The organism is Actinoplanes sp. NPDC051851 (assembly GCF_040681165.1).
Taxonomy (GTDB): Bacteria; Actinomycetota; Actinomycetes; order Mycobacteriales; family Micromonosporaceae; genus Actinoplanes.
Genome location: NZ_JBFAYF010000040.1, coordinates 1 through 93,941, shown reverse-complemented (window position 1 = coordinate 93,941; position 93,941 = coordinate 1). Strand labels below are relative to the sequence as shown.

Sequence of the window (93,941 nt, the reverse complement as noted above, 5' to 3'; positions counted from 1 at the left end):
CGCCGGCGACCAGGCCCGCGTCGACGTCGTAGGCGTGGCTGTTGCCGGAGACCATCAGGATGGCCATCCCCAACCTTGCATGGTTTCAAGCGGTGGCTCCGTGGTGGCCTGCCCGCCGCCGGGTACGGGGTCGGGCTCGTCGCTCACCTGTCGGTGCGCGGTCTGGCTGCCGCGCGGTGGTCGCCCCGGGCGGTTGCGTCAAGCCGGCCGGGCTTCGCGCCGGGGCAAGCGGACGAACCGCGCCGGTTGCGCGATACGGCCGCGCGGTCCGAGTCGGGGCCGACGGCCTGGTCCACGCCGTCGGCAAGGGGCGCCTCGCGGCGTTCCGCGACACGCACCGGGCTAACACGCGATCGCGCCCTCCGGCGGGTGCAGGTCCGGGTACCGGTCGAAGATCTCCCTGATCGCCCCGGCCGAGGTCGCCGTGGCCGCGAGACGGGCGAGGGTGTCGAGCGACCCGTCCAGTTCGTCGTGCGGCTGGTCGAGCGGCTCGACCCGCAGCCGCTCGCACCAGTACCAGCCGGACACCTCGACCTTCCCGAGAGCCGCGACGTCGTTGATCAGGGTCCCGCGCAGTTCATCCCAACCCCACAGATCACCGTTCCCGTACGACCGGGACTCCGCACCCCCGGCACGGCAGAGGCGCCACGCCGTCGGGCCGTCCTGGAAGTCGTCCACGGTCAGGTTGTGCCGACCGGTCTGCGGGTCGGTCAGCACCCAGCCGGAGTCGTCCCGGTACTCCACCACCCAGTGGTCGCTCCAGAGCCCCGCCGCGAAGTAGGAGGCGAACCCGCACCGGATCCGCGCCGGGACGCCCGCCGCCCGCAGAAGGGCGCAGTGCAGCAGCGCGAAGTGGTAGCAGAAGCCGACCATCCGGCGCTCGGCCGGGCGCGCCCGGATCAGCGGCGCCGGGTCGAGTCCGAGCACGTTGTCCAGGATCGGCTCCGCACCGACCGCCTCCCGGTGTGCCCTGCGGTCGGCCGGGAGCCCCGAGACCGCGGAGTCGTGCACGAGCAGTCCCCGGACGACGGCCCCGAGCGCCTCCGGGTCGTGGGGCAGACCGGGCACGAGATGGTCGTGGCGCCCGAGGCGGGAGGTCGGGCTCGTTTGCCGGTAGAAGCGGGTGATGTCGTCCACAAGCGACAGAGTAACCACTCTCCGTGGTCGACGGCGGCGGCGGGGCGACCGGGGGCATGCCGGCATCGCCGGAGACGGCGGCCGCGCCGCGAGCCTTGAGCGAGCGAGAGCCCGGTGCCACTGTGGACGGTGTGAGTGACGCGACGATCGATCAGCAGCGGCCCAGCAGCGCACGGGTCTGGAACTACATCCTCGGCGGAAAGGACAACTTCGAGGTCGACCGTACGCTGGCCGCCCAGATCCTCGACCGGTTCCCGGAGATCGCCGTGCTCGCCCGGGAGCAGCGCAGGTTCCTCGGCCGCGCGATCGGTCACCTGGTCCACGAGGCGGGCGTGCGCCAGTTCCTCGACATCGGCACCGGGCTGCCCACCGCCGACAACACCCACGAGATCGCCCAGCGCCTGGCACCGGAGTCGCGCATCGTCTACGTCGACAACGATCCGCTCGTCCTGGTCCACGCGCGGGCGCTGCTCACCAGCACGCCCGAGGGTGCGACCGACTACATCGACGCGAACGTCGAGGACCCCGGCCGGATCCTGGCCGAGGCCGCCCGCACGCTGGACTTCAGCAGGCCGATCGCCCTGACCATGCTCGGCATCCTGGGCAACGTCGCCGACTACGACCAGGCCCGGGAGATCCTCCGGCACCTGCTCGGCGCCCTGCCGTCCGGCAGCTACCTGGTCCTCTCCGACGGCACCGACACCAGCAGCAGCGCCCGTTCGGGCCACCAGGCCGCCAGGGACCGGGGTCACCCGTACAACGCCCGCAGCGTGGCCCAGGTCGAGGGCTACTTCGAGGGCCTCACCCTCCTCGCCCCGGGGGTGGTCCCGATCCCACAGTGGCGCCCCGGCACCGGCGAGGTCCCGCAGGCCATGGACGGCCGCTGCGGCGTCGCGCTCAAACCCTGACCGGCCGGTCCGCCGCCTGCCGCCGGGCGTGATCAGTTCCGGACAGGTGAGCGCGTACACCCGCCACGGTGCCCGCCGCCGTTCCTCAACAAGCCTATAAGATTGATATCCGTCAATCTAAAATCCCGGGAGCATCGCCGTCGGTAAATGCCGAACTACGGTTCCGCAGATGACGAACGAGACACTCGCCCAGGAATTGATCGCGATGACCGACCGGGATCGGGAACTCCAGCAGGGCGACGATCCCGCCGCACGGCTCGCCCATCGCCGCGTCACCGTGCGCAACGCGGAGCGCCTGGCGGAGATCCTGGCGGACCACGGCTGGCCGGCGATCACCGAGGTCGGCGCCGAGGCCGCGCGTCGGGCCTGGCTGATCGCCCAGCACGCCGACCGGCAGCTGGACCTGCAGCGGACCGCGCTGGAGCTGATGACCCGCGCCGCCGAGACGGGCGAGGCCGAGCCGCAGCACCTCGCGATGCTCCGCGACCGGGTGCTGGTCAACGAGGGGCGGCCACAGGTCTACGGCACGCAGATCGCCGGGGTGGTGGACGGCGCGCCGGTCTCGTGGCCGTGCGAGGACCCGGAGCGCATGGACGAGCGCCGCGCCGGGGTGGGGCTCGCGCCCTTCGCGGAGCACGTCGCGCGGCACGCCCCGCGTTAATCAATGTGTCGACAGTTTGGTCGACGGACATCGGCGTTCCGCGCCATCGAACTACTCCCAGAATCAACTATCTGAGCTGCTAGCAGCACCTTTGAGAAGCCTGTGAGGAGTGATTGCTGTGGATCAATAGGGATCCCTTGACCGAGGATACTGTCGACATTACTGTCGCCTGCCATACCCAACGGCAAATGCGACAAGGAGGTCGACGTGTCATCTGCAAGATCCAGACTCAGACGCCGGACGCTGCTGGCCGCGGCGGGTGGGATGGCGATCAGCGCAGCCGGGCTGTCGGTGAGCGGGCCCGCACGGGCCGCCGACGTCTTCGACCCCGACTGGCTGGTCGCCTTCGGCGCGGACAGCGCGTTCGCGTTCCAGCTGGACACCTCGAACGCCGGGTCCGGGGAATCCTCGCCGATCACCGCGGACTACCACCTCTCCAAGTACCAGGTCACCAACGCGCAGTACCAGGCCTTCCTGGACGACACCGGCGGGACGGCGCCCCGCGCCTGGCCCGACGGTGCCTACTGGGCGGGCAAGGACGATCACCCGGTGCTCTACGTCCCGTACACCTCGGCGGTCGCGTACGCCGACTGGCTCTCCGGGCAGTACACCGACTGGACGTTCCGGCTGCCCACCGAGGCGGAGTGGGAGAACGCGGCGCGCGGCACGGACACGTACGCCTACCCCTGGGGGAACTCGCTCGACACCGTCTACGCCGACGGCGTGCTGAGCAGCCACTGCAACTACAACACCGTCTGCGCGGCGTACGTCCTGGAGGCGTACGGCGACACCACCGTGACGTACGTCGGAGGCTCCTTGAACGGCCAGACCGCCATCCTCGCCGACATCCTGTCGATCTCCTCGACCGGGGCGCTGACCGGCTGGTACGACACCTCGGCCCGGACCGGTTTCGTCTACACCGACCTGTTCCAGGAGATCGAGGACGAGGGCGGCAACACCTCGGCGGTCGGCGCGTTCCCGGCCGGCGACACCGGCACCGGCCTCGCCGACATGGGCGGCAACTCGTGGGACTGGACGTCCAGCGAGATCGTCGCGACCAACGGCCAGGAGAAGGGTGACCTGGTCAACGCGATCCGGGGCGGTTCCTGGTATGCGAGCTCCCGCAGCTGCGCCACCTGGTACCGCGGCGAGGGCCGGGCCCCGGACGGCGGCGCGAACACGGTCGGCTTCCGGCTCGCGGCGGTGGCGGCATGAAGGCGGCCGTCGTCTCCCTGCTCGCCGCGTCGGTGATCCTGGTACCGCGGCCCGCGCTCGCCGCGGACTGCGCGCTCACCTTCGGGTCGACGGCCTCCTACGCCACCCAGGACAACCCACGCGACGTGACCAGCGCGGACCTGGACCTGGACGGCGATCTCGACCTGATCGCGGCCAACCTGGAGTCCGCATCGGTCAGCGTCGTCCTGGACGGCGGCACCGCGGTGAACTACGCCGTCGGTGCGAACCCCTACATGGTGGTGGCCGGCGACGTGAACGGCGACGCGGCACCCGACCTGGTCGTCGGGGACTTCGGCGGCGGCGCGATCAGCGTCCTGCTGAACGAGGGCGACGGCACGTTCGCCGATCAGGTCCAGTACGCGGTCGGCGACCGGCCGCGGGCGGTGGCGCTCGGCGACGTCGACGAGGACGGCACGGTCGACATCACCGGCATCGTCCAGGGGCTCAACGCGCTCGTGGTGTTGCCGGGCAACGGTGACGGAACGTTCGGCACGGGATCGTTCTTCACCACCGGAGCCAGCCCGCACGGCATCACGCTGGGTGACTTCAACAGCGACGGGCACCTGGACGCCGCCACCGCCAGTTCCAGCAGCGGCGGCATGGTCGTCCACCTGGGCGACGGCACCGGCGACTTCACGACCACCACCGCGTACGCCGGAGCCACCAAGCTCTACTCGATCACCAACGCCGACCTGAACGGCGACGGCGTCCTGGACGTGGCCGCGATCAGCCAGAGCGCCGGCGTCGTCGACCTCTACCTGGGGAACGCCGACGACAGCGGTGACGGCGACGGCACCTTCGCCGCCGCCCTGACCTCGCCGATCGCCACCGGCGCCGTCGCGGTCACCTCCGCCGACCTGTACGGCGACGGCACCGCCGACGTGCTGGTCTCGAACTTCACCGTCAACACCCTCACCTGGATCACCGTCGGTACCGACAACGCCGTCACCAGCACCGACATCACCACCGGCTCGTCGCCGTACGCCGTCACCGCGGGTGACCTCACCGGCGACGGCACGACCGACCTCGCGGTCGCCGACAGCGGCTCCGACACCGTCGAAGTCCTCACCGGCACCTGCGCCTGACGAAGACGGCGCCCACGAAAGCGCCCACCGAAGGCGCCCACGAAAGGCACCCACGAAAGGCACCCACGAAAGGCGCCCGCAGAAGGCGCCCGATGGACCGCGGTCAGCGCCGGACCCGAGAGCCCCGGCGCTGACCGCCCCCACCCACTCCCCCACCAGGAGTCCCCATGACGCACCTCAACCGCCGCTCCCTGCTCATCGCGGCCGCCGCCGCGACCGCCACCCCGATCCTGCTGAGCGGCGCGAAACCGGTACTGGCCGCCGCGAACACCCTCACCGTCGCCGACGGCGAGACCTACACCGTCACCGCGACCGCCACCTACGACCAGGTCGTCCTCGAGGAGGGCGGCGCGCTCACCGTCCCGGACGGCTACAGCCTCACGCTGACCGTGGACGGCGTCGAGGTCGGCTCGACCCTGGACAGCCTCTACGACGACGACGGCGTCGCCACCACGATCGCCGCCGGCACCTACAGCGGCACGGTGGTGCTCACCGTCGCCGAGCAGAACGTCATCTCCTACCAGGACAGGGACTGGCCGCTGCGGCAGGCGCTCTACGTCGGCGAGGACGGCATCGACTCCGGCAAGTCGGTGCTCGCCGCGATCTCCGGCACGCTCAGCGCGAGCGGCGCCACCGGCGCGACGGTCGTCTCGAACGGCGAGGCGTTCAACGGCATCTACGTGGCCGGCGGCGCGTACACGCTGACCGACCCGGAGATCACCTTCACCGGCAACGGGCGGACCGACTTCATCGGATACGGCACCGGCATCGTCGGCACCGGGTCGACCACGTCACTGGTGGTCGACGGCGCGACCATCACCAACGCGGGCGTGGTCCGGGACGGCATCGTGATCGACGACGGCGCGGTCGCGGTGATCAAGAACAGCACCATCACGGTCCAGGACGGCACCCCGTCCGACGAGTACGTGAACACCGGCGACCCCGCGTTCATGATGACCTGCCCGTGGCTGCTCGGCATGTACGGCACGGTCCGCGCCACCAACCTGCTCGGCGTCGACACCCGCGCCACCTACCTGAACACCACGATCACCAACGACCGGTGGGCGCTCTGGTCGGTGGACAGCGGCGCGTTCGGCGGGTCGGACGCCGCGCTGGTCGTCATCAACAGCACCGGGAGGCACCTCGGCGACGAGGGCTACGGCTCGTACGCGATCGGCAACCCCACCGAGTACTTCCTCGGCACCACCCTGGACGTCGGCACCTACCTGGCGATCATCTGGGGCGGCGAGAGCCTGCACTACGGCGACAGCGGCGCGTCGGTCGTCCGGGACCTGAACACCTCGCTCGGGCTGGGCCTGACCACGACGGACATCAGCTCGATCACCGCGCAGAGCTCGTCGCTGACCTCGCGCAAGTTCGGGTTCATGTGGCACTCGACCGGGCCCGTGTACATCGACGGCGGCACAACGGTGACCACGGCGCACACCACGTTCCTGTCCAAGGCGGTCGCCTCCTCGGTGATCGTCGACGGCTCGGACGGGGCGACCATCACCACCGGCAACGGCGTGATCTACCAGGTCATCGACAACGACAACCCGGGCAAGGTGACGGTCACCGGCAAGCCGTGGTCGGCGGAGTACACCAAGGCGTACACCCAGCCGACCGCCGCGGCGGTGAAGTCGTCGAGCTTCGACCCGACGGCGGCGCACACCGCGGACGCGACCGGCGCGTTCTCGCACATCAGCCTGGAGGGCGACTTCTACAACGGCGTCCTCGGCGGCGGGGTCGGCAGTCTGCAGGGCCAGAACCTGGTGCTGACCTTCACCGACGCGACGGTCACCGGGGTCATCTCGGCCAGCCTCGCCGTGCACGAGGAGAGCCCGATCGATTTCAACACCTACGGGAACTACCAGCAGCTCGGCGTCGTGACGAACACCCCGCAGGCGGTGGTCAACAACGGTGTCATCGTCACGCTGACCGCCGGCTCCACCTGGCTGGTGACCGGGACGTCGTACCTGAGCAGCCTGACCGTCAGCTCCGACTCCAGCGTCACCACCGCCGCCGGCACCACGCCGACCCTGACCGTCGACGGTGTCACCACGACGCTCCGGGCCGGCCGCAGCTACACCGGGGCCATCACGGTCACGGTGTGAGGGACTCCTGGGTCGTGGCGCCGCACGGTCATCGGCGCCACGACCCAGGGCCTCGGATCAAACCTCGGATCAGGGCCTCGGATCAGACCGTCTGGGCCAGCCGGTCGGCGAGGAGCTTCGCGAACCGCGCCGGGTCCTCCAGGTCCCCGCCCTCGGCCAGCAGCGCCGTCCCGTAGAGCAGCTCCGCCGTCTCCCCGAGCCCGGAGGCGTCCTTCTCGTGCGCCCCGCGCAGCCCCGCGACGAGCGGGTGGTTCGGGTTGAGCTCCAGGATCCGCTTGACCCGCGGCCCCTCCTGCCCCATCGCCCGGTACATCTTCTCCAGCGCCGGGGTGATGTCGTCCTGGTCACTGACCAGGCACGCGGCCGAGGTGGTCAGCCGGTGCGAGAGCCGGACCTCCTTGACCTGCTCGTCCAGCTTCTCCTTGAGGAACCCGAGCAGCGGCCCGAAGTCACCCTCGGGCTCCGGGGTCTGTTCGTCGTCCTTCTTCAGGTCGACCGAGCCGCGGGCGATCGAGCGCAGCTTCTTCCCGTCGAACTCCGGCACCGCGTCGACCCAGATCTCGTCGACCGGGTCGGTGAGGATCAGCACCTCGTAGCCCTGCGCGGCGAAGGCCTCCATGTGCGGCGAGTTCACCACCTGCGAACGCGACTCACCGGTCAGGAAGTAGATCTCCTCCTGCCCCTCCTTCATCCGCTCCACGTAGGCCGCGAGCGTGGTCGGCTCGTCCCCGGCGGTGGTCGCGAACGAGGCGATGTCGAGGATCTGCTTCTGGTTGTCCGGCTCGCCGAGCAGGCCCTCCTTGACCGCCCGGCCGAACTCCCGCCAGAAGGTGGCGTACTTCTCGGCGTCGTTGGTCATCAGGTCCTTGATGGTGGAGAGGACCTTCTTGACCAGCCGGCGCCGGATCATCTGGATGTGCCGGTCCTGCTGCAGGATCTCCCGGGAGATGTTCAGCGACAGGTCGGCCGCGTCCACCACGCCCTTGACGAAGCGCAGGTAGTCCGGGATCAGCTCCTTGCTGTCGTCCATGATGAAGACGCGCTTGACGTAGAGCTGCAGCCCCCGGCGCGCGTCCCGCTGGAACAGGTCGTGCGGCGCGCGGGACGGGATGAAGAGCAGCGCCTCGTACTCGAAGGTGCCCTCCGCCTTCATGTTGATGATCTCGAGCGGGTCCGACCAGTCGTGGCTGATGTGCCGGTAGAACTGGTGGTACTCCTCGTCGGTGACCTCGCTGCGCGGCCGCGCCCAGAGTGCCTTCTGCGAGTTGAGGACCTCGTCACCCTTGCGAATGGGGAACGAGATGAAGTCGGAGTACTTCTTGACGATCTCCTTGATCTTCCACTCTGCGGCGTAGTCGTAGAGGGCGTCGTCCTCGTCCTTCGGCCGCAGCTGCAGCGTCACCGTGGTCCCGACCGGCGCGTCCTCGGCGTCGTCGATGGTGAACGTGCCCTCGCCCGCCGACTCCCAGCGCGTGCCGTGCCCCTCGGTCCCCGCCTTCCGGGTCACCAGCGTCACCCTGTCGGCCACCATGAAGGTCGAGTAGAACCCCACGCCGAACTGCCCGATCAGCTCGGGGCTCTCCTTGGCCTCCTTCAGCTTCGCCAGCAGGTCGGCCGTCCCGGACTTGGCGATCGTGCCGATCAGCTCGACGACCTCCTCCCGGGTCATCCCGATGCCGTTGTCCCGCACGGTCAGCGTCCGCGCGTCCGCATCGGCCTCGATCTCGATGTGCAGATCGGAGGTGTCCGCCTCGAGCCCGTCCTGCAGCTTCGCCAGCCGCAGCTTGTCCAGCGCATCCGAAGCGTTCGAGATCAGCTCCCGCAGGAAGATGTCCTTGTTCGAATAGATCGAATGGACCATCAGCTGCAGCAGCTGCCGCGCCTCTGCCTGGAACTCCAACGTCTCCATCGTCACCCGTTTCCGTCATGTCCGCTGCTTCACACCGATCGTATGACGCCACGCTCGCACACGGTCACCACGCCCTCCCCCTCACCCCTCCCACCTCAAGATCAACTTCCCGGTCTCGCAGCGGGGTGACAGTCTGCAGTCCGCTTCAAGGGTGGTGGGCGGGGCGGTTGGATGGGGGTACAGACCGCCCCGCCCGGCACCGCCCCGCGCAACCACCCGCCCACGACACCGGACGCCCGGCTCAGCCCCGCTGTCCCGCGGCGGCCACGGCGAGCAGGCAGTAGTCCCGCCGCCCGGTCAGGCGCAGCAGCACGGCGACGACCACCCCGAACGCCGCCCGCCCGATCGCCGGTTCGAGCGGCTCGATCCGCCCGATCTCGTACTCGACCCCGCGGTGCAGGACCGAGCAGCGCCCGGCCGCCCGCACGTTCCGGTACCAGGCCGCACCCGTCCCGTAGGTCAGCTCCGCCACGAAGTCCCCACCGAGCCGCACCAGCAGCATCGGCGTCTCGTCGGCCCGCCCTGTCCGCCGCCCCACGTGCCTGACCAGCGACAGCGGCCCCCGCCCGCGGCGCACCGCCCACACCGCGACCCGGTTGACGGTCCGGTTCAGCACCCAGAACCACGCTCGCCCGACCCTCGCCACGCGCCCATCCCACCACCCCGGCCCGGCACGACCCCGCGCCGGGGCGACGACCCGACCGTCAGACCGGCTTCGCGGGCTCATCAGCCTCCCGGACACCGGCGCCCTCGGCGTCGGCCTCCCCACCAACGGCCTCCCCACCAACGGCGCCCTCAACACCGGCGCCCTCAACACCGCCCTTCTCGACACCGGTGCTCCCAGCGTCGGCCTCCTCAGTGCCGACCGGAGGCGCATCGTCCGCAGCCTCCGCGGCGGGCTCGGCGGCGTGCCCGCCCACGCCGTTGAAGAGCAGGTTCAACAGGAAGACGACGATCACCGTCGTGGTGATGGAGCTGCCGAAGATGATCTGGAGCTCGTCGGGCATCCTCGCGTAGAAGTTCGGCGCGACCACCGGGATCATGCCCAGGCCCAGCGAGACCGCCACGATCAGCAGGTTGTTCGTACCCTCGAACGCCACCTTGCGCAGGCTGCGGATGCCGACCGCCGTGACGGTGGCGAACATGACCAGGGCCGCCGCGCCGATCACCGGGCCCGGGATCGCCGCGATCACCGAGCCGAGCTTGGGGATCAGACCGAGCAGGATCAGGATCGCGCCCGCCGCCGTGACCACGAACCGGCTGCGCACCCGGGTCACCTGGACCAGCCCCACGTTCTGGGCGAAAGCCGTGTCCAGGAAGGAGTTGAAGGTGCCCGCCAGGATGCCGGAGAGCCCGTCGGCCGCGAGCCCCCGCGCGATGTCGTTCTCGCTGGGCCGCTTCCCGACCGCCTCGCCCACCGCGATCATGTCGGCCGTGGACTCGACGTAGATGACCAGCATGACGATGCACATCGAGACGATCGCCGCGGCCTGGAACTCGGGCGCCCCGAAGTAGAACGGCTTCGCCAGCCCGAACCAGGCGGCGTCGCCGACCCCGGCGAAGTCGACGAGCCCCATCAGCGCGGCCGCCGCGATGCCGGCGAGCAGCCCGATCAGCACCGACAGCGAGGCGAGGAACCCACCGGCGAAGCGGTTGATCAGCACGATCAGCAGGATGATCGCGCCGGCCAGCGCGAGGTGGCTGAGCTGCCCGTACCCGGGAGCGGTGTCGTCGTTGCCCGCGATCAGACCGGCTCCGGCGTCGATCAGCGAGAGCCCGATCACCGTGATCACCGTGCCGGTGACCAGCGGCGGAAAGAGGTGGATGATCTTCGCGAAGGGCTTGGCGATCAGCAGGCCGAAGACGCCGGAGGCGAGGATCGCGCCGTAGACGGCGGGCATCCCGTACGTCGCGCCGATCAGGATCATCGGGGTCAGCGCGGTGAAGGTGGCACCCGCGACGACCGGGAGCCGGACGCCGAGGATCCTCCCGATCCCCAGGCTCTGGATCACGGTGACGATGCCGGCCACGAAGAGGTCGGCGTTCACCAGGATCGCGATGGTGCCGCCGTCCAGCTTGAGCGCCCCGCCGACGATCAGCGGGACGGCGACGCAGCCGGCGTACATGACGAGGACGTGCTGCAGGCCCAGGACGGCGAGCCGGCCGGCCGGGAGCCGCTGATCGACGGGGTGTCTGGTCTCGACCGCTGTGGTCATGGCGAAACCCTTCCGGGTGGAAGTGAACGTTTCGCAGGATTCTGAGCAGGGTTTGTTGAGAACAGAGATCGGCGTGTTGCGATCCGATGAATTTGGTATACCAGTAAAGATCAGCAGCCGGGACCCGCTGCAACCCCGCCGATAACGCTATATCTGGAAATATCTCCCTTGACGTATGACGCAAGCTGCGCCACCGCCGTCGGCTCCACCCCGTTGACCCCCACGAACGCGACGATCGCCGAGTCCACGGTCCGGCAGGTCGCCCGGTCCGCCACGATCTCCGCCTCGCTGACAAGCGTGTCCGGCTTCAACGCAGCGTAAGAAAGGCCGGAGAGACTCACCGTAACCGCCGCCGCCATCGCCATCTCGATCATACGCACTCACGCAGGCTAGTGATCATTACCGAAAGTAGCCAGCTGGCCGTTCGGCCAAGATCTGCCGCCCGACACGTTACGCACCGTAGCGATGTGCCAGATCGGGAGAATGAATCCGCGTGAGGCTTTACCCGGCGCCTGCCGCTTTTATACCGTGGTTACTCGGAGCAACGGTCTGATAGCGCTGGAGGATCCCATGCGTCGTGCCGCTCTCGTCCTCGCCTTCGTCTTCGCCGGTCTCTGGATCGCGTCCCCCGCGCAGGCGTTCGCCCACAACAACGTCCACAACCCCTACTTCCACGCCGCCCTGGACGCCCTGACCCTGCTGGTCGTCTCGGCGCCGGTCTGGACGGCGATCATGTGGACCGGCGGCCGCCGCTGGCTGCTGGCCGCGCTGATCGCGGTGGTGCAGATCCCGGTCGCGGTGATCGGCTTCGTCCCGATCGTGAACCCGTACCTGCACCTCGCGCTCTTCCTCCTGGCGATCACGCTGACCGGCGTGTCGCTGCGGGTGGTCCGCCGGCAGCGCCGTGCGGCGTCCGCCGCAGTGCCCGCACCCACTCACCGGTAGGCGCCCGGACGGCCAGGCCCGTCACGGCCTGGCCGTCCCGGATCAGCTCGACCTCGGGACATCCGGCGGCGGCCGCGTGCCAGCCGCCGCTCTCCCTGCGCACGGCGTGGTACCGGCAGTGCTCCTCGTCGACGTAGCCCCAGGCCAGCAGGAGTTCCCGTCCCCCCAGGGAGTAGCGCCCTATGCTGGCGATCCGCTCCCCCTCCTGCCGGCGATAGAAGTCGGCGAGCAGTCCGGGCACCGCAGTCCCCTCGAAGGGCGCGTTCAATACAGTGCGATGAGGTCGAAAACCAGACATATCGGGTACGGGCACGGGTTGAGCTAACCACACTCCCCGCCCCTGGTCCGGGGCTTTGCCAAAGCCCGCCTCACATTGATCTCGTCATCCGTTGTGATCGGCTTTTAACCTGACTGTCGGTGAGCCCCGCCACAATGGCCTGGTGGTGACCGAGACGATGATGCCGGTCAACGGCATAGAGGTGTGCCTGGAAACCTTCGGAGAACGCACCGAGCCGCCCCTGCTGCTCCTGGCCGGGGACGCCGGCTCGATGGACTGGTGGGACGACGAGTTCTGCCGGCGCCTGGCCGCCGGCGGCCGCTTCGTGATCCGGTACGACCACCGGGACACCGGGCGCTCGACCGCCTTCCCTCCCGGCACCCCGTACTCCGGGGTGGACCTGATGAACGACGCGCTCGGCGTGCTCGACGCGCTCGGCGTGCCCGCCGCGCACCTGGTCGGCTTCGCCCTCGGCGGCGCCCTGGCCCAGCGCCTCGCCCTCGAGCATCCGCAGCGGGTCCTCTCCCTCACGCTGATCGCCACCACCGCGGGCGACGGTGACGGCACCCCGCCGATCCAGGCCACCGGCACCACCGCGGTCGCCGTCCGCACCGTGCCGGCCATCGCCGTCCCGGTCCGCACCGCGGCCGGCGAGATCGACTGGTCCGACCGGAAGTCCGCGGTGGCCGGCCTGGTCGCCGAGGCGCGGGCCCGCGGCGGCCCGTTCACCCCGGACGAGCACCAGCTGCGCCGCCTCGCCGAGCGCGTCTACGACCGCTCCGCCGACCTCGCCGCCGGCCGGATCAACCACCACAACGCCGGGTACGGTCCCCCGATCCGGCACCGCCTCGGCGAGATCACCGTGCCCACCCTGGTCCTGCACGGCACCCTGGACGAGCGGTTCCCGGCCGAGCACCCGGAGGAGCTGGCCGCCGCCATTCCCGAGGCCCGGCTGACCTGGCTGGACGGCGTCGGCCACGAATCCCCGCCGCCGGCCGTCTGGAACCTGGTCCTGGCCGCCATGTTCGCCTGAGAATGGGGGCATGCGCCTCGTCTCCCTGCTGCCCTCGGCGACCGAGATCGTGTACGCCCTCGGCCTCGGCGAGAACCTGGTCGGTGTCACCTTCGAGTGCGACGAGCCCGCCCACGCACGCTCGGAGAAGACCGTGGTGGTCGGCGGCCGCGACACAGGCGGCATGACCCCCGCCGAGATCGACGACTACGTGCGCACCCAGATGGCCGCCGGCCGGGACCTCTACACCCTGCACGCCGACGCGCTGGCCGGCCTGGCCCCGGACCTGATCCTCACCCAGGACCTGTGCCGGGTCTGCGCGCTGCCCTCCGGTCACGTGGACGACGCGCTGACCCACCTCGGCTGCCGGGCGCGGGTGCTGTCGCTGGACCCGTACACCCTCCGCGACGTGCTGGCGAGCTTCATCGAGGTCGGGCACGCGGTGGGCGTACCGGAGAAGGGTGTGAGGCTCGTCGAGGAGCTGGAGGCACGTCTCGCGACGGTGGCCGCCGCGGTGGCGGGCCGTGCGCGACGGAAGGTGGCCGTCGTCGAGTGGGTCGACCCGCCGTTCTGCGGTGGCCACTGGGTGCCGGACCTGATCACCGCGGCCGGCGGTGAACCGGTGGCCGGGCGGCCGGGTCGGCGATCCGTGCAGGTCACCTGGGGTGAGCTGGCGGCACCGGACCCGGAGGTGGTGCTGGTGACGCCGTGCGGCTACCACCTGGACGGCGCGATCCGGCAGGCCGAGTTGGTCGCCGGGCACTTCCCGGAGGCGGAGGTCTGGGCGGTCGACGGCGACGGCCTGATCGTCCGCCCGGGCCCGCGGCTCGTCGACGGCGTGGAGGCGATCGCGTCGATCCTGCATCCGGACGCGGTGCCGGCCGCGAGGGCCGGCAGCGTCGCCCGCGTCGGTTAGCGGTTAGCGGTTAGCGGACGGCGAGGACCGGCCGACACTCCGGGGCGGCGGACCAGCGCTCACGGGCGGAGACCCGGACCCGGGAGGCCCGGAAGAGCCACCGGATGTCCCGGCCGAACGACCAGGTGAGCGAGGCCAGCGCGATCGCCAGCGCGGCGACGGCGACCGGGACCGGGAGCAGGCCGCTGACCACGACGGCCAGCATCACGCCCTGCTGAGCGGCGACCACCTTGCGCCCGAACTTCGGCGGCAGCGCGGCGTTCAGCCAGGGGAGCCCCCAGGACGCGGCGACGAAGACGTACCGGAAGGCACCGATCGCCAGGGCCCACCAGCCGTACTCGGCGGACGCGAGCACGCTCAGCACCAGGATCAGGAACGCGTCGACCTCCATGTCGAACCGGGCGCCCAGCGACGTCGTGGTGCCGGTGCGCCGGGCGACCTGCCCGTCCACACCGTCCATGGCGAGCGCCACGGCCGCGATGCCGACCAGCAGCACGGTCGGCACGTCGTGGCCGGTCAGGTGGCTCGCGACCAGGGCGGTGACACCGCCGGTGAGGATCGCCCGCCCGAAGGTGACGAGGTTGGCCCAGCCGGCGAAGGTCAGCCCGGCGCGCAGCAGTGCGACGGCGAAGAGGCCGCAGAGGACGGCGGCGTAGGCGAGCCCGGTGAGCCAGCCCCACGGGGTGAGACCGACGGTGGCGGCCAACGCCGCCAGCAGGAGGAGATGTGCCGCGAACCCCACCAGGGGTGCTCGTGACGCGGTGGTGGTGGCGGTACTGATGGTCACCGTTCCTCCAGGACTTAGGGTTTTGGGAACCGCTGTCCCCCACACACACGCTCAGCGAGCGATTTCGGTTCACAGGGAGATCATTCGTGTCTGACGCCATGGCCTTCTGGCTGTCGTGCCCCGGATCGGGGGAGTTACGCCCCGAGGACGTGCCGGATCCCGGTCCGGGTGAGGTATTGGTCCGTACGCTGCATTCCGGGGTCAGCCGTGGCACGGAGACCCTGGTCTTCCAGGGCCGGGTGCCGGAGAACCAGTGGGCGAGCATGCGCGCCCCGTTCCAGTCCGGCGACTTCCCGGCCCCGGTCAAGTACGGCTACCTGAACGTCGGCGTGGTCGAGGCCGGCGACCCGGAGCTGGTGGGGCGGACCGTCTTCTGCCTCTACCCGCACCAGACCCGCTACGTCGTCCCGCGGGCGGCCGTCACGGTCGTCCCGGCGGACGTCCCCGCGCACCGGGCCGTGCTGACCGGCACCGTGGAGACCGCGGTCAACGCCGTCTGGGACGCGAACCCGCAGGTCGGCGACCGGATCACGGTGGTCGGCGCGGGCATGGTCGGCGCGTCGGTGGCGGCCATCCTCGCGGCGTTCCCGGCCGCCGACGTGGAGCTGGTCGACGTCGACCCGGCCCGCGCCGGGCTCGCCGCAGCCCTCGGCATCCGCTTCGCGACCGGCGAGGACGCCACCGGGGACCGGGACCTGGTGATCCACGCCAGCGCGAACCCGGCCGGTCTCGCCCGCTCGCTCGAACTGCTCCGGACCGAGGGCACCGTCGTCGAGCTCAGCTGGTACGGCGACCGCCCGGTCCCGCTGCTGCTCGGCGAGAACTTCCACTCCCGCCGGCTGACCATCCGCAGCAGCCAGGTCGGCGGCATCCTCCCGTCCCGCGGCCGCACCTACGCCGAACGCCTGCGCCTGGCCCTGGAGTTGTTGCGCGACGACCGCTTCGAGGCCCTGGTCACCGGCCGTTCCCCGTTCGCCGAGATGCCGGAGGTCCTCCCCCGGCTCGCCGACGGGTCCCTCACCGCGCTCTGTCATGTGATCGACTACCCGGGGAATTGATCTTCCCAGCCCCGGGTACCCGTAGTTCCCGTTCAGAGATCAGCACAACGAGGAGTAGCCCTTGTTCAGCGTCACCGTCCGCGACCACATCATGATCGCGCACAGCTTCACCGGAGCGGTCTTCGGACCCGCGCAGCGTCTGCACGGCGCGACCTTCGTGGTGGACGCCACCTTCCGCCGCCCGGAGCTGGACGATGACAACATCGTCGTCGACATCGGCCTCGCCTCCGAGCAGCTGAAGACCATCTGCTCCAGCCTCAGCTACCGCAACCTCGACGACGACCCGGAGTTCTCCGGCGTCAACACCTCCACCGAGTTCCTGGCCAAGCTGATCGCCGACCGCCTGGCCGTCCGCATCGCCGCCGGCGAGCTCGGCCCCGGCGCCGCCGGCCTGACCGGCGTCGAGGTCACCCTGCACGAGTCGCACATCGCCTGGGCGAGCTACGAGCGCACCCTGCGGTGACGACTCCGCTCTTCGTGGTGCTGCCGGGCGACATCGACGACCCGGCGGCACCCAGCGGCGGCAACCGCTACGACCGCGAGGTCCTGCGCCGCCTCCCGCCCCGTTTCCCGGCGGTCCGCGAGATCCCCGTCGCCGGTTCCTGGCCGCGCCCGGGCGCGGCCGCGTCGGCCCGGCTGGCCCGCGTCCTGGGCGACCTGCCCGACGGCGCGGTCGTCCTGCTCGACGGCCTGGTGGCCTGCGGCATCCCGGACGTCCTCGAGCCGCACGCCGGCCGCCTGCGCCTGGCGATCCTGGTCCACCTCCCGCTCAGCGACGAGACCGGCCTGACCGCCGGGGACGCCGCCGCCCTCCGTGCCCTGGAGCGCCGCGCCCTCCACCTGGCCTCGGCGGTGATCGCCACGAGCGCCCAGGCCGCCGCCCACGTCGAGCGGATGCACGACCTGTCCGGCGTCCACGTGGCCCCGCCCGGCGTCGACCCGGCCCCGGCCGCCGAGCCCTCCACCGCGGGCAACCGCCTGCTCTGCGTCGCCTCCCTGACCCACCGTAAGGGCCAGGACGTCCTGCTCCAGGCCCTCGCGCAGCTCCCGGACCTGCCCTGGACCTGCACCTTCGCCGGAGCCGGCGCCACACCTCCCCTCCCGCCCGCGCTGGACGCCGCCGTCACCGTGGCATCCAGCATGGCCCTTGCCCCTGGGTCAGAGTCCAGCCGGACCATCGTCTTCGCCGGGCCACTCGCCGGAGCCGCCCTCGACGCCGCCTACGCGAACGCGGACCTCTTCGTGCTCCCGTCCCGCGCCGAGACCTACGGCATGGTCATCACCGAGGCCCTGGCCCGCGCCCTCCCGGTCCTGGCCACCCGCGTCGGCGGCGTCCCCGAGGCAGTGGGCACGGCGACGGGCACGGCGACGGGCACGGCGACGGGCACGGCGACGGGCACGGCGACGGGCACGGCGAAGACCGAGATCCCCGGCCTGCTGATCCCCCCGGACGACCCGGCCGCCCTGACCACCGCCCTGCGCGACTGGCTCACCACCCCGGCACTCCGGCGACGATGGCGCGACGCCGCCCTGGCCCGCCGCACCACGCTGACCGGCTGGGACGACACTGCCACCCGGCTGGCCGCCGTCCTGGCCGGCCTGGTCCGAAACACCTGATCTGAAACCCTGAAATCTAGGAGACACGCCCCCATGACCGGAGAATTCAGCGCCGACTGGCTCGCCCTGCGCGAGCCCGCCGACGCCGCCGCCCGCGCCACCGACCTGATCGAACTGGTCCCCGGCCCGGTCCGGATGATCCGTGACCTCGGCTGCGGCACCGGTTCCCTGGCCCGCTGGCTGGCGCCGCGGATCCCGCTCCCCCAGTTCTGGATCCTCACCGACCGCGACCCGGCCCTGCTGGAGATCGCCGCCGACCGGATGCCCGACGGCGTCAACGTCGCCGTCGACGAGCGTGACGTCACCGCGCTGACCCCGGACGACCTGACCGGCGCCGACCTGGTCACCTGCTCCGCGCTGCTGGACCTGCTGACCGCGCCGGAGATCGACCGGCTCGCCGAGGTCTGCGCGCAGGCCCGGGTGACCGTCCTGTTCACTCTTTCGGTGACGGGTGAGGTGACGCTCACACCGGCCGATCCGCGCGACGCCGCGGTCGAGGCCGCCTTCAACGCTCACCAGCGCCGGGAAACCGCAGGCCGGACCCTGTTGGGGCCGGACGCCCCGGGGTACGCGGCGGCCGCTTTCGCGAAGGCCGGAGCGCGTGTGCACACCCGTCCCAGCCCGTGGCGGCTCGGCCCGGCGAGCGCGGAGCTCACCGCCGAGTGGTTGCGCGGCTGGGTCGGCGCCGCCGTCGAACAACGCCCTGACCAGGGCTTCGACGACTATCTGGCGGAGCGTCTGGGCGCGCTGCCGGAGGTGTCCGTCGGGCACGAGGATGTTTTAGCGATCTTCGGCTGAACCCTGGCGCGCGCATCGGGCGTACTAGTCCCCGAGGGACGCGCGACGAGGGGATCAGAAGTGAGCCGACAGATCTGGGCATGGCTACGGTTGCTGGGCGGTGCCGGCATCCTGGTGCTGGTGCTGTGGCGGCTGGGGACCGGCGCGTTCCTGGACGGGCTGCGGGTCCTCGACGCGGGCACCCTGTCGCTGGCGTTCGGTCTCGGCGTCGCGACCACGTTGCTCAGTGCCTGGCGCTGGTGCCTGGTGTCCCGCGGGATGGGCCTCACGCTCAGCATGCGGGCCGCGACCGCGGACTACTACCAGGCGCTCTTCCTGAACGCCGCGCTGCCGGGCGGGGTGCTCGGCGACGTCGGGCGCGCGGTCCGGCACGGCCGCGAGGAGGGCGACGTGGGCCGGGGTGTCCGGGCCGTCGTCCTGGAGCGCACCGCGGGACAGTTCGTGCTGCTGGGCGCGGGTGGTGTCGTGCTGCTGACGGTGCCCTCGCCGGTGCTGACCCTGATCCGGGAGCACGCCGCGGCCGTCGCGGTGACGGCCGCGGGTGCCGCCCTGGTCGCGGGGGCCGCCCTGCTGGTGGTGCGGCGGCTGCGGACCGGCGGTTCGCGTCTGGCCGGCGCCGCCCGCACCGGTACCGCGGAGATCCGTTCCGGTCTGATGACCCGCCGGACCGCTCCCGGCGTGCTGCTGGCCTCGGCCGGTGTGCTCGCCGGGCACCTGGCGACGTTCGTGGTGGCGGCCCGCGCGGCCGGTAACGGCGTCCCGGTCCTCGACCTGATGCCGCTGCTGCTGCTCGCGCTGCTGGCGATGGGCATCCCGCTCAACGTGGGCGGCTGGGGTCCCCGCGAGGGCGTGCTGGCCTGGGCGTTCGGTGCCGCGGGCCTGAGCGCCGGCCAGGGTGTCACGATCGCCGTCGCCTACGGCATCTGCGCCTTCGTGGCGGCGGTGCCGGGCGCGGTCGTCGTCGTGGCCCGCCTGCTGCCGCGCTTGCAGGCTCAGCCGTCGCACGACCGGACCACGTCTGCGGTACGGGCGGACGCCCCGGCCGCCGCCGCGGGGGACGCGCCCACTCCGGTGACCCCGCTGTCGCCCACCCCGGCCGTGCCGGTCTCGCCCGCCGTGGTGCTCTCCGCGCCCGACCCGGTACGGGTCCGCCGGGCGACGCTGCTGGCCGCGACCGCGCGGGCCGCCACCGGCCGGGCCACCCAGGCCCGCCGCCAGCCCGCCTACTCGGGCCGGGCCGCCGCTTGACGGCCGGCCTAGCTCGCCGTCGCCGTCCCGCCGCTCTCCCCGTATCGCGGGGAGAGCGCGTAGCGGAGCAGGACCACGTCACCGATCTGGCGGACCTCGGCGAGGACCGCGCGATTCTTCCGGTTCACCGGGAAGTCGCCGTCGTGGACGAACCGCGGCGCCGCCGGGTCGCCGACGAAGAGCGGGGCCACCACCAGCTGCAGTTCGTCGGCGAGGCCGGCGGTGAGGAACTGGGTGTGCATCGTCCCGCCGCCCTCGACCATCAGCCGGCGCACGCCCCGCTCGCCCAGGTCGGCACTGACCCGGCGGACGTCGACCGGGTCGCCGCCGTCCAGCACGGTCGCGGCGCCGCCGAGCACGTCCCGGGTCTCCCGCAGCGCGGGACCGGCACAGTAGACGAGTTTCTCCGACGCCCCGGTGGAGAAGAAGGCGGCCGCCGGGTCGAGTCCGCCCCGGCCGGTGATCGTCACCTTCACCGGGTCCGGCGCCTCGCCGCGGGCCACCCGGGCCGCCCGGCGTTCCGCGGAGCGCACCAGCAGGCGCGGGTTGTCCTGGCGGATCGTCGCCGCTCCGACCAGGATCGCGTCACACCCGGCGCGGACCTCGTCCACCCGGTCGAAGTCCGCGTCGTTCGAGAGGAGCAGCCGCTCCCCGGTCGTGTCGTCGAGGTAACCGTCGATCGACATGCCGCAACTCAACAAGATGTAAGGACGCTCAGACATCTCCGGCCCTGGTCGGTGGAATGCGTCCACGATAATCCGCGGTGTGCGGCGGCCGATCTTCGGGCACTGCTTCCGGCAGCGCGGTTAGGAAAATGAGGAGGACCGATGTTCGAGGCCCCGGCGACGACCAAGGCAACGATCCGGCGGCAGGTGACCGTCCCGCTGCGGTTCCCCGACGGCTACGCCACCAGCGCCCAGGTGATGACCTTCGACGGCCTGGCCGACGGGCGTGAGCACCTCGCCCTGGGCCTGGGCGACTGGCGGCGCGCGCTCACCAAGTCGGCGGCCGGCGGGCGGGCCCCGCTGGTCCGGCCGCACAGCGAGTGCCTGACCGGCGACGTCTTCGGCAGCCAGCGCTGCGACTGCGGCCCGCAGCTGCGCGAGGCCGCCGAACGGATCACCGAGGCCGGCGGCTTCCTGCTCTACCTGCGCCAGGAGGGCCGGGGGATCGGCCTCTACGCCAAGCTGGACGCGTACGCGCTGCAGGACGACGGCCTGGACACGTACGAGGCGAACCTGGCGCTCGGCCACGGCGAGGACGAGCGGGACTACACCGCGGCCGCGCAGATGCTGCTCGCGCTCGGCGCCGACCGGATCCGGCTGCTCAGCAACAACCCGGACAAGGCCCTGCAGCTGGACGCGTTCGGCGTCGAGGTGACCCAGCGGATCCCGACCGGTGTGCACATGTCCGCGGCTAATGTCCGCTATCTCCGGACGAAGGCCTCGCACACCTCGCACACCATCGAGCTGCCCCTGGCCGAGTGACGTTCGGCGCCGTTCGGGCGGTTCTCCGGCACGATGGGGTGGTGACGGGCGTGAACCTTCCCGAGGCGGGTGACCTGGAGGCGATGACGGCGGCAGTCGATCAGCTGCCGTTCATCGTCCTGGTCTGCGAAGGACCGGATCTGGTGATGACGGCGTGCAACGCGGCCACCCGCGCCACGCTCTCCGGCCGCGGGCTGCTCGGCAAGCCGATCCGCGAGGTCCTGGAGGATCTCAGCGGCCAGCAGTTCGTCGGCGCGTTCTACGAGGTCTACCGCACCGGCGAGCCGTTCACGGCGCGGAGCTGGCGGGCGCACATGGACCGCCCGGACGGCTCGCTCCACGAGATGTTCGCGACGTTCACGCTGGTGCCGTGGCGCGACGGCGACGGCGGGATCCGGGGCGTGATCGCCGGCGCGTTCGACGTCACCGAGCTGGCCCGGGACCGGCAGGCCGCCGAGGCCGAGGCCGCCCGGATGCGCCACCGGTACGAACAGAGCCGCGAGGTGATCACCGAACTGCAGCGCGAGCTGCTCCCGGCCGGGGTCCCGGTGCTGCCCGGCCTGCAGGTCGCGGCGAGCTACCTGCTCGCCGACGCGGACACCGCGGCCGGCGGCGACTGGTTCGACGCGATCGCCCGCCCGGACGGCACCGTCGCGCTGGTCGTCGGCGACGTGGTCGGCCACGGGATCACCGCGTCCGGGGTGATGGGCCAGCTCCGCGCGGTGCTGCACGAGCGCCTGGACGCGGGCGCCACCATCGGCGAGGCCCTCGCGGCCGCCGACCGGTTCGCCGCCCGGCGCGGCCCGGCGCACGCCACCACGGTCTGCGTGGCACTGCTCGGCCCGGCGACCGGCGAGATCGAGTACTGCACGGCCGGGCACCCGCCGCCGCTGCTGATCGGCGCGGGCACGCGGTATCTGCCGCCCACCGGTGCGGCGCCGCTCGGGACCGGGACCGCGTTCCCGGTGCGGCGCGAGCGGCTGGAGCACGGGGAACTGGTGCTGCTCTACAGCGACGGCATCCTGGAACGGCCCGGGGCGGAGCCGGACGCGGCCGCCGAACTGGCCGAGGTGGCGGCGGACGTGGCGGCCGGGCGCGCCTTCCGGGCCGGGCCGGCCGAGACGGTCACCGAGCGGCTCTGCGGGCAGACGATCGAGCTGCTGGTCCGCGCCGGCGGGCACGCCGACGACATCACGCTGCTCGCCGCTCAGCGCGTCCCGGTCGTACCGGAACTCGCTCTTGATCTTGATGCGGAGCCGGCGGCGCTGCGCGGGGCGCGGGTCGGGCTCGGCGACTGGCTGGCGGCGCTCGGTGCCGCGGAACACGACGTCTTCGTGCTGCAGCACGCGCTGGGTGAGCTGGCCACCAACGCCGTCGAGCACGCGTTCGGCGGCGTCTTCGGCAAGGACGTCATCGAGGTCCGCGCCGCGCTCACCCCGGACGGATGCGTCACGGCGTCCGTTAAAGATCATGGCGGTTGGCGTACGCCCGAACGGCAGACCGTACGCGGACGGGGCCTGGCCCTCACCGCTCAGCTGGTGCGGAACCTGCGGGTCGAACCCGGCGCGAACGGCACCCTGGCCACCGTCCGCCATCCGCTGACCCGGCCGGCCCGGCTGCTGACCAGCCTGGAGTCGGCGCCGGCGACCCTGCCCGCGCCCGGCGCGCTGACCATCACCGAGCTGCCCGGCGGCGACGAGACCCGGATCCGGCTGGACGGCCCGGTCGACGTCGCCTCGGCCGCCACCGTGCTGCAGGACCTGCTGCGCCGCAGCCGGGGCGGGACCGTGCCGATGACCGCCGACCTGACCGGGGTCACCCATCTGGCCAGTGCCGGCGTCTCCGCGCTCTTCCAGGCCGCCGGGCACCACCGGGACCCGCGGGCGCCGTTGACGCTGGTCGCGGCGCCGGGCAGCGCGGCCCGGGAGATCCTCGGGCTGGTCGGGCTGCCGGTCACCCCGTAGGGTTATCCACAGGCACGGGCCGATCACCGGTCCGGCTCACTACTATCGCGGGGTGACTTCCGCTCCCCCGATCCCTGTGTCCGGCGCCACCGACGCGCTCAACCGCGTCTTCGGCTACCCGGAGTTCCGCGGCCAGCAAGGTGAGATCGTCGAGCACGTGATCGGCGGTGGTGACGCGCTGGTGCTGATGCCGACCGGCGGCGGCAAGTCGCTCTGCTACCAGATCCCCGCGCTGGTCCGCCCCGGCACCGGCGTGGTGATCTCGCCGCTGATCGCGCTGATGCAGGACCAGGTCGACGCGCTGCGCACGCTCGGCGTCCGGGCGAACTTCCTGAACTCGTCGCAGGACCTCGACGAGCGCCGCCTGGTCGAGGCCGAGTTCGTCGCCGGCGAGCTCGACCTGCTCTACGTGGCGCCCGAGGGCCTCGGCACGGCCGGGGTGCAGCGGCTGCTGGACCGCGGAAGGATCTCGCTCTTCGCCATCGACGAGGCGCACTGCGTGTCGCAGTGGGGCCACGACTTCCGGCCCGACTACCTGGCCCTCTCCATGCTGCACGAACGCTGGCCGGACGTGCCGCGGATCGCGCTGACCGCCACCGCGACCACGGCCACCCGCGACGAGATCGCCCGGCGCCTCCAGCTGACCGGGGCGCGGCACTTCACCGCGAGCTTCGACCGCCCCAACATCCAGTACCGGATCGTCGGTAAGAACGAGCCGAAGCGGCAGCTCCTCGACCTGCTGCGCACCGAGCACCCGGGCGACGCCGGCATCGTCTACTGCCTGTCCCGCGCGTCGGTGGAGAAGCATGCCGAGTTCCTCACCCAGAACGGGGTGCCCGCGCTGCCGTACCACGCCGGCCTGGACCCCCGGACCCGCGCGCGCAACCAGTCCCGCTTCCTCCGCGAGGAGGGCCTGGTCATGGTCGCCACGATCGCGTTCGGGATGGGCATCGACAAACCCGACGTCCGGTTCGTCGCCCACCTCGACCTGCCCAAGTCGGTCGAGGGCTACTACCAGGAGACCGGGCGCGCCGGCCGCGACGGGCTGCCGTCCACCGCCTGGCTGGCGTACGGGCTGCAGGACGTGGTCCAGCAGCGCCGCATGATCGAGAGCTCCGAGGGCGACGTCGCGTTCCGCCGCAACGCCGCCGGTCACCTGGAGGCGATGCTGGCCCTCTGCGAAACGGTCTCCTGCCGCCGCGCCCGCCTGCTGGCGTATTTCGATCAGGAGGCCCCGTCCGAGTCCTGCGGCAACTGCGACACCTGCCTGACCCCGCCGGAGTCCTGGGACGGCACGGTCCCCGCGCAGAAGCTGCTCTCCACCGTCTTCCGCCTGCAGAAGGAGCGGAACCAGAAGTTCGGCGCCGGCCAGTCGATCGACATCCTGACCGGCAAGAAGACCGAGAAGGTCGAGCGGTTCCGCCACGACCAGCTCTCCGTCTTCGGCATCGGCGCCGACCTGCGCGAGTCCGAGTGGCGCGGCGTCGTCCGGCAGCTGCTGGCCGGCGGCTACCTGGCCGTCGAGGGCGAGTACAGCACGCTGGTCCTGACCGAGCGCAGCGACGACGTGCTCCGCGGCCGGACCACCCTGCGCCTGCGCCGCGAGGTCACGCCGCCCCGGCCGCGCTCCGGCTCCGGTTCGGGCTCCGGCTCGTCGTCCCGCACCGCCGCGGTCGCCCCCGCCGACTTCCCGGCCGAGGCCGAGCCGATGTTCGAGCGCCTGCGGGCCTGGCGCGGCGCGGTCGCCCGCGAACAGGGCATGCCCGCGTACGTCATCTTCCAGGACAAGACGCTGCGCGCCATCGCGGTGCTCTGCCCGTCGACGCTGGACCAGCTGGGCACGGTCAGCGGCGTGGGCCAGAGCAAGCTGACGAAGTTCGGCACCCAGGTCCTCGCCGTCATCCAGGGCGACGACCCCGCCACCGTCGCCGCCGGCGGTACGCCCACCGGTGATGCGCCCACCGGCGAACCCGGCACGCCCGGCGAGGCCGGCACGCCCGGCGAGGCCCTCCCCGGCCTGGAGCCGGGCGGTGCGCCCGCACCCGGGGGCGCACCGGGCGACACCGCGTCCACCCGCACCGCAGCCACCCGCACCGCAGCCACCCGCACCGCAGCCCGCGACACCGCGCCCGCCCGCGCTGCCACCGCCAAGCCTGCCGTCGCCGAGCCTGCCGCAGCCGGCGGGCGCTCCTCCCGGAGGGCTGCCGATCCCGCTCCCCCGAGTGCCGCGGAGGCCTACCCGTTCGACTTCAGCGAGGAGCCACCGCCCTACGACGAGGAGCCGCCCTACGACGGCTACTGACCGGTCGCCATCGGCCCCGTCCCCTCACCCGGCGGACGGGGCTGGCGGATGTTGACATACCACGCCACGCCGAACCGGTCGGTGAGCTGCCCGCACTCGTCGCCCCACATCTGCCTGCCCAGGGGCAGCCGGATGTCACCGCCGTCGGCGAGCCTCTTCCAGTACTCGTGCATGTCGTCCTCGGGCGCCCCGCTGAGACTGATCGTGATGGTGAAGCCCGGCGCGAACGGCACTCCCGGCGGACAGTCCGACCCCATCAGCGTGAACCCCTGCGGCGTGGTGAGCATCGCGTGCATCACCTTGTCCCGCACCGACGGCTCCGGCATCCCGAACGTCCCGAACGTCAGCACGGTCAACTCGCCCCCGAAGATCGACCGATAGTTCTCCATCGCCTCCCCGGCGTTCCCGTTGAACGTCAGGTACGGATTGAGTACGGCCGTCATCCCAGCTCCCTTACCGTCCGGCTTCTCCGGCACCGTCCACGTGCCCTACGCCACTATCGGCCCGTTCCCCTCAGCCCTTACCCCCACGCCCCACACCGGGCATCCACGCCGGCCACCCCATGGCGCAGCGCCTCCTCAAACCCGCAGCGCCCCCTCCAGCCCCGCAACGCCCCCTCAAGCCCGCAACGGACGCCACCCACCGCGGAGCCGCACTCACGCACTCGCCCGGACTCGTTCAGCACGTGGGCGCGCCCCCGCGGTGCGCCCCACGTGGAATCGTTCAGCACGTGGGGCACGACTCGGGTGCGCCCCACGTGGAATCGTTCAGCACGTGGGGCACGACCCACCGCGGCGTCCCGGTGGCCGCGCTGGGGCCCGGAGTGGGCAGTGGGTCGCGCGGACAGGCACCGAGCGGGCGGCGCTGCGGTTGTCCGGCCCGTGGCGCGTACCCGGGAGATGTCCTCATGCCGTGATGTTGACCATCCAGGGGACGCCGAAGCGATCGGTGAGCTGGCCGAACTCGTCGCCCCACATCTGCTTCTCGAGGGGGACCGCGATCGAGGCGCCGTCGGCGAGCTTCTCCCAGAAGGCGCGCAGGCCCTCCTCGTCGCCGCTGATGCTGACCGTGCTGGTGGTGCCCGGGGTGAACGGCATGCCGGGCGGGGTGTCTGAGGCCATCAGCGTGTAGCCCTGCGGCGTGGTGAGCATCGCGTGCATCACCTTGTCCTTGATCGCCGGGTCGGGGGCGCCGAACTCGCCGAACGTGCTGATCGTGAGGTCGCCGCCGAAGATCGCGCGGTACGCCTCCATGGCCTCGCGGGCGTTGCCGTCGAACGAGAGGTACGGGTTGAGTCGGGACGTCATCTCGGGGCTCCCTTGCCGTCGAACGCTTGTCCTTCGCAAGGTAGACCGGCCCTCCGACATTTTTCCGGCCGAGCGGCGGATCGGGCCGGGATCTCACACGCGTGGGTGCCCGAGGAGGGGTGCGCGCGAGGTCCCGGCCCGACGGGGTGCCGGGCGGCTCCGCTCTCCGCCGCGTAGTGGTCGCGGAGCCGCCCGGACGTCTTTCCGTGGAACAGAGCCAGAGAGAACCCGGGCCAGAGAGAACCCGGGCCAGAGAGAACCCGGTCAGCGGTGGTCGGAGCCCTCCGCGCTGACCGCCGCCCGGCCGGCCTCGAGGCGCGCGATCGGTACCCGGAAGGGCGAGCACGACACGTAGTCCAGCCCGACCTCGTGGAAGAAGTGCACCGAGTCCGGGTCGCCGCCGTGTTCGCCGCAGACGCCCAGCTTGAGGTCCGGGCGGGTGGCCCGGCCCTCCTCCGCCGCGATCCGGACGAGCCGGCCGACGCCCTCGACGTCGATCGACTCGAACGGCGAGATGCCGAAGATGCCCAGCTCCAGGTAGCGCCAGAAGAACGCGCCCTCGACGTCGTCGCGGGAGAAGCCCCAGCCCATCTGGGTCAGGTCGTTGGTCCCGAACGAGAAGAACTCGGCCGCCTCGGCGATCTGCCCGGCGGTGAGCGCGGCCCGCGGCACCTCGATCATCGTGCCGATCCTGATGTCCACGGCGTGCCCGGCGACCGTCGCCGCGATGATCTTCTCGGCCTCGGCGCGGACCGTCTCCAGCTCCTGGACCGCGCCGACCAGCGGGACCATGATCTCCGGGCGCGGGGTGCCGCCCTCGGCCGCGAGCGCGACGGCCGCCTCGGCGATGGCCCGTACCTGCATCGCGAAGAGACCGGGGATGACCAGACCGAGGCGGACGCCGCGCAGGCCCAGCATCGGGTTCTGCTCGTGCATCCGGCGGACGGCGGCGAGCATCTGCTCGTCGTGCTCGACGCGCTGCCCGTGCTCGTGGGCGACCGCGACCTTGACCGCGAGCTCCTCCAGCGAGGGCAGGAACTCGTGCAGCGGCGGGTCGATCAGCCGGACGGTGACCGGCAGCCCGTTCATCTCCCGGAAGATCGCCAGGAAGTCGGCCCGCTGCAGCGGCTGCAGCGCGGCGAGCGCGTCGTTGCGCTCGGCGTCGGTACGCGCCAGGATCAGGCGTTCGACGAGCTCCCGCCGATCACCGAGGAACATGTGCTCGGTACGGCACAGCCCGATCCCCTGCGCCCCGAAGCGCCGGGCCCGCGCCGCGTCCGCGCCGGTGTCCGCATTGGTGCGCACCGCGAGCCGCCGCTTCCCGTCGGCGTGCGTGAGGATCCGGTGCACCGCCGCGACCAGCGGATCGTTGGCCTGGGCCGGGTCGAGGTCGCCCTCGAAGTACTGCACCACCTCGCTGGGCCGTACCGGCACCTCGCCCAGGTAGACGCGGCCGGTGGTGCCGTCGATGGAGATGAGGTCGCCCTCGTTCACCTGGACCGAGCCGACGGTGAACGACGACGCCGAGACCTCGATGGTGTCCGCCCCGCAGACACAGGTCTTGCCCATGCCCCGGGCCACCACGGCGGCGTGCGAGGTCTTGCCGCCCCGGCTGGTCAGGATGCCCTGCGCGGCGATCATGCCGGGCAGATCGTCCGGATTGGTCTCCCGGCGCACCAGAACGACCGGCTTCCCGGACGCGGCGACCTCCACCGCCCGCCGCGACGTGAAGACCACCTCGCCGAAGGCGGCGCCCGGCGAGGCCCCGACGCCCTTCGTCAGGACCTCGGGTTCCGCGGAGAGGTCGAAGCGCGGGAACATCAGCTGGCCGAGCTGCGCCCCGCTCACCCGGGTCAGCGCCTCGTCGAGGTCGATCACGCCCTCGTCGACCAGCTGCGACGCGATGGTGAACGCCGCCGCCGCGGTCCGCTTGCCCACCCGGGTCTGCAGCATCCACAGCTTGCCGCGCTCGATGGTGAACTCGATGTCGCAGAGGTCCCGGTAGTGCCCCTCCAGCGTCGCCATGATCCGCATCAGCTCGTCGTACGACGGCCTGTCCAGCTTCGCGAGCTCCGCCAGGGCCAGGGTGTTCCGGATGCCGGCCACCACGTCCTCGCCCTGCGCGTTGGCCAGGTAGTCGCCGTAGACGCCCTGCTCGCCGCTGGCCGGGTCGCGGGTGAACGCCACGCCGGTGCCGGAGTCCGCGCCGAGGTTGCCGAAGACCATGGCGACCACGTTGACCGCGGTGCCCAGGTCGGCCGGGATCCGCTCCTGGCGCCGGTAGAGCACCGCCCGGTCGGCGTTCCAGGACCGGAAGACCGCCTCGATGGCCAGGTCCAGCTGTTCGCGCGGGTCCTGCGGGAAGTCGTGCCCGGTGTGCTTCGCGAAGACCTTCTTGTACGCCGCCACGAGCGCTTTCAAATCGTCCGCGCCGAGCTGGACGTCGTCCGTGACGCCCTTCGCGGTCTTCGCCTCGTGCAGCGCGTCCTCGAATTCCCCGCCGGGGACGTCGCAGACGGTCTTGCCGAACATCTGGATCAGCCGGCGGTACGAGTCCCACGCGAAACGGTCGTTCCCGCCCGCTTGACGGGAGAGCCCGGCGACCGATTCATCGTTCAATCCGACATTGAGGACGGTCTCCATCATCCCCGGCATGGAGAACTTCGCGCCGGAGCGGACCGAGACCAGCAGCGGGTCCGCGGCGTCACCCAGCCGGCGGCCGATGGCCTGCTCAAGGGTGGCGAGGTGGGCGTCGATCTCGGCCGCCAGGCCCTCGACGTGGGTGCCGGCGCGCAGGTATTCCTGGCACGCCCCGGTGGTGATCGTGAAGCCGGGCGGTACGGGCAGCCCCAGGTTCGTCATCTCCGCGAGATTGGCGCCCTTGCCACCCAGCAGGTCCTTGAGATCCTTGTTTCCCTCGTGGAAGTCGTAGACGAACTTCATGCCGCACACACCTCCGGTTACGAATCCGCGGCCGATGAGGTTTCTGCCCCGGGATTCGTAAGGCTAAGCATGGCCGGACCAATTAGTTAACCGTCCCGTGGGGTTTTCCACACCGCCACGAAAGACCCTGTTCGGAGCGCGCTCTCTGCGAGCAGTAACGAGCACGCGACGGCCGGTCGACGCCCCGGGGTAGTCTTTCCGCAATGGAGGGTCTGCGCCGCCGTTGCGAACGGCGACTGCGGGGCGTCCGGGTGCCGCACCCGTTCGACCTCGACAATTTCAGCGCTGAAATCGCCGGCCTGCGCGGTCGGCCGCTGCACCGGATGCCGCTGCCCGGGCTCGGCTCGGGCGCGCCGTGCGGGATCTGGATGGCGACGCCCACCGCCGACTACGTCTTCTACGACCCGGACACCTCGCCGCTGCACGCCGAGCACATCGTGCTGCACGAGATCGCCCACATCCTCTGCGGCCACACCGCCGCCGGCGCGGGCACCGCGCTCTTCCCCGACCTCGACCCGGCCCTGATCGCGAGCGTGCTGGGCCGCGCCGGGCACACCACCGCCCAGGAGCGCGAGGCCGAGATGCTCGCCTCGCTGATCCGCACCGCCGGCCGCCCGCCCCAGGACGACCCGCTCAGCCGCATCGCGGGGGCGCTCGGCGTCCCGTGATCATCACCGGCACGATCCTCGGCGCGCTCTGGGTGGTGATCCTCGCCCGCCTGCCCACCCTCCGGGGCGACCGCCGCCAGCGGGTCCTCTGGGTCAACCTGCTGGCCTGCGCGCTGGCGGTCACCCTCGCACTGCCCGCGCTGATCGCCGGCGCGGACGTACCGGTCGCCGCCCACCTCTGCGGTGTCGTCGCCGCGCACACCCTGCTGCGCTTCATCTCGCTGGTCACCGCCACCGGCCGCACCGGGCTGCAGTACCTCACGGTGATCGCGGTGCTGACCTTCATGATCACCGTGTCGGCGGTCGCGGGCGTGCACAGCTCCCCCCGCGCTCAGACCGACGGCATCCCGCCGGCCGAGGTCGCGTACTGGACCGTCTTCGAGGGCTATCTCGCCGTCGCGCTCGCCGTCGGCGGCCTCGCCTGCGGCCGTATCGCCCGCGCCGCGCCGTCCGGCGCGCTTCGTGGTGGGTTGCTGGCCATGGCCTCCGGCAGCCTGCTGATCTTCACGTACGCCGTGAGCAAGGCGGTCCTGGTGATCCTCCGGGGCTCCGGCACGCCGCTGGACTTCACGGTCTGGGAGCCGGTGATCACCGTGCTGCGGACCACCGGGCTGGCCCTCTACGTCGCGGGCGGCGCCGTCCCGGCGGCGTCCAGGGTCCGCGAGGTGCTCGCCGCGTACCGGTCGCTGCTGGCGCTCCGGCCGCTGTGGGGCGCGATGCGGCGGGCGTTCCCGGACATGGTGCTGATGCCACCGGCCCGCGCGGCGCTGGAGCTGCCGGGCGCGGCCGGGGCCCGGCTGCGCCTCTACCGCCGGGTCATCGAGATCCGCGACGGCATGCTGGCCCTGCGCGAGCACCTCCCCGCCGCGCCCGGCCCGGCGCACCCCGATCCGTCACAGCACGGCGCCCCGCAGCCTGGTGCCCCGCGGCCCGATGTCCCGCAGCCCGGCACCCCGCAGCCCGATGTCCCGCAGCCCGGTGTCGGCTGGCCCGGCACCCCGCAGCCCGAGGTCGGCCGGCCCGCCGGATCGTGTCCCGCCGTCCACCCCGGTGAGGATCCCGCCGTCGCCGAGGCGCGCGGCATCGCGGCCGCGCTGCGGCGCCGGGCCGCCGGGGAGGCGCCCGCCGACCCCGCGGGGCGCTGGGCGCCGGTCGGGCCGGACATGGCCGACGAGGTGGCCTGGCTGACCCGGGTGAGCGCCGCCTACCGCCGGCTCGGGTGAGCGCCGCCTACCGCCGGCTCGGGTGAGCGCCGCCTACCGCCGGCTCGGGTGAGCGCCGCCCACCGGCCGGCTCGGGTGAGCGCCGCCCACCGGGAGGCTCAGCCGTGCTCCGCCCACCGGGAGGCTCAGCCGTGCTCCGCCCACCGGGAGGCTCAGCCGTGCTCCGCTTCCCAGATCCGCCGGATCGCCTCGCTGATCGCCTCCCGCCCGCGCGGCGACACGTCCGCCGCCCGCAGCGCGATCTCGGCGACCCGCGCGTCCCGCAGGCTGCGCAGCAGTTCCAGCTGGGAGTCGACGCTGCGGGCCAGGTCGTCGTCGAGGAAGTACGCCACCGGCACTCCGAAGTAGCCGGCCAGCGCGGTCAGGTGCTGCACGGTGGGGTTGTCCCGCCGGCCGGTCCGCAGCTGCCAGATGTACGTGTGCGAGATCGCCACGCCCTGGCCGCCGCGGATCGCCTCGGCCACCGCCATGTAACTCGGCTCGGCCTGCCCCGTGGCGCGGAAGAGCCGGTCCAGCTTCTCAGCGATCGAGAAGACCCCCTCGGTACCAGCCACCCGCACCACCTTCCACCGGGCCCGGCCCATCAACCTCGTGCCATGAGCAGCGGCTAGCCGATGCACATCCCCCGATGCCGGCATCCATAAACTGAGGTTGATGACCTGCCCAGAAGCCTAGGCGAGCCGCAACCCACGCTCAAGGAAGGTCACCGGGTCGAGGACGAAGATCGACCGAAGGGGGGAAGTGCCGCAGCACAGAGCGTTGCTCAAAAAAGGCCGCCGGAGATCTCCGGGACAAATAAGGGCGCCGCTGCGAATTCCACGGGGGAAGAACTCGCAACGGCGCACCGCGAACATTAGACCACCGGAGGTCCTGATGTCTATCCCACGCGCTGGATGACCGACCCGACGAGCCGCTGCCAGTCGCTGTCGAAGCTCGCCGAGGCGCTCGCGTTGTCCAACCGGTAGATCGCGTACGTGTCCACAAGCACCACGTTCCGGCTGGTCAGGACGGCGACGGCGGTGTCCGCCGTACCCGGGTGCTCCTTCTCGTAGCTCTTGTGCCGGAGCACCACGAAGCCGGACCAGGAACCCTCACTGAGATCCTGCACCTCGGTCGTCTCGGTGTACGCCGGCTCGGACTTCTCGTCGGTCACGGTCTCCGGCACGTTCTGCGTCGCCTGACAACCGTCCGCGACCGCGCTGAGCAGCGACTGCCCGGAGGCGGCCGAGTCGGCGTCCGCGTAGACCAGCGCGACCTGCTCCAGGGTCTGCGCGCCGGTGGTGCCCTCGTCGGCGAGCGACGACGAGATCACGTCGGCGCCCGGCGGGATCTGCGGCGCGGTGCTGGCGCCACCGCAGAAGCTGACCAGCGAGGTGACGGGAGCCGCGCTCGCGTCGTCCTCGGGCTCCGCCCAGGTCGGGCCGATCTCACTCGCCTGCAGGAACGCGCCCCGCATGGTGGTGACGCTGACGGTGCCGGACGACGCGTCGTCGTCGTCCGAGGAGGTGCATCCGGCCGCCGCCAGCAGCGCGCAGGTGGCGATCACGGCGACGCGGAGGGGGGTCCCGGTCACGAACATCGGGCCATCTTGGCAGACCGATGGGCCCACCGGAAAACCATCGACGCGCCGTCATCCCTCCACCACGCTGGGCTTCGACGAGAGTCCGCCTCGCCCGTCGCGCCCGGCGTCGATCACCGCTAACGTGGCCGGTAGGCGACGACGCCGAGGAGGTGTGATGACCGCCATCGATGCTCTGGCCGCCCGGCTGCGCGCCGCCCTCGGCCCCGGCCAGGTCCTCACCGACCGGCAGCAGCTCCGGACGTACGAGTGCGACGGCCTCGCCCACTACCGGGTGATCCCCGCGCTGGTCGTCCTCCCCACCACCGCCGGGCAGGTCGCCACCGTGGTCCGCGCGTGCGCCGGCGCCGGGGTGCCGTTCGTGGCCCGCGGCTCGGGCACCGGCCTCTCCGGCGGCGCCCTGCCACACGCCGAGGGCGTCCTGATCGTCACGTCCCGGCTGCGCGAGATCCTCGCCCTGCGCCCCGAGGACGAGCGCGCCGTCGTCCAGCCCGGCGTGATCAACCTGCAGGTCACCCGGGCCGCCACGCCGTCCGGCTACTACTACGCCCCGGACCCGTCCAGCCAGCAGATCTGCTCGATCGGCGGCAACGTCGCGGAGAACTCCGGCGGCGCGCACTGCCTGAAGTACGGCTTCACCACCAACCACGTCACCGGCCTGCGGGTCGTCACCCCGGACGGCGAGACGGTCCGGCTGGGCGGCGACGCCCCGGACGCCCCCGGCTACGACCTGCTCGGCGCGTTCGTCGGCTCGGAGGGCACGCTCGGCGTCGCCACCGAGGTCACCGTACGGCTGACCCGGCTCCCGGAGACCGTGCGCACGCTCCTCGCCGCGTTCCCCTCCACCGACCAGGCCGGCGCCGCCACCTCGGCGATCATCGCGGCCGGCGTCATCCCCGCCGCGATCGAGATGATGGACGCGCTCGCCGTGGAGGCCGCCGAGGCCGCCGTCCAGTGCGGCTACCCGCCCGGCGCCGGCGCCGTCCTGATCGTCGAGCTGGACGGCCCGGCCGCCGAGGTCGAGGCCCAGTTCACCGAGGTCACCGCGCTGTGCGACGCGAACGGCGCCGCCGAGATCCGGGTCGCCGCCGACGACGCCGAACGCGCCCTGATCTGGAAGGGCCGCAAGTCCGCGTTCGCCGCCGTCGGCCGGATCAGCCCGGACTACCTGGTCCAGGACGGTGTCGTCCCGCGGACCGCCCTGCCCGAGGTGCTGCGCCGGATCGGCGAGGTCGCCGCCGAACACGGCGTCCGCGTCGCCAACGTCTTCCACGCCGGCGACGGCAACCTGCACCCGCTCGTCCTCTTCGACGGCGCGGTCCCCGGCGAGGCCGTCCGCGCCGAGACGGTCTCCGGCGCCATCCTCGACCTCTGCATCACCCACGGCGGCTCGATCACCGGCGAGCACGGCGTCGGCGTCGACAAGGCCCGCTACATGCCCCGGATGTTCACCGGCGACGACCTCGACACCATGCAGTTGCTGCGCTGCGCGTTCGACCCGGACGGTCTCGCCAACCCGGGCAAGGTCTTCCCCACGCCCCGCCTCTGCGGCGAGCGCCCCGGCCGCCACCGGGCCGGCGACCCCGGGTACGACCCCGGCGTCGCGGAGGTCTTCTGATGGGCGCCCTGGACGACCTGGCCACGCCGGCCGGGGACGGCGACAGGGTCGCCGGGGTGCCCGCCCGCCTGGTCGCCGCGCCCGCCAGCACCGCGGAGGCGGCCGCCCTGATCGCCGCGGCCCGCGGTCTGCACGTGGTCGTCCGGGGCGGCGGCACCAAGCTGGACTGGGGCCCGCCCCCGCGCGAACTCGACCTGATCATCGACACCCGGCGGCTGACCGGCGTCGTCGAGCACGCGGCGGGCGACCTGATCACCGTGGTCCGCGCCGGCACCCCGATGGCCGAGCTGCACGGGCTGCCCGGCCAGCAACTCGCCCTCGACGCCCCGCCCACCGCCACCGCGGGCGGCACCGTCTCGGCGAACGCCAGCGGTCCGCGCCGTCTGCGCTACGGCACCGCCCGCGACCTGCTGATCGGCATCACCGTCGTACGCCCCGACGGCGCCGTCACCCACGCCGGCGGCCGGGTCGTGAAGAACGTCGCCGGCTACGACCTGGGCAAGCTCTACACCGGCGCCTTCGGCACCCTCGGCCTGATCACCGAGTGCGTCTTCCGCCTGCACCCCTCCCCCACCGCCGCCCTTCACGTACGCGCCACGGCCCCGCCCAGTCACACCGCCCGCGTCCTGGCCGCCCCGTTCGCCCCCAGCGCCATCGAGATCAACGCCGTCCCCGGCGCGGAGCCCGAGATCGCCGTCCTCCTCGAGGGCACCCCCGCCGGCGTCCACGACCGCGCCGCCGCCCTGGCCGCCCTGCTCGACGGCGAGATCACCCCGTCCCCGCCGGACTGGTGGGACGTCCTCCCCTGGCCCACCGGCGGCGTCGGCCTGAAGCTCGCCGGCGCCCTGTCCCAGATCCCCGCCCTGGTCGCCACGGCGGTGGGCGCGGGCGCGACGGTCCGCGGCTCCTCCGGCACCGGTGTCCTCTACGCCGGCCTCCCCACCTCCCTCCCGCCACCCGCCTCCGCCGTGGACGCCTTCCCCGCTCCACCCGTCTCCTCCACGCCCGCGTTCCCGGCTCCGCCCGCTTCCCCCGGGCATCCCGCCTTCCCCGCTTCTCCGTCGGCTGACGCGGGGAGGGCTACGGCCGAGGGCACCGTCGAGGCCGGGCGGGCCGTCGAGCTCATCCGGACCGCCGCCGTCCGCGCCGGTGGGCACGCGGTCGTGCTCACCGCGCCCGCCGGGGTCCGGGAGACCCTCGACATGTGGGGCCCGGTGCCCGGCCTCGACCTGATGCGCCGGGTCAAGGACCGCTTCGACCCGGAGCACCGTTTCGCGCCGGGCCGTTTCGTGGGCGGCATCTGATGCCGGTCCCGCCCCCGGCACAGCCCCCGGTCCCGCCCTCAGCACGGCGCCAGGGCCCGCCCTCAGCACGGCCCCCGGTCCCGCCTCCCGCCCTGCCACTGGCACGGCCCCCGGGCCCGTCTCCCGCCCTGCCAGTGGCACGGCCCCCGGGCCCGCATCCCGCCCTGCCAGTGGCACGGCCCCCGGGCCGCACGGCGAACCCCGAGCAGGAGGCACACGATGGCTGACGTGAACGCCACACACGGCACCGGCGCCGTCCCCGGCGACGTGGTGCGGGCGGCCGCCGGAAGCACGTCGCGGCAGGACGTGCTGCGGGCCGCCGAGGACGGGACGGTGTCCGCTTTCGACGCTCCGCACCTGCCGCGGGCCGATCTGGTCGCGGACTGTGTGCACTGCGGGTTCTGCCTGCCGGCCTGCCCCACGTACACGCTCTGGGGCGAGGAGATGGACTCCCCGCGCGGCCGGATCCACCTGATCGGCCAGGGGCTCGCCGGCGAGCCGCTCAGCGACACGATGGCCCGGCACTTCGACAACTGCCTGGGCTGTATGGCGTGCGTGACCGCGTGCCCGTCCGGGGTCCGCTACGACACGCTCATCGAGGACACCCGCGCGCAAGTGGAGCGCCACCACACCCGGCCCGCCCGGGAACGCGCGCTCCGGGCGGCCGTCTTCGCGCTCTTCCCGTACCCGAGACGGCTGCGGCTCCTGCGGGCACCCCTGTGGGCGTACGAGAGAAGTGGTCTTCGCCGTCTGATCGCCCGCAGCGGCCTGCTCACCCGCCTGGCGCCCACTCTCGCCGCCCTGGACGCGCTGGCGCCGCGCCCCACGAGCGTGCCCCGGCCGCCCCGCCGTGTCCCGGCCCGCGGCCCGCGCCGCGCCGTCGTCGGCATGCTGACCGGTTGTGTTCAGTCCGCGTTCTTCCCCGACGTCAACGCCGCCACCATCCGCGTCCTCGCCGCCGAGGGCTGCGACGTCCTGGTCCCGCCCGGCCAGGGCTGCTGCGGCGCGCTGAGCCTCCACAACGGCCGCCACGCCGAGGCCGCCCGCTTCGCCCGCCGCATGATCGACGTCTTCGAACAGACCGGCATGGACTACTTCGTCGTCAACGCCGCCGGCTGCGGTTCCTCCCTGAAGGAGTACGCCGGGCTGCTCGCCGACGACCCCGCCTACGCACCCCGGGCCGCCGCCTTCGCCACCAAGGTCCGCGACCTGACCGAGCTGCTGACCGAGCTGGGCCCGGTCGCCGAACGCCACCCGCTGCCGGTGACCGCCGCCTACCACGACGCCTGCCACCTGGCCCACGCCCAGGGTATCCGCGCCCAGCCCCGCGAACTGCTGCGCGCCATCCCGGGCCTGACCCTGCGCGAGATCCCCGACCCCGACATCTGCTGCGGTTCCGCCGGCATCTGGAACATCCTGAACCCCACCCCCGCCGCCGAACTGGGCACCCGCAAGGCCACCGCCGTCCTCTCCACCGGCGCCACCGTCCTGGTCACCGCCAACCCGGGTTGCCTGATGCAGATCTCCGCCGCCCTCCAGCGCCGATCCACCCCGATCGCCCTGGCCCACACCGCCCAGCTCCTCGACGCCTCGATCCGCAACCTCGGCCCGCCCGCCCTCCACCCCTGACACCCACCACTCCGTCCTCGGCATCTTGAGTTCAAGGGAACGTTGCAACACCTGATCTGATCAGGAGTTGTAAGTGCTCGAGATCCGTGCTGATCGCCCGCCGCGCCCCGCCCCGCCGCGCCCAGCCGCCGCGTCGCCCCGCCGCACCCCGCCGCCCTGGCGCTCCCCACCGCACCCCGCCGCGAGAGTGGGTCCTCCCGCTGGCCGTCACGGCGGTGCCCGGCACCGGTACCCCCGCACGGGATTCCCCCGGCACTCCGGCAGTCCGGTGCTGCCGGCAGTCCGGCACTTCCCAGCAACGCGGTTTGCGAGGGCGGGGGCCGGGGCGCTCCAGCGGGACATAGGCGATGGCGCGTGGCGGGGGCGGCCACAGCACACGGCAAGCTGCGGAGGGGCGGCTGTGGTGCACGGTGATTCACTGTGGGGCGACTCCAGCGCACGTTCCGGTTCGTGGGGCGGCGCAGGGACACGCACGACCGGCGGGGCAACGATCGAACGGTAGGGGATCGCCTGGCGAACACCGGCGCTACCCGCGACGCGCGTGCGACACGGCGAATGCTGCGTCGCGTACGACACGGCGAATGCCGCGAAGTCGAGTGTTTCCGGATGTTGTCGACATTCGGAAACACTCGACTTCGCGGCATCCGGTATCAGGCGCGCTGCCTGGTGGAGGTCAGGTGACGGTGAGGCGGGCGACGATCTCGGACGGGGGCAGGTCGCTGGTGGACTCCGGGGAGCCCTGGGCCAGGGGTGTGGTGGCGATGTCGGCGTAGACCTCGGCGAAGGCCAGGAACAGCGCCGGGGTCAGGCCCGCCTCGGACTGGGTGGTGGCGATCTCGCGCATCTCGCCGACGTAGCGCCCGGCCTTCGTCGCGGAGCGGGCCACCCCGGCGGCGCCGCTGAAGCCGTTGCGGGTCAGCTCGGCGAGCACGGCGTCCAGCACGCCGTGCCGGCCCGCGGTCCGGATCGCCTGGGTGATCAGGGCATTCACCCCCTTCAGGACACTGGCCGTGCACATCTTCAGGGCGCTCGCCGTGCCGATCTCCGGGCCGAGCACGACCGGCCGGACCCGGCCGTTCCACGGCAGCGCGGCGACCTCGGCGGCCCGGGCCCCGGAGAGGTAGACGTGTGCACCCGGCTCCGCCGTCGGCGGCGGCCCGGAGATCGAGCCGTCCACCACGGGCAGTCCCTCCAGCGCCCGGGCCACCTCCGCCATCGTGCCCGGCGACACCGCGTTGAGATCCGCCACGACCGGCTCCCGCGCGGGACCGGCCTTGCGGATGGCGACCGCGACCGCCCTGGCGTTGCGGACCGCCTCGGCCGGGGGTGTCACCAGTAGAACCACGTCGGCCGTGGACATCACGTCCGTCAAGGTCGGCAGCAGTTCCAGCCCCGCCCCGGCGGCCAGCCGTGCGGTGCGCGGGGAGCGACCCTCCAGCGTGGTCACCACCCGCGCACCACCGTCCAGCAGTGCTCGCCCCAGGCCCGAGCCCATGTAGCCCGCGCTCACGATCCCGATCGTCGCCATCCCCCGATCCTCCACCCTCCGCCTCTCCACTCTCCGACCCCGACCCCGACCCTCGCCCTGGCTCCTCCGACCTCCCCGACCTCCCCGACCACGACGCTCCGGCTCTCCGGCGCTGGATCCGGCCCCGGCCCTCCGTGGGAACCAGACTCCGCCTTCCCCTAAGGGCAGAGTCAAGCCGCGCCCGCAGAAAAGCCCGGCGATTTTCAAACTCGCGCGAACCATTGACGTATGTTGATTGGGAGCGCTCCCAGCGCGGGCTCGTCCCACCGCGTGCCAGCTGGGAGAACGACACAGCGAGAGGGAGACGAATCATGCACCGACAGCGGCTGGCCGTCCTCGCCAGCGCCACCCTGATGATCGCCGGGTTCGCCGCGGCCACCGCCGACCGGGCGGACGCGGCGGCCGGGTGCTCCGTGAAGTACACCGTCAGCAGCCAGTGGCCGAGCGGCTTCGGCGCCGCGGTCGACGTCACCAACCTCGGCGACCCGGTGACCTCCTGGTCGCTGACCTTCAGCTTCGCCGCCGGGCAGACCGTCAACCAGCTCTGGAACGGCGTCGTCAGCCAGTCCGGATCGGCCGTGACGGTGACGAACGCCGCCTGGAACGCCGCCATCGCCACCGGCGGTACGGCGTCGTTCGGCTTCAACGGCTCGTGGACCGGGAGCAACCCGGTGCCCACCGCGTTCGCCCTGAACGGCGTGACCTGCACCGGCAGCACCACGACCAGCCCGACGGCGAGCCCGTCCACCAGCCCGTCCACCAGCCCGTCGACCAGCGAGCCGCCCGCCGGCACGCCCGTGAAGATCATGCCGCTCGGCGACTCGATCACCGGCTCACCGGGCTGCTGGCGCGCCCTGCTCTGGCAGATGCTCCCCGCCGAGGACGTCGACTTCGTCGGCACGCTTCCGGCGCAGGGGTGCGGTTTCACGTACGACGGGGAGAACGAGGGTCACGGCGGCTACCTGGCGACCAACGTCGCCAATCAGAACCTGCTCGTGGACTGGCTCGCCGCGACCGGGCCGGACGTGGTGATGATGCACTTCGGCACCAACGACGTCTGGAGCAACCTCTCCACCGCGACGATCCTGGCCGCCTACACCACGCTGGTCGGCCAGATGCGGGCCGAGAACCCGGACATGAGGATCCTGGTCGCTCAGATCATCCCGATGAACCCCTCCTCGTGTACGGAGTGCGCCCAGCGCGTCGTCGACCTGAACGCGGCGATCCCGGCCTGGGCCACGGGGCTGACCACGGCCCGGTCCCCGATCACGGTGGTCGACCAGTGGACCGGCTTCGACACGGCGACCGACACCTACGACGGCGTGCACCCGAGCGACGCCGGCAACGTGAAGATCGCCGACCGCTGGTACCCGGCCGTGGCCGCCGCCATCTCCTGACCCGGCCCGCCGGGCGACGGGCGACGGGCGACGGGCGACGGGCGGCGAGCGGCGAGCGGCGGGCGACGGGCGACGGGCGACGGGCGACGGGCGACGGGGAAAACACTCATGCGCGGCGATGAGCGACACCACGGCAGGAACGGCATAATCGTCCGGGTGAGCAATTGGGAGTATGCGCGGCTGGAATACCGCGCGGCGGGCACGCTCGGCACCGACCGGTTCATGGACTGGACCGCGACGTTCCATCATCCGGGCGGCCTGCTGCGGTGGGGCACCGACGAGCGCTTCGACGACATCCAGCATCTCAACCGGGCGGGTGCCGCCGGGTGGCAGGCGTACGACCGGGCGGTGATCCACGTCAAGGACGAGCCACACCGGTTGAGCAGCGTGACGTACTCCATGCGCCGTCCCGTGGACGCCGAATAGGGTCGACACCCGGAAAAGGGGACGGATACCGTAGGCCGTGGCCAAGGAGACCGGGACCAAGCTGATCGCCTCGAACAAGAAGGCGCGGCACGACTACGCCATCCTCAGCACCTATGAGGCGGGTCTGGTGCTGGCGGGCACCGAGGTGAAGACCCTGCGGCTCGGACGGGCGTCACTGGTCGACGCGTTCGCGCAGGAGCACGAGGGCGAGATCATGCTCTACGGCCTGCACATCGCGGAGTACGGCTTCGGCAGCTGGACCAACCACGCCCCACGGCGTACCCGGAAACTGCTGTTGCACAAGGCCGAGATCATCAAGATCCTGAACACGCTGCGGGACGGCACCGGGTTGACCCTGGTGCCGCTCTCGCTGTATTTCCGGGACGGCTGGGTCAAGGTCGAGATCGGGATCGCGCGGGGGCTGAAGTCGTACGACAAGCGCCAGGTGATGGCCGAGCGGGACGCCAAGAAGGAGATCGCCCGGGAGATGGGCCGGCGGCTGAAGGGCCGCAAGTAGTCTGCTCCGAGTGGAATTCGGGTTGGATACTTTCGGCGACGTCACCAGGGACACCTCAGCGGCCCAGGTGATCCGCAACGTGGTCGAGCAGGCGGTGCTCGCCGACCGGTCGGGGGTCGACGCCTTCGGGCTCGGCGAGCACCACCGCGACGACTACGCGATCTCCGCGCCGGAGATCGTGCTGGCGGCCATCGCGGCCAGGACCGAGCGGATCAGGCTGGGCACCGCGGTCACGGTTCTCAGTTCCGATGATCCGGTACGGGTGTACGAGCGCTTCGCCACGCTCGACGCGGTCTCCGGTGGTCGCGCCGAGATCATCCTGGGCCGGGGCTCGTTCACCGAGTCGTTCCCGCTCTTCGGCTACGACCTGGCCGACTACGAGCGGCTCTTCGAGGAGAAGACCGAGCTGATGGCCGAGCTGCTCGCCGAGGAGCCGGTCACCTGGTCGGGCACGGTCCGCCCGCCGCTGAAGGGGCAGGACGTCTTCCCGAAGACCGAGTCCGGGCGGATCCGCACCTGGATCGGTGTCGGCGGCAGCCCCGAGTCGGTGGTACGGGCGGCCCGCTACGGCTTCCCGCTGGTGCTGGCGATCATCGGCGGCGAGCCGGCCCGGTTCGCCCCGTACGCGGACCTGTACCGCCGGGCGCTGACCGAGCTGGGGCAGCAGGAGCAGCCGATCGCCGTGCACTGCCCGGGTTTCGTGGCCGCCACCGACGAGGAGGCCGCGGAGCTGCTCTGGCCGCACGCCCGTACCCTGCTGAACCGCCTCGGCCGGGAGCGCGGCTGGCCGCCGATCACCCGGGACCGCTTCCAGGCCGACATCGAGGAGGGCGCCTGGCACGTCGGCTCCCCGGAGACCGTGGCCCGCAAGATCGCCGCGACCGTACGGGCGCTCGGCATCCAGCGCTTCGATCTCAAGTACGCGCACGGGACCCTGCCGCACGAGCACCTGATGACCGCGGTCGGGCTCTACGGCACCGAGGTCGTCCCGAGGGTCCGGGCACTGCTGGCCGACGCGGACTGACGTACGGGAGAGGACCGACGTACGCGAGAAGAGAGACGGCCCGGCGGAGAACCGCCGGGCCGTTCCATGATCCGAACGATGCGTCAGGAGTCGATGCCCGCGGCCGCGCACTTCGCGGCGTACTTCGAGGTACAGAGGTCCTTGTAGGTGACGTAGCCCTCGGTGACCAGGGTCTTCACGGTCTTGAAGGTGATCGACACCGGGCTCAGCTTGACGAACGGGACGTAGGCACCGGACTCCGGGTCCTTGATCTTGTCGTCCACGGTCTTCTTGCTGCCCTTGACCAGCGCGATCGCCAGCTCGGCGGCCGCGTCGGCCTCCTTCTTGGTGGCCTTGTACACGGTCATGCACTGGTCACCGGCGAGGATGTTCTGCAGGCCCTGCACGGTGGCGTCCTGGCCGGTGACCGGGACCTTGCCGTTCAGGCCCTTGGACTTGAGCACCTCGATGGCCGCGTTGCCGAGACCGTCGTTGGCGGAGAGCACGCCGTCGATGTTCGGCCACTGCTTGAGCATCTGGGCGAAGATCTCCTTGCCCTCGTCCGCGTCCCAGTCCTGGACCCACTGGTCCGGGCCCTTCATGTACGTCGCGGCGTCGTACTTGGCCTGCAGGACGCCGTCGTAGCCGGTCTTGAACTGGGTGGCGTTGTTGTCCGTCGGCGAGCCGTTGAGCTCGGCGATGACCGGGTCCTCGACGTCCTTCTTGGTGAGGCAGCTGACCAGCCCCTCGCCCTGGAGCCGGCCGACCTCCTCGTTGTCGAAGCTGACGTAGTAGTCCGCGCCGCCGTTGAGGGTGAGCCGGTCGTAGTCGATCACCGGGATCTTGCGGGCCTTGGCCGCGTCGATGACGACCTTGGCGCTGGTCGAGTCGAAGTTCGCGATGACGAGCACCTTCACGCCGCTGGCCAGCAGAGCGTTCCCGATCGCCTTGAACGCCTCGGGGTCACCCTCGGCGTTCTGGATCTCGTACGGGATGTTCGCGGCCTTGAACGCGGCGGCCAGGTACTTCGGGTCGTCGTTCTTCCACCGGGTCGAGCTGGTGGTGTCGGGCAGGATCACGCCGACACCGTTCTTACCGGCGCCGGACGAGGTGCCCGACGAGTTGCCCGAGGTGCCACTGACGCTGGTGTCGTCACTGTCAGCCCCGTCGTCACATGCCGTGAGCGTCACCGAACTCAACAGGCCGGCGGCGAGCAGGGCGATCAGTGCCTTGCGCATGGCAGATGAAGTCCTCTCAGGGGGTCGTACCCGAGCTGTGCGTGGGGGGTGCCGGGCAGTCCGCCCAGTATCGGGGAGACCTTCGCGGCCGCAACATCGGGTGTAGGCCTGAGTGCAAGATTATTCATTTCTCTGGCGTAACCGGCAACCGGTGACGCTTCGTATCGGTAACTTCCTTTTGCGTACACAAAGTAACGACGGTCCGTGATCACGGACCGTCGTTACAGTGATCAGTCGCGGTCAGGCCAGCTTACGGCGGATCCGCCAGAGGCAGCACAGGGCGAGCGCGACCGCCGCCGCGAGCAGCAGCCCGAGCTCCCGCCACTGCAGCGCCCAGAACTGCGCCCCGGGCACGGAGACGACCTTCTGCCGGAGGTTCTGCGCGGCCAGCCACTCCTGGCACTTCTCCGGGCCGCCGCTCTCCGGGCCGCACACGTCCGACGGCGCCGGGCCGGCGAACTCCGCGCCATCGGCGGTGATCGTGGTGTTCTCCAGGATCCAGGCGTTCGGCATGGCCGCCGGCCCCGTCACGTGCACGGCCCCGCTGCCGGTGTCGAACGACATCCGGCTGGGGTGCGCCGCGTCGAGCGCGGTGATCGAGGTCACCGAGGTGGCCAGTACCGGGCGCACCAGCAGCGGCATCGCCACCTGGACCGCGGCGACCAGCAGCAGGGTCACCGCCATCGCGGGCACGATCCGGCGCAGGAGCAGCCCGGCGGTGACCCCGATCACGAAGGCCAGCGCCGCGTACCCGATCGGGACCACGCCGTGGACCGCGAAGGTCAGCGGACTGATCCGGTCGCCCCGGGCCGTGTCGATCGGGGCCGCCCACCGGGTCAGCAGCAGCGCGACCAGGCCGGCGCCGAACGCCGCGCTCGCACCGCCGACCAGCAGTTTGACCAGCAGCCAGCGGCCCCGGGAGACGGTCTGGCTGAAGATCAGCCGGTACGTCCCGGTCTCCAGTTCCCGGGCCACCAGCGGCGCGCCCCAGAAGGTCCCGAAGAGCGCCGGGAGCAGCAGGAGCGCCACGGCGACGGTGACGTAGACCGGCCCGACCGGCCCGGTGTCCAGCTCCTGGAGGAAGGTCGTCGCGGCCCGGTCGCAGGCGGTGCCACTGCATCCGGTCAGGCCCGTCGAGCGCGCCAGATCGGTGATCCGGGTCCAGGTGGCCGCCAGGGCGAGCAGGAAGAGCAGCAGGAGGCCGCCGGTGGAGAGCGCCGGGGTCCGGTACTGCCGCCAGGTCAGCCAGATCATCGCCGTCCCTCCAGCACCCGGTCGCGGCCCGCGCCGGACCCGCTCATGTACGCCAGCACGATGTCCTCCAGGCCCAGCCGGTCGACCTGCCAGGACGGGTCGTCGATCGGGGCGGTGCTGCGCACCACCAGGGTGGACTGCCGGTCCGTGTGGCTCTCCTCGACGACGTGGACGCCGGAGCCGGGGTCCACCGGATCGCGGCGCGGCCCGGCCAGCCGGTGGTGCGAGGAGAGCAGGTCGTCGACCTCGCCGGCCACCCGGACCTTCGATCCGACCAGAACGATCAGGTAGTCACACACCCGTTCCAGATCGGCGACCAGATGGGACGACATGATCACGCTGGTGCCGTTCTCCGCGGTGAACTCCATCAGCCCCTGCAGGAAGCCGCGCCGGGCGAGCGGGTCGAGCGCCGCCACCGGCTCGTCGAGCAGCAGCAGGCCGGGCCGCTTGGCGGCGGCGACGGTCAGGGCCAGCTGGGCGCGCTGGCCGCCGGAGAGCCGGCCGGCCTTCTGCGCCGGGTCCAGCCCGGTCTGGGCGATCCGCCGTTCGGCGAACGCGTGGTCCCAGGACGGGTTGAGGTGCGCCCCGAGCCGCAGGTGGTCGGCGACGGTCATGCCGCCGTAGACCGGGGTGTCCTGCGCGACGAAGCCGATCGTGGGTGAGCCGCTGACCGGCTTCGCCCCGAGGACCTCGATCCGCCCCGCGGTCGGATCGAGGAGCCCGCAGGCGAGCTGCAGCAGCGTGGACTTGCCGGCACCGTTCGGCCCGACCAGGCCGACGACGTGGCCGGCCGGGACCGCCAGGGTGCAGTCGGCGAGCGCGGTGCGCCGCCCGTACCGCTTGGTGAGCCCCTCCGCGATGAGCGCGCCGGTCATGCCCGTTCCTCCTCAATCATGCTCGGGCCTCCGAAAACGACCGAAACGCGCTCAGGAACAGCGCCTCGATGCTCTCGTCGTCCAGCCCGGCCTCCCGCGCCGCCGCGAGCCATCGATCCAGGTCACGCTTCAAAGGCTCATGCCTCTCCTGTACGCCGCCCGCGAGCGTCCTGGTGACGAAGGTGCCCAGTCCGGGACGCGCCTGGACCAGCCCCTCGTACTCCAGTTCGCGGTACGCCTTCGACACCGTGTTCGGGTTGATGGCGATCCGCCCCACCACCTCCTTGACGGTGGGCAGCCGGTCCCCCTCGTTCAGCACCCCGAGCCGCAGGGCGTGCCGCACCTGCTGGATCAGCTGCATGTACGGCGCCACCCCGGATCGCGAGTCCAGATGAAACTCGATCACGCGTCACTCCCATTCCACTAGGTGCCTAGTACAATAGCGATGACCGTCCACCATGCAAGCCCCTGAACGCGGGTACGGGAATCCGGGGTGGCAGTCCGGGCAGATGAGTGCCGCCGTGACCGGGCATCTCGGGCCGTGGACCGAGGAGGACTACCTCGCGCTCGGCGAGACCATCGGCCACATCGAACTCTTCGACGGGAGCCTGCTGGTCAGCCCGTCCCCGGGCACGCGCCATCAGCACCTCTCACGCCGGCTCGACGCGCTCCTGGATCCCGGCGCCGACAGTGCGGGCCTCTGGGTGTTCGAGGCGATCAACGTCCGGTTGCAGGGCGACCGGATCCTCATTCCCGACGTGGTGGTGACGCCGGTGGAGGACGGCTCGACGGCCGAGGCGCGTGACGTCGTGCTGGTCGCCGAGGTGGTGTCGCCGGGGAGCGCGGGGAACGGCTCGTCGCCGACGAGCCGTTCCCGTTCGCGATCGACGCCGCCGGGCTGTTGCGGCGGCGCTGAGGGCTACCAGTTCACCGCGATGTACTTGGACTCCAGGTACTCCAGGAGGCCGTCGTGGCCGCCCTCGCGGCCGATGCCGGACTGCTTGACGCCGCCGAACGGGGCCGCCGGGTCGCTGACCAGGCCGCGGTTCAGGCCGACCATGCCGGCCTCGATCGCCTCACTGACCCGCATGCCGCGGCCGATGTCGGCGGTGTAGACGTACGCCACCAGGCCGTACTCGGTGTCGTTGGCGAGCCGGACGGCCTCGGCCTCGCCGGTGAAGGTGACGATCGGGGCGACCGGACCGAAGATCTCCTCGCGCAGGATCGGCGAGTCGGCGGCGACCCCGGTCAGCACGGTCGGCGGGTAGTAGAAGCCGGTGCCCTCCGGGCGGGCGCCGCCGGTGATCGCCTCCGCGCCGGCGTCGATCGCGCCCTTGACCAGGCTGTCCACCTTCGCCACGGTGTCCTCGTTGACCAGCGGGCCGACCTGGGTCTTCTCGTCGGTACCGGGGCCGACCACGAGCTGGGACATCCGCGCGGCCAGGCGGCGGGAGAACTCGGGCGCGACCGAGGACTCGACGAAGAACCGGTTCGCGGCGGTGCACGCCTCGCCGCCGTTGCGCATCTTGGCGAGCATCGCGCCCTCGATGGCGGCGTCCAGGTCGGCGTCGGCGAAGACCACGAACGGGGCGTTGCCGCCCAGCTCCATCGAGGTGTTGACGACGTTCTCGGCGGCCTGGGCGAGCAGGATCCGGCCGACCTCGGTGGAGCCGGTGAAGGAGAGCTTGCGGACCCGGGAGTCGCGCAGCATCCGCCCGACCACCGCGCCGGAGCTGCGCGAGGGCAGCACGTTGACCACGCCCTCCGGCACGCCGGCCTCGGCCAGGATCGCCGCCATGGCCAGGGCGGTCAGCGGGGTGTCGCTGGCCGGCTTCAGGATCACCGTGCAGCCCGCGGCGAGCGCCGGGCCGATCTTGCGGGTGGCCATCGCGGCCGGGAAGTTCCACGGCGTCACCAGCACGCAGACGCCGACCGGCTGGCGTACCACGAGGATCTTGTTGGCGCCGGACGGGGCGGTGGTCGCGATGCCCTCCCCGCGGACGGCCTCCTCGGCGAACCAGCGGAAGAACTCGGCGGCGTACGTCACCTCGCCCTTCGCGTCGGTGAGCGCCTTGCCGTTCTCCAGGCTGATCAGCCTCGCCAGCTCGGCGGCGCGCTCGGTCATCAGCTCGAACGCCTTGCGGAGCACCTCACCGCGTACCCGGGGAGGGGTCGCGGCCCAGGCGGGACCGGCCGCGGCCGCCGCGTCCACGGCGGCGATCGCGTCGGTCTCCCCGCCGTCGGCGACCGAGGCGACGGTGTCCCCGGTGGCCGGGTCGAGCACGTCGAACCGGTTCCCGGACGAGGCGGGCACCCATTTGCCACCGATGAACAGTTCGGTCTCCACAACAGCTCCTCACGATCATGAAGCGGGTTACGCCCCCAGCATCGTCCCTGTCCGGGCGGTATGCCACCGGTTGGCGATTGGCCGCTTCCCGGGGAGACCGGGCGGGCCTAGCGTGGGCTCATGACGGTGGGTTTCCTCGGGCTCGGCGTGATGGGACGGCCGATGGCGCTGAACCTGGCGCGGGCCGGCACCGATCTGATCGTCTGGAATCGATCCCCCGCGGCGGCGGATCTCACCACCGCCGGCAGCGCCGCCGAGGTCTTCGCCGCCGCGGAGATCGTGCTGATGATGCTGGCGAACGACAGGGCGATCGACGAGGTCCTGGACGGGGTCGACGTCGGCGGCCGGATCGTGGTGCACATGGGTACCACGGCGCCGGACTATTCACGCGGCCTCGGTGAGCGGATCAGGGCGGCGGGCGGAGCCTACGTCGAGGCGCCCGTCTCCGGGTCGCGTGGGCCGGCCGAGGCGGGGCAGCTCGTCGCGATGCTCGCCGGGGCGGACGCCGACCTGGACCGGGTGGAGCCGCTGCTGCGCCCGATGTGCCGGGCGACCGTCCGGTGCGGCGCGGTCCCGGGCGCGCTGCTGATGAAGCTGGCCGTCAACACCTTCCTGATCAGCATGGTCACCGGGCTGGCCGAGGCGTTCGCGTTCGCCGGGCGGCACGGCCTCGACCCGGCGACGCTGCTGGCCGCGCTCGACGCCGGGCCGATGGCGAGCGCGGTCTCCCGGGTCAAGGGCCGCAAGCTGCTCGACCGGGACTTCGCGGTGCAGGCCTCGATCCGCGACGTGCTCTACAACAGCGAGCTGATCATCGCCGAGAGCGGCCCGTCACCGCTGGTCGCCGTCTGCCGGGACCTGTACGCCGAGACGCTCGCCGCCGGCCACGGCACCGAGGACATGGCCGCGGTGGTCCGGGCGCTGGAGGCCCGCGGCGAACGTCCGGCAGATGTCCGCGAGTGACGGCGGCTCCAGACGGCCGGGGAGGTCCGGGAAGTCCGCGGGCAGCGTCCAGGCCGACGTGATCAGCTCGCTCTGCTCGTACTCGAGAAGGCCCTCACGGACCACGACGGGCCGTGACGTGCGGTAGAAGGCCGGGAAGAACTGTTCCCGGCCGACGTAGCGCTGCCGCTTCCACCGACTGTCCCGCTCGACGTCGACGGGGGTGTCGCGGATCTCCGACGGGTCGAGGCCGGTCTCCTCGGTGAGCTCGCGCCGGGCCGCCTGCAGCGGTGTCTCGCCCGGGTCGATGCCCCCGCCGGGCGGCTCCCAGATCCGGTTGGCGGGATCGAGCGGGTCCTGCCACTGCAGGAGCAGGATGCGGCCCTCGGCGTCGAAACAGATCACCCGGACCGCCGGGCGGTGAACAGGTTCCATCCCGACAAACTAGGCTGTCGGGAGTGGCCAAGTACTTCGACGTGCATCCGGACAATCCGCAAGCGCGCAGCATCCACCAGATCGTCGACCTGATCCGGCAGGACGGGCTGATCGCCTATCCGACCGATTCGGGGTACGCGCTCGGCTGCCGGATGGGCAACAAGGACGGGCTGGACCGGATCCGGCAGATCCGGCAGCTCGACGACCGGCACCACTTCACCCTGATGTGCGCCGACTTCGCGCAGCTGGGGCAGTTCGTGCAGATCAACAATGCGGTGTTCCGCGCGGTGAAGGCGTCGACGCCGGGGCCGTACACGTTCATCCTGCCGGCGACGAAGGAGGTGCCGCGCCGGCTGCTGCACCCGAAGAAGAAGACCGTGGGCGTACGCATCAGCGCGCACACCACCGCGCAGGCGATCCTGGCCGAACTCGGTGAACCGCTGGTCTCCAGCACCCTGCTGCTGCCCGGCGAGACCGAGCCGCAGACGCAGGGCTGGCTGATCAAGGAGGAGCTGGATCACGCGGTGGACGCGGTGGTCGACTCCGGCGAGGCGGGCAGCGAGCCGACCACGGTGATCGACCTCTCCGAGGGCGCTCCCGAGGTGCTGCGGGTCGGTGCCGGCGACCCGGCGCGATTCAGCGACTGAGTAGTCCGAAAATGGTCAGCGGCACGGCGGAGGCCAGAGCGGCCATCCCCTCGTCGCCGGGGTGCAGGTGGTCGCCGCTGTCGTAGCGGGCCGGCAACCGCGACGGGTGGCGCGGGTCGCGGACGGCGGCGTCGAAGTCGGCGACCGCGTCGTACTCGCCGCCGTAGCGGATCCACGCGTTGAGCCGGGAACGGGCCGCCTGCCGGGCCGGCCCGTCGTAGGTGCTGCCCGCGAACGGGAGCAGCGTCCCGCCGATCACCAGCAGCCCGGCCGCCCGGGCGCGGGCGATGATCTCCCGGTGCCCGGCGATCAGCAGGTCCGCGGTCGCCCGCATCCGGCCGATGTCGTTCACCCCCAGCAGCGTGATCACCGCGCGGGCGCCGGGCCGGGCGAGCACGTCCCGGTCGAAGCGGCGCACGCCCGCCGGCCCGCTCCGGGCCCCGTCCGGGATCGGCGCGGCCGGGTCCGGCAGCGGCAGGTCCGGGCCGGTGAGCAGGCGGTTCCCGCTGATCCCGGCGTTGAGCACGCCGAGTGCCAGGCCCTCGGCCCGGGCCCGGGCGGCGAGGAGGTCCGGCCAGCGGTGGTTGCGCCCGGGGCGGGTGGAGGCGCCGCAGGTGATCGAGTCGCCGAAGGCCACCACGACCGGCGCCGGCGCCTCCGGCCGCACGCTGACGCCGTCGAGCAGCAGATACTGCCCGATCTCACTGCCGGGTCCGGCGTCCGGGAGGGCCGCGCGGTTCCCGGTGGTCACCAGGTTCCTCTCGTACGCCCGCGGGTTGAGGGTCCGCACCCGCGCCGGACCGGGCAGGTAGCAGCTGATCACCAGATCCTGGCCCGCGGCGAGCACCAGGTCCACGACCGGATCGCTGGTCAGCGTGCCCCCGGCGGGCAGATCCACCGAGACCGCGCCGCCGAAGGTCACCGGCCGCCGCGTGCCGTCCCCCGCCCGGAGGCCGGTCCACACCTCGCCGAGACGCACCGGGGACGGGCCGTACTCGTTGGTGAAGTGGATCCGGGGCTGCCGTCCGCCCAGGCTGAGGTGGACCACCTGCCGCAGGGTCCGGCCACCGAGATCGACCTCGGTGCCGGACGGGGCGGCGGTGACCGCGGTGGCCCAGCTGCCGGCCTGATCGCCGGCGGCCTGGACTCCACGGGCCTGAACTCCGGCGGCCCGGTCTCCGGTGGCCCCGGCGAAGAGGGCGCTGTCGGTGGCGGCGGCGGGCGTGGCGAGCACGGCCGCGGCCCCCACACCGCCGAGGAGCACGGTCCGCCGGGTGATGTCGTTCGTCCGGTCTATGGCTGCAATATAGGTGGCGGCCCGGGGGTGCCGGGACCCGTTTCACCCTCCCGGGGTCGCCCGTCCGGCACCGACCGCCACGAAACATGGATGTACTACATTCCGCGCGACCGATCGGCGTCACCGGCGATGGATGGGCGGATGCGGATACTTCTCGTGGAGGACGACCGGCGGATCAGCACGGTCATGGCCTCGATGCTGCAGCGCCGCGGCTACCAGGTCGAGCACGCCGCGACCGCGGCCGAGGCGCTCGCCGCGGCGCCCTGCGATCTCGTCCTGCTCGACCTGAACCTGCCCGACGCGGACGGGATGGCGGTCTGCCGGGCGCTGCGGGCCCGCAGCGCGCATCTCGGGATCATCATGGTGACCGCGCGGACCGAGGAGCACGACCGGGTGACCGGGCTGCTCCTCGGCGCCGACGACTACGTGGTCAAGCCGTTCTCGATGGCCGAGCTGCAGGCCCGGATCGAGGCGCTGCTGCGCCGTTCGGTGCGCACCGGGCCGCCGCCCCCGGACGTCGCCGAGCTCGGCCCGCTGGTCATCGACCACACCGCGCGGACCGTCCGGGTGGACTCCCGCCCGGTGGAGCTGACCCGCAAGGAGTTCGACATCCTGGCCTCGCTGGCCCGCCGGCCCGGCATGGTGGTCAGCCGCGACCGGATCATGCTGGACGTCTGGCAGACCACCTGGTCCGGCCGGCACACCCTGGAGGTCCACGTGGCCTCCCTGCGGGGCAAGCTCGGCGACCCGGGACTGGTGCAGACGGTGCGGGGCGTCGGCTACCGTCTGCACACCGGTTGACGGGGACGGGGGCGGCGTGCGCAGACGTCTGGCCGGCATCTACCTGCTGCTGATGGTGATGGTGCTGGTGGCCCTGGAGGTGCCGCTGGCCACGGCGCTGACCAGCCGGGAGACCGACCGGGTGCTCGCCGACCGGCTCGCCGACGCCACCCGCTTCGCGGCGCTGGCCGCCCCGCCGATCCGGACCGGCGAGCTGACCCCGCTCACCGACGAGCTGCGCGCCTACCAGCAGGTGTACGGCATCACCACGATGGTGCTGGATCAGGACCAGCGGGTGCTCAGCGCGTTCGGCGATCCGGTGCTGGACCCCGAGTACACCGAGCCGGCGATCCGGGCCGCGCTGGCCGGCCGGCAGGTGGGCGCGCCGGCCATGCTCTGGCCGTGGCAGCGGCATCCGCTGGTGGTGGCGGTGCCGGTCAGCGACGGCGGCGCGGTCCTCGGCGTGGTGGTGACCGTGTCGCCGACCGGCCGCAGCCGGCGCGCCGTGGTGTCGAGCTGGGCCGCGCTCGGCCTGCTCGGTCTCGCGGCGGTGGCCGCCTGCGTGATCGCCGCCCACCGCCTGGCGGGCTGGGTGCTGCGGCCGGTGACCCGGCTCGACGCCGCCGCCCACGAGATCGGCGCGGGCGACGACGACGCCCGGGTGCCGCCGGGGCTGGGGCCGCCCGAGCTGCGCCGGCTCTCGGCGAGCTTCAACGAGATGGCCGACGCGGTCGCCCAGGCGATGCACCGGCAGCGGTCGTTCGTCGCGCACGCCAGCCATCAGCTGCGGAACCCGCTCACCGTGCTCCGCCTGCGGATCGAGGACCTGGGCGGCCGGCTGACCGACGACGAGGCCCGCGCGGACCACGAGGGCACCCTCGCCGAGACCGACCGGCTGGCCGAGGTCCTGGACGGGCTGCTCGCCCTCGCCCGCGCCGAACGCGGGCCGCGCCGGATGACCGAGGCCGACGCCACGGCGGTGGCGCGGCGGCGCCGGGACGCCTGGCGGCCGCTCGCCGACCGGCGCGGCATCACCCTGGTCGCCGTCCTGCCGGACGGGCCACGGCCGGTGCGGCTGGTGGCGACCGCTCTCGATCAGGTGCTGGACGCCCTGATCGACAACGCGCTCAAGTTCACCCCGGCCGGTGGCACCGTCGAGGTGAGCGTCGCCGGGCACGACGGCGGGGTGGAGACCACGGTCCGCGACGACGGGCCGGGCATGACCGCCGAGCAGTGCCGGCAGGCCGCCGAGCGGTTCTGGCGGGCGCCGGACGCGCAGAACGTCGACGGCGCCGGTCTCGGCCTCTCCATCGTCGCCGTCCTGGCCGAGGCCTCCGGCGGCCGGTTCGCGCTGGCCCCGGCCGGACCGCGAGGGCTGCGGGCCTCGGTCTGGTTCCCGGCGGCCGGCGACGACGGCGCGGGGCCGGTCACGGCTTGACCGACCGATAGTAACGGCCGGCGCCGGGGTGCAGCGGCACCGGCAGGGTGGCGATCGCCGACCGGATGTCGAGCCGCTCGGCGGCCGGATGGGCGAGCGCCAGCGTCGCGCGCCGCTCCATCAGGAGCCGGGTGAGGTCGTACGCGGTCTCCTCCGGCATCGACTCCGGCACGATCAGGTAGTCGGGCACCGCGACCGTCGCGGCCGCCTCCGTGCCGTACGCCGACGCGGGCACGTCCCGGACCGTGTAGACCTGGCCGTAGGCCCGGCGCAGCGGGGCGGCCCAGTCGGCGAGGTCCACCAGCCGGATCGGCGTACCGGCGCCGAGCCGCTGGATGCCGGTGACCGGGAGACCCCCGGAGAAGAAGAAGGCGTCGATCTCCGAACGGGACAGCGCGGCGAGGGCGTCGTCGAGGCCCCACTGCCGCTGATCGAGGGTGCCGTCGGTGGACATGCCCGCGACCGACAGCAGGCGCCCGGCCGTGACCAGCGTGCCGGAACCGCGGGCACCGACCGCCACCCGCCTGCCCCGCAGGTCCGCCAGCGCCCGGACCGGGCCGTCCGCCCGGACCACCAGGTGCAGCAGGTCGTCGTAGACCCGTGCCAGGGCCGCCGTGCCCGGCACCGCGCCGCCGCCGTCGGCCACCACGTCCGCCTGGGTGAACCCGACGTCGGCCCGCCCGTCCGCGATCATCTCGACGTTCTCCAGGGACGCGGCGGTCACCAGCACCGTGACGTCGACGTCCGGCAGCTCCCGCTCGATGAGGCCCTTGAGCGCGGAGCCGATCGCGTAGTAGACCGCGGTGGAGCTGCCCGTCGCGATCCGGATCCGGCGGCGCTCGCGGGTGCCGCCGGTGCATCCGCCGGTGGCCAGCGCCCCGGCCAGCCCGGCGAGCAGCGCCCGGCGGGACGGGGTGCCGGGGTGCCCGGTCCGGCGGTGTCTGCTGGGGAGAGTCATCGGGATCCTCGATAGGCGCGCCGGTCCGCGCAAGTTTCCCTCAAATCCCGGGTCGGGGCGTACCGGCCGAACGTCGGAATCGGGGACGGTGTGGTTCACCGTGAGAGGGGAACCGCCGATGGATCACGATCTCGCCCGGCCCGTAGTCCTCGCCGGCGCCCTGCCCGCCGCGTTCGAGTCGGCCTTCCTGATCCGCTGCGCCGGGGCGACCCGGCTGGCCGGGCAGCGGTGCCGCCCGCTCGTCGCGGCGGCCGCCGGCCCGCGGAACACGGTGGCCGCCCGGACCGGTCTGGTGGAGTTCGACCGGGAGGAGGCGGCGGCACGGCTGGCGGCCCTGCTGACCGGGCTGGGATTCACCGCGGGTCTCGAGGCGCACGACGGCGGCGGCCAGCGCCGCTACCGGGTGCACCGGGTGGCGGTGCCCGGCCCGGACCGCCCGGTGGTGAACCGGACGATGGCGGCGGCCTGGCAGCAGGGCCGCGCGACGCTGCACGCGACCGGGCCGGTCGGGACCTCCTCGCCGCGGCACGTCCAGCGCACCGCGCTGGCGCGGGCCGCCTGGCGGGCCGCGTCGCTCGGCTGCGGCCGGGTCCGCCGCCGGGACCTGATCGGGCTGCGGCTGGGCGATCAGGACCTGGCCGCGCTGCTGGTCCGGGCGGCGCGGGTGCTCGGGGTGCCGACCACCGTGGAGCGGCGGTCCGGCTGTCTGGTGCTGACCATCCCGCCCGAGGGGGCCCACCTGCTCGTCCCCGGCCGGGGACGCCCGCTCGCCGGGACGGCGGCGGGACGCGGCTGAGCGCCGCCGTGGCGACCCGGGAGGGCCACCACGGCGGCGCGCCCGGCGGTCAGCCCGTCGAGCAGGTGAGGTTGTTGACGGTGGCCGGGGCCGTGCCCGAGCCGAGGAGGCCGAAGGTGGTGTAGTTCCCCGCGGCCACGCTCCCGTTCCACGTCTCGTTGCCCACCGAGACCAGGGAGCCGCTGCTGGTGGACTTCCCGCTCCAGACCGTGGCGAGCGTCTGGGTGCCGGGCCAGGTCCAGGAGACGTTCCAGCCGTTGATCGCGGTGCTGCCGGCGTGCACCATCACCTCGGCCTGGAAGCCACCGGTCCAGGCGGAGACGATGCTGTACATCGCCGTGCACCCGCCGTCCGGCACGCTGGTCGTCGTCGGGCTCGCCGTCGGCGACGTCGTGGTGGTGCCGCCGCTGCCGACGCCGGTCACCTCGCCGTTCCCGCCGTCGAAGACCACGTCCGAGCAGCCGTAGAAGGTCTCCTGGCTGTCCGACCGGGCCCAGACCGAGTAGATCAGGTGCTTGCCGGTCTTGCCGGACGGCAGGTTCCCGGTCCAGTAGTAGTGCCCGTCGTCGGTGCCCGGCCCGCCGACCACCGCCGGGTCGGTCACCTGGGAGAACGGGGTCGGCTCCAGGTCGCTCCAGGCGAGCGGCTTGGTGGGGTCGTACCCGTCCTTGGTGATGTAGAGGTAGAAGGTTCCGGGATGCTTGGCCCAGTCGTTGTAGTGGAACTCGACCGAGGCCCCGGCGGTCAGGTGGGTCTGCGGCCAGTCGTCGCGGGCCAGGTTGAAGCCGGTGAAGTCGTACGGGCCGCCGGTGCCGCCGCTGCAGAGCTGGCCGTCCGGGAGGAACCCGCTGACCCGGCCGGCGCCGTCCGAACGGAGCACGGCGAACCAGTTGTAGAGGGAGTTCGTGCCGCTCTGCGCCACCGCGGCGGCGCAGGCCGGATTCTGCGGCACGATCGCCCCGGTGGACGTGAGGCCGTCCTGGTAGCAGAGCCAGGTCCTGCTGCCCGGTACCTGTAGTGCCCCGTGCGCCTGGGCCGCGGCCGGAAGGGCCAGGACCCCGGCCGCGGCGGCGAGCAGGGCCACCGCGACCAGTCGGAAGATCTTCATGGGATCACCCCTGGGGGAAGAGGCGGGCGTAGTCGGCGTAGCCGGTTGCCACGTCGACCTGCGCCCAGAACCGGTGGTAGTTGAAGGTCGGTGCCGCACCGCCGTTCAGGTACGTCTGGACCTTCGGGAAATCCGGGTCGTTCCGGTAGAAGGACCGGATGTCGAGGAACGACACCCCGGGCTCGATGACGTCGCCGTTGGGCATCTCACCGGTCCAGCCGGAGGGGATGTAGATGCCCTGGCCGGTGGAGGCGTTGTAGACGTCGTCGAAGCGGTTGTAGTCGGTCCGTGTCTCGGTGACCGAGACACCCTTGCTGTCCTTCTTCGTCCAGATGCCGTCGAGCAGCCCCTTGGCGGCGGCCTTCGCCTCGGCGTCCCCGGACTTGGCGGCGTAGTAGGCCAGCAGCTTGGCGTACGAGCCGGCCACGCCGACGTCGTTCGTGTAGTCCTGGACCGTGACGTGCAGGTTGGTGTTCGCGGCCGGGCTCGACGCGTTCCAGGTGTTCGGCGCGCCGGACCAGGTCAGCGTGGACGGGAACTGGTAGGAGGTGCTGGTGATGGTGGTCTTCGACAGCGCCCAGTCCACCCACTTGTCCAGGATCGACTTGGCGGCGGCGTTGCCGGTGGCGTAGTAGTACTCCGCGAGCCGCTCCAGTGACCAGGCCTGGAAGCCGAACCACTGGTTGGACGGCGGGTCCTCGTAGACCGGCGCCACGGTGTACGCGAGACCGTAGAAGGTCGGCGTGCCGGACGGCGGCGCCGAGTAGTTGCCGTTCCAGCTGTTCGTCGCGCCGCCGGCGATCGCGCCCTCGGACGACTGCAGCCACTGGTAGAACTCCAGCTGCCGGGTCAGGCTGGTCGCCCAGTCGGACTTGCCGGTCGCCGACTTCGGCGCGAGTGCGGTGGTGGCCGACAGGGCGTACGCCGCAAGCGGGTTCTGATAGCCGAAGTGGTCGTGGCTGGAACCGATCCGCCACGCCCAGCCGGCGCTGGTGTCGTAGGCGCCACCCCACGCGTAGTACCAGCTCATCAGGTAGCTGGAGCTGTTCTTGCCGGTGCCCGCCGCGCACGCGGTGGAGGTGCAGCCGGGCTGCTTGAAGTACTTGTCGAAGAACGAGTACCGCAGGTAGTCACCCATCTTGGCGGCGTTGGACACCGCGCTGGAGACCTGGGACGCGTTGCCCTGGGCGGTGGCCCACTGGTTGGCCCAGTACGCGACCTGCACCACCCGGGCGTCGGCGTCCGGCGCGTCGGTGTACTTCCACTGCTTGGCGTACGACGTGTCCTTGGTGAACAGGTCGAGGTAGCCGTTGGTGCCGCCGAACGCGAACGTGTCGCAGGACGGCTGCGGCACGGTCTCCCAGGTCGACTCCTGCGGCCCACGCTGGAAGGTGTTGATGTACGCGACCCGGGTGGTCCCGTCCCCGCAGTGCCCGAAGCCGTACGTGTTGTCCACGTCCAGCAGCCAGTGCATGCCGTAGATGTCGTCGGTGCCGTACGCGCTCTTCAGCTCGGCGGCGAGCGGGTCGGACCCGACGGTGACCGCGGTGTCCAGCTGTGACGGGTAGCTCGACGGCGACGGGTACTCGGCCGCGTAGGTGGCCGGCTTCGCCGCGTTGTAGTTGGCGTTGGTCGGCTGGTCGGCGTGCGCCGGGATGATGTACTTCTCCATCGTCGCCCACGCCGTGTTGAACGGCGCCCAGTCCCCGCTGACCTGCCCGTACTCGGCCTCCAGCCAGAGCCAGTAGCTGAACGCCTCGCTGGTCGTCTCGTGGCCCTGGTCGGGCGCCTCGTCGATCAGCGTCTCGACCGAGTGGTACGGCACCCCCTCCGGACTGAAGTAGCCGTTCGACGGGTTCTTGATGTCGTTGTACATCTGGGTGAACCGCGCGTCGGTGGCGCCCGCGTCGACCACGGTCACCGCCAGGTTCGCCGCGGTGTACCCGGTGGCGGTCGCCGCGATGGTGGCCGTCGACCCGACGGTGGCCGCGCTGCTCGCCGCGACCGTGACCGCCTGGCCGGTGCTCCAGTTCGACGTGGTGAAGGTGAGCGTGGCCGGGGTGGCCGTCACCGCGGTGGTGCCGGTGCTGCGGGCCACCGCGACGCTCACGCTCGCGGACGGTGCCGCGCTCAGCGCCACCTTGTAGCTGCCGCTCGCCCCGGGCGCGATCAGCAGCGAGGTCGCGTCGGCGACGATCGACGGGGTGGTCGACGCGTCGACGTAGACCGGGACGTCGGCGGTGGCGCTCACGGTGCCGGCGGCGTCGTACGCCTTCGCCTGCAGGTGGTACGCCGCGGTCTGCGCCGGCACCCCGCTCCAGGTGTACGCGTACGGCGCGGTGTCGTCGCTGCCGAGCAGCAGGCCGTCGTGGTAGAACTCGACCCGCGCGATGGTCTGCCCGGTCGCCGGGGTCGCGGTGGCCGCGATCGGGATGGACGCCGGCGCGGTGTACCGGGTGTTCGCGGCCGGGCTGCTGATCGCCACGGTCGGCGCGGCGGCCGAGCCGGCGCAGGTCACGCCGTTCACCGAGAACGCCGTGGGCACCGGGTTGGCGGTGGTGAAGGTGCCGTTGAAGCCGGTGCTCACCGTGCCGTTGGTGGCGATCGAGCCGTTCCAGCTCGCGTTGGTGACGGTGACGTGGGTGCCGGACTGGGCCCAGGTGCCGTTCCAGCCCTGGGCGACCTTCTGGTTCGCGTCCGGGAAGTCGTACTCGAGCTTCCAGCTGGTCACCGCGTCGCCGGTGTTGGTGATGGCGACGTCGCCGGTGAAACCACCGGACCACTGGCTCTGCACCTTGTAGACGACGGAACAGCCGGCGGCCGCGTAGGCCGGTGGAGCCCCCGCCGCGAGGGCCGCACCGGCGCCGAGGACGGCGGCGCCGGTGACGGCCAGCCCGCGGCGCAGGCGGGGCAGTCTGAGGAACACGTGATCTCCTAGGGGGTTCGGGAGCAGGAGACGGGGGACGGAACGGGGTTCGTGGTGCCGGTGGTGCTGCCGAGGAAGCCGAAGGTGGTGGATCCCCCGGCGCTCAGGGCGCCGTTGTAGGACGCGTTCACGACGGACACGGCCGTACCGGACTGGGTGGTGGTGCCGCCCCAGGTCTGGGTGACGGTCTGCCCGGCGGTGTAGGTCCAGCCGACCTTCCAGGCGGTGGTGGCGGTGGTCCCGGTGTTCTGGACCGTCACCTCACCCTGGAAGCCCCCGGTCCACGAGCCGACGATCTTGTAGGTCGCCGTGCAGCCGCCGGTGGAGGACGGCGAGGTGGACGTGGAGGGCGAGGTGGACGTCGAGGGAGACGTGGACGTGGAGGGAGACGTCGAGGTGGAGGGAGACGTCGAGGTGGAGGGAGACGTGGACGTGGAAGGCGACGAGGATGTCGTCGTTCCCCCGGTCCGGTCGGCGTAGAGGATGCCGCGACCGTTGGTGCCGAGGTAGACGCGGCCGTAGACGTTCGGGTCGCCCGCCAGCGCGTCGCCCATGTTCCCGTACTCGTGGGCGTCGTCGTTGATCCGGACCCAGGTCGAGCCGGTGTCGTCCGAGCGGTACACCCCGTCGACGCCGTCGACCGTGCCGACCAGGAAGACCGCCGGGTGGGTGGCACCGGAGGCGGCCTTGCCGAACGCGACGTTGATGCCCTCGGTGATCGTGCTGGACACCTGGGAGAACGTCTTGCCCGAGTCGGTGGAGCGCAGCAGGCCGGTGGAGCCCGCGACCCACACCTCGCCGGCGATGCCCGGGACGGCCTTCAGGTGCAGGCGGCCGGTGCTCGGCAGCGCCACCGACTGGGCGGTGAACGTCGCTCCCCCGTCGGTGCTGGTGTAGAGGACGCCGGCGGCGTACGCATAAAAGGTCTTGGGGTTGACCCTGTCGGATTCGACGATCGCTCCGGCGGGCAGGCCGGACGAGGCGGTCCAGCTGCTGCCGCGCGTGGTGGAGTAGTAGACGCCGGTGCCGCCCGGCGACCAGACCACGTAGTTGGCGTCCGCGCCGACCGCGACCGTGCCGCCGCTGGTGACGCCGGACGGTTCCTGGCCCTGGTACCACGTCTTGCCGCCGTCGTTGGAGATCCCGATGTGCGGCGCGGCGTCGGCGTTGCCCACCCGGACGAAGAACGACGGGCTGAGCTCGGCGAAGTCGAGGCTGGTGTTGCTGCCCAGCGCCGGGGTGTCGTGGAAGCTTCCCTGCACGGTGTCGAGATCGGCGTGGTAGAAACCGCCGACGTCGCCGAGCGCGCTGACCAGCGGCGCCCCGCTGGGCGGGCTGGCCAGGTCGAGGACCGCGGTCTCCTCCAGGCCCTTGGCCATCGGCTTGATCGTGAACGTGCTGTTCGCGTCCCAGTTCGTCAGCTGGGTGGTGCCGTAGATGGTGGCGCCGGTCCCGTAGAGCAGCCGGTCGGCGTTGAACGGGTCGATGGCGAGCGACTCGTTCATCCAGCCCAGCTTGGGGGTCTCCTCGGGGGCGGTCGGCGTGGTGTTGAAGTCCAGCCACGGATTCGCCGAGATGTCCATGGTGTAGCGCTTGGTCCGGTTCGGGTAGCCGTTCCAGTCCCAGATCCGGGTCCAGGTGGCGCCGTAGTCGGTGCTCCGGAAGAAGATCGCGTCCGGCCACCAGGAGATCTGGGTGGCGACCATCAGGGTGCCGGGGTGCAGCGTGTCGACGGTCAGCCCGGAGTAGCCGTAGTACTGGTCCGCGACCGCGGTGGGCGAGATGTTCGTCCAGGTGCCGGTACTGAGCTGATATCTCCAGACTTCGCCCGCCGCGCCGTCGTACGGGCCGCCGGTGTCACTGGTCGCGATGTAGAGGTAGTCGCCCTGCACGACGCCCTTGTGGGCGAGGTATCCGGTCGGCTGCCCCGCGACCCGTGACCAGGTCGCGCCGCTGTCGGTGGAGGTGTAGACCGGATTGGCCTTGTCCGCCACGCCCACGAAGATCCGGCCCGACGCGCCGAAGGTGACCCAGCTGAGCCCCTGGTTCTGGTTCAGGTAGTTGTTGGTGTCCGCGGCATCCTGGACATAGTTACCGACGTTGGGGAAATTACTGACCTGCGCCCACGTGACGCCGTAGTCGGTGCTGCGCCACAGGCCGTTGCCGCCCTCGGCGGCGAAGAAGACGTGGGAGTTGTTGCCGGGATCGACCGCGAGCCGCTCCCCCACGCCCCGGCCGGGCATGTTGCCGCCGTTCTTGAACGGGAGCGCCGTCTTCTGCCAGGTGGCGCCCTTGTCGGTGGAGCGCAGGATGGCGCCGTTGTTCGGGTCCCAGCTGTTGGTGTACATCCCGACCGCGGCGTAGACCCGGTTGGTGTCGACCGGGTCCGGGGCGATGCTCAGCACGCCGTTGTAGCCCCAGTCGTCCTGGCCCACCCAGTCCAGCAGCGGTGTCCAGCTCTGGGTCGACTCGGTCCACCGGTAGGCCCCGCCGATGTCGGTCCGGGCGTAGATCAGGTTCTTCTCGCCCGGGTTGAAGACGATGCCGGGCACGAACCCGCCGCCGTCGATCCGGACGTTCTTCCAGGTATAGGGCTCGGAGGAGGCCGCGGCCGCGGACGGTGGCCGGGAGATCACGGTCACGGCGGTCGCCGCGACGAGGACCGCGGCGACCAGAGCGCCGAGGAGGGACCTGCGCATGAGCAACCCTTCTATAGATACCCATAAAAGTTGGGAGCGCTCCCAGGTTCCGTCCAGCGTCATCACCGTGTCAAGAGCTGGAAACACGGCGTTGATATCCGTGACAACCGGACGCGATGCCCCCGTTCAACTACGGAGCGCAACATTGGATCGAGAGGCGGGTTATGACCAGCCTCGATGCGGGTATCCCGCGGACCGTGGCGCGCGCGCAGCACGAAAGCGCCGGTAGTTCCGCTGTGTATCATTCGGCGGAACACGCGGCCGGGCGCTGTGCCACCCGGCCGGCGGGCCGGCGCCGGGGGCACACCGCGTGACCACGGCCCGGCGAAGCGGTGGAGGAGATTGCATGAAGGTTTGTGTTGTCGGTACCGGCTATGTCGGCCTGACCACCGGCGTCAGTCTCGCCTTCCTCGGTCACGAGGTCACGTGCGTCGACCTCGACCAGGCCAAGGTCGACATGCTGCGGGCCGGGAAGTGCCCCATCTACGAACCCGGGATGGAGGAGCTGCTCGCCGAGGCCGCGCCCAACCTGACGTTCACCACCGAGTACGCCGAGGGGGTGCCCGGCGCCGACGTGGTCTTCGTCGCGGTGCAGACCCCGTCGGCCGCGGACGGCAGCCCCGACCTGCGCTACCTGCGCTCCGCCGCGGAGAGCGTGGCGCACGCGCTCGACCACGACTTCACCGTGGTGGTGAACAAGTCGACCGTGCCGATCGGCAGCGGCAACTGGGTGGACGCGATCCTGCGCGACTCCTTCGCCCAGCGCGAGCAGCGCCCGGCCGGCGTCGAGTTCGCGGTCGCCTCGAACCCGGAGTTCCTCCGCGAGGGCAACGCGATCGCGGACACGCTCTACCCGGACCGGATCGTGATCGGCTCGGACAACCCGCGCAGCCTCGAGGTGCTCAACCGCCTCTACCGGCCGATCATCAACCAGACCTTCACGGCCCCGACGTTCCTGGCCCGCCCGGAGGACGCCACCGCGGTGCCGCTGGTCTCCACCGACCTCGCCTCGGCCGAGCTGATCAAGTACGCGGCCAACGCGTTCCTGGCCCTGAAGATCAGCTACGTGAACGAGATCGGCCAGCTGGCCGCCAAGGTCGGCGCCGACATCACCGAAGTCGCCCGGGGCATGGGCCTGGACCAGCGGATCGGGTCCCGGTTCCTGCAGCCCGGCGTGGGCTGGGGCGGCTCCTGCTTCGGCAAGGACACCAAGGCCCTGATCGCCACCGCGGCCGAGTACAACCACGAGATGCCGATCGTGAAGGCGGCCCGCGACGTCAACCAGCGGCAGCGCGCCATCGCCGTCGAGCGCCTCCAGGACGAGCTGCGCATCCTGAAGGGCCGCAAGATCGGCCTGCTCGGCCTGGCCTTCAAGCCGAACACCGACGACCTGCGGGACGCCCCGGCGCTGGACATCGCCAACCTGCTGCTGGCCCGCGGCGCCCGGGTGAAGCTGCACGACCCGATCGCCGCCGAGCGCTTCCGCAAGGAGCAGCCGGAGCTGGCGCCGTACCTCAGCGAGACCCTGGACGGGCTCTTCGACGACTGCGACGCCGTGGTGCTGGTGACCGAGTGGGCGCAGTACCTGGAGCTCGACTGGAGCAAGTTCGTCGGGCTGATGCGCAACCCGCTGCTGCTCGACGGCCGGCACGTGCTGGACGGCGACCGGATGCGCCGGCTGGGCTACAAGTACGTCGCCGTGGCGGGCTGAGACCGCCCGTACGACATAGACCGCAACCGCCGTGGCGGCCCTTGAGGGCCACCACGGCGGTTCCTTTTTGTGGGATTAGCGCCGGAACCACCCGCACCCTCGCGCTTGCCGCCTGAAGCGGCTTCCCGCGAACCTCAACAAAACCGACTCACCGAACGCGTTAGGCCCGTTCTCCACGGGAAAATCCTGCTAAATCAGCCCGGATGAAGTCCACTGCCGCTACCCTCTTCCGGCAATATCCTTAACCGGTTAAGGTGCCGACCCTCCGCAGCTATATCGTTACCGACTCGATCACGCGGAAATCATTGCGCAACGTGGCGGTTACCTCTTGACTGTGGGTCAAGAAGCGCTTCGGACGGCGGCGTCGCCAGACGCCGGAGGCGCTCAAGACATAGGGAGCGGTATGTTCGGTCACAGTGGGAGTACGCGGCCTCACGCCGCACTCGCCGGTGTCCTCAGCGCGGGGCTGGTGCTCGGCCTCGGCGCCTGCAGCAGCAGTGGGGACGACAGCAGCGGCGCGTCGACGGACGCGTCGGCGGGTTCCATCGACTGCTCGCAGTTCAGTTCGTTCGGCGACCTCAAGGGCAAGACGGTGTCGATCTACACCGGCATCGTGACGCCGGAGGACACCCCGCACAAGAAGTCGTACGAGCCGTTCGAGAAGTGCACGGGCGTCACGGTCAAGTACGAGGGCGACAAGTCCTTCGAGACCCAGGTGCTGGTCCGCGCGAAGGCCGGCAACCCGCCGGACCTGGCGTATGTGCCCCAGCCCGGCCTGCTGCAGCAGCTGGTCTCCACCGGCAAGGCCGTCGAGGCCCCCGCCGAGGTCTCGGCGAACGTGGACAAGTTCTGGGGCGCCGACTGGAAGGCGTACGGCACGGTCGACGGCAAGTTCTACGCCGCGCCGCTGGGTGCCAACGTGAAGTCCCTGGTGTGGTACTCCCCGCAGGAGTTCAAGGACAACGGCTACACCGTCCCCACCACCCTGGCCGAGCTGCAGGCCCTCTCCGACAAGATCGCCGCGACCGGCGCGAAGCCGTGGTGCGCCGGCATCGGCTCCGGTGACGCCACCGGCTGGCCGGTCACCGACTGGGTCGAGGACTTCGTGCTCCGCACCGCGGGCACCGAGACCTACGACAAGTGGGTCAAGCACGAGATCCCGTTCAACGACCCGGCGATCGTCACGGCGTTCGACGCGGCCGGGGCGTACCTGAAGAACGACAAGTACATGAACGGCGGCCTCGGCGACGTCAAGAGCATCGCCACCACCACCTTCCAGGACGGCGGCCTGCCGATCCTGGACGGCCAGTGCTCGCTGCACCGCCAGGCCAGCTTCTACGCGGCCAACTTCCCGAAGGACGCCAAGGTCGCCGAGGACGGTGACGTCTTCGCGTTCTACCTGCCGGGCACCGACGCCAACACCAAGCCGGTCCTCGGCGGCGGCGAGTTCGTCCTCGCGTTCTCGGACCGCCCCGAGGTCAAGGCGTTCCAGTACTACCTGTCGACCGACACCTGGGCCAACATCAAGGCCAAGCTGTCGAGCGGCTGGGTCAGTGCCAACAAGGGCCTGGACGTCAACAACCTGACGAACCCGATCGACAAGCTGTCGGCCCAGATCCTGCAGGACCCGAACGCGACGTTCCGCTTCGACGGCTCGGACATGATGCCCGCCGCGGTCGGCTCGAACGCGTTCTGGAAGCAGGCGACCAGCTGGATCACCGGCCAGGACACCAAGACCACGGTGGACAACATCGAGAAGGCCTGGCCTGCCAAGTGATGTAAGGCGGTAACCGCAGGGCCGGTCGGGGTCAACCCGACCGGCCCTAGCGGTCTCATCACCCCAGGTCGAAACTCATTCTCGATAAGGCGAGTCTCCCAAGGAGGGACGGGCCGCGTGTTCACCCAGGCACAAACCACTCCTGAGAAGCTGCTGCAGATGCTGGCGGCAGTCCTTCTCTTCGCCGCGATCGTCGGCGTCATCCTCTTCATCGCCGGTCTTCTCACCGGCAAGCGCGACAAGCTGGTCGGCTACCTCTACCTGGCACCCGCCCTGCTCATGCTCAGCGTCGGGCTGCTCTACCCCGGTCTGCGGACCATCTACGAGTCCTTCTTCGACGCGGCCGGCAACGTCTTCATCGGACTGGACAACTACAGGTACATCTTCACCGACACCGACCAGCTGCACGTACTGCGCAACACCGTGTACTGGGTGGTCGTCACGCCGTTCGTCGCCACCGGCGTCGGGCTGCTCTACGCGATCCTGGTCGACAAGGCCAAGATCGAGTCGTTCGCCAAGGCCCTGATCTTCCTGCCCATGTCGATCTCCTTCGTGGCGGCCGGCGTGATCTGGAAGTTCATGTACGAGTACCGCCCCGACCAGGCGCGCGTGCACCAGATCGGCCTGATCAACCAGTTCATCGTCTGGCTCGGCGGCGACCCGCAGCAGCTGCTGCTGATCGTCCCGCTCAACACCTTCCTGCTGATCCTCGTGATGATCTGGATCCAGGCCGGTTTCGCCATGACGGTGCTCTCCGCGGCGATCAAGGCGATCCCGGACGACATCGTGGAGGCGGCCCGCCTCGACGGCGTCGGCCCGTGGGGCATGTTCCGCTTCGTCACGGTGCCCGCGATCCGCCCGGCGCTCGTCGTCGTGCTCACCACGATCGCGATCGGCACCCTCAAGGTGTTCGACATCGTCCGGACCATGACCGGCGGCTCGTTCGACACCAACGTGATCGCGTACGAGTTCTACTCGCAGAGCTTCCGGAACTTCGACCAGGGCAAGGGAGCCGCCCTGGCCGTCCTGCTGTTCGTGCTGGTCATCCCGATCGTCGCGTACAACATCCGGCAGCTCCGCCGTTCGGAGGCATGATGACCACCGTCGCACCGCTGACCACCACGCCTCCCGCCGCCGGCGGCTCCCCGAGCGCCGCCGCGGTGGCGAAGCGGAAGCTCACCTCGCCGTGGGCGTCGCTCGCCGCGATCGTCATCGCGGTCCTCTGGACGATCCCCACCTTCGGCCTGCTGGTCTCGTCGTTCCGCCCGGAACGCGCGATCAAGACGACCGGCTGGTGGACGTTCTTCAGCGACCCGCAGGTCACGCTGGACAACTACCGGGCCGTCTTCGACCCGGAAGCGATCAACCTGAGCGACTACTTCGTCAACTCGATGGTCATCTGCATCCCCTCGGTGGTGATCCCGCTCTGCCTGGCGTCGCTGGCCGCGTACGCCTTCGCCTGGGTCAAGTTCCCGGGCCGGGACTTCCTGTTCATCGCGATCTTCGCGCTGCAGATCGTCCCGCTCCAGGTCACCCTGATCCCGCTGCTCACCCTCTTCAACCAGGCGCACCTGACCAACACGTTCTGGACACTGTGGCTCGCCCACTCGACGTTCGCGTTGCCGCTCGCCATCTACCTGCTGCACAATTTCATGAAGGAGGTCCCGGCCAGCCTGGTCGAGGCCGCCCGGGTGGACGGCGCCGGCCATGTCGCGATCTTCTTCCGGGTGATGCTCCCGCTGATGACCCCGGCCCTGGCCGCCTTCGGCATCTTCCAGTTCCTCTGGGTCTGGAACGACCTGCTCGTCGCCCTCACCTTCGCCGGCGGCGGCACCGAGGTCGCCCCGATCACCCTCGGCCTGGCGAACCTCTCCGGCACCCGCGGCACCGCCTGGCACCTGATGTCCGCCGGCGCCTTCGTCTCCATCATCCTCCCGGTCACGGTCTTCCTGCTGCTCCAGCGCTACTTCGTGCGCGGCCTGCTGGCCGGCAGCGTCAAGGGCTGACCCCCGGCTCGACCCGTTGAGGGCCGTCTCCCTTCAGGGAGGCGGCCCTCTCCCTCTTTCCTTCGCTTTCTCCGGTACGCCGTGAGCCGCGCAGCAGGAGAAGCGCCCCCAGGAACGCGCCCGCGAACGCCGTCGCGGTGACCAGGTAGGCCCCACCCACCGCGGTGGCCAGTGCGGACAGCCGTGACTCGCGGGCGACCCGGTCCAGGGCGATCATCGCGGGCACGCCGCCGGGAAGCCGGGCCGCCACCAGCAGGCTCACGGCGACCGCGGTCAGCGCGACACCGAGGGCCGCGGCCAGTTGCTGGCAGAGCGCGAGCAACGTGGTCCCCCGGGGCGTCTCCGCGCCCTCCAGGTCGCGGAGGGCGGCCGTCATCGCGGGCATGCCGGTCGCCCCGGCGCCGATGCTGACCAGGGTCGACGCGGCGACGATCCAGGGGTAGGCCGCGCCTGCGGTCGTGGTCACCAGCAGGCCGAGGGCGCCGAGCAGGGCGCACCCGGTGCCGGTGAGCACGATCCGGTGCGGCGGGATCCGGTCGACGAGGCGGGTCGCCACCTGGGCGGTCAGGCCCACCGCGATCGCCTGCGGCAGCAACAGCGTGCCCGCCAGTTCGCTGGGGTCCCCCCGCACACCCTGCACGTAGAGCGGCAGCACCGCCATCGCCCCGAAGTACCCCGCCCCGAAGCAGGCCAGCACCCCGAGCGGCGTCCGGAACGCGGGCCGGGCCAGCAGCCGCAGGTCGACCAGCGGCGACGCCGCCCGCCACGCCCTCCTCGCGAAGAGCACCAGCGCACCGAGCCCGGCGGCCAGTACGCCGAGCGGCACCGGTGGCGCGGCTCCCGGCTGACCCAGCATCGTGCCGCCCAGGACGACCAGCACCGCTCCCCCGGAGAGCAGGCCCAGCCCGCCCCAGTCGACCGGCCGCCGTTCGCCGCCGGGCGTCGAGGGTGGCAGGACCCGGGCGCAGATGAGCAGGGTGAGCAGGCCGAGCGGGAGGTTGACCAGGAAGATCCAGCGCCAGGAGAGCGCGCCGATCAGCCAGCCCGACAGCGGTGGCCCGGCCACCGGGCCGATCACCAGGGGGAGCGCGAGCAGGCTCATCATCCGGCCACGGCGGTCGCGGGGAACCGTACCCAAAGCGATGGCCTGGCCGACCGGGTTGAGCAGGCCGCCGCCGAGACCCTGCGCCGCGCGGAAGGCCGCGAGGGACGCGGCGCTCCAGGCCAGACCGGCCAGGACCGAGAAGAGCGTGAACGCCAGCAGCGCGCCGAGGTAGACCCGGCGGGCGCCGAAGCGGGCCGCCGCCCGGCCGCTCAGCGGGATCACCGCGACGATCCCGAGCAGATAGCCGGTGGTCACCCACTGCACGGTGGCGAGCGAGGCGTGCAGACCGGAGACGATCGCCGGAACCGCGACCACGGTCACCGTCGTGTCGATCACCACCATCAGGCCGCCCAGCGCCAGGGCCAGGCCGACCGCCCGGGCTCGCGGCGGCAGCCCGGCACTGGCGACGTCGGCGGGCATCAGCGGGCGTAGGGCTGTTCGCGGCGGGCGGTGCGCAGGAGGGCGGCCCACCAGCCGAGCTCGTGCAGGGCCGCGTCGAAGGCCTCGCCGACACCGGGTGGGGGTGTGTAGCCGGCCGGGGTCAGGTCGTTCCACGGCTGGGTGAGGCCGACGACGCGGCGGGTGGTGACCACGTGCAGTTCGGCGAGGACCCCGCGCAGATGCTCGGTGGCGAGCAGACCACCCTGGACGCCGTAGGAGAGGACGGTGGCCGGCTTGAAGTTCCACTCCCGGTAGTGCCAGTCGATCAGGCGCTTCAGGCTCGCCGGGTAGCTGTGGTTGTACTCCGGGGTGACCAGCACGTAGGCGTCGGCGGCGGCGATCCGGGCGGCGACCGGGGAGGGGCTGCTGCCGCCCGGGCGCAGGTCGCCGTCGTCGGGCAGGACGCAGTCCGCGCAGTCGATCAGGTCGACCTCGGTGGCCGGTCCGGCGGCGCGGGCGGCGGCCCAGTCGGCGAGGACGCGGCCCATCCGCTGGTCGCGGACGCTGCCGGCGATCACGGCGAGGCGCAGCGGCTCCCCCGGCGGGGTGTCACCGGTCGCGGGGACGCCGGGGCGGGTGACGAGGTTCGTGTCGGTCATGCGACCCAGCCTCGACCTTAAACATATGTTGAAGTCAAGATGGGGCTCATGAGCGTGACACGGGCACCGGCCGGATTCACCCGAATCGCCGACACCCTGATCGCCGAGGCGGAGGCCCGGACCGCGGCGCTGAAGGCCTACCTGGAGGAGCTGAAGTCCGGCGGCCGCCTCTGCGAGATGTGAGCCCGCGGCCCCGGAATCCGGGTCCGGCACGTCAGCCGGCCCGGGGGATCAGCCGGCGAGGCGGCCGTCGCGCAGGGTGATGACGCGGTCGGCGCGGTCCATCAGGGCCGGGTCGTGCGTGGCGACCAGGGCGGTCATGCCGCGGGCGTCGACCACGGCGCGGAGCAGGTCCATGATGGCGCGGCCGGTGTCCGAGTCGAGCTGGCCGGTGGGCTCGTCGGCGATCAGCAGCTCGGGGTCGTTGGCGAGGGCGCGGGCCAGGGCGACGCGCTGCTGCTGGCCGCCGGAGAGTTCGCCGGGGCGCTGGGCCGCCTGGCCGCCGAGGCCGACCAGCTCCAGCAGGACCGCGACGCGCTCGTCGCGGGAACGCGGGTCGCGCCTGGCCAGCCGCATCGGGACGCTGACGTTCTCGGCGGCCGACAGGATCGGGATCAGGCCGAACGACTGGAAGACGAAGCCGATGGTGTCCCGGCGCAGTTCGAGGAGATCCTTCTCGGTCGCGGTGGTGACCTCGCGGCCCGCCACCGCGATCGTGCCCCGGGTCGGGCGGTCCAGGCCGCCGATCAGGTTGAGCAGCGTGGTCTTGCCGGCGCCGGAGCGGCCGCGGACCGCGACCAGCTCACCCTTCTCCGCCACGAACGAGACCTCGTCGAGCGCGTGCACGACGCGTTCCCCGCTACCGTAGTCCCGGCCCACCCCGGTGACCTCGACGAGGCTCATCGCTTCTCCTCCGATGATCCGGGACGGACTTCGACGTGGTCGGTCTCGAGGTTCAGACGGACCCGGTCGCGCAGGCTCAGGGCCTCGACGAACGCGGACGGCAGCTGCAACCGCCCGGCGCGGTCGAGGACCGCGTACTCCTCGGTGTGCAGTTCCTCGCTGCCGTCGGCCGCCACGCGCGCGCTGCGGCGTACCTCGGAAGCGGTCTTGCCGTCGCGGATCGCGACCGCGCGGCGGACCTGGCCCGCGACGGCCTTGTCGTGCGTCACCACCACGACCGTGACGCCCAGCTCGGCGTTGACCGTGCGCAGCGCGCCGAAGACCTCGTCGGCGGTCGCCTCGTCGAGCTCGCCGGTCGGCTCGTCGGCGAAGAGCACCTCGGGGTTGTTGGCCAGCGCCACCGCGACCGCGCACCGCTGCTGCTCGCCGCCGCTCATCTCGGCGGGGCGGGCACCGGCCCGATGTCCGACTCCGACCATCTCCAGCAGCTCGTCGGCCCGGTTCTTGGCGCGCTTGCCGGCCAGCCGCATCGGCAGCTCGACGTTCTCCCGCGAGGTCAGGTACGGCAGCAGGTTCCGCGCCGTCTGCTGCCAGACGAAGCCGACGATCCGGCGGCGGTACTCGAGCCGGCGGCGGGCGGTCATGCCGAGCAGGTCGTAACCGGCCACCTTGGCGATCCCGGCGGTCGGCTCGTCGAGCCCGGAGAGGATGTTGAGCATGGTGGACTTGCCCGAGCCGGAGGCGCCCACCACGGCGAGCAGCTCACCCCGGTCCACCACGAGGTCGAGTCCCTGCAGGGCCATCACCTCGACACCTTCGGTACGGAAGATCCGCACCAGGCTGTCGCAGACGATGTGCCCGCGGAGCCGGTCCTCCCCGCCCGCGCGCGCGGCCGCCCGTTCGGCCGCCCTCCGCTCCAGATCGGCGAGATCGGTCATCTCACTGCTCCTCTCCCACCCGCAGCACCGTGCCGAGGCGCAGGCGGCGGTTGGCGACGTTCTCGACGACGAGCGCGGCGGCCACGGCGAGTACCGCGAGGGCCGGCACGCCACCGGCGAACCGGGGGTCCAGGGTGGTGCCGGCGGTCACCCCGGCGGTGAAGCCGTCCAGGCCCAGCGCGGGCCCGATCAGCTCGGGTAGTCCGATTCCGACCAGGGCACCGGCGAGCACGGCCACCCCGATCATCGGGACGATCTCGAAGATCAGCAGGCCCCGGCCCTGTCCGCCGGAGAGGCCCAGCGTCCGCAGCAGCGACAGGATGCGGCCGCGGGCCGGTGCGCCGGCCAGCACGCTGAGCGCGACCGCGCCGAGGGCGAGCGCGGCGGCCGCGGCCAGCCCGGCGGTGAACGTGAAGCTCAGCGCCCCGTAGACGCCGCGCTCCTCCAGCGAGGCCCGGTACGCGGCCCGGGTGGTCACCGTCGCGGGCAGGGTGAGCTGCCACTGCTCGACCGGGTGGCCGCTGACCGAGGCCAGCTGGTCCCGCTGGCTCTCGTCGGCCACCGTGCGCACCCGGGCCTCGTCGAAGCCGGCGCCGCGCACCAGGATCCGGTTCGGCACCAGCGGCTGGTAGTCGGGGATCACCATGGCCTGCCGCGGCAGCACCACGAACCGGCGGGTCCCGGCGGGGAGCCCGGCCACCTGGTCGCGCACGGCGGCCACCCGGAACGCGTACGAGCGGCCCTGCAGCGACACCGACCCGCCGCCGCCGAGCTCGGCCGCGACCTCCGGCGAGACCACCGCGGGGACCACGTCGCCGCGGTCCGCGCCGGAGAGCGCGACGGGCAGGTCCAGCCCGGGGGTGGTGGCGTCGACCACCATGGCGAGCGCCTGCACGATGGTGACCCGGTCGTCGGCGCGGATGCTGGACCCGGGTTCCAGGGTCATCGTGGCCGCCCCGGTCACGCCGGGCACCCCGGCGACCCGCTCGGCGGCGTCCCCGGTGAAGTAGTGGCCGGTGACCAGGGCGTCGGCCGGCACGGTCAGCTCGGCGGCGCGGTCCCGGGCGTGGTCGACGGTGCTGGTCACGGTGCCGGTGAAGAGGCCGGTCGCGATCGCCACCACCAGCACGGCGAGCGGGCCGGAGCGCAGCGGTGCGCCACGCCCGGCACCGGCGAGGCCGAGGAAGGCGACCGCGCCGCGGGCCCGCGCGGCGAGGCGCCCGGCCCCGCGCAGGACGAACGGGACGATCCGCAACGCCAGGATCGAGACCGCGAGGGCGGCCAGGATCGGCGCGATGATCAGGTACGGGTCCACCCCGGCCCCGGTGTCCAGCCCTCGCCGCCGCAGCAGGTAGAGGCCGCCGGCGGCGAGCAGCACCAGGAAACCCTCGGCGGTGAGCCGGCGCGCCGACGGCCGGATCGCCGCGGCGTCCGCCCGGTGCCCGGAGAACGCGGGGCGCCGGGCACCGTACGCGGCGAAGACCGGCACCGCCAGGGTGGCGAGCACGGCCGCCCCGGCGACGAGCAGCGGTTCCAGGGTGTCCGGGCGGCCGGGGACCCGGGTCCCGGCGAGCCAGCCCGCGGCGACGGCGGGCGGCACCACCAGCAGGGACTCGCGCAGGGTCCGGGCGAAGACCGTCCGGACCGCAGCGCCCCGCGCCCGGAGCAGCGTGAACTCGGCGCGCCGGCGGTCGGCCGCGAGCCCGGCGGCGAGCAGGATCAGCCCGGCGACGGTGGCCAGGATGCCGGCCCGCACCACGGCGAGCAGCGCCTCGACGCCGCGGACCTGCTGGTCGAATTCGGCCAGCGTGAGGTCGAGGCTGCTCTGCAGCACGGTTCCGTCCGGCGGGGTGCGCCGGGCCCGGGCCACCGCGGTGGTGAGCACGTTCACGTCGGCGGCGGTCAGCCGCCGCTCGTCGAGCCGGTACCGGAAGTGGTCGTCGAGGTCGCCGAGCCGCGCGCCCGCCACGGCCGCGCCGCTCTGGTCGGTCAGCAGGGTGATCTGGTACCGGAGCCCTTCGAGCGGGTCCGGGCAGGCGACCTGGGCGGACTGCTGGTCGGCCCAGATCGGCGCGGCGGCGTCCCGCGCGGTGAAGAGGCCGACCAGGGTGAGCTCGGTGGCGCCGTACCGGCCGGTCAGCGTGAGCCGGTCCCCGACGGCGAGGCCGGCCGCCGCGGCCTGGTCGGTGCGGACCATCACCTCGGCCGTGGAGCGGGACTGCGGGGCGCGGCCCTCGGTGACCTGGACGGCCTCGTCGATGCCGGACTCGTAGCGCAGGTCGGCCTGGTCGGGGCAGGTCGCCGGGGCCTTGCCGGCGTACCCGATGTCGGACTTCTCGCTGCCCGCGATGTACCAGGCGTCGCCGACCAGCCGGGGCAGCGGCTCCGCCAGGTCCGCCCGGATCTCGCCGAGCCGGTCCTGGGCGGTGACGCCGCTGGTGACGCCGATCCGTTTGCGGGTGACGAAGGTGAGGTCCCGGGCGCTGGAGCCGAGGGCCGCGATGTCGCCGCGGAGACCGGTGTCGGTGCGCTCGTCGGCGTACCGGACCGGGCCGGAGACCAGGAACGCGGCGAGCAGCGCCAGCGCACCGAGCAGCGCGAACTGCCCGGCGAAGGCTCGTACCCGGCGAAGGGTCCTCATTGGTCGGCCCCCAGTCGCAGGCGGGTCGCGGGCAGGCGGCGGGTCGCCGAGGCGGCGGTCGTCGCGCTGACCGCGAGGGCGATCACCACCAGCAGCACCGCGCTGCCCACCGTCCTCCCCCAGGCGATCTCCGGTACCGCGTCGGGTACCGGGCGGCCGGCCGACGGGGTCAGCACCAGCAGCGGCGCCATCACCGAGGAGACCACCAGCCCGACGCCGAGCCCGGCGAGCGAGCCGAGCCCGGCCAGGAACGCCTGCTCGACCACGAGCGAGCGGGCCAGCAGCCGGGGGCCGGCACCGAGCGTGTGCAGCACGGCGAGCTCGACCGACCGGTGCCGCGCGGTGGCCCGGGCGTCGGCGGCGATGCCCGCGGCGGCCAGCAGCACCGCGCCGAACGCCGCCACGAAGAGCGCCACCCGGGCCGCGTCGCCGAACGGGTCGCTGGTCTCCCGCTGGTCGAGGACCTCGACGCCGGAGAGCTCGCCCAGTCCCCCGGGATGCCCGCTGATCCACCACTCGCCGGTGCCGTGCACGATGCCGTACCCCTCGAAGAGCCGCTCGTCGAGCGCGGTCCGGTCGGCCAGGATCGCCGCCGCGCCGGTGGTGCCGGGGATCCGGTCGACGACCGCGACCACGGTGACGCTGACCGAGGCCCCGCCGACCGGCAGCGTGCCGGTCGCGCCCAGCGCCGCGCGCGCCGCCGCGGTGACCGCGATCGGCACCGGGGTGGCCGAGACCGGCCGGGAGACCGCGAAGTCGCCGGGCGCGTCGGTGCCGACCCGCTGCCAGGTGTCCTGCTGGCCGGTGATCCGCCAGTCCAGGTAGCGCTGGTCGCCGCCGTCCACCAGGAACCCGATCAGCCCGGCGCCGGAGGCCGCGACGGTGAGCGGCGCGCCGTCGTCGCTGACGCCGAGGTCGGCGTGCCGGCCGCCGGTGTAGACCGCGGTGGTCCGGACCGGCCCGCCGGTCGTGATGATCGTGCCGGGGCGCAGCGACGCGGTGTCCGACGCGACCGGGAAGCGGGCGAGCAGCGCCGACGGCGGGCCGCCGGTCGCGTCGTCCCGGGCCTGCACCACCCCGGCCGCCGCGGCGGTGTCCAGGGCGACCAGTTCGGCGGGGTCCTGGCCGGCGGTGAGCGGCACGCTGTCCCGCCAGGCCGGCAGCACCTGCCGTACGCCGGTCAGCCCGGCCAGTTCGGCGGCCCGGCCGGTGGGTGCGGTGCCGCCGGTCTCGACCAGCCGGACGTCCGCGCCGACCCGCTGGACGGCCTGGTCGGCCCGGGACTGCTGGGCGGTCGCGGCGAGACACCAGGAGACGGTCGCGGCGGCGACGGCGAGCGCCAGCATCACCATCGGGCCGGCGTGCGAGCGGCGGCCCGCCTGCCAGGTGCCGAGCAGCGCGGCGCGGGCCACGCCGGTGTTCAGCCGGGCGGCGGCGAACCGGGCGACCGGCGGGAGCAGGCGTACCGCGACGACCGCCCCGGTCAGCACGCCGAGCGTGGGGGCGGCGGCGAGCAGCGGGTCGATGCCGAGCCCGCCCGCGCCGACCGGCGCCGAGTACTGCCGCAGCTGCAGCCAGCCGAGCACCGCGAGGGCGACCACGACCAGGTCGAGCCCGGCGCGGCGCAGCATCGGCAGGCGCTTGCGGCCCGCGGTCTCGGCGACGTACGTGCCACCCCGGCGCAGCGCGGGCGCGGTCAGCGCGAGCAGCCCGCCGAGCACCGCGAGCCCACCGGCCAGCCAGACCGCCGGGGTCAGCGTGGTCTCCCCGGCGGTGCCGCCGAGCGGCAGCGTCCGGAGCAGCAGCACCGCGAGCGGCGGCGCGAGCAGCCCGGCGGGCAGCAGCAGGCCGAACGCCTCGACGGCGGCCAGCCGGGCGAGCTGGCGGCGGGAGGCGCCGCGGGCCCGCAGCAGCGCGGTCTCGCCCCGGCGGGACTCGGCGAGTAGCGCCGCGACCAGCGAGAGCGCGTAGCCGCCGAGGACCACCACGAGCAGCATCGGGGTGACCAGCGTGGAGCGGCGGACCAGGTCGGCGCGGGCCAGCCGGTCGGCGAGCGCGGGCAGCCCGGTGGTCACCGTGGCGGAGGTGCCGAGGCCGGTGCTCTCCGGCAGGTCCGCGCCGGTCGCGGTGATCGCCGCCGCGGTCGTGGTCAGCGTGTCCAGGGAGGCGCCGGCCAGGTCCGGGCGGACCAGCCATCCGGCCGAGCCGTCGGCCACCAGCCGTCCGGTTCCGCCCAGCACGAGGGGGCCGTACGTGGCGGTCTGCCCGGTCCGGCCGCTGAACACGTCGGGGACGAGGAGCCAGTACGGGTCGCCGGTGTCCCGGGCGCGCCACACGCCGGTGACCCGCAGCGGCACCACCTTCCCGGTCCGCCGGTCGGTCAGCCGCAGGGTCTCTCCGCTGGTCACGCCGAGGGTCTTGGCGGCCGCGGCGGCGAGCGCGACGTCCCGCTCCCCCGCCGGCCAGGCGCCCGAGGTCAGCTCGGCGTGCTGGCCGAGGTCGTCCAGCGCGGTCAGGTCGGCGTAGACGACACCGTCGGCGTCGGGTACCGCGCTTCCGGCCTTGTCCGTGAACGCCCAGCCGGAGCCGTACCGTGCGGCGCTCACCGTCGCGGGCGCGTAGGCCGCGCGGACCTTGCGGTCGCGCTCGGCGAGCTCGGCGCCGCCCGCCCCGTGGACCAGCACGGATCTCTCCGCCGGGTCGGCCGCGGCGATCGCGTCGCGCATGCCGGTCTCGGCCGCCTTCTCCGCGTACGCCGTGAGTCCCGCCAGGAGCAGCACCGCCGCGATCATCACGGCGGCCGCCGCGGCGAGCAGTCCCCGGGCAGCCCCCGCCCGCCTGAGGATCAGCGCCATCCGCGCCCCGCTGTGACCATGCGCGGGATCTTGCCAGATGAGACGGCGCGCCGGTGTCCCGCACCGGCGCGCCGTTCCCCTCCTCTCCCTACGGCGTGCCGCGCGGGCCCTCGGCGTCGAGAGTGTCGACGAACGCGGGCGTCTCGTCCGCGTCCGGGATCCGGCGGGCGTCCGCCGCCTCGGCCGCGATCTGCGCCTGGACCTCGGCGGTCGCCGCGGACGGGATGCCCGCGACCGTGGCGTAGGCCTTCGCCGCGTACGCGTACGCACCCGGGTAGTCGTGCGCCGCGAACGCCGCCTTCGCCTTGCCCAGCAGCCTGTCCGCGTACGAGAGAGCGCTGTCGCCCTTGCCCTTGGGCACGGTGGCGGCGATCCGCGAGGCGGCCGACCAGTAGGCGGCGGTCAGGAACCGGTCGCTGTTGTCCCGGTCGAACTGGCTGAAGTCCCAGTTCAGGTCGATGTAGCTCATCATGGTGTTGTTCTCGTCGCCGACGTTGGCGTAGTAGAAGTCGCCGGTCGCCTCGTAGTCCACGCCGGTGGTGCTGTCGTAGCCGTCGTGCGGGTGGGACATGCCCAGGTGGTGGCCGACCTCGTGGATCTGGGTGGTGGTCAGGCCGTACCCGCTGGTGACGACCTCGGGCGAGACGAACGAGAAGACGTACGACTGGTCGCCGGTGGTGTAGTCGTCGTCGGCGTACCCGAGCGCCGGCACGCCGATGCCCTCGTTCACCGCGTAGTTGAAGACCGGCACCTCGTAGTCGACGGTTCCCGCGTCGTCCAGTACGCCGTCCAGGTGGTCCCGGTTGTAGAGGTAGAGGTTGGCGAAGGCCGGGTAGCCGGTCTCCGGGTAGCACGACTCGTCGGCCAGCTCGCCCAGGTAGCAGGCCTCGTTCTCGGCCGTGTACGCCAGATCCTGCTGGTCCTCACTGAACACGTTCCGCGGCCGCAGCTCGGAGAGCTCCTGGGTGACCAGGTCCGGCTTGATGTACGCGGCAGCCGCGTCCACGCCGTCCCAGCCCTGGTAGGTGTTGCTGTCCACATCGATGCTGTCCGGCAGCGGGTTCGCGCCGGGCATCTCCACCGGGTAGAGCGGCGACGTGGTCATCAGCAGGTTCAGCGCGACGTACCGGGTGATCAGGCTGAGGTCGCCGGCCAGCTTCGACGGGTCGCGGAAGCCGCCCTTCACGTACTCCCAGGTGGCCGGCATCCGGTAGTCGTCCACGCCGTCGCCGTCCAGGTCCGCGTCGTCCACGTCGTAGTTGCCGGTCCACGCCTCCGGCCCGGCGGAGAGGTCGTGGAACCAGACCCGCCGGGTGCTGCCCAGACCGGTCTCCTCGTCGTCGGCGGTGGTGCCGCCCCAGGCGATCAGCTTGCGGCTGTCCCGCTCGGCGCCGAAGTCGTAGCCGGTGTCCGGGTCCGGCTCACCGATCTTGGTGTAGACGTGGAACCTGAAGTCGGACCGGCCGTACCAGTTGATCAGGAAGACCGTGTCCTGCCGGGTGTCCACCCCGGACGGCGGGTGCAGGGCCAGCCACTTCTCCACGCTGGGCGCGTCGATGGTGTAGTTCTCGGTGACGTCCAGGACGTTGTTCTCCTGGTCGTTGTACGCCTCCTGGTACGCCGTCAGCGGCGCCGGGGCGGCCAGCTTCGTCAACTGCCCGAAGAAGCGGTTCTGGTAGTCGGCGCTCGCGTACGAGAGCTTGTAGTCGTAGGTGTACCTGATGCCGAGCTTCTCGGTGACGCCGTAGAGGAGCCGCGAGCGGACCACCGGCTCGTAGCTCTTCGCCAGGCCCTTGAGGTATCCGTTCGCGCTCACCTGCTGCGGCGAGTAGCCGAGGAAGACCACGTTGACCGGTACCTTCTCGGTCAGGACGGGCCCGCCGCCGTGCTTCAGGTGGTCCAGCCGGGGCCCGGCGGCAGCGGCGCCGGCGGGTCCCGCCGAGGCCGCCATCAGTGCCGCGACGAGCGCCGTGATGAAGGGGGTTCGCCATCTCATGCGGACACGCTGCCATCCACGATCGACGATGGGAAGACCGTCGATGTAACGGCGACCGCGACGACCGGGGGCCGCACTCCGTACGGGAGTGCGGCCCCCGGGCCTGGATCAGTACCAGTAGTAGTACGAGCGGCCGGCGCCGGAGAAGGCCGCGGCGAAGCTCGCGGCGTAGCCGCCGTAGTAGCTGCTCGTCAGGTAGCCACTCGCCAGCAGACCGGAACCGATCACGCCGAGGCCCGGCCGGTAGCCGAGACTGCCGGAGCCGCTCCAGCTCGCCCAGCCGCGCGGGTAGACGTTGAGGACGTAGCTGCCCGCCCGGAGCCCGGCGCGGACCGGCGCGCACTGGTAGCTGTACCAGTACCGCTGATTGCCGTTGGTGCCGACCCGGCGGCACTGCGCCGAGGTGTTGTAGAAGCCCGCGACCTGCGGGTTGTACCAGCCGAGGCCGGCGTCGGACCGGTCGCCGGCGGCACCGGACGCGTCACCGGCCGGAGCCGCGGCCGCCGGGCCCGCCGTGATGGCGAGACCGGCGGCGGCCGCCAGTCCCGTCATCACGGCCGCGCGGATCACCCTGCTCATGGAACCACCTTTTCCGAAAAAATCGGTTTTAATCGGACAAAAGTGATCCTAGGGGCGATAGTACGTCGATCATGGGAGGGACACGTACTGGATGGGGGGTCAGACCGCGATGGTCTTCCGGACGCCCGGCCGGAGGTAGACCGCCCAGGTCACGAGCACACAGAGGGCGTAGAAGCCGATGAAGGCCAGGTACGCCGCATCGGCCTCCTTCGTCGCCAGGAACGACTGCCGGAAGGCCAGGTTGACCAGCACCCCGCCGACCGCACCGATCGCACCGGCGATGCCGATCACCGCGCCGGAGATCCGCCGCGCCTGGTGCTCGTCGTCCGCGTACTTCGCCTTGAAGATCGCCGGGATCATCTTGTACGTCGAGCCGTTGCCGAGCCCGCTGAGCACGAAGAGCGTGATGAAGCCGGCGATGTAGAGCGGCAGCGACCTCTGCTGCGCCGCGATCAGCACGATCGACGCGCCCACCGCCATCGCGATGAAGTTGACGAAGGTGACCCGCGCCCCGCCGAGCCGGTCGGCGAGCGCCCCGCCGACCGGCCGGATCAGCGAGCCGAGCAGCGGGCCGAGGAAGGTCAGGTACGCGGCCTTGATCGGGGTGTCGAACTGGGTGGCGAACTGCACCTGCAGCACCTGGCCGAACGCGAACCCGAAGCCGATGAACGAGCCGAACGTGCCGATGTAGAGCAGCGACATCACCCAGGTGTGCCCCTCCTTGACGGCGTCCCGCATGCCGCGCTTCTCGTTGCGGGCCTGGGAGAGGTTGTCCATCCAGACCGCCGAGCCGAGGGTGGCGAGCACGATCAGCGGGATGTAGATGCCGGCCACGATCCCCGGGTGCCCGGCGCCGAAGACCGCCAGGGTGAAGAGGCCGACCAGCTGCACCGCCGCCACGCCGATGTTGCCGCCGCCGGCGTTGATGCCGAGTGCCCAGCCCTTGTACCGGTTCGGGAAGAAGGCGTTGATGTTCGCCATCGACGAGGCGAAGTTGCCGCCGCCGACGCCCGCGGTCGCCGCCAGGATCAGCAGCGTGGTGAACGAGACGCCCGGCTCGACCAGCAGCGCGATCAGGATCGACGGGATGAGCAGCAGCGAGGCGCTGACGATCGTCCAGTTGCGGCCGCCGAACCGGGCCACCGCGAAGGTGTACGGGATCCGCAGACCCGCCCCGACCAGCGTGGGCACCGCGGTGAGCAGGAACTTCTGGGCCGGGTCGAAGCCGTACGCCGGGCCCAGGAAGAGCACCATCACCGACCAGAGCGACCACACCGAGAAGCCGATGTGCTCGGAGAAGATCGAGAAGATCAGGTTGCGCTTGGCGATCCTCGCGCCCCCGTTCGCCCAGAACGTGGGGTCCTCGGGATTCCAGTCGTCGATCCAGTGGCCGCCGAGGGTCTTCGACGACGGGCGGTCCACGGCAACAGCGGTAGCGGTCATGTCACTCTCCCAGAAGGATGCGACCCGCGTCTTCCCGCACCGGGTAGACGTTGATCGGGGGCTGGCCGGACTGGGAACACCCGGTGGCGAGGTTCCACGCGTTGAGGTGCAGCGGGCACAGAACGACGTCGTCGTCGATCTGGCCGTCGGCGAGCGGGCCGCCCTTGTGGGGGCAGACGGCGGAGACCGCACGCAGGGAGCCGTCCCGGAGGCGGAAGACGGCGATCATCTCCCCGTTCACGGCGTAGGTGCGTCCCTCGCCGGACGGGATCTCGGAGACGAGACCGAGGACGGTCTCTTCGATCGGGGTGATGGTCATGAGCGCACCGGAACCTGGGGGAGGACGGTCAGGGGGAGGGAGGTGCGGAACTGGCCGGGCGTGACCGGTTCGGCACGCTCCTTCCAGGGGTCCTTGTAGGCCTGCACGGCCTCCTCGACGGCCGCGTCGAGGGCGGCGGCGATGCCGTCGGAGTCCTCCACGACGATCTCCCGGATCCGGTCGACGCCGATCCGCGGCACGAACGAGTAGGTCCGCTCCAGCCAGTTCGCGTTCTCGCGGTAGTACTGCAGGAAACGCCCGGTCAGCCGGATGACCTCCTCGGCCGTCTCCACCGTGGTGAGCAGGTCGCCCTTGCGGATGTGGGCGCCGGCCGCGCCGCCGACGTAGATCTCCCACTTCCCGCCGTCGATCGCGACGACACCCAGGTCCTTGACGTACGCCTCGGCGCAGTTCCGCGGGCACCCGGTGACCGCGAGCTTCATCTTGCCGGGGCCCTCCAGTCCCTGGTAACGCTCCTCCAGGGCGATGCCGAGCGCGGTGGAGTCGCCCACCCCGAACCGGCAGAAGTCCGACCCGACGCAGGTCTTGACGGTCCGGAAGCTCTTCGCGTACGCGTAACCGGAGGGCATGTCCAGGTCCGCCCACATCGCCGGGAGCTGCTCCTTCGGCACGCCGAGCAGGTCGATCCGCTGGCCGCCGGTGAGCTTCACCATCGGGACGTCGTACTTCTCCGCCACGTCGGCGATCTTGCGGAGCTGGGCCGGGGTGGTGACGCCGCCCTTCATCTGCGGTACCACCGAGAACGTGCCGTCGCGCTGGATGTTGGCGTGCACCCGGTCGTTGATGAACCGGGCGTCCCGCTCGTCCTCGTACTCGGCGCCCCACATCATCTTGAGCAGGCTGGCCAGGCCCATCTTGCTCTTCGCGTCCGGCTTCTGGCCCGGGGTCAGCATGGCGAAGACCGACGACACGCTCTTCAGCTCGTGCCGGCGGACCGCCGCCATCAGCTCGGGCTTGGGCATCGGGACACCCGGGACGTACCAGGAGGCGGCGGGATCCTCCTCCGCGGCGCCGCCGTTCGCCCACTCGACGATCCGCTGCACGAGGGGCTTGCAGGTGCCGCAGCCCTTGCCCGCGCGGGTCCGGTCCATCACCCCGCTGACCGTGCCGCAGCCGCCCGCGACCACGCCGCAGATGGTGCCCTTGCTGACCCCGTTGCAGTTGCAGACCTGGGCGTCGTCGGGCATCTCGGCGGGCGACACCTCGCCGGCCGGGCCGCCGATGTCGAAGATCAGCTCGGAGCGCTCCTCGGGGAGCGTGCTGCCCCGCTCGAAGTGCTGGATCAGCGAGGCCGCCTTGCTGTTGTCGCCGACCAGGACCGCGCCGACCAGCACGTCCTCCCGGATGATCAGCTGCTTGTAGACGCCCTTGCGCGGCTCGTTGTAGACGATCACCTCGTCCTCGTCGTGCTCCGGCGCGATCAGGCCCATCGAGGCCACGTCGATGCCGGCCACCTTGAGCTTGGTGGAGAGCTTCGATCCGGTGTACGCGACCGCGGTGGTCCCGGTGATGTGGTCGGCGAGCACCTTCGCCTGCTCCCAGAGCGGGGCGACCAGGCCGTACAGGAAGCCGCGGTGCTGGGCGCACTCCCCGACCGAGTAGACGTCCTCCTGGCCCTGCACCCGCATCTGGTCGTCGACCACGATGCCGCGCTCGACCGGGAGGCCGCTCGCCGCCGCCATCTCGGTGTTCGGCCGGATGCCGGCGGCGATCACCACGACGTCGCACGGGATCTCCCGGCCGTCGGCCAGCCGTACCCCGGTGACCTTCTCCTTACCGAGGATCTCGGTGGTCATCGCGTTGGTGATCACGTCGATGCCGAGCTTGTTCTCGACGCTGGCCTGCAGCATCTGCCCGGCCTTCGGGTCGAGCTGCCGCTCCATCAGGTGGCCCATCGCGTGCAGCAGGGTCACGTGCTCCACGTGGTTCTGCAGGCCGCGTGCCGCCTCCAGCCCGAGCAGGCCGCCGCCGATCACCACGGCCCGCTCGGCCCGGCGGGCGTACGTGATCATCCGCCGGGTGTCGTCGAGCGTGCGGAACGCGAAGACGCCCTGGTGGTAGCCGCGCTTCGGGTTGTGCACGTTCTTCATCGGCGGCGTCCACGAGTAGCTGCCGGTCGCGATGATCAGCCGGTCGTACGGGGTGACCCCGCCCCGGTCGTCGTGGACCGTCCGCGCCGCGGTGTCGATCCGCTCGACCTTCACCCCGGCGTTCAGCGTGATGCCGTTCTCCGCGTACCACGCGAGATCGTTGAGGAAGATGCCCTCCTCGGTCTCCACCCCGGCGAGGAGGTTGGAGAGCATGATCCGGTTGTAGTTGCCGTACGGCTCGTCGCCGAACATGGTGACTGTGAAGTCACCGCCACGGGCGAGGATCTCCTCGACCGTCCGGGCGCCGGCCATTCCGTTGCCGATCACGACAAGTCTCTGTGACATGTCAGGAGCTCCCTTCACCGTGCCCTGCACCGGCACTGAGGGAACTCTGTCGGCCCGGGGTTAACCCCATCGACCACTTACGGTGACGCTGTTGTTCGCAATTCCCTACATCGCCGCGGTCGCTGTTGTGAGGAGCCGCGCGCTGTCGAACCGGCGCAGCACCAGGTCGGCGACGGCCGGGTCGTGGCAGAGCGGCGGGGTCACGTGATCCGCGCCGGCCGTGTGCAGCGAGCGGTAGAACAGCCCCTCGGCCAGCAGGTACGCGCCGATCGCGATCTTCCGGGCCCCCTGCCGCCGCAGCTGCGCGACGACGTCGGGCACCCGGGGGCCGCTGCCGGAGACGTAGCCGATCCGGGCGTTCAGGCGGCCCGCGACCTCCTCCACGTCGGCCCGCCACGCCGGGTCCGAGGAGCCGGCCGCGGCCAGCACCACGGCGTCCGCGGCGGGCAGCGTCCGGGTCAGGCTCTCCAGCAGCACCGGGTCCGGGCCGAGCGGGCCGGTCACCGGGATGTCCGTGCCGGCCACCGCCTCCGCGATGTCCACCCGGACGTGGTAGCCGGCCGAGAGCAGCAGCGGGACCACGACGGCGTCACCGAGGGTGGGCACGACGTCGGCGACCTTGGGCTCCTGCACGTCGACGTAGCAGAGCCGGACGTCCAGGCCGGGGCGGCGCCGGGCCACCGCGGCGGCGAGGTCCTGCAGCTGGCGACGGCCGGCGGCGGAGCGGGTGCCGTGCGCGACGGCGATCAGGGTGGGGTTCATGTCTGCCTCCTGGCATGGGCGTCACTGAGGGCGCGGCCCGGCAAGGCATCAGGCTCCGCATTCACATACTTTTTCGGGACTCGTCAGGCTGCTTCATCCACACGCAGGCGGTAGCCGCGCTTGATCACCGTCTCGATGTGCCGGCCGGAACCGAGCGCCGCCCGCAGCCGGGCCACCGCGACGTCCACCGCGTGCCCGTCGTTGCCGCGGGGCAGGGTCGCCGCCAGCTGCTCCTTGGAGACCACCGCGCCGGGGCGCTTCGCCAGCGAGGCCAGGATCGCCATCGCGGCCGGGGCCAGCCCGTGGAGCACGTCGTCGATCAGCACGGCGTGACCGCGGACCTCGAGCACCGAACCGGCGACCCGGAGCCGCGTCGCCCGGCGGGGAAGCTCGTCGGTGACCGTCTTGATCAGCGCGCCGAGGCGGTAGCGCTCCGGCATCACCAGCGGGATGTCCCGCTCGGCCAGCGGCGCCGCGGTCACCGGCCCGACGCAGGCCGCGAGGGTCGTACCGTTCCGGAAGGGGGTCGCGATGTCCGCCGCCTTCTCCTCCGCCAGGGCCAGGAACGCCTTCACCGCGGGCGCACTGGTGAAGGTCACCGCGTCGATCTGCCCCGCCGCCACCTGATCGATCAGGCGTTTCACCGGCGCGGTGTCCGGCGGCATCGCCCAGCGGTAGACCGGCACCTCGACGACCGCCGCCCCGGCCGAGCGCAGCGCGTTCACGAACGCGGTCTGCGGCTCGCCGTGCTCCTGCACCACGATCCGCAGCCCGGCGACGCCCTCGTCGAGCAGCCGCTGGAGCACCTCCTCGGAGGACTCGGTCTTGGCCGCCCACACCTCGGTCAGCCCGGCCGCGCGGATCGCCCCGCACGGCTTCGGCCCGCGCGCCACGATCCGCGCCCCGCTGAGCACCGTACGCAGCGCGTCCGCGAGACCCCAGCCCTCGGCCGCCTCCAGCCAGCCGCGGAACCCGAACCCGGTGGTCGCCACGACCAGGTGCGGTTCCAGCCCGATGCAGGCGCTGGTCGCCGCGTGCAGCGCCTCGTCGTCGATCAGCGGGATGATCGTGATGGCCGGCGCGCTGACCACCCGCGCCCCGCGCCGCTCCAGCAGCGCCGCCATCTCACTCCGCCGCCGCTCCGCGGTGACCGCCACGGTGAAGCCGGCCAGTGCCCCTTCGGTCATCCCGACTCCATCCGCCACCGGCCCCTAGCACCGCCATCCTTGTCGCTAGAAGAGTCCTAAGACCTGATTTCGGAACCGGCGCGGGTTTGTTTCCGCCCTGATAACGCCGGGTCACTTCCCCGCCCATCGGCGTTGTGACCAGCCAGGATCAGTCTTCCGGGTGTTCCTTCTCGTAGAGCGACCCGGTCACCCCGAGGATCCCCCGCAGCTCCTTGATCAGATGAAACGCCGCGATCCGCCCGTCCAGCAGCCCGACCCGGTAGTCCGCCCCCACCTCCGGGTCCTCCGCGATCTGCGGATCCCGGTGCCCCGCAGCCCCGTCCACCCGCCCGGCGTTGTAGGCCACCAGTGCGTCGTCCATCGTTCCCTCATCCCGTACGCGAGAAAGTTGCGCGCCCATCTCACCCGTACGGCGGCCCCGCGCCCATCCCCCGTCAGCCCGGCCTTCTCCACCTCCCGGCCGCCCGTACTCCCCCACCCGTCCCCCGCACACCGGCAACCGAGCCGAAACCTCCCCGCACCCGTGCGACCTCCGTCACCCCCGCCCTCGGCTGGCCCTGAGAGGTGTGTCCAGCCCCCGAGACACCCGCCAGCACCAGCCAGGACCTGACGCCCACGCTCCCGGCTGGCCCTGAGGGGTGTGTCCAGCCCCCGAGACACCCCTCACCACCAGCCGCGCCGGCCCGGCTGGCGTCCACGCCGGGAATCCGCGCCTCATGACGTGCACCAGCGCCAGCCGGGCCGACGCCGCGGGCTCGCCCGGCGAGCCGAAGCGGCGGACGGCGGACGGCGGACGGCGGGCGGCGGACGGCGGACGGCGGACGGCGGACGGCGGACGGCGGGCGGCGGGCGGCGGGCGGCGGGCGGCGGCGGGTCAGTCCTCGTGGAGTGGGTAGGCGTGCATGTCGGGCGGGTTGTCGTCGACGCCCAGGGCGCGCAGGTCGGCACCCGTGAACGTCGAGCCGGCGCGGTCGCCCAGGAAGACCGTGAGCAGGGCGTCGAGGATGTCCCGGTGGTCGTCGCGGAGTTCGCCGGTGCGGTGCTGGAGACGGCTGCTCGCCTCGAGCACCCGGGAACCCGGCTCGCCCGCGTCCTCCAGCCTCTGCAGGAGCGGCCCCGCGTCGAGGAAGCCCGACCACGGCGTGGAGACCGCCAGCATCGAGCGTACGGTCGTCTCGAAGAGCAGGAACAGCGACCGGTGCGCGGCCAGTCCCTCCCGGGTCAACCGGATCTCGAACAGCCGCTCCAGGCCGTCGCGGAGCGACTCGCGGTGGGCGTGCAGCGCGTCGTTGTAGGCGCTGGCGTCCACCAGGTAGCCCTTCCGCCACCCGTCCTGCGCCTCCAGGTAGGCCTGGATCAGGTCGCCACGCCGGTAGATCCGCTCTTCCATGATCATGAATGGTAGGCGCAGACCGGAGAGAAGACGGCAGGCGCGGACCGGGAAGGAGACGGCAGGCGTAGACGGGTGGGAAGGCGGAAAGCGCGGACCGGGAGGGATCAGCGGGGCAGCAGTCCGGACGCCTTCCACAGGGCGGCGCCGGGGCCGCCGATCAGGTCCAGCTCGGTCAGGAACGCGACCACCCGCTCGCCGGCCCAGCGCATCGTCTCCCGGTGGTGCGGGTTCGCCCGGGCGGCGCGCACCCCCTCGGCCGGGGAGATGCCGACCGCCTGGTAGACGCGCGGATCGATCAGCCGGCGGCCGGTCAGGTACGCCGCCCGCCCGATCACCACCTTGTCGAAGGCGAGCCGCCCCCGCCCCGCCGCGCGGATCTGCCGGGCCAGCTCCTCGCGGGCGTACCGGACGTGCCGGGCCTCCTCGACCACGTGGATCCGGGAGACCATCCGGACCAACGGCTGGACGTCCTCGCTCGCCATCGCCTCGCGCTGCAGGGTGTCCAGGATCTCCTCGGCGATCAGGATGGCGGCGTACATCCGCGGTCCGGTGGCGGTGTGCGCGATCCACGTGCCGAGCGCCTGGTTGATCCCGTCGGGGCGGTAGACCGGGGTGCCGAGACGGGCGATCATCCGGCCGAACATCACCGAGTGGCGGCACTCGTCGGCGATCTCGGTCAGCGCGTACTGGGAATGGGCCTGGGTGGGGTCCTCCTTGAAGTAACCCCGGATCAGCAGCTGCATCAGGATCGTCTCGAACCAGACGCCGAGGCCGGCGATGCTGGCCACCTCGTGCTTGGTGAGCTCGATGCGCTGCTGTTCGGAGAGGCGCTCCCAGAGCGCGGTGCCGTAGAGGCTGGACCGGTGCGGCGGGACGAAGTACTTCCCCTCGACGAACGGGGCGTCCCAGTCGATCTCGACCTCCGGGTCGTAGGAGTGCTCGGCCGAGGAGCGCAGCAGCCGGGTGGCCGTGCGTTCCCGGTCCGACGGCGTGACGGTCGTCATGGCGAACCTCCAGGAGAAGGGCCTGGTACTTGACGTTACCGGCGGTAACAGTTACTTCTAGTACTATGAACTCGGTCACTCCCCCCGTCAACACCGACGGCCGCCGCGGTCGATGGGACGGCCATCGCGAGCAGCGCCGCGCGGAGCTCACCGCGGCCGCCATAGAGGCGATCCGGCAGAACGGGCCGGAGATCGGCATGGAGGCGATCGCCGCGCACGCCGGGGTGAGCAAGCCGGTGCTGTACCGGTACTTCGCCGACAAGTCGGAGCTGTGGCTCGCGGTCGGGCAGCAGGCCGGGGCGATGGTGCTGGAGGCGATGATCCCGGCGGTCACCGAGGTCCGGGAGGAGCGGGCCGCGATCGCCGCCGCGATAGACGTCTACCTGGCGCATATCGAGGGCGATCTCAACCTGTACCGGTTCGTGGTGCACCAGCCCGACATCACCCGGCACCGGGACGTGGTCGCCGACGTGATGGGCACCGTGGCGAGCGGCCTGGCCCGGATCTTCGGCGATCGGCTGCGCGCCCGTGGCCTGGACTCCGGTGCCTCGTTGCCGTGGGCGTACGGCGTGGTCGGTTACGTCCAGTCGGTCGGCGACTGGTGGCTCCGCCAGCAGCAGCCGATCAGCCGCGAGGCGCTCGGCGAGTACCTGACGACGTTCCTCTGGGGCGGCATCGCGGGGATCACCCGCGCGGCCGACCTCCCCGGGGGTCTCCAGGAGGGGTGGGCGATGCATGGCGACTGACGAGCAGGAGTACCGCGGACCGGCGGTCCTCCGGGTAGCAGACCAGGACATCGAGGTGACGGTGCGGATGTCCGCTCATTTCGAACCGATCGAGGGCCGCTTCCGCTGGGCCGGGCGCACGAACCCGATCGACGACCTGCGCGAACGGGTGGGCAACGGCCTCCGCAAGGCGGCCATCACCATCCCCGGTTCCCCGGAGACGCCGGTCAAGCTCGGCGACCCCGACCCCTGGGGCGGCGTCCGCATCACCGGCGCCGGCACCCCGCCCTGGTTTCCCGCGAGCGAGGGAGTGCACTCGTGACCCACGTCGACGTCCTGATCATCGGCGCCGGGCTCTCCGGCATCGGCGCCGCCTGGCGTCTCCAGCGGCAGCGCCCCGGGGACACGTACGCGATCCTCGAGGCGCGCGACGCGATCGGCGGCACCTGGGATCTGTTCCGCTACCCCGGCGTGCGATCCGACTCGGACATGTTCACGCTCAGCTACCCGTTCCGCCCGTGGCGCGAGCCGGAGTCGCTGGCGTCCGGCGCCAAGATCCGCCGGTACATCGAGGACACCGCCGCCGAGGCGGACATAACGCGGAACATCTTCTTCGGCGCGAAGGTCGCCAGCGCCGACTGGTCCAGCGAAAGCGGATATTGGACGGTGAAAACCGAGAAAGGCGACACCTACACCGCCCGCTTCCTGTACGCCTGCACCGGCTATTACAGCTACACCGAGGGCTACCAACCCGACTACCCCGGACTCGGCGACTACCGGGGCCGCCTGGTCCACCCCCAGTTCTGGCCCGAGAACCTCGACTACGCCGGCAAGAAGGTGGTGATCATCGGGAGTGGCGCGACGGCGGTCACCCTGGTCCCGGCGATGGCCGAGAGCGCGGCGCACGTGACCATGCTGCAGCGCTCCCCGACGTACGTCCTCCCGCTCCCGAACCGCGACGGGATCGCCGACCTGGCCCGCCGGCTCCTGCCGCCCGGGGCGGCGAACCGCGTCGCCCGCGCCAAGAACGTGCTGGCCTCGCAGCTCTTCTACCAGCTGGCCCGGCACCGGCCGAGGGTCGTGCGCCGGGTCCTGCGCGGGATCGCGACGCGTTTCCTGAAGGACGAGGAGTACGTCGACCGGCACTTCAAGCCCCGGTACGACCCGTGGGACCAGCGGCTCTGCGTGATCCCCGGCGGTGATCTCTTCCAGTCGATCCGGGACGGGCACGCCTCGGTGGTGACCGACCACATCGACACGTTCGTCCCGGAGGGCATCCGGCTGGCGTCCGGCGAGACCCTGGACGCCGACATCGTCGTCTCGGCGACCGGCCTGTCGCTGCTGCCGTGCGGCGGCATCGAGGTCAGCATGGACGGCGAGAACGTGAAGATCGCCGACCGGGCCGCGTACCGGGGGCTGATGCTCTCCGGGGTGCCGAACCTGGCGTACTGCATCGGCTACGTCAACGCCTCCTGGACGCTGCGCGCCGACCTCTCGCACCGGTACGTGCTCAAGCTGCTCGGCCACATGGAGCGCACCGGCGTCACCGTCGCCACGCCGCGGAGCCCGGACGGAGAGGGCCGCCCGCTGCTCGACCTCTCCTCGGGATACGTGCAGCGCGCGCTCGACCGGTTCCCCCGGCAGGGCGTCCGCGACCCCTGGCTGGTGCGGCAGAACTACCTGCGCGACGTCGTCTCCACCCCGCGCGCCGACGTCACCCAGGACATGGATTTCCACTGATCCGACATTGAAGGGCGGTCCCGTGTCCCGTCTCCCCTCCTACCGGTTCGCCGGTCGTACGGCCGTGCTCACCGGAGCGGCCAGCGGCATCGGCGAGCAACTCGCCTACGGCCTGGCCCACCGCGGCGCGCACCTCGTCCTGATCGACGTCGACGAGGACCGCCTCCAGCCGGTCGCCACCCGGATCCGCCACGCCCACCCGGCGATCACCGTCGAGACCATCGTGGCCGATCTCGCCGACCGGGCCGCGGTCGAGGGCGTCGCCACCCGCGTCCTCGCCGAGCATCCCGCGATCGGCCTGCTGATCAACAACGCCGGGATCGCGCTCGGCGGCCGCTTCGACCAGGTCGGCGTCGAGCAGTTCGAGAAGGTCATGAACGTGAACTTCCGGGCGCCGCTACTGCTCACCCACGCCCTGCTGCCCGCGCTCAAGGCCGAGCCGGGCAGCCACCTGGTGAACGTCTCCAGCCTCTTCGGACTGATCGCGCCGCCCGGGCAGAGCGCCTACTGCGCGAGCAAATTCGCTCTCCGCGGACTCAGCGAGGCGTTGCGCGGCGAATTGGCGGACGATGCCATCGGCGTCACCACGGTGCATCCCGGAGGCATCCGCACCCGCATCGCCGAGAGTGCCCTGGTCGGGACGAACGTACCGGAAAGCGATGTGGAACCGAACCGCAAGCTCTTCGCCGCGCTGCTCAGCTTCCCACCGGAGAAGGCCGCGGAACTGATCCTCGGGGCCGTCGCGAAGCGCAGGGCCCGCCTGCTCATCGCGGTCAGCGCCAAGGCGCCCGACCTTCTCGCCCGGCTCCTGCCGGTCGGTCACGCCCGCATCGTGCGAACACTGACGTCCGTCTCGGTCAAGGCCGCCGGGAGGCAGAAGGCGAGTGCCACGCGATGAATTTCATCAAAGTACGCTCCACGAGCATCCGTCTCCACTCAACAGGCGATCCGTCGGCGCCTCCGGTGGTGCTCCTGCACGGCATCGGACGCAGCCTGGAGGACTGGTCGCCGCAACACTCGCGTTTCGAGAGCGATTACCGGGTGATCAGTATCGACATGCCGGGATTCGGGCTCTCCGGGCGGATGCCGGAGACCACCACGCTCCCGGTGCTGGCGGACGCCGTCTGGGCGACGCTCGACGCGCTCGGCGAGACCCGCCCGGTCCACCTGATGGGCAACTCGCTCGGCGGCGCCGTCTCGATGACCATGCTGGCCGCCGCACCGGACCGGGTCGCCACGCTGACCCTGGTGAACAGCGCCGGGTTCGGCCGGGAGGTGACGATGGCGCTGCGCATCCTCGCCCTGCCCGGCCTCGGGAAGCAGATGCTGCGGCACATCGACAGGCACACCGCGCCCCGGGTCGAGCGCACCCTCTTCGCCGACCGCGCCCTGGTCACCCCGGAACGCGTCGAGATGGCCATCCGGATCGCCCGCCAGCCGGACTTCGCCCCGGTCTACCTGGAGATCGCCAGGGCCCTCGGCGGATTCCGGGGCATCGCGGCCCCGTGGCGCACCGAACTGCTCGCGTCGGTCACCCCGCACGTCAAGCCCACGATGATCGTCTGGGGCGACCGCGACGCGATCCTCCCGAGCCACCACCTGACCGCGGCCCGTACGGCGTTCCCGCACGCCCAGTCCCACCTGTTCCCGCGCACCGGCCACATGCCCCAGATCGAACGCCCCGACGAGTTCGCCGCCCTGATCCACCCGATGCTCGCCTCCGTCCCCGCTTGACCCTGTCCCGCCTGACCCCTGTCCCGCTTGACCCCTGTCCCGCTTCACCCCGGGCCCGTTTGACCCTGAGCCCGCCTGACCCCGGGCCCCGCTTGACCCTGGGCCCGCGCCGCTCTCCCGGGCGGGCCTTCTCGGTCACGGTGGAGGTTGGCACGTCGTCCGAGCTGTCGGGTTGTGGCGTCCTCCTCCCGAGGTGTTGCGGTCCGGGGGCCGCGCCCGATCACATGAAGGGATGCGCAGAGGCACCCTCCTGATCGCCGGGATGCTGGCCGTGACGGCCGCCGGTTGCGGCACCACCGAACCGGCGGCCCACCCGTCCCCCGAGGCCGCGCCACCCGTGGTCTCCTCCTCCCCCGTCCTGGAGTCGAACGGCTCCGCCCGGGTGACCGTCCTCGACGGCTCGGGGGCGGTCCCACCCGGTGCCGGGCTGCCCGCGGTCTCGGTGAGCGCGGCACCCCTCGGCCGTACCCAGGACATCCGCACGCCGGACCTCGCCGCGAAGGTCACCGTCTCGCTCGGCTGGTCACCCGCGGACGAGGCCGGCGACCCGGCGTACGTGATCGACGTGTCGGTCCGGGTCCAGCGCGGCACCTGGCAGTTCGGCCCGTCCCTGGTCCGGCTCCGCTACGCCGGCGGCACCGAGAGCGGCCCGATCGAGGGCGGCTCCTCCCCGGCCGGCGGCATGACCCTGCACACCGGCGCGGCGACGACGTGGCACATCCCGTACGAGCACTCGGCCGGCGTCGGCATCGGCCAGGGCGCCACCATCATCGTCGTCGACGAGTCCGGCACCGTGCTCGCCACCTGGACCACGTAAACCCGTTACCCGTTACCCGGGGCCACGCGCGGCACGAACAGCGCGGACCGGGCGACGCGAACACACGAACAGCACGGATCGGGCCGTGGGTGCACCCGAACGGCGCGGGTCGGGCCGTGGGTGCACCCGAACGGCGCGGGTCGGGCGGCGGATGTGCACGATCAGCCGGGTTCAGGGGCTGCGGGTGCACACGAAACAATAAAGAGTGAACCCCCCGCCCCCCCAGGGGCGCCCCCAAGACACCCGCGGCC

The 93,941-nt window shown here is 72.0% G+C and carries 80 protein-coding genes and 3 pseudogenes; 43 read left to right on the top strand and 40 right to left on the bottom strand.

Features of this window, described 5'->3' with window-relative positions:
- Positions 1–342 precede the first annotated feature (342 nt).
- On the bottom strand, positions 343–1,137 hold the full coding sequence (locus AB0M08_RS31640) for a transglutaminase-like domain-containing protein (RefSeq protein WP_364501140.1): 795 nt from the start codon (positions 1,135–1,137) through the stop codon (positions 343–345).
- Between the two features lie 131 nt (positions 1,138–1,268).
- Between AB0M08_RS31640 and AB0M08_RS31635 the strand changes: the two genes are divergently transcribed.
- The 5 genes from AB0M08_RS31635 (at position 1,269) to AB0M08_RS31615 (ending at position 7,141) form a co-directional block, all read left to right on the top strand.
- The gene (locus AB0M08_RS31635) at positions 1,269–2,045 is read left to right on the top strand and encodes an SAM-dependent methyltransferase (protein ID WP_364501138.1); all 777 of its coding nucleotides are present in this window, start codon (positions 1,269–1,271) and stop codon (positions 2,043–2,045) included.
- Positions 2,046–2,214: 169 nt separating this feature from the next.
- On the top strand, positions 2,215–2,706 hold the full coding sequence (locus AB0M08_RS31630) for a DUF6624 domain-containing protein (protein ID WP_364501135.1): 492 nt from the start codon (positions 2,215–2,217) through the stop codon (positions 2,704–2,706).
- A gap of 207 nt (positions 2,707–2,913) precedes the next feature.
- On the top strand, positions 2,914–3,921 hold the full coding sequence (locus tag AB0M08_RS31625) for a formylglycine-generating enzyme family protein (protein ID WP_364501132.1): 1,008 nt from the start codon (positions 2,914–2,916) through the stop codon (positions 3,919–3,921).
- On the top strand, positions 3,918–5,027 hold the full coding sequence (locus AB0M08_RS31620) for a VCBS repeat-containing protein (protein WP_364501129.1): 1,110 nt from the start codon (positions 3,918–3,920) through the stop codon (positions 5,025–5,027). The genes AB0M08_RS31625 and AB0M08_RS31620 overlap by 4 nt, the downstream gene beginning before the upstream one ends.
- A gap of 167 nt (positions 5,028–5,194) precedes the next feature.
- Positions 5,195–7,141 carry a hypothetical protein gene (locus AB0M08_RS31615; RefSeq protein ID WP_364501127.1) on the top strand — a complete coding sequence of 649 codons (1,947 nt, stop codon included), beginning with the start codon at positions 5,195–5,197 and terminating at the stop codon, positions 7,139–7,141.
- An 82-nt stretch (positions 7,142–7,223) separates the two neighbouring features.
- Here AB0M08_RS31615 and htpG read toward each other — a convergent pair whose 3' ends face one another.
- The 4 genes from htpG to AB0M08_RS31595 form a co-directional block, all read right to left on the bottom strand.
- On the bottom strand, positions 7,224–9,056 hold the full coding sequence (gene htpG / locus AB0M08_RS31610; RefSeq protein WP_364501124.1) for a molecular chaperone HtpG: 1,833 nt from the start codon (positions 9,054–9,056) through the stop codon (positions 7,224–7,226).
- A 235-nt stretch (positions 9,057–9,291) separates the two neighbouring features.
- Positions 9,292–9,696 (bottom strand): nitroreductase/quinone reductase family protein, encoded by a 405-nt coding sequence (locus AB0M08_RS31605; protein WP_364501121.1) that lies wholly within the window; start codon positions 9,694–9,696, stop codon positions 9,292–9,294.
- A 58-nt stretch (positions 9,697–9,754) separates the two neighbouring features.
- Positions 9,755–11,266: a nucleobase:cation symporter-2 family protein gene (locus AB0M08_RS31600; RefSeq protein ID WP_364501119.1), complete on the bottom strand. Its 1,512-nt coding sequence runs from the start codon at positions 11,264–11,266 to the stop codon at positions 9,755–9,757.
- A 110-nt stretch (positions 11,267–11,376) separates the two neighbouring features.
- Positions 11,377–11,640: a hypothetical protein gene (locus AB0M08_RS31595; protein WP_364501149.1), complete on the bottom strand. Its 264-nt coding sequence runs from the start codon at positions 11,638–11,640 to the stop codon at positions 11,377–11,379.
- Between the two features lie 196 nt (positions 11,641–11,836).
- On the opposite strand from AB0M08_RS31595, the gene AB0M08_RS31590 reads away from it, so the two are divergent.
- From AB0M08_RS31590 to AB0M08_RS31580, 3 genes are all read left to right on the top strand, one after another.
- Positions 11,837–12,211 carry a hypothetical protein gene (locus AB0M08_RS31590; protein ID WP_364501118.1) on the top strand — a complete coding sequence of 125 codons (375 nt, stop codon included), beginning with the start codon at positions 11,837–11,839 and terminating at the stop codon, positions 12,209–12,211.
- Positions 12,212–12,651: 440 nt separating this feature from the next.
- Positions 12,652–13,521 (top strand): alpha/beta hydrolase, encoded by an 870-nt coding sequence (locus AB0M08_RS31585; RefSeq protein WP_364501115.1) that lies wholly within the window; start codon positions 12,652–12,654, stop codon positions 13,519–13,521.
- A 10-nt stretch (positions 13,522–13,531) separates the two neighbouring features.
- Positions 13,532–14,416: an ABC transporter substrate-binding protein gene (locus AB0M08_RS31580; RefSeq protein ID WP_364501112.1), complete on the top strand. Its 885-nt coding sequence runs from the start codon at positions 13,532–13,534 to the stop codon at positions 14,414–14,416.
- A 10-nt stretch (positions 14,417–14,426) separates the two neighbouring features.
- Here the strand turns inward: AB0M08_RS31580 and AB0M08_RS31575 are convergent, their stop codons facing one another.
- Complete coding sequence (locus AB0M08_RS31575) at positions 14,427–15,203, bottom strand: CDP-alcohol phosphatidyltransferase family protein (RefSeq protein WP_364501109.1); 777 nt, start codon at positions 15,201–15,203, stop codon at positions 14,427–14,429.
- Between the two features lie 98 nt (positions 15,204–15,301).
- Here AB0M08_RS31575 and AB0M08_RS31570 point away from each other — a divergent pair, with 98 nt between their 5' ends.
- The 5 genes from AB0M08_RS31570 to AB0M08_RS31550 all read left to right on the top strand — a co-directional run bounded on the left by AB0M08_RS31570 (position 15,302) and on the right by AB0M08_RS31550 (position 19,924).
- The gene (locus AB0M08_RS31570) at positions 15,302–16,261 is read left to right on the top strand and encodes a dehydrogenase (protein WP_364501146.1); all 960 of its coding nucleotides are present in this window, start codon (positions 15,302–15,304) and stop codon (positions 16,259–16,261) included.
- A 61-nt stretch (positions 16,262–16,322) separates the two neighbouring features.
- A complete protein-coding gene (locus tag AB0M08_RS31565; RefSeq protein ID WP_364501107.1) occupies positions 16,323–16,724 on the top strand; it encodes a 6-carboxytetrahydropterin synthase in 402 nt (133 codons plus the stop codon).
- Positions 16,721–17,878 (top strand): glycosyltransferase family 4 protein, encoded by a 1,158-nt coding sequence (locus AB0M08_RS31560; protein WP_364501104.1) that lies wholly within the window; start codon positions 16,721–16,723, stop codon positions 17,876–17,878. The genes AB0M08_RS31565 and AB0M08_RS31560 overlap by 4 nt, the downstream gene beginning before the upstream one ends.
- Positions 17,879–17,911: 33 nt before the next feature.
- The gene (locus AB0M08_RS31555) at positions 17,912–18,676 is read left to right on the top strand and encodes a class I SAM-dependent methyltransferase (protein ID WP_364501102.1); all 765 of its coding nucleotides are present in this window, start codon (positions 17,912–17,914) and stop codon (positions 18,674–18,676) included.
- A 60-nt stretch (positions 18,677–18,736) separates the two neighbouring features.
- The gene (locus AB0M08_RS31550) at positions 18,737–19,924 is read left to right on the top strand and encodes a lysylphosphatidylglycerol synthase transmembrane domain-containing protein (protein ID WP_364501100.1); all 1,188 of its coding nucleotides are present in this window, start codon (positions 18,737–18,739) and stop codon (positions 19,922–19,924) included.
- Between the two features lie 8 nt (positions 19,925–19,932).
- Here AB0M08_RS31550 and AB0M08_RS31545 read toward each other — a convergent pair whose 3' ends face one another.
- Positions 19,933–20,646, bottom strand: coding sequence for a dihydrofolate reductase family protein (locus AB0M08_RS31545; protein WP_364501098.1), 714 nt, complete (start codon positions 20,644–20,646; stop codon positions 19,933–19,935).
- Between the two features lie 105 nt (positions 20,647–20,751).
- Here AB0M08_RS31545 and ribA point away from each other — a divergent pair, with 105 nt between their 5' ends.
- From ribA to recQ, 3 genes and pseudogenes are all read left to right on the top strand, one after another.
- Entirely contained in the window at positions 20,752–21,411 is a 660-nt protein-coding gene (ribA, locus tag AB0M08_RS31540; protein WP_364501096.1) for a GTP cyclohydrolase II, read from the top strand.
- 50 nt (positions 21,412–21,461) lie between these two features.
- Positions 21,462–23,375 (top strand): SpoIIE family protein phosphatase, encoded by a 1,914-nt coding sequence (locus AB0M08_RS31535; RefSeq protein ID WP_364501094.1) that lies wholly within the window; start codon positions 21,462–21,464, stop codon positions 23,373–23,375.
- Positions 23,376–23,427: 52 nt separating this feature from the next.
- A pseudogene (recQ, locus tag AB0M08_RS31530) lies at positions 23,428–25,278 on the top strand (DNA helicase RecQ); the annotation flags it as partial.
- 392 nt (positions 25,279–25,670) lie between these two features.
- On the opposite strand, the gene AB0M08_RS31525 reads toward recQ, so the two are convergent.
- The 3 genes from AB0M08_RS31525 to ppdK form a co-directional block, all read right to left on the bottom strand.
- Positions 25,671–26,120, bottom strand: a complete 450-nt coding sequence (locus AB0M08_RS31525; RefSeq protein WP_364501093.1) for a VOC family protein — start codon at positions 26,118–26,120, stop codon at positions 25,671–25,673.
- Positions 26,121–26,582: 462 nt separating this feature from the next.
- Entirely contained in the window at positions 26,583–26,984 is a 402-nt protein-coding gene (locus AB0M08_RS31520; protein WP_364501091.1) for a VOC family protein, read from the bottom strand.
- Between the two features lie 264 nt (positions 26,985–27,248).
- Complete coding sequence (ppdK, locus tag AB0M08_RS31515) at positions 27,249–29,927, bottom strand: pyruvate, phosphate dikinase (RefSeq protein ID WP_364501089.1); 2,679 nt, start codon at positions 29,925–29,927, stop codon at positions 27,249–27,251.
- Between the two features lie 203 nt (positions 29,928–30,130).
- Between ppdK and AB0M08_RS31510 the strand changes: the two genes are divergently transcribed.
- Positions 30,131–30,595 (top strand): hypothetical protein, encoded by a 465-nt coding sequence (locus AB0M08_RS31510; RefSeq protein ID WP_364501087.1) that lies wholly within the window; start codon positions 30,131–30,133, stop codon positions 30,593–30,595.
- Entirely contained in the window at positions 30,592–31,818 is a 1,227-nt protein-coding gene (locus AB0M08_RS31505; protein ID WP_364501085.1) for an MAB_1171c family putative transporter, read from the top strand. Before AB0M08_RS31510 ends, AB0M08_RS31505 begins: the two co-directional genes overlap by 4 nt.
- A 152-nt stretch (positions 31,819–31,970) precedes the next feature.
- Here the strand turns inward: AB0M08_RS31505 and AB0M08_RS31500 are convergent, their stop codons facing one another.
- The gene (locus AB0M08_RS31500; protein ID WP_364501082.1) at positions 31,971–32,372 is read right to left on the bottom strand and encodes a helix-turn-helix domain-containing protein; all 402 of its coding nucleotides are present in this window, start codon (positions 32,370–32,372) and stop codon (positions 31,971–31,973) included.
- A 323-nt stretch (positions 32,373–32,695) separates the two neighbouring features.
- Entirely contained in the window at positions 32,696–33,397 is a 702-nt protein-coding gene (locus tag AB0M08_RS31495) for a hypothetical protein (protein ID WP_364501079.1), read from the bottom strand.
- A 157-nt stretch (positions 33,398–33,554) separates the two neighbouring features.
- On the opposite strand from AB0M08_RS31495, the gene AB0M08_RS31490 reads away from it, so the two are divergent.
- The 3 genes from AB0M08_RS31490 (at position 33,555) to AB0M08_RS31480 (ending at position 37,948) form a co-directional block, all read left to right on the top strand.
- Entirely contained in the window at positions 33,555–35,015 is a 1,461-nt protein-coding gene (locus AB0M08_RS31490; protein WP_364501077.1) for an FAD-linked oxidase C-terminal domain-containing protein, read from the top strand.
- A complete protein-coding gene (locus AB0M08_RS31485; RefSeq protein ID WP_364501074.1) occupies positions 35,015–36,319 on the top strand; it encodes an FAD-binding oxidoreductase in 1,305 nt (434 codons plus the stop codon). The genes AB0M08_RS31490 and AB0M08_RS31485 overlap by 1 nt, the downstream gene beginning before the upstream one ends.
- A gap of 219 nt (positions 36,320–36,538) precedes the next feature.
- Complete coding sequence (locus AB0M08_RS31480; RefSeq protein WP_364501071.1) at positions 36,539–37,948, top strand: heterodisulfide reductase-related iron-sulfur binding cluster; 1,410 nt, start codon at positions 36,539–36,541, stop codon at positions 37,946–37,948.
- 673 nt (positions 37,949–38,621) lie between these two features.
- Here the strand turns inward: AB0M08_RS31480 and AB0M08_RS31475 are convergent.
- The gene (locus AB0M08_RS31475; RefSeq protein ID WP_364501069.1) at positions 38,622–39,476 is read right to left on the bottom strand and encodes a DUF1932 domain-containing protein; all 855 of its coding nucleotides are present in this window, start codon (positions 39,474–39,476) and stop codon (positions 38,622–38,624) included.
- A 311-nt stretch (positions 39,477–39,787) separates the two neighbouring features.
- Between AB0M08_RS31475 and AB0M08_RS31470 the strand changes: the two genes are divergently transcribed.
- From AB0M08_RS31470 to AB0M08_RS31455, 4 genes are all read left to right on the top strand, one after another.
- Positions 39,788–40,873, top strand: coding sequence for a cellulose binding domain-containing protein (locus AB0M08_RS31470; protein WP_364501067.1), 1,086 nt, complete (start codon positions 39,788–39,790; stop codon positions 40,871–40,873).
- 156 nt (positions 40,874–41,029) lie between these two features.
- Positions 41,030–41,299 carry a hypothetical protein gene (locus tag AB0M08_RS31465; protein WP_364501064.1) on the top strand — a complete coding sequence of 90 codons (270 nt, stop codon included), beginning with the start codon at positions 41,030–41,032 and terminating at the stop codon, positions 41,297–41,299.
- A 37-nt stretch (positions 41,300–41,336) separates the two neighbouring features.
- Entirely contained in the window at positions 41,337–41,816 is a 480-nt protein-coding gene (gene smpB / locus AB0M08_RS31460; RefSeq protein ID WP_364501061.1) for an SsrA-binding protein SmpB, read from the top strand.
- A 1-nt stretch (position 41,817) separates the two neighbouring features.
- Complete coding sequence (locus AB0M08_RS31455) at positions 41,818–42,840, top strand: LLM class flavin-dependent oxidoreductase (protein ID WP_364501143.1); 1,023 nt, start codon at positions 41,818–41,820, stop codon at positions 42,838–42,840.
- A gap of 83 nt (positions 42,841–42,923) precedes the next feature.
- Here AB0M08_RS31455 and AB0M08_RS31450 read toward each other — a convergent pair whose 3' ends face one another.
- From AB0M08_RS31450 to AB0M08_RS31435, 4 genes are all read right to left on the bottom strand, one after another.
- Positions 42,924–44,057: a substrate-binding domain-containing protein gene (locus AB0M08_RS31450; RefSeq protein ID WP_364501058.1), complete on the bottom strand. Its 1,134-nt coding sequence runs from the start codon at positions 44,055–44,057 to the stop codon at positions 42,924–42,926.
- Positions 44,058–44,297: 240 nt separating this feature from the next.
- Positions 44,298–45,311 carry an ABC transporter permease subunit gene (locus AB0M08_RS31445; RefSeq protein ID WP_364501055.1) on the bottom strand — a complete coding sequence of 338 codons (1,014 nt, stop codon included), beginning with the start codon at positions 45,309–45,311 and terminating at the stop codon, positions 44,298–44,300.
- On the bottom strand, positions 45,308–46,186 hold the full coding sequence (locus tag AB0M08_RS31440) for an ABC transporter ATP-binding protein (protein ID WP_364501053.1): 879 nt from the start codon (positions 46,184–46,186) through the stop codon (positions 45,308–45,310). The genes AB0M08_RS31445 and AB0M08_RS31440 overlap by 4 nt, the downstream gene beginning before the upstream one ends.
- A 16-nt stretch (positions 46,187–46,202) precedes the next feature.
- Complete coding sequence (locus tag AB0M08_RS31435) at positions 46,203–46,592, bottom strand: GntR family transcriptional regulator (protein ID WP_364501050.1); 390 nt, start codon at positions 46,590–46,592, stop codon at positions 46,203–46,205.
- A 52-nt stretch (positions 46,593–46,644) separates the two neighbouring features.
- Here AB0M08_RS31435 and AB0M08_RS31430 point away from each other — a divergent pair.
- A pseudogene (locus AB0M08_RS31430) lies at positions 46,645–47,019 on the top strand (Uma2 family endonuclease); the annotation flags it as partial.
- An 86-nt stretch (positions 47,020–47,105) separates the two neighbouring features.
- On the opposite strand, the gene AB0M08_RS31425 reads toward AB0M08_RS31430, so the two are convergent.
- A complete protein-coding gene (locus AB0M08_RS31425) occupies positions 47,106–48,533 on the bottom strand; it encodes an NAD-dependent succinate-semialdehyde dehydrogenase (RefSeq protein ID WP_364501047.1) in 1,428 nt (475 codons plus the stop codon).
- A 120-nt stretch (positions 48,534–48,653) separates the two neighbouring features.
- Here AB0M08_RS31425 and AB0M08_RS31420 point away from each other — a divergent pair.
- Positions 48,654–49,397 (top strand): annotated as a pseudogene (locus tag AB0M08_RS31420) (NAD(P)-dependent oxidoreductase); the annotation flags it as partial.
- Here AB0M08_RS31420 and AB0M08_RS31415 read toward each other — a convergent pair.
- The gene (locus AB0M08_RS31415) at positions 49,365–49,910 is read right to left on the bottom strand and encodes an NUDIX domain-containing protein (protein ID WP_364501044.1); all 546 of its coding nucleotides are present in this window, start codon (positions 49,908–49,910) and stop codon (positions 49,365–49,367) included. The pseudogene AB0M08_RS31420 and the gene AB0M08_RS31415 overlap by 33 nt on opposite strands.
- 23 nt (positions 49,911–49,933) lie before the next feature.
- Between AB0M08_RS31415 and AB0M08_RS31410 the strand changes: the two genes are divergently transcribed.
- On the top strand, positions 49,934–50,557 hold the full coding sequence (locus tag AB0M08_RS31410) for an L-threonylcarbamoyladenylate synthase (protein WP_364501042.1): 624 nt from the start codon (positions 49,934–49,936) through the stop codon (positions 50,555–50,557).
- Here AB0M08_RS31410 and AB0M08_RS31405 read toward each other — a convergent pair.
- Positions 50,547–51,806 carry an SGNH/GDSL hydrolase family protein gene (locus AB0M08_RS31405; protein WP_364501040.1) on the bottom strand — a complete coding sequence of 420 codons (1,260 nt, stop codon included), beginning with the start codon at positions 51,804–51,806 and terminating at the stop codon, positions 50,547–50,549. The genes AB0M08_RS31410 and AB0M08_RS31405 overlap by 11 nt on opposite strands.
- 189 nt (positions 51,807–51,995) lie before the next feature.
- Between AB0M08_RS31405 and AB0M08_RS31400 the strand changes: the two genes are divergently transcribed.
- The gene (locus AB0M08_RS31400) at positions 51,996–52,655 is read left to right on the top strand and encodes a response regulator transcription factor (RefSeq protein WP_364501037.1); all 660 of its coding nucleotides are present in this window, start codon (positions 51,996–51,998) and stop codon (positions 52,653–52,655) included.
- 16 nt (positions 52,656–52,671) lie between these two features.
- Positions 52,672–54,072: a HAMP domain-containing sensor histidine kinase gene (locus AB0M08_RS31395; RefSeq protein WP_364501034.1), complete on the top strand. Its 1,401-nt coding sequence runs from the start codon at positions 52,672–52,674 to the stop codon at positions 54,070–54,072.
- On the opposite strand, the gene AB0M08_RS31390 is transcribed toward AB0M08_RS31395, so the two are convergent.
- Positions 54,062–55,030 carry a TAXI family TRAP transporter solute-binding subunit gene (locus AB0M08_RS31390; RefSeq protein WP_364501032.1) on the bottom strand — a complete coding sequence of 323 codons (969 nt, stop codon included), beginning with the start codon at positions 55,028–55,030 and terminating at the stop codon, positions 54,062–54,064. The genes AB0M08_RS31395 and AB0M08_RS31390 overlap by 11 nt on opposite strands.
- 118 nt (positions 55,031–55,148) lie before the next feature.
- Between AB0M08_RS31390 and AB0M08_RS31385 the strand changes: the two genes are divergently transcribed.
- On the top strand, positions 55,149–55,826 hold the full coding sequence (locus AB0M08_RS31385; protein ID WP_364501029.1) for a hypothetical protein: 678 nt from the start codon (positions 55,149–55,151) through the stop codon (positions 55,824–55,826).
- A 49-nt stretch (positions 55,827–55,875) separates the two neighbouring features.
- Here the strand turns inward: AB0M08_RS31385 and AB0M08_RS31380 are convergent, their stop codons facing one another.
- Genes AB0M08_RS31380 through AB0M08_RS31370 form a run of 3 tightly spaced genes read right to left on the bottom strand, consistent with a single transcriptional unit; the run spans position 55,876 to position 62,559 of the window.
- Positions 55,876–56,934 carry a lytic polysaccharide monooxygenase gene (locus AB0M08_RS31380; RefSeq protein WP_364501027.1) on the bottom strand — a complete coding sequence of 353 codons (1,059 nt, stop codon included), beginning with the start codon at positions 56,932–56,934 and terminating at the stop codon, positions 55,876–55,878.
- A 4-nt stretch (positions 56,935–56,938) separates the two neighbouring features.
- Positions 56,939–59,860: a glycoside hydrolase family 48 protein gene (locus tag AB0M08_RS31375; protein WP_364501024.1), complete on the bottom strand. Its 2,922-nt coding sequence runs from the start codon at positions 59,858–59,860 to the stop codon at positions 56,939–56,941.
- An 8-nt stretch (positions 59,861–59,868) separates the two neighbouring features.
- Positions 59,869–62,559, bottom strand: coding sequence for a cellulose binding domain-containing protein (locus AB0M08_RS31370; RefSeq protein WP_364501021.1), 2,691 nt, complete (start codon positions 62,557–62,559; stop codon positions 59,869–59,871).
- Between the two features lie 346 nt (positions 62,560–62,905).
- On the opposite strand from AB0M08_RS31370, the gene AB0M08_RS31365 reads away from it, so the two are divergent.
- From AB0M08_RS31365 to AB0M08_RS31350, 4 genes are all read left to right on the top strand, one after another.
- A complete protein-coding gene (locus AB0M08_RS31365) occupies positions 62,906–64,270 on the top strand; it encodes a UDP-glucose/GDP-mannose dehydrogenase family protein (RefSeq protein ID WP_364501018.1) in 1,365 nt (454 codons plus the stop codon).
- A 403-nt stretch (positions 64,271–64,673) separates the two neighbouring features.
- Positions 64,674–66,047, top strand: coding sequence for an ABC transporter substrate-binding protein (locus AB0M08_RS31360; RefSeq protein ID WP_364501015.1), 1,374 nt, complete (start codon positions 64,674–64,676; stop codon positions 66,045–66,047).
- 159 nt (positions 66,048–66,206) lie between these two features.
- Positions 66,207–67,142: a sugar ABC transporter permease gene (locus tag AB0M08_RS31355; RefSeq protein WP_364501012.1), complete on the top strand. Its 936-nt coding sequence runs from the start codon at positions 66,207–66,209 to the stop codon at positions 67,140–67,142.
- Positions 67,142–68,053: a carbohydrate ABC transporter permease gene (locus tag AB0M08_RS31350; protein ID WP_364501009.1), complete on the top strand. Its 912-nt coding sequence runs from the start codon at positions 67,142–67,144 to the stop codon at positions 68,051–68,053. Before AB0M08_RS31355 ends, AB0M08_RS31350 begins: the two co-directional genes overlap by 1 nt.
- Here the strand turns inward: AB0M08_RS31350 and AB0M08_RS31345 are convergent.
- Positions 68,043–69,578: a DHA2 family efflux MFS transporter permease subunit gene (locus AB0M08_RS31345; protein WP_364501006.1), complete on the bottom strand. Its 1,536-nt coding sequence runs from the start codon at positions 69,576–69,578 to the stop codon at positions 68,043–68,045. The two genes, AB0M08_RS31350 and AB0M08_RS31345, sit on opposite strands and share 11 nt — an antisense overlap.
- A complete protein-coding gene (locus AB0M08_RS31340) occupies positions 69,578–70,198 on the bottom strand; it encodes an NAD(P)H-dependent oxidoreductase (RefSeq protein WP_364501003.1) in 621 nt (206 codons plus the stop codon). The genes AB0M08_RS31345 and AB0M08_RS31340 overlap by 1 nt, the downstream gene beginning before the upstream one ends.
- Before the next feature lie 48 nt (positions 70,199–70,246).
- On the opposite strand from AB0M08_RS31340, the gene AB0M08_RS31335 reads away from it, so the two are divergent.
- On the top strand, positions 70,247–70,381 hold the full coding sequence (locus tag AB0M08_RS31335) for a hypothetical protein (protein ID WP_364501000.1): 135 nt from the start codon (positions 70,247–70,249) through the stop codon (positions 70,379–70,381).
- A gap of 48 nt (positions 70,382–70,429) precedes the next feature.
- Here the strand turns inward: AB0M08_RS31335 and AB0M08_RS31330 are convergent, their stop codons facing one another.
- The 12 genes from AB0M08_RS31330 to AB0M08_RS31275 all read right to left on the bottom strand — a co-directional run bounded on the left by AB0M08_RS31330 (position 70,430) and on the right by AB0M08_RS31275 (position 86,638).
- Complete coding sequence (locus tag AB0M08_RS31330) at positions 70,430–71,101, bottom strand: ABC transporter ATP-binding protein (protein WP_364500997.1); 672 nt, start codon at positions 71,099–71,101, stop codon at positions 70,430–70,432.
- A complete protein-coding gene (locus AB0M08_RS31325) occupies positions 71,098–72,039 on the bottom strand; it encodes an ABC transporter ATP-binding protein (RefSeq protein ID WP_364500995.1) in 942 nt (313 codons plus the stop codon). Before AB0M08_RS31325 ends, AB0M08_RS31330 begins: the two co-directional genes overlap by 4 nt.
- Position 72,040: 1 nt before the next feature.
- Complete coding sequence (locus AB0M08_RS31320; protein ID WP_364500992.1) at positions 72,041–74,680, bottom strand: ABC transporter permease; 2,640 nt, start codon at positions 74,678–74,680, stop codon at positions 72,041–72,043.
- Positions 74,677–77,535, bottom strand: coding sequence for an ABC transporter permease (locus AB0M08_RS31315; protein ID WP_364500989.1), 2,859 nt, complete (start codon positions 77,533–77,535; stop codon positions 74,677–74,679). Before AB0M08_RS31315 ends, AB0M08_RS31320 begins: the two co-directional genes overlap by 4 nt.
- Positions 77,536–77,623: 88 nt before the next feature.
- Positions 77,624–79,531 carry a hypothetical protein gene (locus AB0M08_RS31310; protein WP_364500986.1) on the bottom strand — a complete coding sequence of 636 codons (1,908 nt, stop codon included), beginning with the start codon at positions 79,529–79,531 and terminating at the stop codon, positions 77,624–77,626.
- A 108-nt stretch (positions 79,532–79,639) separates the two neighbouring features.
- The gene (locus tag AB0M08_RS31305; RefSeq protein ID WP_364500984.1) at positions 79,640–80,110 is read right to left on the bottom strand and encodes a hypothetical protein; all 471 of its coding nucleotides are present in this window, start codon (positions 80,108–80,110) and stop codon (positions 79,640–79,642) included.
- A gap of 99 nt (positions 80,111–80,209) precedes the next feature.
- Positions 80,210–81,553, bottom strand: a complete 1,344-nt coding sequence (locus tag AB0M08_RS31300; protein WP_364500981.1) for a nitrate/nitrite transporter — start codon at positions 81,551–81,553, stop codon at positions 80,210–80,212.
- Between the two features lies 1 nt (position 81,554).
- Positions 81,555–81,872 carry a Rieske 2Fe-2S domain-containing protein gene (locus AB0M08_RS31295; RefSeq protein WP_364500978.1) on the bottom strand — a complete coding sequence of 106 codons (318 nt, stop codon included), beginning with the start codon at positions 81,870–81,872 and terminating at the stop codon, positions 81,555–81,557.
- Positions 81,869–84,328, bottom strand: a complete 2,460-nt coding sequence (nirB, locus tag AB0M08_RS31290; RefSeq protein WP_364500976.1) for a nitrite reductase large subunit NirB — start codon at positions 84,326–84,328, stop codon at positions 81,869–81,871. The genes AB0M08_RS31295 and nirB overlap by 4 nt, the downstream gene beginning before the upstream one ends.
- Positions 84,329–84,433: 105 nt before the next feature.
- The gene (locus tag AB0M08_RS31285) at positions 84,434–85,090 is read right to left on the bottom strand and encodes a CbiX/SirB N-terminal domain-containing protein (RefSeq protein WP_364500973.1); all 657 of its coding nucleotides are present in this window, start codon (positions 85,088–85,090) and stop codon (positions 84,434–84,436) included.
- Between the two features lie 83 nt (positions 85,091–85,173).
- Positions 85,174–86,277 (bottom strand): uroporphyrinogen-III synthase, encoded by a 1,104-nt coding sequence (locus tag AB0M08_RS31280; protein WP_364500971.1) that lies wholly within the window; start codon positions 86,275–86,277, stop codon positions 85,174–85,176.
- Positions 86,278–86,425: 148 nt separating this feature from the next.
- Entirely contained in the window at positions 86,426–86,638 is a 213-nt protein-coding gene (locus tag AB0M08_RS31275) for a hypothetical protein (RefSeq protein WP_364500969.1), read from the bottom strand.
- 355 nt (positions 86,639–86,993) lie between these two features.
- Between AB0M08_RS31275 and AB0M08_RS31270 the strand changes: the two genes are divergently transcribed.
- Positions 86,994–87,173: a hypothetical protein gene (locus AB0M08_RS31270; RefSeq protein WP_364500966.1), complete on the top strand. Its 180-nt coding sequence runs from the start codon at positions 86,994–86,996 to the stop codon at positions 87,171–87,173.
- Here AB0M08_RS31270 and AB0M08_RS31265 read toward each other — a convergent pair.
- On the bottom strand, positions 87,152–87,667 hold the full coding sequence (locus AB0M08_RS31265; protein ID WP_364500963.1) for a hypothetical protein: 516 nt from the start codon (positions 87,665–87,667) through the stop codon (positions 87,152–87,154). The two genes, AB0M08_RS31270 and AB0M08_RS31265, sit on opposite strands and share 22 nt — an antisense overlap.
- A 107-nt stretch (positions 87,668–87,774) precedes the next feature.
- Positions 87,775–88,674: a diiron oxygenase gene (locus tag AB0M08_RS31260; RefSeq protein ID WP_364500961.1), complete on the bottom strand. Its 900-nt coding sequence runs from the start codon at positions 88,672–88,674 to the stop codon at positions 87,775–87,777.
- Between the two features lie 65 nt (positions 88,675–88,739).
- On the opposite strand from AB0M08_RS31260, the gene AB0M08_RS31255 reads away from it, so the two are divergent.
- The 6 genes from AB0M08_RS31255 to AB0M08_RS31230 all read left to right on the top strand — a co-directional run bounded on the left by AB0M08_RS31255 (position 88,740) and on the right by AB0M08_RS31230 (position 93,690).
- Positions 88,740–89,420, top strand: coding sequence for a TetR/AcrR family transcriptional regulator (locus tag AB0M08_RS31255; protein WP_364500959.1), 681 nt, complete (start codon positions 88,740–88,742; stop codon positions 89,418–89,420).
- Entirely contained in the window at positions 89,410–89,721 is a 312-nt protein-coding gene (locus AB0M08_RS31250) for a DUF4873 domain-containing protein (protein ID WP_364500957.1), read from the top strand. Before AB0M08_RS31255 ends, AB0M08_RS31250 begins: the two co-directional genes overlap by 11 nt.
- Positions 89,718–91,139, top strand: coding sequence for an NAD(P)/FAD-dependent oxidoreductase (locus AB0M08_RS31245; RefSeq protein ID WP_364500954.1), 1,422 nt, complete (start codon positions 89,718–89,720; stop codon positions 91,137–91,139). The genes AB0M08_RS31250 and AB0M08_RS31245 overlap by 4 nt, the downstream gene beginning before the upstream one ends.
- A 22-nt stretch (positions 91,140–91,161) precedes the next feature.
- Entirely contained in the window at positions 91,162–92,037 is an 876-nt protein-coding gene (locus AB0M08_RS31240) for an SDR family NAD(P)-dependent oxidoreductase (protein WP_364500951.1), read from the top strand.
- Positions 92,034–92,873 carry an alpha/beta fold hydrolase gene (locus AB0M08_RS31235; protein WP_364500948.1) on the top strand — a complete coding sequence of 280 codons (840 nt, stop codon included), beginning with the start codon at positions 92,034–92,036 and terminating at the stop codon, positions 92,871–92,873. Before AB0M08_RS31240 ends, AB0M08_RS31235 begins: the two co-directional genes overlap by 4 nt.
- 232 nt (positions 92,874–93,105) lie before the next feature.
- Entirely contained in the window at positions 93,106–93,690 is a 585-nt protein-coding gene (locus AB0M08_RS31230) for a hypothetical protein (protein ID WP_364500945.1), read from the top strand.
- Positions 93,691–93,941: the final 251 nt, after the last annotated feature.

What these genes read in the sequence shown, in the direction of transcription:
- AB0M08_RS31630 (WP_364501135.1), top strand. Translation starts at nt 2,215, where the DNA reads ATGACGAACGAGACACTCGCCCAGGAATTGATCGCGATGACCGACCGG.
- AB0M08_RS31620 (WP_364501129.1), top strand. Translation starts at nt 3,918, where the DNA reads ATGAAGGCGGCCGTCGTCTCCCTGCTCGCCGCGTCGGTGATCCTGGTA.
- AB0M08_RS31615 (WP_364501127.1), top strand. Translation starts at nt 5,195, where the DNA reads ATGACGCACCTCAACCGCCGCTCCCTGCTCATCGCGGCCGCCGCCGCG.
- AB0M08_RS31600 (WP_364501119.1), bottom strand. Translation starts at nt 11,266, where the DNA reads ATGACCACAGCGGTCGAGACCAGACACCCCGTCGATCAGCGGCTCCCG.
- AB0M08_RS31595 (WP_364501149.1), bottom strand. Translation starts at nt 11,640, where the DNA reads ATGATCGAGATGGCGATGGCGGCGGCGGTTACGGTGAGTCTCTCCGGC.
- AB0M08_RS31590 (WP_364501118.1), top strand. Translation starts at nt 11,837, where the DNA reads ATGCGTCGTGCCGCTCTCGTCCTCGCCTTCGTCTTCGCCGGTCTCTGG.
- AB0M08_RS31580 (WP_364501112.1), top strand. Translation starts at nt 13,532, where the DNA reads ATGCGCCTCGTCTCCCTGCTGCCCTCGGCGACCGAGATCGTGTACGCC.
- AB0M08_RS31570 (WP_364501146.1), top strand. Translation starts at nt 15,302, where the DNA reads ATGGCCTTCTGGCTGTCGTGCCCCGGATCGGGGGAGTTACGCCCCGAG.
- AB0M08_RS31555 (WP_364501102.1), top strand. Translation starts at nt 17,912, where the DNA reads ATGACCGGAGAATTCAGCGCCGACTGGCTCGCCCTGCGCGAGCCCGCC.
- AB0M08_RS31545 (WP_364501098.1), bottom strand. Translation starts at nt 20,646, where the DNA reads ATGTCTGAGCGTCCTTACATCTTGTTGAGTTGCGGCATGTCGATCGAC.
- ribA (WP_364501096.1), top strand. Translation starts at nt 20,752, where the DNA reads ATGTTCGAGGCCCCGGCGACGACCAAGGCAACGATCCGGCGGCAGGTG.
- AB0M08_RS31525 (WP_364501093.1), bottom strand. Translation starts at nt 26,120, where the DNA reads ATGACGGCCGTACTCAATCCGTACCTGACGTTCAACGGGAACGCCGGG.
- AB0M08_RS31520 (WP_364501091.1), bottom strand. Translation starts at nt 26,984, where the DNA reads ATGACGTCCCGACTCAACCCGTACCTCTCGTTCGACGGCAACGCCCGC.
- ppdK (WP_364501089.1), bottom strand. Translation starts at nt 29,927, where the DNA reads ATGAAGTTCGTCTACGACTTCCACGAGGGAAACAAGGATCTCAAGGAC.
- AB0M08_RS31510 (WP_364501087.1), top strand. Translation starts at nt 30,131, where the DNA reads ATGGAGGGTCTGCGCCGCCGTTGCGAACGGCGACTGCGGGGCGTCCGG.
- AB0M08_RS31495 (WP_364501079.1), bottom strand. Translation starts at nt 33,397, where the DNA reads ATGTTCGTGACCGGGACCCCCCTCCGCGTCGCCGTGATCGCCACCTGC.
- AB0M08_RS31490 (WP_364501077.1), top strand. Translation starts at nt 33,555, where the DNA reads ATGACCGCCATCGATGCTCTGGCCGCCCGGCTGCGCGCCGCCCTCGGC.
- AB0M08_RS31485 (WP_364501074.1), top strand. Translation starts at nt 35,015, where the DNA reads ATGGGCGCCCTGGACGACCTGGCCACGCCGGCCGGGGACGGCGACAGG.
- AB0M08_RS31480 (WP_364501071.1), top strand. Translation starts at nt 36,539, where the DNA reads ATGGCTGACGTGAACGCCACACACGGCACCGGCGCCGTCCCCGGCGAC.
- AB0M08_RS31475 (WP_364501069.1), bottom strand. Translation starts at nt 39,476, where the DNA reads ATGGCGACGATCGGGATCGTGAGCGCGGGCTACATGGGCTCGGGCCTG.
- AB0M08_RS31470 (WP_364501067.1), top strand. Translation starts at nt 39,788, where the DNA reads ATGCACCGACAGCGGCTGGCCGTCCTCGCCAGCGCCACCCTGATGATC.
- AB0M08_RS31450 (WP_364501058.1), bottom strand. Translation starts at nt 44,057, where the DNA reads ATGCGCAAGGCACTGATCGCCCTGCTCGCCGCCGGCCTGTTGAGTTCG.
- AB0M08_RS31445 (WP_364501055.1), bottom strand. Translation starts at nt 45,311, where the DNA reads ATGATCTGGCTGACCTGGCGGCAGTACCGGACCCCGGCGCTCTCCACC.
- AB0M08_RS31440 (WP_364501053.1), bottom strand. Translation starts at nt 46,186, where the DNA reads ATGACCGGCGCGCTCATCGCGGAGGGGCTCACCAAGCGGTACGGGCGG.
- AB0M08_RS31415 (WP_364501044.1), bottom strand. Translation starts at nt 49,910, where the DNA reads ATGGAACCTGTTCACCGCCCGGCGGTCCGGGTGATCTGTTTCGACGCC.
- AB0M08_RS31400 (WP_364501037.1), top strand. Translation starts at nt 51,996, where the DNA reads ATGCGGATACTTCTCGTGGAGGACGACCGGCGGATCAGCACGGTCATG.
- AB0M08_RS31390 (WP_364501032.1), bottom strand. Translation starts at nt 55,030, where the DNA reads ATGACTCTCCCCAGCAGACACCGCCGGACCGGGCACCCCGGCACCCCG.
- AB0M08_RS31385 (WP_364501029.1), top strand. Translation starts at nt 55,149, where the DNA reads ATGGATCACGATCTCGCCCGGCCCGTAGTCCTCGCCGGCGCCCTGCCC.
- AB0M08_RS31380 (WP_364501027.1), bottom strand. Translation starts at nt 56,934, where the DNA reads ATGAAGATCTTCCGACTGGTCGCGGTGGCCCTGCTCGCCGCCGCGGCC.
- AB0M08_RS31370 (WP_364501021.1), bottom strand. Translation starts at nt 62,559, where the DNA reads ATGCGCAGGTCCCTCCTCGGCGCTCTGGTCGCCGCGGTCCTCGTCGCG.
- AB0M08_RS31365 (WP_364501018.1), top strand. Translation starts at nt 62,906, where the DNA reads ATGAAGGTTTGTGTTGTCGGTACCGGCTATGTCGGCCTGACCACCGGC.
- AB0M08_RS31360 (WP_364501015.1), top strand. Translation starts at nt 64,674, where the DNA reads ATGTTCGGTCACAGTGGGAGTACGCGGCCTCACGCCGCACTCGCCGGT.
- AB0M08_RS31355 (WP_364501012.1), top strand. Translation starts at nt 66,207, where the DNA reads ATGCTGGCGGCAGTCCTTCTCTTCGCCGCGATCGTCGGCGTCATCCTC.
- AB0M08_RS31350 (WP_364501009.1), top strand. Translation starts at nt 67,142, where the DNA reads ATGACCACCGTCGCACCGCTGACCACCACGCCTCCCGCCGCCGGCGGC.
- AB0M08_RS31345 (WP_364501006.1), bottom strand. Translation starts at nt 69,578, where the DNA reads ATGCCCGCCGACGTCGCCAGTGCCGGGCTGCCGCCGCGAGCCCGGGCG.
- AB0M08_RS31340 (WP_364501003.1), bottom strand. Translation starts at nt 70,198, where the DNA reads ATGACCGACACGAACCTCGTCACCCGCCCCGGCGTCCCCGCGACCGGT.
- AB0M08_RS31335 (WP_364501000.1), top strand. Translation starts at nt 70,247, where the DNA reads ATGAGCGTGACACGGGCACCGGCCGGATTCACCCGAATCGCCGACACC.
- AB0M08_RS31330 (WP_364500997.1), bottom strand. Translation starts at nt 71,101, where the DNA reads ATGAGCCTCGTCGAGGTCACCGGGGTGGGCCGGGACTACGGTAGCGGG.
- AB0M08_RS31325 (WP_364500995.1), bottom strand. Translation starts at nt 72,039, where the DNA reads ATGACCGATCTCGCCGATCTGGAGCGGAGGGCGGCCGAACGGGCGGCC.
- AB0M08_RS31320 (WP_364500992.1), bottom strand. Translation starts at nt 74,680, where the DNA reads ATGAGGACCCTTCGCCGGGTACGAGCCTTCGCCGGGCAGTTCGCGCTG.
- AB0M08_RS31315 (WP_364500989.1), bottom strand. Translation starts at nt 77,535, where the DNA reads ATGGCGCTGATCCTCAGGCGGGCGGGGGCTGCCCGGGGACTGCTCGCC.
- AB0M08_RS31310 (WP_364500986.1), bottom strand. Translation starts at nt 79,531, where the DNA reads ATGAGATGGCGAACCCCCTTCATCACGGCGCTCGTCGCGGCACTGATG.
- AB0M08_RS31305 (WP_364500984.1), bottom strand. Translation starts at nt 80,110, where the DNA reads ATGAGCAGGGTGATCCGCGCGGCCGTGATGACGGGACTGGCGGCCGCC.
- AB0M08_RS31300 (WP_364500981.1), bottom strand. Translation starts at nt 81,553, where the DNA reads ATGACCGCTACCGCTGTTGCCGTGGACCGCCCGTCGTCGAAGACCCTC.
- AB0M08_RS31295 (WP_364500978.1), bottom strand. Translation starts at nt 81,872, where the DNA reads ATGACCATCACCCCGATCGAAGAGACCGTCCTCGGTCTCGTCTCCGAG.
- nirB (WP_364500976.1), bottom strand. Translation starts at nt 84,328, where the DNA reads ATGTCACAGAGACTTGTCGTGATCGGCAACGGAATGGCCGGCGCCCGG.
- AB0M08_RS31285 (WP_364500973.1), bottom strand. Translation starts at nt 85,090, where the DNA reads ATGAACCCCACCCTGATCGCCGTCGCGCACGGCACCCGCTCCGCCGCC.
- AB0M08_RS31280 (WP_364500971.1), bottom strand. Translation starts at nt 86,277, where the DNA reads ATGACCGAAGGGGCACTGGCCGGCTTCACCGTGGCGGTCACCGCGGAG.
- AB0M08_RS31275 (WP_364500969.1), bottom strand. Translation starts at nt 86,638, where the DNA reads ATGGACGACGCACTGGTGGCCTACAACGCCGGGCGGGTGGACGGGGCT.
- AB0M08_RS31270 (WP_364500966.1), top strand. Translation starts at nt 86,994, where the DNA reads ATGACGTGCACCAGCGCCAGCCGGGCCGACGCCGCGGGCTCGCCCGGC.
- AB0M08_RS31265 (WP_364500963.1), bottom strand. Translation starts at nt 87,667, where the DNA reads ATGGAAGAGCGGATCTACCGGCGTGGCGACCTGATCCAGGCCTACCTG.
- AB0M08_RS31260 (WP_364500961.1), bottom strand. Translation starts at nt 88,674, where the DNA reads ATGACGACCGTCACGCCGTCGGACCGGGAACGCACGGCCACCCGGCTG.
- AB0M08_RS31255 (WP_364500959.1), top strand. Translation starts at nt 88,740, where the DNA reads ATGAACTCGGTCACTCCCCCCGTCAACACCGACGGCCGCCGCGGTCGA.
- AB0M08_RS31250 (WP_364500957.1), top strand. Translation starts at nt 89,410, where the DNA reads ATGGCGACTGACGAGCAGGAGTACCGCGGACCGGCGGTCCTCCGGGTA.
- AB0M08_RS31235 (WP_364500948.1), top strand. Translation starts at nt 92,034, where the DNA reads ATGAATTTCATCAAAGTACGCTCCACGAGCATCCGTCTCCACTCAACA.
- AB0M08_RS31230 (WP_364500945.1), top strand. Translation starts at nt 93,106, where the DNA reads ATGCGCAGAGGCACCCTCCTGATCGCCGGGATGCTGGCCGTGACGGCC.